Consider the following 115,343-nt stretch of genomic DNA (forward strand, 5'->3'; position numbering starts at 1 on the left):
TGCAGCAAGTAGTAGCAGAGCCACAAATGGAAGAACGCCCAGTGCAGCAAGTAGTGGAAGAGCAAGTACAAAAGCCAATTTCAAGTACGGAAGTACAAGAGAAAGCATATGTTGTAAATCAAAGAGAGAACGATATGCGAAATGTATTGCACACACCACCGACATACACTGTTCCGCCATTAGCGCTGTTGTCGATTCCGCAGCAATCAGCGCTAGATAATACAGAATGGTTAGATGAGCAAAAAGAATTATTAGATACAACGTTTAATAATTTTCATGTTGGAGCACATGTTATTAATGTATCGCAAGGGCCAGCAGTAACTCGTTTTGAAGTGCAACCAGACCCAGGCGTGAAAGTAAATAAAATTACCAATTTAAGTGATGATATTAAGTTAAGTTTAGCTGCGAAAGATATTCGTATTGAAGCGCCGATTCCAGGGAAGAGTGCGATTGGAATTGAGGTTCCAAATAAAGAAAGTAAGCCAGTATTTCTTCGTGAAATTTTAAGAAGTCCTGTATTCACAAAGAGTGAATCACCGCTTACTGTTGCGCTTGGACTTGATATTTCAGGTGATCCAATTGTAACAGATATTCGAAAAATGCCGCACGGACTTATTGCGGGTGCAACGGGTTCAGGTAAAAGTGTGTGTATTAACGCGATTTTAACGAGTATTTTATATAAAGCGAAACCGCATGAAGTGAAGTTAATGTTAATTGATCCGAAGATGGTTGAGCTTGCACCATACAATTCTGTTCCACATCTTGTAGCACCTGTTATTACGGATGTAAAAGCAGCGACAGCGGCTTTAAAGTGGGCAGTCGAAGAGATGGAACGCCGTTATGAATTGTTTGCGCACGCTGGTGCTCGTGATTTAACTCGTTACAATACGATTGTAAGTGAGCGAGAAATTCCAGGAGAAACATTACCTTATATCGTTATTGTCATTGACGAGTTAGCCGACTTAATGATGGTAGCACCTGGTGATGTTGAGGAAGCGATTTGTCGTATTGCGCAAAAAGCACGTGCTTGTGGTATTCATTTATTAGTAGCGACGCAGCGTCCATCTGTAGATGTTATTACAGGTTTAATTAAGTCAAACATTCCAACGCGTATTGCGTTTACTGTATCATCTCAAGTTGATTCGCGTACGATTATTGATATTGGAGGCGCGGAGAAATTACTTGGCCGTGGTGATATGTTATTTTTAGGGAACGGTACATCTAAGCCAGTTCGTGTACAAGGTGTATATGTATCGGATGATGAGATTGAAAAGACAGTTGATCATGTGAGAAAGCAAATGAAGCCGAATTACTTATTTAAGCAAGAGGATTTATTAGCGAAAACAGAACAGGCTGAGTCGGAAGACGAATTGTTCTTTGAAGCATGTCAATTTGTTGTAGAACAAGGGGGAGCGTCCACATCTTCTGTACAGCGAAAATTCCGCATCGGTTATAATCGCGCGGCACGTCTCATTGAGGAGATGCAATCGCAAGGAATTATTTCTGAAGCAAGAGGGACGAAGCCAAGAGATGTCCTTATTTCTGAGGATGAATTCGCTGCTATGCAGGAAACGAATGTATAGTCCACGGTTTTGCTGTATACTAATAGAAAATGTTGGATAGTAAAGTAGGGAGTAAAGCGACATGAAAGAAATTGAATTAAAATTAAAAGGTGAAATAAATCGACTAACAAATAAAACATTTAAATTTGACGAACGAGTTGGAGAAGGTTGGTTCTCCGCGGTTTACTTTTTAAAAACTAGAGAAATTATTGAAGAATTTCGCCCGAAAAGTGTTGTAACGATGCAATTTTTCCAAAAAGAAAATGCAGTTCTTTGCGGAACAGATGAAGTAATTGCATTGCTACAAACATTCGCTAAAAATCCTGAGGAACTTGAAATTAACTCTTTAAAAGATGGCGATAAAATTAGTCCATTTGAAACAGTGTTAACAATTCATGGTCCTTATGAGAATTTCGGATTTTTAGAAGGTGTTATTGATGGGATTTTAGCTCGTCGTACATCGGTTGCAACAAACGTATATAATGTTGTCCAAGCTGCGCGTAGTGTAGATAAAGAAAAACCAGTTATTTTCATGGGAGATCGTGACGATCATTATACACAACAAGCTGGTGACGGTTATGCAGCATACATCGGAGGTATGAGCGCACAAGCGACGCATGCAATGAATGAATGGTGGGGCAGAAGTGGTATGGGAACAATGCCTCACGCATTAATTCAAATGTTTAATGGTGATGTTGTAGAAGCGGCAAAAGCATATCATAAGAAATTTCCAGAAGATGAATTAGTTGTACTAATTGATTACAATAATGATGTTATTACAGATGCACTTCGTGTAGCGCGTGAATTTGGATCAACATTAAAAGGTGTGCGTGTAGATACGTCTCGCACAATGATTGATCAATACTTTATTCGCCACCCAGAAGTACTTGGAACATTTGATCCACGTGGTGTAAATCCATCTCTTGTATTTGCACTTCGCAAGGCGCTTGATGAAGAAGGATTCCAGCATGTAGACATCGTTGTAACTGGTGGATTTGATGAAAAGCGTATTCGTGAATTTGAAGCTCAAAAGGTACCTGTTGACATATATGGGGTAGGGAGTAGCTTGTTAAAAATGAATATTGGTTTTACTGGTGATAATGTAGAATTAAATGGGAAACCAGAAGCAAAAGCTGGTCGTAAATATCGTCCAAACCCACGTTTAGAGCGTGTTCAATTAGAAAAAAGAGAAGATATGTAAAAGAGAGAAAAACTGATAGGTGATTGACCCTATCAGTTTTTCTGTTATCATAGTATAGCGGCTTCTTTTTTGCTATAATGGACTTGTTATGGACATATAAAGAAGTACGTACGAGTTTATCCTGATAAGTGAAGGGAAAGAATAACCTCACTACATCAAAAATGTATGATGATTACCAAAATAAGAAAAGATTCATATACTGTCTTATAGATAGGCCGTTGTATTAGTTCGAAATGTTGGAGGTTCTTTAAGATGACAGTTTACCATTTTGTAGGAATTAAAGGAACAGGAATGAGTTCATTAGCGCAAATTCTTCATGATATGAAGCATACTGTTCAAGGGTCTGATTATGAAAAGCGTTTCTTTACACAAACAGCGTTAGAAAAGCGTAGTATCTCGATCCTTCCTTTTGATAAGAATAATGTAGAAGAAGGACAAGTGATTATTGCAGGAAATGCATTTCCTGATACGCATGAAGAAATCGTAGCAGCAAAAGAATTAAACATCCCAGTACATCGTTACCATCACTTCTTAGGTGACCTTATGAGCCAATACACAAGTGTTGCTGTAACTGGTGCACACGGAAAGACATCAACAACAGGTTTGTTAGCCCATGTAATGCAAGGTGCACATCCTACATCTTACCTTATTGGAGATGGAACAGGGCATGGGGTAGAAAATAGTAAGTATTTTGTATTTGAAGCTTGTGAGTATCGTCGTCATTTCTTGTCTTACAATCCAGACTATGCAATTATGACGAATATTGATTTTGATCATCCAGATTATTTTGCAGACATCAATGATGTATTCAGTGCATTCCAAGAGATGGCATTGCAAGTGAAAAAAGGCATTATTGCATGTGGAGATGATGAAGAACTTCAAAAAATTCAAGCGAAAGTACCTGTTATTTTCTATGGATTTGGAGAAGATAATGATTTCCAAGCACGTAACATCCAAAAGAGAACAGATGGCACGATATTCGATGTATTCGTTCGTAATACGTACTATGACACGTTCAAAATTACAGGATACGGCAATCACAGCGTATTAAATGCGTTAGCAGTAATCGCACTTTGCCATTATGAAAACGTTGATGTAGAAGCAGTAAAACATCAATTAACAACTTTTGAAGGCGTAAAACGTCGCTTTAATGAAAAGCCGATGGGAGAGCAAGTTATTATCGATGACTACGCACACCATCCGACAGAAATTAATGCAACGATTGAAGCAGCTCGTCAAAAACATCCAGAGCGTGAAGTTGTCGCTGTATTCCAGCCGCATACATTCTCACGTACAGAAAAGTTCTTAGATGAGTTCGCTGAAAGCTTAAGCAAAGCTGATCAAGTATACTTATGTGATATTTTCGGATCAGCACGCGAAAACAAAGGTGAATTAACAATTGAAGATCTGCAAAAGCGTATTGATGGTGCAGAACTAATTACAGATACAACAACGGATGTATTAAAGAAACATAAAAACGGCGTTCTAATTTTCATGGGCGCAGGTGACATCCAAAAATTCGAAGCAGCTTACGTAAAAGAAGTTCAAGTTGCAGAGAAATAATAGAAAAGACGCATAGCTGTGGCTGTGCGTCTTTTTTTGTTGTGTTCAACTTTTATCCCGCATTAACGTGCAATAAGACCCCCACTGATTAAAGTTTCACTTTATTTATGTATTGACCTAGAGCTAACTCTAGGTTGTAAGATGAAAGTGTAAAAACAAGGGGGAGAGAACATGTATAAAATCGGCGAAGTAGCAGAATTAACAGGGATGAGCATTCACACTTTGCGCTACTATGAGAAATTAGGTTTATTACCACCACCAACGCGAAATAGCGGTATTCGTCAATATACAGAAGGCGATGTACGTTTATTAAAATTTTTATATTCATTAAAACAAACTGGGATGTCATTAGAAGAGATAGCTGAGTTTGCAAGTGATGGGTGCATTATAGAGGAAATTAGGCAGAAGAAAGAGGAAGTACCAGCGAAAGTAAAAAAGAGAATTTCCATTTTAACAACTCACTTGGAGCGATTAAAAGAACAGCAGGAACAATTGCAAAAAGTTGTTCAGCTAACGGAGGAGAAGTTAGAAATTTATTACGGTTTTCTAGAAGAAAAAGACTTGGAGGCCGGCAATGAAAAATAAAGTATATACGCAGTTATTAGGTTTTGCGATATTTACTGGTGGGACATTTAATGCTTCGAAATATGCGGTGCAGTATTTCGAAGCAATTCATATAGCAGCATGGCGTTTTGGGATTGCTGCATTTGTGATGTTATGTTTGTTAAAAATACGAAAAGATTTTGATTTGGAAGTATGGATGCAGAATAGGACCTATTATCTTTTGCTAGGTATTGTTGGTGTATTCGGCTTTAACTTCTTTTTCTTTTTAGGAATGAAATATACAGAAGCTGTTAATGGTGCACTTATTATGGCGACAAATCCTCTCGTTACGACGCTGTTAGCAAGTGTCATTTTACGAGAGAAAATTGTGAAGCGTCAAGCAATTGGAATGTTACTTGCACTAATTGGCGTTGTTTTTGTACTTACACAAGGTTCGTTTACAATACTACAACATTTATCATTTTCAAAAGGGGATTTTTATATTTTATTAGGGAATATTTGCTGGGCGTTATACGGCGTGCTAGGCAGAAGGTTTATTAAAACTGGTAATCCAATACAAACGACGACATATACGATGACTATTGGTGCACTTGCCTTTATTATCATATCTTCTACACAAAAAAGTATAGTACCAGTTTTAGAAATTCCTTGGTTGGCATGGGGAGCGATTCTCTTTATGGCAATTGGAATGAGTGTGCTTGGTTACTTATGGTGGAATAATGGAATTGCTCAAATTGGGGCAGCAAGGACATCTTTATTTTTTAATCTAGTGCCTGTTGTTACAATACTTATTTCTTTTATTGAAGGAGTCAATATAACATCTGCACAATCTGTAGGAATGATATTAGTTATTACGGGAATATTGTATTCTTCTGGTTTTATACAAAGAAAATCAAAAGAAAGTGTTAATATTTAACTTTTTATATCTAAAAATGTTAGAATAATAAGAAAAATAAAAAGGGGACTAAAAAACATGTTCACACTTCGAGTAGATGACGAAATTGAACTACAATTACTAGAAAAACATCATAAAGAAGAATTATATCAATTAATAGACCAAAACCGTAATCATTTACGAAAATGGCTTCCTTGGGTAGATGGGACAAAATCTGCTGATGCTTATGATGAGATTTTTCCGATGTGGTTAAAGAAATTTGCAGAGGGAGACGGTTTTGAAAGTGGTATACGTTACAAAGGAAAGCTTGTTGGGATGGTAGGTATTCATCCAGTGAGCTGGGGGAAGAGAGCGGCGAGTCTTGGGTATTACCTTGCAGAAGATGCTGGAGGAAAAGGCGTTATGACACGTAGCGTAAAGGCTGTGCTTCACTATGCATTTGAGAATTTAAAATTAAATAAAATGGAAATTAGATGCGGTGTTGAAAATGTGAAAAGCCGCGCTATTCCAGAGCGTTTAGGGTTTAAATTAGATGGTATTTTAAGAGATGAAGAATGGTTATATGATCATTTTCATGATATCGCTGTATATAGTTTATTAGCTTCAGAATGGAAAGATATTCGATGAACGAGAAGATTCGTATTATTCCGTATGAAAGTACGTTTCAAGAGGAAGTAGTAGATCTTATCGTTCATATTCAGCAAAAAGAGTATAATGTTCCCATTACGAAAGAAGAGCAACCTGATTTACTTGAAATAGAAACATTCTATCAAAAGGATCACGGAAACTTTTGGGTAGCACTTTATGATGGGAAAGTAGTTGGAACAGTAGCTTTATTAGATATTGAGAATCATCAAGTAGCGCTAAGAAAAATGTTCGTACAAAAAGAGTTTCGTGGAAAAGAATGTGGCGCGTCATATATGTTGCTTCAAACAGCAATTTCATGGGCTGAGGATAAAAAGTTGAAAGATATTTATTTAGGAACAACAGTAAAATTTTTAGCGGCACATCGCTTTTATGAAAAGAATGGTTTTCAAAGTGTGAGTATAGATGAGTTGCCGAAAAACTTTCCAGTGTTACAGGTAGATAAGAAATTTTATAGGTACATTGTGAAAAAGGTCATCTAGAAATGGCCTTTTTCTATGAACCAAAATGGAAATAGTGGTATAATTTGGATTAGGGGGTGTAGGTATGAACTTTCCAATTCAAAGAAGTAAGTCAGTAGTCATTTTCGTTTGTCTTACGTTAGCTTTTATGTGTATATATCCAATTGTCATGCTTTTCACTAATAAAGCGCATTGGATGTCAGTGTTGATTGGGATGGGTTTATGCTTCATTGTAAATGTACCACTCGTTTGGGAAGTATTTATTAAAAAACATAAAGTAGAAAATGGCGTATTAAAGTACGGTATTCTAAATGATGATGTTGTATTAAAAGATATAAGAGTTGTTCGTCAAGTTGGAAAGTATCTTGAAATTACGACGAATGCATATAAAGTACATATGGTTGCGATGCCGCAAGATATGAATGAATTTTTGGCGCTTATCGAGAAAGAAAATCCACATGTGAAAATAGAAATGGTAGGGAAGAAATAAAAAAACGCTCGGAGAAAATTCCGAGCGTTTTTATTATTATTTTAAGTTCTCTGGATTTAAAGCTTCTAATTCAGGTACAACGAAGCGTCCGTCTTTACGGATTAGTACGTCGTCGAAGTAAATTTCACCGCCGCCGTATTCAGGGCGTTGGATGCATACTAAGTCCCAATGGATGTTCGAGTTGTTACCGTTCCATGCATCGTCGTAAGCTTGTCCAGGAGTGAAGTGGAAGCTGCCATCGATTTTTTCATCGAATAGGATGTCTCCCATTGGATGTAAGATGTATGGGTTTACGCCGATTGCGAACTCACCAACGTAGCGTGCGCCTTCGTCTGTATCGAAGATTTTGTTAATGCGTTCTGAATCGTTTGCAGTTGCTTCAACGATTTGACCGTTCTCGAACTTAAGTTGTACATTTTCAAATGTATAACCGTTGTAAGGAGATGGTGTGTTGTAAGAAACTGTACCGTTAACAGAATCACGAACTGGTGCAGAGTATACTTCACCGTCTGGAATGTTTAAATGACCTGAGCATTTAATAGCTGGAATGTCTTTAATAGAGAATGTTAAGTCAGTTCCAGGACCAGTTAAACGAACTTTATCTGTTTTATTCATTAATGTAACAAGGCTATCCATCGCCTTATCCATTTTACCGTAGTCTAAGTTACAAACTTCGAAGTAGAAGTCTTCGAAAGCTTCTGTGCTCATTTTAGCAAGCTGTGCCATAGAAGCATTTGGGTAGCGAAGAACAACCCAACGTGTTTTTGGAACGCGAATATCTCTATGAACTTTTTTCCCAACTGTTTGGCCATGAACTTTCATGCGCTCACTTGGAACGTCAGCCTGTTCATTAATATTATCGCCAGAGCGAAGACCGATATAAGCGTCCATGTCTTTCATTACGCTTGCTTCATATGCAGCGATTTGTTCGAAATGTTCTTCAGTAGCACCCATTAATAAAGAGCGATCTACTTGATGATCTTTTAAAGAGACGAATGGGAAACCACCAGCTGCATATGCTTCTTTTACAAGTGCAGTTACAAGTTCTTTTTGTAAGCCAAAGTTTTCAATTAATACTTTTTCGCCTTTTTGTAAGCAAATAGAGTAGTTAATTAAATTGTATGCTAACTTTTCAATACGTGGATCTTTCATATGTAAAGCCTCCCTACTAATTATGTATCCTCTCCTATTGTAACCTACTTAGTGGAATTTGTTGAATGATTTATGTTACAGTTAACGAATAAGTATGAAAATTCTAATGATGAGATAGGGATTAGAATGAAACGGAAAATGATTGTATAATAGGGGAAAGTATGAAAAAGATAAAGGAAGTGATGAAATGCAAGTTCTTTTATATGTAAGTGCGGCTATTATCGCGGTTGCTTTCGCAGTATTAGTTGTGTATGTATGCAGAACGTTGTTATCGGTTCAGAAGACGTTAGAAAACGTTGCAAGCACGTTAGAAGGTTTAGAAAAACAAATGCAAGGAATTAGCGTAGAGACAGAGCAATTATTACATAAAACGAATGCGTTAGCTGATGATATTCAACAGAAGTCACAGTCATTAAATAAAGTGGTAGCGGGTGTAGATGGGATTGGAACGACAATCCAATCTTTAAATACGAAGCTTCGTAATGTATCAGACTCTGTAACGGACGAAATTGAAAATAACGCTGATAAAGTAGCGCAAGTTGTACAGTGGAGCAGTGCGGCGATTGAAGTATACAATCATTACCGTGCGTCGAGACAAGAGAAGAAGGTTGAAAAAGAAGAGCGTAAATTAGAAAGAATTGAGAAAAACGCTGAAAAGAAAGAGAAGCGCTCTAGATTTCGTATGAGAGGTGAATCGTGATGAATATGACAAAGCTTGAAACAATTGAAGAGCTTGAAGTCTTAGTAGAAAAGAATGAGCCGTATGTTCTTTTTAAACATAGTACGACATGCCCGATTAGTCACGGTGCATACACAGAATTTCAAGCGTATTGCAGTGAAGAAAGAGAAGTGCCAGCGTATTACTTATACGTACAAGATGCGAGAGATGTGTCAAATCGTGTTGCAGAACAATACAGTATTAGACATGAATCACCGCAAGTGTTATACATAAAAGATGGGATGGTAGTATGGAATACATCTCATTGGAATATTAAAAAAGATGCTTTAGAAGAGAATATAAAGTAAAAAGAAGCAAGCTAAAGGTGCTTGCTTCTTTTTTTTGTTTTTGTTGAAATATATTTAGTGGTACACTATTAATAGTTCAAACTAAATAACTAGATTGTTGAAAGTAGGTTTTAAGTAATGAAGAAAATGGCATTATCCTTCGCAGTCGTAAGTTTATTACTGGGAGCTTGTAGTAACAATAGTAATACGATTAGTAAGAAGGATGAAGTTATACAAAAAGATACAAAAGAAAAAAGTATGATTCCGAGAACTGCTGTTTCTAAAGATTATTATAGAACTGTTATTCCTTTAAAAGAACAAAAGGTTATTAATACAGCTAATATAAAAACAAATTCTAAATTAGATTTAGCAGAGTATGAAAATGGTTTAATAAATATTGCAACGCAGCAATTTGATACAGAGAGTCACGTACTGCAATTAAATCAGTATATTCCAGAGAAACTAGTTGATGAACTAGTTGCGAAAGTAGAAGCGCCAGTTTTGACGAATATTATAGAACAAGACTATTTTGGAAAACAGAATTCAAATGAATTAAGTTTATCTGGTGTTATGATTGGCTTAGCTATGTCTTCAAGTGTATCGAATGAAGAAGCTATGTCTAAAGGGTCTGAAGTTGCTAAACAACTTATTGAAGCTATTAACAAAAATGATAAATATAACAAATCTCCAATTACGTTTGCTATCTTTAAGCAAGAAAGTACAAGTTCTTTAAAAAATGGTACGTATATTGCTAGTGCTACTGTTCAAAAGAATGATATGAACCTTGGAAATTGGAGTACAATTGATGAAAAGTCGTATTCATATCCTTCTGATGAATTTACACAAGCACATGGAGAAGATAATACAAAAATAAATAACTTTGCTAAGGAAATAAAAGGTTTTTCTAATGGAGATTTTATTCCAGTCAATGCAAAAGTTTCTTATAAGAAAGATCAAATGGATACATTAAATATGAATATTGTTATTAAATATAACGGTAAAACAGAATTAATGGCTCTTACCCAATTGGCTGCTCAAGGTATGTTAGACAAATTGCCTAAAGATGCGAAAGTACAATTACAGATCAAGTCCGAGAGTAAAATTGAGGCCGTTATTATAAAAGAGAAAAACAGTGATAAACCGTTTGTTTCCTTCTTGTAAAAAAGACAGTATGTAAACTGTCTTTTTTTATTTTAAATGAAAATATAAAAGGTTTTTTGATGGTAATTCATTGCTGTATATCGTGTGACAATCGTATATGTATCAACTATAATAAGTTATCTTAAAAAAGTAATATATAGGGATTTGAAAGAGATGGCTTTCTTATGGCATCACAACAATTAGGTCGTTTACGTTCTGAAATTGATCAACTTAATTTACAAATATTAGAGTTACTAAACGAAAGAGGTCGTCTCGTACAAGAAGTTGGTAATTTAAAAGAAGTATAAGGTGTGAAACGTTTTGATCCTGTACGTGAAAGTAATATACTGGATTTAATTGCAGAGAATAATAATGGTCCATTTGAAACTTCGACTTTATAACATATTTTCAAACAAATTTTTCAAGTTGGTTTAAAGTTACAAGAAGAGGATCATCGTAAAGCACTACTTGTTTCTTGTAAGAAAAAAACAGAAGATACGATTGTTGAAATTAATGGTGAAAAAATTGGTAACGGAAATTAGTATTTTATTATGGGACCGTGTGCAGTGGAAAGTTATGAACAAGTACGTCAAGTTGCTGAAGCAATGAAAGAGCAACGCGTAATACGCTTGATATTTCCGCTGTACCGATTTTAAAGAAAGAGACACATTTACCTGTCGTTTTTGATGTAACGCATTCTACAGAGAGACGTGACCTTCTCTTACTAACTGCAAAAGCAGCGATGGCAATTGGTGCAAACGCAATTATGGCTGAAGTACATCCAAATCCAGCTGTAGCTTTATCAGATGCGGCGCAGCAAATGAATATCCCGCAGTTCAATGATTTTATGAATGAATTAAAATCATTTGGAAGTAAATTATAAAAACTTTTAATGAACTGTTCCAAAAAGGCATTTTGGGACAGCTGTATAGCGACTGTCATTGTCGATTTTTGTTGGGAAGTTGGTATATTAAAAAAATCGCTGATATAATTAGAGTTGTGGTCGATATATTCGAAAAATCGCCGATATAAATTTCATTTACTATCGTACTGCTTAAAATAAGATTTCTACTTAGGAAATATCTATTTTTTTACAAAAAATGCCCTTTTTTCATAAAAAATACGAAAATACGAGAAAAGAAGCGAATTTTTTCGAAACTTTTGCGGGAAAATATTGTATGAGCCTGCGTTTATATCGTATCATTAGTAAAAGGAAGAACTCGGGACGATTGGTGGCATCTGCAAATAGAGTTGATGTCTTTTTTTCATTCAAGTAACCGATACATAAAAATAGATAACAAAAATAGAAGGAGTGTGCGATGAGATGAACGTAACAATCTATGATGTAGCGCGCGAAGCGAACGTTTCAATGGCTACCGTATCACGCGTTGTGAACGGTAACCCAAATGTAAAGCCTACAACAAGAAAGAAAGTATTAGAAGCAATTGATCGTTTAGGATACCGTCCAAATGCGGTAGCACGTGGACTAGCAAGTAAGAAGACAACTACGGTAGGTGTTATTATTCCTGATATCTCAAATACGTTTTATGCAGAACTTGCACGTGGAATTGAAGATATCGCAACAATGTACAAATATAACATCATTTTAAGTAACTCTGATCAAAACAAAGAGAAAGAGTTCCATCTATTAAATACGATGCTTGGAAAACAAGTGGACGGAATTGTTTTCATGGGTGAAGATATTACAGACATTCACATTGAAGAATTTAAAAAATCTCCAGTACCAATTGTATTAGCAGCGTCATTTGATGAGCAAAATGAAACGCCATCAGTAAATATTGATTATACACAAGCAGCTTACGATGCAATGAAGCACTTTATCGAGCAAGGACATAAGCGTATCGGTTTCGTCTCTGGTCCATTCATTGATAAAGCGGGAAGCGCGAAGAAGTTACAAGGTTATAAAAAAGCTTTAGAAGAAGAAGGTATTTCATATGATGAAAATCTTGTAATCGATGGAGATTACACATATGACTCAGGTATCGAAGCATTCGAAAAGCTTTGGAGCAATGATGAAAAGCCAACAGCAATCTTCGTGTCTTCTGATGAAATGGCACTAGGTGTAATCCATGCAGCACAAGATGCTGGATTAAACGTACCAACTGACGTAGAAGTACTTGGTTTCGATAATACACGCCTTGCATTAATGGTTCGTCCGCAGCTTTCAACAGTTGTACAACCGATGTATGATATCGGTGCAGTAGCAATGCGTCTATTAACAAAGTATATGAACAAAGAAAAAGTGGAAGATCACACTGTTATCTTACCTCACCGTATCCAATTTAGAGATTCAACGAAATAAGTATAAAAAAGCTCACAGCGATTGCTGTGAGCTTTTATTCATATTCAGGATAATATTTTTCAATTACTGTATCTACAGTTTCATTTTTCTTAACGTGTAAAAATCTTGCGTACAATTCTTTTCCAGTTTCAAATGGGGTATCGTCTAATTCAAACACATGTAACACTTTTCGGAACGTCCATGTGATTTGCTCATCATACATATTATCGTATGTGTGCTCCGATTGTATAGCTATATTTTCACCTAGTTCATGAGCTTCTTCTAAACTGTTTGCTTTAACAAGAATAATACTTTCTTCAAAAAGTGTATCGTGATTCTCTTCATAATGCTCATCAATTTTCGTAGGATCAGGCTCACCAGCATGAACAGACTCAAACAATAATTTTACAGCGTACACATTATGCTGCATGTTTCACTTTATAAATAATACTTGCGACAAGCGAAGCAGGTATTGTAAATAAGTTACTTTGATAATGGTAATGCACTTGGGATTCTTCATAAGACATGTTGTCATATAGTTCGTTTTGTGAGACATTCATTTTTTTCTGTTTTTCTTTGAGCATTTTAATGTAGTTGTACTGTATTGGGACGAGAATGATGAAATAAGCTAATACGATTAGTGAAATCCAAATCATTATGAACACTCCCTTACAAAGAATATTTGTATATGGTAATTATATCAATTTATATGAGGGGTATCCATATTTTTCTAGTGGTCAATTTCTTTTCCAAAATGCAAAAAGTTCTTCAGCGCTTCGTAAATTATGTTCAAGGCATGTTTGTGCAGTGCGTTTAAAATTTTGTATTAAATGCTCTAGCCTAGAAGAATCATAGTGCTTTGCTTTTCCATCTACAATCGTTTTATCTTTTTTTTAAGTTAAGTGATATTTTTAGCAAAGTTACATTTGTTTCTATTTGTACAACTTCCATGTAAAAAAAATTTTGTCTAAGTCGATTGTAATATAATCAAATCGCTCTACTTGTTTAAAATATCCTACAATATCATCTTCCAATTGAAATCCTCCCTAGTATATAGCTTACCTGGAAGAGTTCTCTATAGATTGTATGATTCCTTGTTATATGTCACATAAGTGTAAAAATAACTATTATAGGGCAATGTCATGTATAATAGAAAGAAAAGGCTTGTGAGGGGGGAAAAGAGATGATCGTTCTTTGGATAATTACGCTTTGTATGACTGCTATTTTTGCATATATGACGTTAAAACAAAATGGTTTAAAGCGATTTGTTCCAGGAAGTATTCTTGCAGGAATTGCCCTTATCACGTATGTAATTTCTATTTTTATTGAAAGTGTATCAGTAGATATGAGCAAAAGTTTAATGTTTATTGGTATTACACTATTTGCAGGTAGCATTATGGTACTTATGGTTGCTGGTATTATTTTATTTATTCATATGAATTCGGAAACGTTATAGCATATAGAAAAGGCATGTCCCGAGGGACATGCCTTTTTATCCGTTCAATTATGCTCTATCTTTAGAAGAATTTTGTTGTTTTAATAAGTCGCGAATTTCGCCAAGAAGAACTTCTTCTTTTGTTGGTTCTGGAATTTTTTCCTCTTTTTCGTCTTCTTTTTTAGATGTTAGTTTGTTGAAAACTTTAATAAACATAAAGATAGAAGCTGCGATAATTAAGAAATCAAAAATTGTTTGGATGAAGTTACCATACATAACAGCTGATTTACCGTATCCAAAGTGCAAATCTGTAAAGTTAACGCCACCTAATACCATACCAAGTAATGGTGTAATAATGTCTTTTACTAAAGAACTAACGATTTTACCGAATGCAGCACCGATTACAACCCCGACAGCTAAATCAACGACATTCCCTTTGAAAGCGAACTTTTTAAACTCGTTCCACATGTGTCAATCCCATCCTTTCCACGATTCATTATGAAATTTATAATTCCTATCAACATATTTTATAGAAATTTACGAGAGAAATAAAGGGGAAATGGGAATGAAAGTAAATTCTGAAAAATGTATCCGTTTTAATTTTTGTTTACATCATCTAGTAAAGATTGTAGCATTTGCTGCGTTTTTAATCCTTCTAATCCATCTACAACAGGCTTTGTATCTCCGTGTACACATTCAATAAAATGATGAACAGCATCTTCAAAACCACGTTGTTTTAACGTCGTATCCCATGATGGAGAACCGCTTTGTGAAACTGAGTTTTCCTGTTCAATTTCAGATGTATTCATATTTTTTACGCGAATGATTTTCCCTGGCGTTACAAGTTCAATTTGTTCTAAATTTGTACCGGCATGGCGATGCATTGCAGTAGAAAGTAACAGTCCACTTGGAGTTGTATATGTATGATGTCCGTAAAGAAGTTCATTCTTTTCATTGATTTGCATCATATTGTGAACGACGTTAAGGTCATCATTAGCGAACCAGCGAGCAGTATCTACAATGTGTAAATAATCATCTAACATAGTGAAGTCGTACGTATATGGCCCGACTTTATTTGTGCGATGCTTTTCAATTCGAATCCATGAAATATCATGAGCCTGTTCTTTGGCAGCAACATACATAGGAACGAATCTGCGATTAAATCCGACCATTAACTTTCGGTTATACTTCTCGCTCAACTCGACTAGTTGCTCAGCTTGTTCCACAGTAGCTGCTAACGGCTTATCAACATAAACGTCGATTCCTTTTTTCAAAAGCTCAGAAACGATTTCATAATGCGATGCAGTTGAACTATGAACGAAGATTGCATCACATTCCGAAGCTAACATTTCAATAGAATGAAAGTCTTGAATTCGGTATTGCTGGCAAACTTGTTTTCTTTTCTCTGCGTTAGGTGTAAACGCCCCGACAAAGTTCCAATCTGTTTCTTTTGTAAGTGTTGGAAGATAGGCCTTTTGCGCAATGCTACCAAGTCCAATCATCCCAATTTTAGGTTTATTCATATGTATTCCCACCCTATTAATATTGATGTAACGGCTTAAATGTAGCATAGGATGGGGGAGGAAGGCAAAGATAAGCTTTTTACTTATTTCCTTCTAACAAAATTTTCTCTATCTCTGCAAAATTATGAGCGCGAGCATGCTCTAACGGGGTAACACCATCATTATCTGGAATATTTACATCTGCACCGTGCTCAATAAGAAGGCGAATGACTTGTTGCTGTGTTTCGTTTCCGTTACTTAGTACGATAGCTTCCATTAAAGCTGTCCATCCTAGGTTATTTACATGATTTACATCAATATTTGTTCGAGTGAGGAGTTCTTTTATAACGTCAATATAGCCATGTTCTGAGGCTGGGATAAGAGCTGTTCCGCCGTAACGATTTGTAATCGTAGGATCTGCACCAGCATTAATTGTTAGCTTTAAAATGTCTAAGTAACCTTCCGCACCGGCGTATAGAAAGGGATTGTTTTTCATGTCATCTTGGATATTTACGTCAGCACCAGCTTCGATAAGTGCTTTTGCGGTTTTTACATCATTTTTGTATGTAGCAATCATAAGAGGGGTACGTCCTTGATTATCCGTCGCATTTATATTTGCACCTTGTTTTAGTAAAGATATAACAGTATTCGTTTCATTTTTTTCAGTAGCTGCTAGTAGTGCAGTCTCCATGTTTGTCATCTCCTTTTTGACTTCTTGTTCTTGCGAGCATCCTTGTAAAAAAATTACGCAACATATCATACTGAATGTTTTTTTGAACATGGAATTTCAACCTCCTAATTTCAACTGTAAAATAGGAACATTAAATTTTTATAAACTGACGCTAAAATTACTATAAAATCGCTTGAGTATTTGAACATATATTTTTATGCTTATGAATATGAAGGATGGGTAAAGTGAGGATGTAACATATGTCTATTAAAACAAGGTTTTTATTTTCTTATATTGCTGTAATTCTCGTTTCTATTACGCTCATATTAGTCGCGGGATTTTTAATTGTTTTTTCAATAACAGGTGATTTGGAAGCAGTGAAAAATTTCTATAAAAGTTCTTACATTCAAAAGCCGCTTACACCAGAAGAAGAAAATGCCTATCTTGAATTAAAATTAGCGGCAAAGCAACATCAATCTCAATTATTAGATAAATCGTTCGTTTCATCAATTGAAAAAGAAGGTGTGAAAATAATTGTAAGAAAGGGAGAAAACATTTCTTATGCTAATAAGGGATTTGAAAGTTCGACTTTAACAGAAGCTCTTCCGAAATTTGAAGCGGCAAATATTAATAGTCGTGGTACAACGGAACTAGGCGAGACATTTTATCGATATGTAAAGTTTGATTTTTATTTTCCAGAGAAAGAAGAAGGGAGTATATTTGTACTAAAAAAGCAAAGTTCATTTGTAGATCTTACACAAAAATTATTTCCAATCTTATTCGTATCGCTTTTACTATTAGCCATTTTACTCATTGGTTTATTAAGTTATCTTGTTTCAAGAAGTGTAATAAAACCAATTTTTGTATTGAAAGGTGCAACGGAGAAAATTAAAGAAGGAAATTTAGATTTTCAAATGCCAGTTACATCGCACGATGAAATAGGTCAATTAAATCAAGGATTTGAGGAAATGAGGAAGAAGTTAAAGGAATCGATTGAAGTACAAACGCAGTATGAAGAAAATCGAAAAGAACTTATTTCAAACATATCGCATGATTTAAAAACACCGATTACATCTATTATCGGATATGTAGAAGGAATAAAGGACGGGGTAGCAAATACGCCAGAAAAAATGGATAAGTATTTAACGACAATTCATACGAAGGCAAAACATATGGACACACTCATTGATGAACTCTTTTTGTTTTCGAAGCTCGATTTAAATCGAGTTCCATTCCAATTTGAGACAGTTGAATTAAATACGTTTATGCAAGAATTAATAGAAGAGATGCAGATGGATTTAAGTGAAGAAGGTATAGAAATTAACTTACAATTACATTCATCGCCATTATATGTAACGGCTGATTGCGAAAAGATAAATAGAGTTATATCAAATTTAATTCATAATAGTGTGAAGTACATGGATAAAGAAGAGAAGAAAATTACCGTAACAGTATCGAGTGATAACAATAAAGTTATTGTGAAGGTGATAGACAATGGATCAGGTATAGAATCTGATACGCTACCGTATATCTTTGAACGTTTTTATCGTGCAGAACAATCGCGAAATTCTAGCACAGGTGGAAGTGGACTTGGTTTAGCAATAGCGAAGCAAATTGTTGAAGAACATGGCGGGGAAATTTGGGCGGAAAGCGAGCTTGGTAAAGGCACAAGCATTTTCTTCTCATTGGAAAAAGTAGAGGAATGTGGTGAGTAAATTGAAAAGAATTTTACTAATAGAAGATGAAGTAAGTATTGCAGAATTACAGCGAGATTATTTAGAAATTAATGATTTCCAAGTTGATGTAGAGCATTCAGGAGAAACAGGTTTACAAATAGCCCTGCAAGAAGACTATGATTTAATTATTTTAGATATTATGCTTCCGAAAATGAACGGATTCGAAATTTGTAAACAAATACGTGCTGTAAAAGATATTCCGATTCTACTTGTTTCAGCAAAAAAAGAAGATATAGATAAAATTCGCGGGCTCGGATTAGGAGCGGATGATTATATAACGAAACCGTTTAGCCCAAGCGAATTAGTCGCAAGAGTAAAAGCGCATATTGCTCGTTATGAAAGATTATCAGGAAATGTAAGTAAGCAACGTGATACGCTATACATTCACGGAATTTCTATCGATCAACGAGCGAGGAAAGTTTTTATAAACAATGAAGAAGTGGCATTTACAACGAAGGAATTTGATTTATTAACATTCTTTGTCACACATCCAAACCAAGTATTAAATAAAGAACAGTTATTTGAACGCATTTGGGGATTAGATTCCGCTGGTGATTTAGCCACTGTTGTCGTCCACATTAGAAAGCTACGTGAAAAAATTGAAAGAGATCCTGCCCACCCGCAATATATTGAAACAGTATGGGGAGCTGGTTATCGTTTTAATGTGTAGGGAACCTGTCAAAGTTTTGGCAGGTTTTTTTGTATGTGATCAAAAGGGGATAATAGGTAATTTATGTTAAAATATAAAGAGAGATAAAACATAGGAGAGTGTGAGAGGGCGTGCTACATTTTGGGGGATACATTAAAAGATAATAAATCAAACAAGGTTTTAAAGATTGGAACTAATATTGTACTTATCTTATTAATTATTGGTGCAATACAAATGTTTTATGATGAAGATTCTACGAATGATCATTTGGGTTGGTTATTTATGATGGTCTTTTTTGCAATTAAAATAATTTCTAGTTTTATGATAAGTTTAAAAGAAGGAGATAAAAAGTCAGTATTTATTGATTTAGGTTTAATAATTTTTTCTGTTCTTCTTTTGGTTGTTACTAGTGTGAAATATTTCTTTTGAAAAACCTCATAGTCTTATAGAGGCTGTGAGGTTTTTGTTGGAAAATTAACTTGCGACCTTAATATGCTATTTTAGAGTTCCTTGTTGCAATGATTTATAAAATATTTGAGTAGTAGAAGTAAACTGAGCAGCTTCTTCTAAAAAAGGATAATGGTTGCTCTCCTCAAATGTCACAAAAGTAGAATCGCATATACCCTCATGTATCTCGATGGAATATTGAATAGGACACTGCACATCGTGTCTTCCACACATAATTAGTGTTTTTGTTTTTATAGAAGGTAAATACTCCCTTAAATCAAATGAAGGATATTCATTGGCGAAAGCATTCATCCGGCTAACGGACATTGTTTTTTTGATTGGTTTACAAAAATAAGAGTTGTAGTTTTCTGGTTTATACAATGATAATTTTGTTCTCTTAGTAGATAGTTCTTTCCGTTCTTCACTTGTAAGGTGAGGGCTTTTTAAGTTTTCGATGAGCTCTTGCATATAATGAAACTGTGAATGTTCTGGATGATAAATACAAAATGGTGTTTCGGTATAGTTACTTGCTGCAGCGCCTGCTACGACTAATGATTGTAAGGAATTTGGATATGTAATCGCATATAAAAGTCCAAGCATACCACCTGTTGAATGACCAGTGAAATGCCATGTTGGGAGTTGTAAAGCTTCTCGTATTGCTTCTAAATCGTGAACCGTTTCAATCATACTTAATTCGTTTTCTGACTGGGTGGTTACAGAGCTACCAGTATCTCGTAAATTAATGAGAAATACACGATGCGTAGCAGTGAAAACATCTGCAAAGTAATCACCAGTTTCATTAAATTGTGAATAGTGATGTGTAATACAAAGCGGTTCGCCATTTCCTTTTGTAAAGAGTTCAAATGTGCCGCGTTTTGTGGGGATCATTTGTTGTGTCCACATAATATCACGTCCTTTTTTCATAAAAGTTGGACCGGTTAATTATTAAATAAAATATATCGGCGCAACTCGAAACATATCGACTTACCGACAGTAGTCGACAATAAATAAAAGGAGGCTATTCAAAAACGAGCCTCCTTTTCGTTTAGTACAAAGATTTTGTCATATTATTCCGAATGATTTCAAGGGATTTCGCTACAGTTAATGCATTCTTTTCTTCAATTTCTGGTTTACGGGGGATAGGTTTATACATGTTGTCTGGATCTTCCCATGTGAGGGGAAGTTCTGTTTCGGCTTGTCCTTTCCAAGCGTCAATCCATTCTGGAGGGAGATAACCCGAGATGTTTTGGATGTTGTTCATTTCGAGCCAAATAAGTGCCCAAGCTCTTGGTACGACGCGCCAATGGTCATAGCCACCGCCGCCGACAGCGATCCAGCGACCGTCGCAATATTCATTAGCAATTTCACGAGCGAGCTTCGGTATTTCGCGGTAAATATTCATGGTTGCACAAAGGTGTGTAAGTGGGTCGTAGTAATGTGCGTCGGCACCATTTTGCGTTAAAATAATATCCGGTTTAAAGTACGCTGCAACTTCTTTTACAACTGTTCGATATGATTTTAGAAAGGATTCATCTTCTGTAAAAGCATCCAGTGGAACGTTAAAAGAATAACTATAACCATTACCTTGTCCACGTTCGTTTACAGCGCCAGTTCCAGGGAATAAATAGCGACCAGTTTCATGTAATGAAATGGTGCATACGTTAGGATCATCATAAAACGACCACTGCACGCCATCACCGTGATGAGCGTCTGTATCAATATATAAGACGCGTAAACCGTATTTCTTCTGAATATACTTCATTGCGATGGAGCTATCGTTATAAATACAAAAACCAGATGCCTTGCCACGGAAGCCGTGATGTAAGCCTCCACCTAAGTTAAGTGCGTGTTTTACTTTTCCGGAAAGAACAGCATCGACAGCTGTTAACGTACCGCCAACGAGCAATGCGCTTGCTTCGTGCATATTTGGGAACATCGGTGTATCTTCTGTTCCTAGTCCATATGTCATCGCAATTGATTTTTCTAACTTTCCTTCTCCAGCACGTTTTACCGCATTTATGTACTCCTCTGTATGAACGTAGGCAATCTCTTCATCTGTAGCCATCCGTGGTGAGATGATTTGAGAGGGAGAGATGAAACCACCCTTTTGTAATAAATCATACGTAAGTGTGACGCGCAGTTGGTTAAAAGGATGATCAGGGCTAAATGAATAGCCCCGAAAGTCATCCGAATAAATAAACGCGCTACTCATGCTTGCATCCCCATGATGTTCGGCCATAATACGCGATAGCCTTCTGCTTCAAGTGCATCAATCACTTTTAGAGGATTCATCGTTTGAATGCGGAAAACAAGTACTTTATCATTCTCATCTTTTGCTGGGTAGACGAGAACGCTCACGATATTTATTTGTAAATCACTAAAAATAGCAACGACTTTTCCAAGAATACCAGGTTCATTTTTTACTTGAATTTCAATTTGTGAACTCGGTTGATGTGCTCCTGTTAATTTTACTAACGTGTGCAGTACTGTAGATTCTGAGATTATTCCAACTAACTTCCCAGCTTTTGTAACAGGAAGACAGCCAATTTTATTTTCAAAAAATAAAGTAGCAATTTCCTCAACGAAATCGAGAGGGTGGCAAGTCATTACAGGATGTTTCATAATAAGTTCAAGCGGTTGCTGTAGCATATCGAGTGAAACTTGTTCATCTAGAATAGACGGACTTGCATCTCTTACATCCCGATCAGAAATAATGCCTACGACGTGATTATTTTGATCGACAATTGGAATGTGCCGAATTCCTTTCGTGCGAATCGTTCGGATTGCTGTTTCGATTGTATCGTTTGGATGTAGTGTAACTACATTTTGATTCATAATTTCTTCTACAATCATTCCAGTTGCCCCCTTTATTAATACATAAAACGATTGTGAAAACGTAGACGATCAAAAGCTTGAATAGAATCCGTATCAACGCGTTTACCGATGCGGACCATTAAACAGTTGGCGGGATGTGAACAAATTTCAGGATCGTCTGTAGCCATCCATTGTAACCCGCCGGCATTCATCATCTTTTCCATTACTTTTCGGTATTCCCAAACATTTAATCCTGTTTGTTTCAAATCCCAGTGCCAATAATATTCAGTCGTCAATATAATGTAATCTTCCATATAATCGTCCATCATAGAAACCTCTAGTAAGTTCTTTCCGACAGAACTCCCGCGGAAGGCTGGAACTACTTCAATTGCCCCAAGCTCAATTAAGTTTTCTATTTTTCCTTCTGACCATCGTTCAAGTGGATCAGGATATAAATATGTAACATATCCAACAATCATCTGGTCATGTCTAGCAATAATGAGTCGAGCTTCTGGTAATTTAGAAATTTCGACAATTGCTTTATATTGCTGTTCAGCAGGACGAAATGCAACTAAATCTGGATGAAATTCATACATTTCAAGATTATGTGTAGAGACAGGACCTTCAATAATTAAAGTGCCTTTCGCTGTTTTTAAGTTTCTAGCATTGTATATTTTTTTATGAATCAATGTATTGCTCACCACCTTGAGGGTTTGTGAATCTATTAATATCGTACTTTATAATATATGCGATGTGAATCGAATTTTGTCATTAAAAATTTGTCTAAAAATCAACAAATATACTGAAAATTTTAAATAATATCATTATAATAGATAATAGAATACATAGGAGGGGGATGTAAAGTATGAAAGTAGAAACGCTTCCTGTCATTAAAGGAGAAAATAATTTGCCGAATTATGATGAGGCATACGCGAATTTTAACTGGGAAGAGGTTAATAAAAACTTTACTTGGAATGAAACAGGCCGAGTAAATATGGCGTATGAGGCAATTGATAAGCATGCGAAATCCGATCGAAAGAATAAAGTAGCTCTTTATTATCAAGATGGATCGCGAAAAGAGAAATATACATTTAAGGAAATGAAGGATTTTTCTAATAAAGCAGGAAATGTCCTGAAAAATTATGGCGATGTAGAAAAAGGCGATCGCGTTTTTATTTTTATGCCACGTTCTCCAGAATTATATTTCGCACTTTTAGGTGCAGTGAAATTAGGAGCAATTGTTGGACCGTTATTTGAAGCATTTATGGAAGGTGCGGTTCGCGATCGTTTAGAAGATAGTGAAGCGAAGGTGTTAATTACAACGCCTGAGTTATTAGAGCGTGTACCATTAAATGATTTACCTGCTTTAAAAACAGTTTTTCTTGTTGGAGATAATGTAGAAGAAGGCGGTAAAACGGTAGCGTTCAATCCTTTATTTGAACAAGCTTCAAAAGAATTACATATTGAATGGTTAGGCCGTGAAGATGGTTTAATTCTTCACTATACGTCTGGTTCTACTGGTAAGCCAAAAGGTGTGCTTCATGCGCAAAATGCAATGGTTCAGCACTATCAAACGGCGAAATGGGTATTAGATTTAAGAGAAGACGATGTATATTGGTGCACAGCTGATCCAGGCTGGGTAACGGGAACTGCTTACGGTATTTTCGCACCGTGGTTAGTTGGAGCGTCAAATGTTATTTTAGGTGGGCGATTTAGTCCGGAAGCTTGGTATGAAGCACTGCAAGATTACGGTGTAACAGTTTGGTATAGTGCACCGACAGCGTTCCGTATGTTAATGGGAGCTGGACAAGACGCAATTAAAAAATATGACTTATCACAAGTTCGTCACGTATTAAGCGTTGGTGAGCCGTTAAATCCAGAAGTAATTCGCTGGGGTATGAATGCATTTGGACTTCGTATTCATGATACGTGGTGGATGACAGAAACAGGTGGACAAGTTATTTGTAACTACCCTTGTATGGAAATCCGTCCAGGTTCAATGGGTAAACCCATTCCAGGTGTAAAAGCAGCGATTGTTGATAATGAAGGAAATGAAGTTCCTCCATACACAATGGGTAACTTAGCAATTGCGAAAGGTTGGCCATCTATGATGCGCGGGATCTGGAATAACCAGCAAAAGTATGAATCTTATTTCATGCCGGGAGATTGGTACGTATCAGGTGACTCTGCCTATATGGATGAAGATGGATACTTCTGGTTCCAAGGACGTATTGACGATGTAATTATGACGTCAGGTGAGCGCGTTGGTCCGTTTGAAGTAGAAAGTAAATTAATCGAGCATGCTGCTGTTGCAGAAGCAGGTGTAATTGGTATTCCTGATCCAGTGCGTGGCGAAATTATTAAAGCATTTATCGCACTTCGAGCAGGATACGAACCATCTGATGAATTAAAAGAAGAAATTCGTCAATTTGTAAAGAAAGGCCTAGCAGCTCATGCAGCGCCACGACAAATTGAATTTAGAGATAAATTACCGAAAACGAGAAGTGGTAAAATTATGCGCCGCGTATTAAAAGCGTGGGAGCTGAATTTACCAACAGGTGACTTATCAACGATGGAAGATTAAGAGAGGAAGGTCTGAACGAAAAAATGTTCAGGCCTTTTTTTATGTTATTATTAACTTATATATATAAGTTAACGGGGGTAGTATGATGAAAACAGAAAAAGAAAAGATGATACTAGGAGAAATGTATATACCGGCTGATCCAGTTTTAGTACAAGAAAGAGAGCAAGCACGTATATTAACGAGAAAATTAAATGATACGCCAGAAGAGCAATTGAAAGAGCGTAGCGAAATCATAAAAGAATTATTCGGAACGACAGGAGATAATATTCATCTTGAATCTTCTTTTAGATGTGATTACGGCTATAACATTCATGTCGGTGAAAATTTTTACGCGAACTTTGACTGTACGATTTTAGACGTATGCCCGGTAACGATCGGAGTGAATTGTATGTTAGCTCCAGGTGTTCACATTTATACAGCAACGCACCCACTCAATCCAATTGAGCGTATAAGCGGATCAGAATACGGAAAACCAGTTACAATTGGCGATAACGTATGGATTGGCGGAAGAGCAATTATTAATCCAGGTGTAACAATTGGAGACAATGCGGTGATCGCATCTGGTGCTGTCGTAACGAAAGATGTGCCTAATAATGTAGTAGTTGGCGGGAATCCTGCAAAGATTATAAAAAAACTAAAATAATATTTGAACGAAGTGCCTTCCTCGTCTGTATACATTTATGAAAGAATAGATGAGGGAGGCTTTTTTATGTCTAATAAATTACTTCTTGCGACGTTGTAAAGGATTGACAAGAAGAGAAACCGGACCTCTATTTGACACGCCTATATAAATGATGGTATAAAGAAAAGTATATGAATAATTGAGCGTGGAAAGGGAGAAGTAGTGATCATTTCCCTGTTTTAGAGAGCTGATGGCCGGTGAAAATCAGCACATAGATGATCGCGAATTACGCCCCTAGAGCATCTTTTTTCGATTGAATTGTATTCAAAAGGGAAAAGACGGTGCTAAGCCGTTATGTAAATAAGGTGGTAGGCTTTTTTGCCTGCAACTAGGGTGGTAACGCGATAATCAAAATCGTCCCTTATTTGAAGGGGCGATTTTTTTATGTTTTCAACCTTCACGCCAGTAATGAACTTAAAGGAGAGTATGTAGGATATGGGTATTTTACAAGATCTTGAATTTCGCGGTCTAATTAATCAGCAAACAGATGCTGAGGGCCTTGAGCAATTATTAGAAAAAGAAAGCGTTAAATTATACTGTGGTTTCGACCCGACAGCGGATAGTTTACATATTGGTCATATGTTACCAGTATTAATGTTACGTCGTTTCCAATTAGCTGGCCACCAACCAATCGCACTTGTTGGCGGTGGTACTGGTATGATCGGTGACCCGAGTGGTAAAAAAGCAGAACGTACATTAAATACGAAAGATACAGTTGCTTACTACACAGAAAGCATTAAAAACCAACTTTCAAACTTCTTAGAGTTTGAAAACGTGGACAACCCAGCAACGATGGCTAACAACTATGACTGGCTTGGTAGCTTAGATGTAATTTCATTCTTACGCGATATCGGTAAAAACTTCGGTTTAAACTATATGTTAGCAAAAGATACAGTAGCATCTCGTTTAGAAACTGGTATTTCATTCACTGAGTTCAGTTACATGATTTTACAATCATACGACTTCTTAAACTTATACCAACAACATAATTGCCGTCTGCAAATCGGTGGTAGTGACCAATGGGGTAACATTACAGCTGGTCTTGAATTAATTCGTAAATCAGAGGAAGATGCGAAAGCATTCGGTTTAACAATTCCACTTGTTACAAAATCTGACGGTACGAAGTTTGGTAAAACAGAAGGCGGCGCAATTTGGTTAGACCCAGAGAAAACAACTCCTTACGAGTTCTACCAATTCTGGATTAACACAGATGACCGCGACGTTGTTAAATACTTAAAATACTTCACATTCTTATCTCATGAAGAAATTCTTGAGCTTGAAAAGCAAGTAGCTGAAGCACCAGAAAAACGTGCAGCACAAAAAGCATTAGGTTCTGAAATGACAAAACTTGTTCACGGCGAAGAAGCATTAGAGCAAGCGATTAAAATTTCAGCTGCACTATTCAGCGGTTCTGTAGCAGAACTAACTGCAAGCGAAATTGAACAAGGATTCAAAGACGTACCATCTGTAGAACGTACTGCAGAAGATACAGTATTAATCGACTTACTTGTAGAAAGCAAAATCTCTCCATCAAAACGTCAAGCACGTGAAGATGTAACGAACGGCGCAATCTACGTAAACGGTGAGCGTACACAAGCGTTAGACTACGTTGTAACAGAAAACGACCGCATCGAAGGTAAATTTACAATCATTCGCCGCGGTAAAAAGAAATATTTCTTAATTCGTTACTAATAAATAAAAAGCTTTGGGGAAATTCCTCAAAGCTTTTTTTGTTTTAATCTCCTTTTCGAGTTCATACGGAAATCACATGTAAGCGGTATGATAAACGTATAACAATTAGAAAGGAGTGGTAAAACGAAATGTCACTAGAAGCGTTGATTATTTTTTCTTTGCTAAACGCGGGTCAACTTGCAGAGAATTCGAAGGTTGATATACATAAAGAGCAGAAAGATGCTTATGTATATGTTCAAAAAGAGGAAAATAAATAACTTTAATATATATAAATAAAAGCTACTCGAAGTAACTGTTTTGGTGTCTTCGGTAGCTTTTTGAATTATGAATAAATAGGAATTAATTCTCGCTTAAAATCTTCGTACATTTCAAAGGCAATTTTCATGATTTCTTTGAGTTCATCGTAACTGTGGAAGCATACTGCCGGCAACCTTTCAGAACCATTGGATAATACTTTTACAAACATATCCCATGAATTCCCAACTCTAACTTCACCATTATACCTTGCAGACCAAATGAACTCAACAAGCCCATATTTTAAGCTGATATTGAATCTGAAAGTATAGAAATCCTTGTTCTTTACTTCACCAACAATAAAAAAGTTTTCCTTTTTCATAAAACGAGCTTTATAGCCAAGAGACTCAAATACTGCAATTACTTTTTCGTTTTCATAGTTTTCAAATGTGTTTTCTCTATCTGGAAATTGTTTTGATAATGCTTTATATCTCTGAATAAAATCAATTTTCTCAAGTACCTCTTTAATTTCGGGTTCTAAATCATACGCCATCAATTATTCCTCCCTAAATCTAATATCAATATCATATTTTTCTTTTGCTAGCTTGATATATTCATCTATTTTTTTGAATTTTTTATTAGATGTTGGAATCTCTAAAATATGTCTTCCTTCTAGTAACTTTCCCTCCCCTTACAAGAAAATAATACCAATTTAAGGAATGGGTTATAAATTGAATATTCTAATAATTCTACGGTTAAAGAGATACTAGTTCATTAAGTTTTTTTAATCTTATTCAGATGCTCGGGTGATGAAGAGGTTTTTAAGATTGAATGTAAATAGAAAAAGGGAAGGTATAGAGAATGTACAAATAAATACGTTGTAAAAATCATGTTAACAAAAAGAAAGTACAGCAAAGAAAAATGAGTTATGGGGTAGAATGTAGTGTTTTTAAGTGTTAGAAGAAGGTAAACTGGCTAAATTCAGAAATGATAATTCTAATGTTGTATTAGCATTGAAAAGAAATACTAACATTAGAACAAATAGGACAGTATAAAATGAATTAGATAATGAAGAAAGCCGCTCGTTTTTTCGGGGCGGCTTATTCTTTACATGTTTTAGTTTTCTTCTTCTTTGTAATTTAATGCAATCTCTACTATTTCTTCCGGTGTTAAATCCCTAAAATCCCAAAAGATTATATCACTTGGAGCGGGATGAGGTACACCGCTATTATTAAATTGGTTTACGTATTCATTAAGTTCTTCTTCAGGTAATTTAGGATTACAAATCTTTGTTACAAGTTCAATAAGTTCTTCTTTTGTCATTTTGAGTGTCATACTAACCATCCTTTCATAATCATTAACCTTTTTTACCGAAATGATATGAACGATCTAAAACATTTTGATGCATTTTAGGAGAAACAATTATTAAGTTATCGAGATTGTACACATCTCCACCCTGGTGAATTGGTTGTTTATGGTGCAAAATATATTGATTGTGCTGACCATACTTCTCAGATAATGGAGCGAATGGAGCTTTACCCTCTTTCATAAGGTTTATATTTCTTTGGTTAAATTCTGTCGCATAGTCTGAATCAGCAACTGTTTTCCAAAACTCTTTTCTAAAATCATCAAAGGAGTTGAAATTTTTTCCAATTAGCTTATTTCGAATTTCTTGTGGAATAACACCAATTGAACCTTTATTATACATTAGTTTCTTTTGAGTCCCTAAACTTCGTTCAAGATTAAAACTTGAAGTTACTGTTCCTGGAGAATTTCTTTTTTGTGCACTTGAAATCGTAGTCTTTGCAAAATTATAGTAGGCTTGATTCAATTCGCTTTGAGGTATCTTGGTTATGATAGTTCCACCAGAGAAAGCATAAGAAACATCTTTCTTAAAAGATTGTAAAATCTCAGATGCGTGCTTCATTTCTTTTATTAGTGTTACTCCTTTTGTTAATGTACTTGCTCCACTTGATGCTTTTACTCCTTTTATAACAAGTCCTGCTCTACCTAATCCCTTGTCGGCGATTAGACCAATACCTATTTGGGTTAATGCATAAGTAATCCATTGCGTACGGCTCTCTGCATCTCCATTTATCATATCTCGTTTCACGGTACTTGAAAATGTATGCCACATATTTTTCGCCGTTTCATCCAAATGTAAAATCGCATATGTAACATTAATAAAAGTTTCTATATCCATATTCCTTATATTCATATTACTTAAAGTTTCCATGGACTTGATTGCATCTTCAACAGATTTCCCTGTTCCGATTACAGTACCATTCCATATCTTTTTTACTGTTTCGAACATTTTAACTACACTGTCTACCTTATCGCCCCAAGCTTTTTTAATCGCAGATGTTTCTTCTAGCCTACCGCACATTTCTCCATCTTTAATTAAATGATCAGCTTTTCGTTTTTTTTCTTCTGTAATTGCTTGAATAGGACCCGTCCACTCCATATTCAACCCTTGCGTACTAAATGTACCACTGACGGGACTAAAACCTTTTCCACTTTGAACTTCCGCCAAACCTGTCGCAATGCTAGCGGCTAGTTGGAGTGCAGTATCATAATTATTACTAGAAGTATAATTAAATTCATATAGATGTTCTAATTTTTCTTGCAGTTTTTGCCTCATGACAGTAAAAAGATTTACCATAGCGTCCATACCTGGGATCGGCATAGTTTGGTTGAGCGCTTCTGTACTTGCTATCATTCGATCGATTTCTCGAATTTGTTCTAATATCTCCTGTTCTATAACATCTCTAGAAGCTACCTGTGATTGAAAGTCTCTTGGAAAAGCATCATTTTGACGGATTAATTCTTCGCATAAGTAAATGATTCCTTGTGCTAACGGACGAAAGGTTTGTAAGAAATATGCTTTTGCACTGCTATATGTTTGTCCTTGTAGAACAGTATCCAATGCAAAAGCATTAATAGAATGAATAATTTGTTCCATTCCTTGAATAGTAGCGTTACAGAAAGCGTTCATACTTTCTGTTTGAGCTTTTACTTGACCGAGATACATATTTAAAGACATGAACTTTCCCTCCCCTTACAAGAAAAATAATACCAATTTAAGGAAGTGATTGTAAATGTAATATTCTAATTATTTAGCGAAAAAGGTACTCTTTCATTAAGTTTTATAATCTCATTCGGATGATCTGGTAATGAAGAGGTTTTTTAGTTGAATGTAAATAGAAAAAGGGAAGGTATAGATTATGTACAAATAAATACGTTGTAAAAATAATGTTAAGAAAAGGAGAGTACAGCAAAGAAAAATGAGTTATGGGATAGAATGTAGTGTTTTTAAGTGTTAGAAGAAGGGGGAGGTTTTTATTAATGTGGATAAAAAATGGATGGAATTCTAGAGAGGGGGTTAAGTTTTATTAACTATAGACTTGCAGTTCTTTTTTATTTTGTTACATTGGCCTGTTTCTATGCATATAATCGGGTTGTATTCAATAAAAAAAGCCCAGGCTCCTTGATAAACAAGGTTCCTAAGGCTTTTAATACTACTCTTTGCAGAGTACCGAGATTAACGAGAGTAGAACTCTACGATTAATGCTTCGTTGATTTCAGCTGGTAACTCAGCACGCTCAGCGTGACGAGTGTAAGTAGCTTCTAATTTGTCAGCATCGAAAGTTAAGTATTCTGGTACGAAGTTGTTAACTTCGATCGCTTCTTTAACAACAACAAGGCTGTTAGATTTTTCGCGAACGCTGATAGTTTGGTTAGGTTTTACACGGTAAGATGGGATATCTACGCGAGCGCCATCAACCATGATGTGACCGTGGTTTACTAATTGGCGAGCTGCACGACGAGTGCGAGCTAAGCCCATACGGTAAACTAAGTTGTCAAGACGAGCTTCAAGAAGGATCATGAAGTTTTCGCCGTGCTTACCAGGCATTTTACCTGCTTGGTCAAATGTGCGACGGAATTGACGCTCAGTCATGCCGTACATGTGACGAAGTTTTTGTTTCTCTTGTAATTGTAAACCGTATTCTGAAAGTTTCTTACGTTGGTTAGGACCGTGAGGACCTGGTGCGTAAGGGCGTTTTTCTAATTCTTTTCCTGTGCCGCTTAGAGAGATTCCAAGACGACGAGACAGTTTCCAAGCTGGACCTGTATAACGAGCCATAGTTGACTCCTCCTTTAAAAATGTTTTTATTTACGTAAAATAAAAACAGACGTAATCGATATTTACGGGCATTTTGTTTTCATGTACCTTCGCTCCAGCAGCAGGGAGTTACGAGATACACCTCCGTAGAGGAACAAAATACAAACGATAAACTCACATTACAAGGCTGCCTTTTTATTTTACACAAACGCTATTATATCTTTTACCCAGAGTTTCGTCAAGCGAGTACGTTTTTGTTTTATGCATATAAATTTTGGAAATTAATATAAGAAGGAATTTAAAACAATATAAAAGAAGAGATAGAAACACAAATAAAACGCTTACATAAAATGTAGTAAAAACGTTCATCAGTTTTTATTGGTGAATATGCGGGATAAAAACATAAAGGGGATGTTTTTATGAAAAAGAAGCATATGGAGACAGCGTTAATTCATCACGGTTATACACCTGAGGAACATAAAGGAAGTTTAACACCACCTTTATTTCAAACTTCTACATTTACATTTGAGACTGCGCAGCAAGGAGAGGCGAGTTTTGCGGGAGTGGATCCATCTTATATTTACTCACGGCTTGGAAATCCAACTGTGAAATTATTTGAAGAACGTATGGCGGTGTTAGAAGGAGGAGAAGAGGCACTTGCCTTCGGATCTGGTATGGCAGCTATTTCAGCAACTTTAATTGGTTTTTTAAAGGCTGGAGATCATATTATTTGTTCAAACGGATTATATGGGTGTACGTACGGTTTTTTAGAAGTGTTAGAAGAAAAATTTATGATTACGCATTCGTTTTGTGACATGGAGACAGAGGCTAATATTGAAAATAAAATTCGTTCGAATACAAAGCTTATTTTCGTTGAAACACCGATTAATCCAACAATGAAATTAATCGATTTAAAACAAGTGATTCAGGTTGCGAAGCAAAATGGCTTACTTGTCATTGTTGATAATACGTTTTGTTCGCCTTATTTACAAAGACCGCTTGAGCTTGGCTGTGACGCTGTTGTGCATAGTGCGACAAAATATATTGGTGGCCATGGTGACGTTGTAGCGGGTGTAACGATTTGTAAAACGAAAGCGTTAGCTGAAAAGATTCGCCCGATGCGAAAAGATATCGGCGGTATTATGGCGCCGTTTGATGCGTGGTTATTATTACGCGGGTTAAAGACGTTAGCAGTAAGAATGGATCGTCATTGTGATAATGCAGAAAAAATTGTATCGTTCTTAAGAAAACATGATGTGGTAGAAGATGTTTGGTATCCAGAAGGGGAGTTAGCATCTCGTCAAATGAAACGCGGGGGCGGTGTTATTTCTTTTTCAGTAAAAGGCGGAAAAGAAGAGACGCAAGCGTTTATTAATGATCTTCACTTTATTACAATTGCGGTAAGTTTAGGCGATACAGAAACATTAATTCAGCATCCAGCAACGATGACGCACGCTGCGATTCCGGCTGAACTAAGAAAAGAAATGGGCATTTTCGATAATTTAATACGCTTATCGGTCGGTTTAGAATCGTGGGAGGATATCGTTTCTGATTTAGAGCAGGCATTAAAGAAAATATCTACTGTTAATCAATAAAAAAAGAGTGAGCTATCGGTTTTGTACAGGACGTACTAAGTCGATAACTCGCTCTTTTCTTTTTACATATGTTTTAGGAGTGTCTCCACAAACTTTTCTAAATAGTGCTGATCTACTTCATCAAAACGATTTTTTTCAGGACTATCAATGTCAAGTACACCAATGACAGCTCCTTCTTTCACAATCGGTACAACGATTTCCGAATTAGAAGCACTATCGCAAGCGATGTGACCTGGGAATTGGTGAACGTCCGCTACAAGCTGAGTTGTTTTCGTTTCAGCTGCTACGCCGCAAACGCCTCGTCCAAATGGAATGCGTACGCAAGCAGGCATTCCTTGGAACGGTCCAAGGACAAGCTGATTTCCTTCTGTTACATAAAAGCCAACCCAATTAACGCGATCTAAAAATTGGTTTAATAATGCGGACGCATTTGATAAGTTTGCGACTACGTTTGATTCGCCAGTTAATAACGCATCCAGTTGTTTAATTACTGTCTCATATTGCTGCACGCGAGATCCTGCATAACTTTCTTTAGTAAACATGGAAACAGCTCCTTTTTTATCGAGATGTGTAAAATATTAGCAAAATACGATGTATTTCACATGACTTTGTCGATAGAAAATTAAAGGAATTTGTCTTAAAAGTCAAGAAATTTAAACTATAGCTGTTCATTGAGAGGAAGTGAGCGCATGAAGCAGACGAAACAAAAAGTAATTGATGCGGCAATATCGTTGTTTAATACGAAAGGTTATGATGGAACGTCGGTGCGAGACATTGCAAAGCGAGCGGATGTGAATGTAGCGAATATTTCATATTATTTTGCTGGGAAGCAAGGTTTATTAGAACAGCTTATTACTGATTTTTTAGAAGGGTATATTCATGTGATTGAAATTTCGTTTGAACAGAGAGAGTATTTGTCGGCTAAAGATGTGATGGTGCAAATGGTGCGTGGGATGTTACGATATCAATTTGAAAATAGAGAACTAACACGTTTCTTCTACCGAGAGCTTTCGCTTGATACGACATTAATTCGTGAAGTGATGACCGTTTATTTTTCTAAAGAAAGATATTATATAGAGCAAATTATTAGGCAAGGACAAATAAAACAAGAATTTCAGAAAGTATCATTTACAATGTTTATGACGCAATTAAAAGGCATGATAAATATGCCGTTTTTATATCCACAATATATATCAGAAGTACTGCATTCTTTCCCGTCTGAGACATTTTTCATAGAAATGTACACGAAAGAGATTGAGCAATGGATGGAACAAGCATTATGTAAAGCGAATATGTACCATGAATGGCCAAGAGCTGTTCATATGTGAAGAATCCCCACCTAACGAACTGAGGTGGGGAGTTTTATGTTTATTTTTCTTTGCCATAAATTGTTACATAATAGCGCGATAATTGTTAACGTTGCTCCAGCGATTTCAATTTTATCGACTGTATAACCTCGAAAGATAGAACCTATCAGTGCAAGAATAGGAACTAAATTCATAAATAATATGCCGTTAATAGATGAAATATAGCGATTTCCCATATTCCAGCAAAATACAGCGATAACTCCTGCGATAATCGACATATAAAAGAGCTCAAAACGAACGCTCACAACTTTACGCAGTGACGGCATAGTAACTATATTTGTGTACGTTAAGAAAGTAACAATAACGATGAGTGAAATGGAGCCAAATAAACAAGTTAATGTCGTGTACCTAAGTGGTGACCAGGATTGAAAACGAGCACCTCCGTTTGTATAAATGACCCAGCAAGTAACGCCGCATAGCATTAATATGTTTGTCGATAAGTGGCTTGCAGCTCCAAATAATAAGTGAATATTTCCTTTTGAAATGACAAGCATCACACCAAGTAATGCAACGAACATACAAAGAAATGTGTAGTTTTGTGGGCGACGATTTTTCGTTACCCATTGCAGTGATAAGGCGATCAGTGGCATAAGAGACTGAATCATAGCTGCATGAATTGCTCCGGAAGGTCCAGCAAGTTGTTGTCCGTAGAAAACGAGAAAACCATATCCTGCGAAACCGACTGTCCCGTAAAAGAACAGAGAAAGTGTTCTTTTTTCTAAGCGGAGTGAAGTCTTCCCTTCAGTAATTAATAGCAAAATAAGAAAAATAATAGCTGCTGATCCATAGCGAATCGTTGTGAAGAAGAACGGATCGATAAATTGCAGAGCATTTGCCATTACAGGAAACATAAATCCCCAGGCAGTGACGGCGAGTAAGCATAGAAAGGATCCGAGTAGCATTTGTTTTTTGTTCAAGAGTATCTTTCCCCTTTGCATTTCGTTATAGTAAGTTGATGAAATAAGTATAAAGAGTAATTGTTTATAGGAGGAAATATCGATTTCTTATAACGGTTATAACTTTTTGTTAGAGGTGTGTACGATGGATTTGGAGGCAGTACGATCGTTTATCGAAGTGAAGCATACGCGAAGTTTATCAAAGGCAAGTAAAATTTTACATATATCTCAACCAGCGCTTAGTAAGCAAATTCAAAAGTTAGAAGCGGATTTAGAGGTTACTTTACTTAAGCGTTCTGCGCAAGGAGTGGAGTTAACGGAGGCAGGAGAGTTATTTATAAAAAGAATGCTACCGATTTTGGAACAAATAAATGAAGTGAAAACAGAAATGAGGGGGTATCAAGAGAACCGAAAGTTTTCAATTGGTATACTACCGAGTTTAGCAGAGCATTACATATTAGAGTGTAAAGATGTATTAGGTGATGAGTTTGAAGTAGAGTGGCAAATCGGACATACGGAAGTATTAAGAGATTTATTTAAAGCGCGGGAGATCGACGCGATGTTCATCGATTCAGTAGTAGAAGGTGCTACGTATATAAAAGAAGTGCAACAAGAGAAAATTGTTTGTGTCATTTCAAATAATCATCCGTATAAAGAGAAGAAAGTCATTCAAATAGAAGAGCTGCAAAATGAAAAATTAATTGTATATCCAGAAATATGCGATGTAAGGAAAATGATTATGAACATGTTTCATGAGATAGGTGTAAAACCAACTATAGCTGTGGAAACATCTTACGCAGAACCGATGCTTGCAATGGTAAAAGCTGGCCTTGGCATTACTTTACTTCCAGAAAGGGCAGTAGAGCAGTCTGTAAGGCAGGGAAATGTACATGGAATTTCTGTTGAACCACCACTCATGCGGAAAATTTATTTCGTATCTCATACGAAAGATTGTTTGTTATTACAATCATTTGAGGATAGGTAGTGAGGTAGGCGGAATATTGAGAAAGATTACAATCGCATTGAAAGAAACATGAAATTTTAAAAAAAACTAGGTCAAAAACAAGCCATTACATGGTATGATTAGTACATTGTTAGTTGTTAAATATAGGGGAATTCCCTTTTTATACATAATGCCTTCCATTTCATAAACGGAACGGACAAAAAAAGAGATATAACTAGGAGGCTTTTTTGCATGGATTCTATCCTGACGATCGTTATCATTGTAGTAAGCTCTATTCTAGTGCTGCTCATGATAGAGCTTGTGATAAGAAATCGTTCATATAAAGATATTGAAGCACTGGAGCAGTGGAAACAAGAGATAAAAGATAAACCTGTGGCAGATGAACTAAAACGGGTAAAAGATTTAAACATGACGGGTCAAACAGAAGAACTGTTTGGTAAATGGCGTGAAGAATGGGATGAAATTGTATCAACAACCCTTCCGAAAGCTGACAAAGATTTAGCGCAAGCGCGAAAATTCGCCTCGCAATTCTCCTTCCGAAAAGCAAAGCATGCGATGAACGAATCCATAAGTGGTTTAGATGACGCTGATAATCGTATTACAGGTGTTTTAAATGAATTACAGCAATTGTTAGAAAGCCATGAGAAAAATAGCTCGGAAATTGAAGGGTTACGTGATACATATCGTAGTATGAAAAAGAGTGTTCTTGCTCATAGACATATGTATGGGGCAGCAGAGCAGAAAATCGAAGAGATGCTAGACGCTGAATCTAATAAATTTAAAAGTTTTGAAGAAGCAACAGATAATGGTGACTACTTAAAAGCGAGAGAAATTGTTATTAGTTTAGAAGAAGGTTTAGCTGGTTTAGAAATCATTATTCACCAAATTCCAGATTTATTAGTAGAGTGTCAAGCGACGCTACCAGTTCAACTGGAAGATTTATTACAGGGTCATAATGATATGGTAAGACAAGGTTATGTATTAGAGTATTTGGAAGTCCCTAAAGAAGTTCGTGATATGACGACACAACTAAACACATGTTTAATGGATATACAGGAGCTTCATATAACAGAAGCGGCTGAAAAAGTGGAAGACTTAAAAACTCGTTTAGATGGTTTCTATGATCAACTTGAGCAAGAGGTGCATGCGAGACATTATGTGGAGCAAAAAACACTTTCTGTTTATGAAGACTTAGAAGAAATACGTATCGAAACGATTGAAACGAAAACAGAAACACAACTTGTGAAACAAAGCTATCAATTGCAAGATAAGGATATTGAATCTCAAAAAGTAATTGAAAAGCAAATGCACATTTTAACGAAACGTTTTGAAATGCTACAATTACGCGTTGCTGAACAAGATATTGCCTTCTCTATTATTCGTGAGGAACTAGAAGAGGTTTATGAGCAATGTGAAACGTTAAAAATACTTCATGCAGAATATAAAGAGATGCTGCAAACGATGCGTAAAGAAGAATTTGAAGCGCGTGAGAAGTTACAAGAAATGCGAAATACTATTTTCGAAACGAAACGCTTTATGCAAAAGTCGAATTTGCCAGGTCTTCCAGAGAGTATTATGGAAGATTTAAAAAGAGGGCAAATGGCAATGCAAGCTGTATATGAACAATTAGAAGTGAAGCCGTTAAATATGAACGCTGTAAATAGCAGTTTAGAAGAAGCATACACAACTGTGAACGGTGTAGCTGAAATGACAGAAGAGTTAATTGGACAAGCGTATTTAGTTGAAAAATTAATTCAATACGGTAACCGTTACCGCAGTCATGATGAAAGCCTTGCAGAAAGCTTAAATTATGCGGAGAAATTATTCCGTGAATATCAATACGATGCAGCTTTAGAACAAGCAGCTTCTGTACTAGAGCAACTTGAACCTGGTGTTGTTCAAAAAATAGCTGAATATGTAGACAATGAACAAACCCTTTCATAAAGGGTTTGTTTTTTTGTGTAATTTTGCAGGCGATGTTGCTATAATGAATAGCGGAATACAGTAAGGTTATTCGTTTCAAAATAAAGTGAAACTGTAATTAGTGGGGGGGGATTCATCCCCCACTGATTACTAGTTGAACCAATCGGGCATTTACGGGCAGTTGATCTCCTACCTAACTTCTTTGCTCTAGTTGAACTTTGAGGTGAGAGTCTTACTGCCCGTTAATGCGGGGTAAAGTGAAACTGTAATCAGTGGGGGGATCTCACTAATTATTATTATTCACTAATCGGGATAAAACGGAACCTTTGCGTAGTCTTAGCGTAATGACACGTATTTATGATATGATTATATGATGTGATAGCGCTGAAAGGGGAAGAACGATGATCTATTTTGATAATAGTGCGACGACGAAGCCATATCCAGAAGCTCTTCAATCGTACGTGACGGTTGCTGGGAAATATTTTGGTAATCCTTCTTCTATTCATTCGCTTGGAGGAGAGGCAGAGCGTCTATTAACACAATCAAGAACGATTGCAGCGCAGCTTCTTCACGTTAAACCTTCTGAAATTATTTTCACATCAGGTGGAACGGAAGGAAACAACCTTGCGATTAAAGGGATAGCAATGAGGAATCGTTCGCGCGGTAAACATATCATTACAACAAATATTGAACACGCGTCTGTGTTTGAGGCATATAAGCAATTAGAAGAACTCGGATTTGATGTAACATATTTACCGGTTAACGAGCACGGTGTTGTATCGGTAGAGGATGTAAAACGAGCAATTCGTGAAGACACGATTCTTGTATCAATTATTCATGTGAACAACGAAACTGGAGCAATTCAGCCCGTTGCTGAAATTGGAACTTTATTATCGAATCATCCGAAAATAAGATTCCATGTAGATCATGTACAAGGGATAGGAAAAGTACCGCTTGATTTATATGCTTCTCATATTGATCTTTGCTCAATATCTGGACATAAATTCCACAGTGTAAAAGGAACGGGTCTTCTTTATATACGTGATGGCGTAAGATTAGATCCGATTTTATCAGGTGGTCAACAAGAGCTTAAGTATCGCTCTGGTACAGAGAATTTACCTGGCATTGTAGCGATGGTGAAAGCACTTCGCATGACAATGGAACAAGTGAAAGAAAAGGTAGCTCATTTGCAAGGTTTACAAGCGGAGCTTGTCAGCTTCTTTAAAGAGATGGAAGATGTGACGATTAATACATCGCTTGCATATGCAGCACCGCACATTTTAAATGTATCATTTGTTGGTTTAAAACCAGAAGTAGTCGTTCATGCTTTAGAAGAACACGGTGTATATGTGTCAACGAAATCAGCTTGTTCTTCAAAAGCAAATGAAGTAAGCAGAGTGTTAGTGTCGATGGGAGTGCCGCATGCAGCAGCTGCAAGCGCTATTCGTATTAGTTTGGCACCAGATAACACGATGGAAGAAGTAAAACAATTTGAAGGTATTGTAAAAGAGACAATGCCAAAATTATATGAAGTGATGAGGTAAAGAAATATGATGACATATGAATATATTTTAGTGCGTTACGGAGAAATGACGACAAAAGGTAAGAACCGTTCTAAATTTGTAAGCACATTAAAAGATAACGTGAAGTTCAAACTGAAAAAGTTCCCAAACATTAAAATTGATGCAACGCATGACCGTATGTACATCCAGTTAAACGGTGAAGATCATGAGGCAATCTCTGAAAGATTGAAAGACGTATTTGGTATTCATAAGTTTAACTTAGCGATGAAAGTACCATCAGAATTAGAAGACATTAAAAAAGGTGCATTAGCAGCTTTCTTACAAGTAAAAGATGATGTGAAAACATTTAAAATTACAGTGCATCGTTCTGATAAGCGCTTCCCAATGAAGACGATGGAGTTACTTCCAGAAATCGGTGGGCACATTTTAGAAAATACAGAGGATATAACAGTAGATGTTCATAATCCAGATGTGAATGTACGTATAGAAATTCGCAGTGGTTATAGTTATATTATGTGTGGTGAGCACATGGGAGCTGGCGGTTTACCAGTTGGCGTTGGTGGAAAAGTAATGGTACTTCTTTCTGGTGGTATTGATAGCCCGGTAGCAGCGTACTTAACGATGAAACGCGGCGTATCTGTGGAAGCAGTTCACTTCCATAGCCCACCTTTCACAAGTGAGCGTGCAAAACAAAAAGTAATCGATTTAGCACAAGGGTTAACGAAATACTGTAAACGTGTAACGCTGCACCTTGTTCCGTTTACAGAAGTGCAAAAAACGATTAATAAAGAAATCCCATCTAGCTATTCAATGACGGTTATGCGCCGTATGATGATGCGTATTACAGAGCAGATTGCTGAGGAGCGTAACGCACTTGCAATTACGACTGGTGAAAGTCTTGGACAAGTAGCAAGCCAAACATTAGATAGCATGCATACGATTAACGAAGTAACAAACTACCCAGTTATTCGTCCGCTTATTACGATGGATAAATTAGAAATTATTAAAATTGCTGAAGAAATCGGCACGTATGATATTTCAATTCGTCCATACGAAGATTGCTGTACAGTATTCACACCAGCTAGCCCGGCGACGAAGCCGAAGCGTGAAAAAGCAAATCGATTTGAAGCGAAATACGATTTCACACCGTTAATCGAAGAAGCTGTAGCGAACAAAGAAACAATGGTATTACAAACGGTTGAAGTAGTGGCGGAAGAAGAAAAATTTGAAGAACTTTTCTAAAACCATAAATTACCATATCTAAAACGTGTATGAAGTCATGTTGTTTATCACACTCTATACTCACAAGGAGGTGATACAACATGTCACGTAGCACAAATAAATTAGCGGTTCCTGGTGCTGAATCAGCATTAGACCAAATGAAATACGAAATCGCTCAAGAGTTTGGTGTTCAACTTGGAGCTGATGCAACAGCTCGCGCTAACGGTTCTGTTGGTGGTGAAATCACTAAACGTCTAGTTTCACTAGCTGAGCAACAATTAGGCGGTTACCAAAAATAATCCCATATGATGGCTTAGAAAGAGCGGGTTCTCTCGCTCTTTCTTTTTGTTGTTCATATTAGTATAAATTCATTTCGACAAAAGCATAAAAAAATTGTCAAAAGAAGAGGGTTCAAAATTTACTGAAAATTCTTTATTATATAAGGGAGGCATAAAGAAAAAGGAGGATGTTTATGAAGAGAGAGGAATTGTTGGCACCACCATCTTATAATTTAGTTTCAGAAATAGAGAAATATACAGACGATAAAGAGAAGCTTGCTTTAATTTGGCAAGATGATAAAGGGAATAGACGAGAAGTTACATATTTTGAATTAATGCAAGGTGCAAATAAAATTGGAAACGCTTTTATAAAAAGTGGCTTACAAAAAGGGGACAAGCTCCTTATTATGATGCCGCGTTTAATTGAAGCGTACATGACGTATATCGCTGCGATTAAAGCAGGATTTGTCGTAATTCCAAGTTCGGAAATGTTGCGTAAAAAAGATATCGAATATCGAATTGGACATGGCGAAGTAAAAGCGATAGTAAGCTATGAGCCGTACATTGGACAGTTTGATGATATAGAAGCAATGGAATCTCTTCAAAAATTCGTCCTGAGCGAGCAGTCAGTAGACGGATGGATCAATTTAAAAACAGCATTAGAAACAGAAAGTGACATGTTAGAAATGGCGAAAACAGATAAAGAAGATATGGTCTTTTTATCTTACACGTCAGGGACGACAGGAAACCCGAAAGGTGTCGTTCATACTCACGCGTGGGCATACGCTCATTTACGTACAAGCGCCCCGAATTGGCTCGGAATTGAAGAGAATGATGTTGTATGGGCAACGGCTAGTCCAGGGTGGCAAAAGTGGATTTGGAGCCCGTTTTTAGCAACTCTCGGTTCAGGGGCAACAGGATTTGTGTACAACGGCAAGTTTGAACCGAAAACGTATTTAAATTTATTAGACGATAATAAGGTGAATGTGCTTTGTTGTACACCGACTGAGTATAGATTAATGGCAAAGGTAGAAGATTTAAGCCAGTACAATTTAGAGGCGTTACATAGCGCTGTATCCGCAGGTGAGCCGTTAAATAGAGAAGTTATTGGAACGTTCCAAAAGCACTTTGATATTACAGTAAGAGACGGCTATGGGCAAACGGAAAATACACTACTTGTTGGTGTAATGAAAGGGATGGATATTAGACCAGGATCAATGGGGAAACCAACGCCAGGTAACCACGTCGATATCGTAAATGAGGAAGGTATTCCAGTTAAAGTAGGCGAAGTTGGTGATATTGCAGTTCACATTGAAACGCCGGCACTCTTTAAACAATATTATAAAGACGATGAGCGTACAGCGATGCAATTCCGCGGTGATTATTATATTACAGGTGATAAAGCGAAGAAAGATGAAGATGGCTACTTCTGGTTTGAAGGGCGTGGTGATGATATCATTATTAGCTCTGGTTATACAATCGGGCCGTTTGAAGTAGAGGATGCGCTTGTAAAACATCCTTACGTAAGAGAATGTGCGGTTGTCGCAAGTCCTGATGAAATTCGCGGAAGTGTCGTGAAGGCATTTATCGTATTAAGAGAGAATATAGAAAAGAACGAAGAAACATTAATTCCAACACTCCAACAACACGTCAAAGAACTCACTGCACCATATAAATACCCTCGCAAAATTGAATTTGTAGATGAACTACCAAAAACGATTTCTGGAAAAATTCGCCGTATTGAACTTAGAAAACAAGAGATGGAGATTCCGTCAAAATAATTTTGAAAACAGTGAAGTAAATAGTTGAATGAAATGCAAAACAATGATAATATAAAAACGAACACAAGTTCGATTTTATAAACTTAAAAAAGAGGTGTCCGTATGATTTTAGGTATTAATCCGTACTTAGTTTTAGATGGTAGTGGGCAAGAAGCTGTACAGTTTTATAAAGAGGTTTTAGATGCAAAAGTAGAAGTCATGCAAACTTTTGGTGACATGCCTGAAAATCCAGAATACCCGATTCCAGCTGAAGCGAAAGAGCGCGTTTTACACGCTACTTTAAAAGTTGGTAATACGGATCTTATGATTTCTGATACATTCCCAGGTCAAGGGCATGCAATCGGATCTCAAGTAACAATCGCAATTCAAATTAGTAATGCAGAAAAAGCAAAAGAAGTATTCGATAAGTTACAAGAAGGTGGAGAGGTTATCATGCCACTTCAAGAAACATTCTGGAGCCCAGCATACGGACAAGTAAAAGATAAATTTAATATTGAATGGCAAGTTACAACGTCTACTACTGAACAAAAGTAATTTTTAGAAAAGCACCATGTTTTGAAATGGTGCTTTTTTTTATACAATAAAATAAAGGAGATGGGATATATGAGAGAAATTTGGTATGGCGGCACCATTTACACAATGCGAGAAAAGAATGAAAAAGTAGAAGCTATTTATGTTGAAAATGGCATAATCGTTGATGCTGGGAGTAAGGAAGAATTAGAAAGTAGATATTCAAACGTTAAGTTGCAGGACCTAAAAGGAAAAACAATGATTCCGGGTCTCGTTGATAGCCATATGCATCTTATTGGGCATGGGGAGAGATTACTCCGTCTAGATTTATCAAATTGTACATCTTATGGTGAAGTGCTTACTCTTGTTCAGAAGCGAGTGGAAGAAGCACCAAAGGGATCTTGGGTTATTGGAGAAGGGTGGAATGAAAATAACTTTACAGATACGAAAGATGTTCATGCGCGTGATTTAGATGAAATTTCGAAAGAACATCCCATTTTATTAAAGCGAGTTTGTCGTCACGTTACATGGGTGAATTCATACATATTGCAAGAAGCGAACATAACAGAAGCGACGCAAAATCCAAAAGGCGGGAAAATTGGCAGGGATTCATCAAATAAGTTAACAGGACTTTTATATGAACAAGGGCAAGAATTAATTAAACACGTTCAGCCAGAAATTGATGAAGCTTATTTACAAAGAGCTCTGCAAACAGCGATTAAAGATTGTTGGCAATATGGACTTGTTGGCGGGCATACGGAAGATTTAAATTACTATGGTGGCTTTAGAAAAACGCATAATGCGTTTTCTCACGTTATAAAAGAAATGCCATTTAAAGCACATTTGCTCGTTCATCATGAAGTAGCACAAGAACGAAAAGAATATGAAAATGAACATTATATTGAATTTGGGGCAATGAAAATTTTTTCTGACGGTTCTTTTGGCGGAAGAACAGCATTATTAAGTGAACCGTATGAAGATGCGAAGGAAACGAATGGGGTTGCAATTTTCTCACGTGAAGAACTTGCAGAATTAGTGAAGAAAGCACGAGACTTACATATGCCAGTTGCGATTCATACTATCGGTGACTTATCGCTTGAATATGTCATTAATGCACTCGAATTATATCCACCAGCAAAAGGGTTACGTGACCGTATTATTCATTGTCAGCTTGCTCGTGAAGAGTTGATTGAAAGAATGAAAAACTTGTCGGCTATTATCGATATACAGCCGGTCTTTCTTTCCTCAGATTTCCCGTCAGTCATTGAAAAACTAGGCGAGCGTCGTCTTCGTTATGCATACGCTTGGAAGACGTTACTGGAAGCAGGATTACGCTGCAACGGTGGGTCTGACGCACCAATTGAACAAGTGAATCCATTTTTAGGCATATATAGCGCTGTTACACGTAGAAGTTTTATTGACGATGTATGCTATATGCCTGAGGAAAGATTAACGGTATATGAGGCTGTTTCTCTATTTACAACAGGAAGTGCCTATGCAATCGGAAAAGAAGCGAAGCGAGGGCAAATTATAAAAGGATATGAAGCAGACTTTACGATATTAGACCGTAATATTTTTGAAATTGAGGCAGAAGAAATGAAAGAAGTACAAGCAGAAATGACCGTAATAGATGGCCAAGTTGTCTATAGAAAAGGTATGTAAAAATATATGAGCGATTATTGAAATATATCGACTTACCGACAAAAATAGCAACTAATAGTTAGAGAAATAAACAACCGCAGAATTATGGAATTCCATAATTCTGCGGTTATTTTAATTCTATAAAAACGTTCTTTGTACTTTTTCCCAGAAAGAGTTGTTTTTTAATTTAACTGTTTTAATTTGTTTATCGCTTAAGCGTACAACAGCTTTTTCCACTTGTTTAATGCTAAGCGCTTCGTTATCCATGCCGATAACAGGATAATCGTTACCGTCTGGTCTTAGTTTTAAAGTTAATGTACGTTCGTGATTTAAAATGAACGGTGAACCGAGCGTACGGTAAGTGTTGTTGTTTAAAGATGCTAGTTCGCTTACTTGGAAACATGGAATAAGTGGGTCAACAACTGCACCATGCAATGATTTATTGTAAGCTGTACTTCCTGTTGGGGTAGAAACTACTAAACCGTCCCCTCTAAATGTTTCGAAGTATAAATCATCAACGTGAACATCTACAACGAATGTTTTAATAATGCTAGAACGTAATGAGAACTCATTTAAACAATAGAAAGATGTACCATGATCTACATCTACCTGAATTGTTGGATATTTGCGCACTTCAATTTCATTTTTTGTAATTTCTTGAAGGGCTGTATCAATGTGATCAATGTGAAAATCGCAGTAGAACGAAGTTTCATCTTTCGTAGAAATCCCTGCGTATAAGCAATCTTCTCTAAAACCAGTTTTACGAACGGCTTGTAAGAAGGTTGCATCATCTCCAACACTGACGATAGCGTTTGCATTTTTTGGATGATCTAATATGGTAAATCCATTCTCTTCTAAAATACGATAGATTGGTTTCATTTTTTCAACGAGCGTTGCTTTGTCATCACCATAAAAGAAAAATAAATTGCGACGATCTGCCATTATGTATCCCTCCACTGCAGTTAAATTTTCTGTTTTTCGTGCTGCATATCATTAGAGTCCGTTCCCTGATGATATGTTCAAATAATATATTTCGATATAAATTGTCAAAATACCTTTTTATTTTTAGAAAAATTTTTATATTCAATCTTATAAAACTCTGTTTAACGATGAATAAACTTGTCGATAATGGGTATGGAGTGAAAGGATGATACGTATGAAGTGGCTCGTAATTGGAATAATAATTCTTCTCCTTTTTATTTTGCTTATACTATTGTCGAAAATATCGCTTAAGGTGACATTTTTATATTCAGAAATGGAAAAGCAATGTTTATTTCAAGTGAAAATATGGATGATTCGATATACATTTGATGTGTTGGAAAGAATTGAAAAACAGCAGAAAAAGACAGGACAGAAAATCGAAAAAGCTGAAGAGGACGGCGGACTAGATAATAAAATTATGGCGCAACTTGACAGTATTGGGGAACTGATAAAAAGGCTTCAAAAAGTTCATACTATCGTTAAAGATTTTCTCAAACGAGTGAAAATCAATGGTTGGAAATGGCATACGCAAATTGGAGCAGGCGACGCAGCTAGTACTGGAATTGTCACTGGATATGCATGGGGGACAAAAGGTATGGCTGCTGGAGTTGTCGGACAATATATGCATATTGTCGATGTACCAGAATTTGAAATTACTCCTGTTTTTCAAGGGAAGGGATTTGCATCAAGATGCGAGTTAACAGCATCTTTTCGTATATTCCGCACTATAAAAACAGCGATGAAATTGCTCATATTTATGAGGCAGCAAAAATCTGGTATGACAGAAAAATCTGTTCAAGCATAGGGGGGATATAGAATGGACCATCCAATTCAAGGTTTAATGACAACAGCAATGCAGCATTTAAAACAAATGACTGATGTAAATACAATTGTTGGTGACCCAATTAAAGCGGCAGATGGAAGTGTAATTCTTACTGTTTCGAAAGTAAGTTTCGGATTTGCTGCTGGTGGAAGTGAATTTGGTAGAGTAGAACATTCAGGCCGTCATCCATTTGGCGGGGGAAGTGGTGGAGGAGTTTCTATTAATCCTGTTGCCTTTCTTGTTATAAATGGAGATGGTGTGAAAGTATTGCACTTAGATAAACAAACACACGTCATCGATAAAATAATTGAATTAGCGCCACAAGCTGTTGATAAAGTGAAAGAAATGATGGATAAACGAAAAGAAGATGATCCTGAATTTCAAATTTAACGAATAAAGAAGCTAATCAATAGGTTAGCTTCTTTTATTTTTTTGTAAATAAAGCGATTTTATTTGCATTATCGATAGGGACAAACTATCATTTACATTGTACATATTTTGTTTAAATAAGGGAGGATTTTCAAGTGGCAAACGTAACTTTTAAAGGTAATCCAATGACTTTAGTTGGAACAGAAGTTAAAGTTGGCGATCAAGCGCCAAACTTCCAAGTATTAGCAAACGACTTATCTCCAGTAAGTTTAGAAACATACAAAGGCGAAGTAAAATTAATTAGTGTTGTACCTTCAATCGACACAGGTGTGTGTGATGCACAAACACGTCGTTTTAACCAAGATGCAGCAGGTATTGAAAACGCAAAAGTATTAACAATTAGCGCTGATTTACCATTCGCTCAAAAACGCTGGTGTGCAGCAAACGGTTTAGAAAATGTTGTAACACTTTCTGACCACCGTGACCTTTCATTCGGTGAAGCTTACGGCTTAGTAATGAAAGAACTTCGTTTACTTGCTCGTGCAGTATTCGTAGTAGATAGCAATGACAAAGTAGTTTACGTAGAATACGTAGGCGAAGGTACAAGCCATCCAAACTATGAAGCAGCATTAGAAGCAGCTAAATCTGCAAAGTAATGTGAAGGAAATGACCTCTTATAAAGAGGTCGTTTTTTCTCATATATCGCTACGTAACGGTGCCGATATATGAGAAAAAACGTTATATCATATATAACTTGAGAGGGAGCTCTTTACAGGAGGTCGCTTTTTCTTTTTGGAAAAAATCACTTTGTGGTATGATATAAGTTATGTGTAAAAGAGAGAAGGAGGAATGTACGTGAGTCAGACAGTGGAAACATTATTTTCTATTTTTGATTCTTCTGCGGTAGTTTTACGTAAAGAATTAGATGTGACATATTTAGAGGCGCTTGTAGAAACAGGTGATAACTTGTTTGAGGGAGCGATTTTACAAGAGGAATTATCCGAATCAGCAATTGAAAGGCTGAATCGTGAATATAGTACGTTTAATGAAGAAACATATAAAGGTGAAGAAATTCGTAAAGCATTTCAGTTAGCCATCTTAAAAGGAATGAAAGAAGGCGTACAAGCGAATCATGAAATGACGCCTGATGCAGTTGGGATGTTCATGAGTTACTTATTCCATAAATTTATGCAAGGTCAAAACGAAATTACAGTTTTAGATCCTGCAATTGGAACAGGAAATTTAATGACTACAGTGTTTAATAGCGCCAAAGAAGGACTAACAATGAGTGGATTTGGTGTAGAAGTGGATGAAGTGCTAATTAAACTTGCTTTAGTAAATGCAAATTTACAGAAGCATGCAATCGAATTCTTCCATCAAGATGGACTAGCACCACTTTATATCGATCCAGTTGATGCAGTCGTTTCAGACTTACCGATTGGTTACTATCCAAACGAAATCGGTGCCAGTGAATATAAATTAAAAGCAGATGAAGGAATGTCGTATGCTCATCACTTATTTATTGAACAAAGTGTGAAACATACGAAAGAGGGCGGGTACTTATTCTTCTTAGTACCAAACTTCATTTTTGAAAGTGATCAGGCACCAAAATTACATGCATTTATTAAAGAAACATGCTTTATTCAAGGGTTATTACAGCTTCCTGTTTCCATGTTTAAAAACGAGAAAAATGCAAAAAGTATATTTGTTCTCCAAAAGAAAGGCTCTAATGTAACAATGCCAAAACAGGCGTTATTAGTGGAGTTGCCTAAATTCTCTAACATGAAGGCGATGGAGAACATTATGGATCAATTAAATACTTGGTTTGCAACACATAAATAAAGCTGGGTATATGTAACAGAGTTAGTGATTCATGTAGTACAGTTTTATATAATATGTCATATTTTTAAATATATACTAGATTTAACTGAATTTTTTTGAAATCTGTAATATATATTTTTTCTTGGTGTTACAATTTTTTCACTTGAAATATATGTCGGACGATGTTTAAATTAAAATCGTGAGTATAAAATTTGCTAATGATGAAACGTTTTCATATTTAGTAAATTTGATTAGATAAAATCGAGCGGTTTGTGGAAACATCCACACAACTACCAAGAGAAAAAGGGGCGAAAGACTAGATGTCAAAAATCATCGCGATTAACGCAGGAAGCTCTTCCTTAAAATTCCAATTATTTGAAATGCCAAGTGAAACAGTATTAACAAAAGGTTTAGTAGAACGTATCGGTTTAGAAGATAGTATCTTCACTATTACTGTAGATGGCGAAAAACAAAAAGAAATTACAAACATCCCAGATCACGCAGTAGCAGTTAATATGCTTCTTAAAAAATTAACTGAAAACGGAATCGTTAAATCTCTAGATGAGATTGGCGGTATCGGTCACCGTGTTGTTCACGGCGGCGAAAAATTTGCTGACTCTGTTTTAATTACTGATGAAGTATTAGCTGATATCGAAGAATTAAGCGATTTAGCACCACTTCATAACCCAGCAAACGTTGTTGGTATTAAAGCATTCCGAGAAGTATTACCAAACGTACCAGCAGTAGCAGTATTCGATACAGCATTCCACCAAACAATGCCGGAATCTGCATTCCTATACAGCTTACCATATGAGTACTATGAAAAATTCGGCATCCGTAAATACGGTTTCCACGGAACTTCTCATAAATATGTAACTGAGCGTGCGGCTGAATTATTAGGTCGTCCAATTGAAAGCTTAAGCTTACTTTCTTGTCACTTAGGTAACGGTGCAAGTATCGCAGCAGTAGAAGGCGGTAAATCTATCGATACTTCTATGGGCTTCACTCCACTTGCTGGTGTAACAATGGGTACACGTTCTGGTAACCTTGACCCTGCGTTAATTCCATACATCATGGAAAAAACAGGCCAAACAGTAGAAGAAGTAGTTAACGTATTAAACAAGAAGAGTGGTATGTTAGGTCTTACTGGTTACTCTAGTGACCTACGTGACATCATTGCGAAAGAAGAAGAAGGCGACCACCGTGCGAAAGTAGCACTTGATGTATTCGTAAGCCGTATCCACAAATACATCGGTTCTTACACAGCTCGTATGAAAGGTGTAGACGCAATCATCTTTACAGCTGGTGTAGGTGAAAACAGTGCGATTATTCGTGAGCGCGTATTAGAAGGCCTTGAGTACATGGGCGTATACTTCGATGTAAAACGTAATAACGTATTCGGTGAAGAAGCATTCATCAGCTTCCCACACTCTCCAGTAAAAATTATCGTAATTCCAACTGACGAAGAAGTTATGATTGCTCGTGACGTACTACGTCTTGGAGATATTGGTTAATATATAAAAAGAAAGACGAGATCCTATAGGATTTCGTCTTTTTTCTTTTGGATGTATTTTAAAATTCCATCCGGATATAATATTTTTTCTTTCTGAATGAATGCCTTAATAGGAATCCATTTCGCATACGTTACTGCTTGCTCATCTTGTATATTTAATATTTCCATTTCATATAGTGAGGTGTCTAATAAACGCAAAGAATATAGTTGAATGATTTCATGACCAATGCCCCCATCTAGATGAGAGACATTTTCTAAGCAACCTAAATAATTGGTGATTTCTATCTCCGTATGAAGCTCTTCTTTAAACTCCCGAATAACAGTATGTGCTGATTTTTCACCAAGTTCAATGGAACCGCCAAGAGGACGATAATATGTTTCGCCTTCTGTATAATATTCTTGTACGAGAAGGCGATCTTGATGTACAGCAAGACCGAAAGCTTTTGCACGTGGATACATAATAGAATCACTCCTTATTTGTTTTGTATAAGGAAGATTATAATGTATGGTGTGATAAAAGTATTCTGTATTTAAGTGTGCGGTCTAACTGTAATTCCATCAAATAAGTCTTTCCAAAATGCTTCATTGTATTGGTATACATCCATAATCGGGCATTTCATAACGCAAGTATGTTGTAATCCCCAATCTTCTTGAGTGATAGTTGGTATATCGGCAGGAATTAGTAACAGGACAGAGAATGTATGTGTAATTATTTGAGATGAAATTTGTTCTAGGGAACATGCTTCTTCGTATGTTCCTCCAGTTCGAATAAATAATATGGATTCTGCCGTTTCAATTGTAGTTAGAAAACGATTAGTTCGATGTTCGTAGTTTAACTTAATTTCTGTATAAGAAGGCCAAGTAGTTGGTGTGTTTACATCTGTTTTAAAGTCATGACAGGAGTCAATTTCATAAAGGTTGCCCCTTCATCTTAATTTTGCATCATCATCCCAAAATGAGATGAAGGATAAATTTTCTTAATTTAAAAAGCGGTCAAATCGATTTTGGAATAATAAATTTACTTTCGCTAATGAAGGACTTAGCATAAAATCAATAACGCCAAAAAATGGTGATAATTCTAATTGATATAATGCCCAAGTAGGCCAGCAGTTTTTTCCTAAGCTGAATTCTGCGTTATAATTTTGTTTTAGATTGGATAGATTCATGTGAAGCATCTCATCCTTTTTGCTATTATTTTATGTCCCTCATAAAGGGTATATAAAAAGAGATATATAAGCATATTTGTAAAGAATAAGCAGAAATATGTTACAATAGAAAAAAATCGAACGAGGTGGTTGTTACGATGCGATCGAAGCGAGAACAAGCCATTTTAGACAATATAAAAGAATGGGAAGCGCAATTAGTTGAGCAAGAAGCGACCGATTTTCAAAAAGTGTTTGATAAATGGTTACATACTACAGTTGCGAAATTACCTGAGAAAAAGCGAAAAGAATTCTTCACGAAAGCAGATGGATGGCTCTTTCATTTGCATGCATTTATTCAAAGTTCACAAGCACAGTTAGATGCACGTAATCGGATTTTAGGAACATCGAGATTATTTGATGAATCGATTGAACAGCTTGAAGATTTGAAAGCATTATCTATTGATCAGTTAACATACATAGCAGAGCAGCAAACAGCACGTCATCGTCTATATTCGTTTGTGCAAGGCGGGGCGACAGGTGCTGGAGGTTTATTATTATTAACGGCAGATTTTCCGGTTATGATCGCGTTAAATGTGAAGGCAGTCCAACTTATTGCAACATCATTTGGGCATGATGTGAACAAGCCTTATGAAATGATGCTTGCGTTAAAGGTGTTTCATGCGTCATTACTACCAGGAAGACTTCAGCAATACGCATGGTACAATTTATTGCAAGAGCTGGAGCAAGAAGATTCGTTCTTTTATGAAGGAGACGAAGCAGTGTTGCAAACAGCTTCTACTGAAGTTGTGTTAAAACAAATTTTGAAGACATTTTCGATTTATGCTCTTCGTCGTAAATTATTCCAAGGTATTCCGGTAATTGGAATGGCAATTGGATCTACAGTGAACTATCGTTTAACAAGAAACGTTACTGAATTTGCAAATAGATTTTATCAAGTGCGCCATATAGTCGAGAAAGAAAAAAGAGCATAAAAAAAGCGAGAGGCCGAAGCCTTTCGCTTTTTTAATTTGTTGCATGTTTTTTGGACATTGGAACAGATACTGGCTGCTTTTCTGCTGTTTTTTCTGTTTTTGGATAATAAATTAAATCCAATGTTTTTGCCTGTACGGCAATCGAAAGAATAGTAAAAGCAATTTCTGTCCAATTTAAATAATATAATGAAAGCGCAAGAACAATCGCGTCAAAGACGAAGAAAATTTGCCCAATTGTAAAACGAGTTCGTTTACTTAATACAATTGTTAAAATATCGTCTCCACCGGTTGCACCGCCAAATCGCAATATAAAACCGAGTCCAATACCAGCTAACGCACCGCCAACTATTGCAGCTATAAATAAATTATTTGATAAATCTACCGTAAATGGAGAATAATTTTCCATTAAGGAATAAAATAATCCGAATGAAATAGAACCTAAGAATGAATAGCCAACCATTTTTCTACCCAAAAATGAAGCACACAGTAAAATAATTGGGATATCCATTAATACAGTTGAAATAGATGGTGAAATATCATAAAAGTTTTGAATGAATAGTGCAATTCCTACAAAGCCACCTTCTGTTAAGTGGTTTTGGAAGTGAATGTGATATAGCGCTGCTGCTAAAATAAATGAACCGATTAAAACCATAAAAATTTCTTTAATAATTTGCCGACTTTGGATGTTCCTCATCGTTATTCCTTCTTTCCGTAGTTAGTAGTCCTTTTTGTGTTGTAAACTAACTACGAGCTCACATGTAGCTTTCAGTTAGTTTACGAAAAAACTAACTACGCTATATGTCGCTGAAGAAATAACGAATAATCCTCTCGTCCATCAATTCTCCCTACCTTCGTTTTAGTTTAAGTCTTAAAACGACTAAACAAAACGTGGAGTAGGATTCGTCATTTAGCAATCCTGCTCTTCTTTGTTTTGTTTAGTTAGTAACAATTAAGTCCTAAACAAAACGCTATGTGTAAGAAGAGTCTTTTTTTTGCCAAATTATCCTTCGGGCAATCATAATTTCCCCACTCTCGTATTTTTTTCGCTAGACTAAAGTATCTGAGCTGAAAAATACGCTACGTGTATGATTCGTCAATACGATGCCACATGCTCCTTCGAGCGATCATGATATCAAAATCCCTTCCTTCAAGATTTATACTATTATATCATACTTTTAAAAAATGTATGCGGATGGAAACCGACAATAAACGGAGGGAATCTACAAAAAATGTTATGTTTAAATATTTTTGTAGCAAAGCCTAAGTTATTTCAGAGGATTGGACAGTTTGTAACGGTTTGTCCAATAAGCAAGAAAAAAAGGGTTTTATTCCGTTGTGTTCTTTTCATCACTTTTATCTTTAAAAAACGCATCCCAACTAATTACACTTAAAAAAGTTAAAGCGATAATAACGAAAGCACGCATAAGCTTTAGACCTCCTTTTGTACATAGTATATGAATCATTCGATTCGAAATGTGTCATTTTTTTACAACTCTTAACTATTATGAGAGTATATTAATATAGATAGATGAAGGGGAGAGTGAAGATATGCTAAAAGACATGTTCAAAAGAAAAGAATTAATATGCGTTTCATGTCAGAAAAAAATTCAATATGAAGAAGAACTTGTTGCTTTTGTAAAGTTGCCGAAAGAAAGAAGTATATTAGTTGGTCCATTTGATGTGTGTTTGGCGAAAACAGCACAAGAGATATATTGTAAATCATGTTACGACAAAAAAGCATGACCCAAAGTAATTGAGGGGCATGCTTTTTTCATTGGTGTGCTTTCCCCTCAGATACATTTTGAGTGAGTCGATACCAAAGCCAAAGGTCATTAATGATGGAAGCAAGATCGGCAATTTCTGAATTTAGTTTACAAGAAACTTCGAAGTCTTCTTCGTTATTTAAATGATGTTGTTTTGTATTAATATAGTGCTCAAGTTCTTTTATACGATCAGGAATTTTCCCGCGAATTTGTTCCCATTTTAGTAAAATAGCATGCTGCATTTTTTCGGGGATATCTTCCCAATCTTCTTGTAAATGCGGAATTTCAATTCCTAGATGATTATCGTATAAGAAATACTTTTCCATAAGTTCACCCCCGTTTTCCTGCTTATATTGTACAGAAAAACAGAAAAAAGTTCGACGAAATTGTTTGAAAAAATTTGAAAATGACTCTTGATACATTTTGTAAAAGGTGTTAAAGTTTGAATTATTATAAAAGAAAATGAATATTTATTCTTTAGGGGGATGCAAAATGGAGAAGAAAAAAGTTGTATTAGCATATTCCGGAGGTCTTGATACTTCCGTTGCAATTAAATGGTTACAAGAGAAGAATTATGATGTTATCGCACTTTGTTTAGATTTAGGGGAAGGAAAAGACTTAGGGTTTGTGAAAGAAAAGGCACTTTCAGTTGGTGCAATTAAATCATATATGGTGGATGTCCAAGAAGAATTTGCGAATGAATATGCATTGATGGCGATGCAAGCACACACATTATACGAAGGGAAATACCCTCTTGTCTCTGCATTATCTCGTCCGCTTATTGCGAAGAAATTAGTAGAAATCGCAGAACAAGAAGGTGCAACTGCAGTTGCACATGGATGTACAGGAAAGGGAAATGACCAAGTTCGTTTTGAAGTTTCTATCCAAGCATTAAATCCTTACTTAGAAGTGATTGCGCCTGTACGTGAATGGAAGTGGTCACGTGAAGAAGAAATTGCATATGCAAAAGAAAACGATGTACCAATTCCGATTCATTTAGATAGCCCGTTTTCAATCGATCAAAACTTATGGGGACGCAGCAACGAATGTGGAATTTTAGAAGATCCATGGGCAGCACCACCAGAAGAGGCATATGAGATGACATTAGCATTAGAAGATACACCGAATAAACCAGAGTTTGTAGAAATCGGATTTGAAGCAGGTGTACCGACGACTTTGAATGGTACTGCATATTCACTTGCAGAATTAATTAAAACGTTAAATGCACTTGCTGGAAAACATGGCGTTGGACGTATCGATCACGTAGAAAATCGTCTTGTCGGTATTAAATCTCGTGAAGTATACGAATGCCCAGCAGCAATGACGTTAATCACTGCACATAAAGAGTTGGAAGATTTAACACACGTAAAAGAAGTAGCACATTTTAAACCAGTGATTGAACAGAAAATAACAGAACTTATTTATAACGGTTTATGGTTCTCTCCTTTAAAACAAGCGCTTCATGCATTTTTACAAGAAACGCAAAAGAATGTAACAGGTACAGTGCGTGTAAAATTATTTAAAGGTCATGCGATTGTAGAAGGACGTAAATCTGAATACTCTTTATACAATGAAAAATTAGCAACATATACTGCTCAAGATGAATTTAATCATGATGCAGCAGTTGGATTTATTTCATTATTTGGTTTACCGACGAAAGTATACAGCCAAGTGAATCAAAAGAAGGTGGAAGCGTGAGCAAACTTTGGGGCGGACGTTTTACGGAAGAAGCGGAAGCGTGGGTTGAAGAGTTTGGAGCATCCATCTCCTTCGATCAACAATTAGTAAATCAAGATATAAAAGGGAGTATTGCACACGTAACGATGCTAGCAAAGCAAGGCATCGTTACGAAAGAAGAGGCAGAGAAAATAAAGATAGGTCTTCAATATTTATTAGAAGAAGCGAAACAAAATAAATTACATTTTTCGATTGAAGCTGAAGATATTCATTTAAATATTGAAAAGATGTTAATTGAAAAAATCGGTGAAGTAGGAGGGAAACTTCATACAGGCCGAAGTCGTAACGATCAAGTGGCGACAGATATGCATTTGTATTTAAAAGAAAAGGTAGAACATATTATAAAAGCTACAAAACAATTGCAAACTGTTCTTGTTCACCAAGCAGAAAATAATATTGAAACCATTATGCCGGGCTATACGCATTTGCAGCGTGCTCAGCCGATTTCATTTGCTCATCATATTCTCGCTTATTTTTGGATGTTAGAGCGTGATGTGAATCGTTATGAAGATTCGTTAAAGCGTATTAACATTTCGCCGTTAGGGGCAGGAGCGCTAGCTGGGACGACATTCCCGATCGACCGAGAATATAGTGCGGAACTTCTTGGGTTTAATGGAATCTATGAAAATAGTTTAGATGCAGTAAGTGATCGTGATTTCATACTGGAGTTTTTAAGTAATTCATCTATGCTCATGATGCACTTATCACGTTTTTGTGAGGAACTTATTTTATGGAGTAGCCAAGAGTTTCAATTTATTGAAATGAGCGATCAATATGCGACAGGTAGCAGCATTATGCCGCAAAAGAAAAATCCGGATATGGCGGAACTAATCCGTGGTAAAACAGGCAGAGTATACGGTAATTTATTCAGTTTACTTACAGTAATGAAAGGATTACCACTCGCTTACAATAAAGACTTACAAGAAGATAAAGAAGGAATGTTTGATACAGTCAAAACAGTAGAAGGATGCCTTCATATTATGGCGGGCATGCTTGAAACGATGACTGTAAACAAAGAAAAAATGGGGCAAGCTGTGACGCAAGATTTCTCCAACGCAACAGAAATTGCCGACTACTTAGCAAACAAAGGACTACCATTCCGTCAAGCTCATGAAATTGTTGGGAAGTTAGTGCTACATTGCACACAAAAAGGAATTTATTTATTAGATGTCCCGCTTGAAACATATCAAGAAATGAGCTCTTTATTTGAAGAAGATTTGTATGAAGTTCTTTCACCATATGCGGCTGTAAAGCGTCGTAATAGTGCTGGTGGGACAGGGTTTGAACAAATCAAAAACGCTTTGGAGAAGGCGAAGGGGTTAACGAAAGAATTTATTAAGAATTGAGTTGGGAAGTACGCCAGTCTAGTAAAGTCTGGCGTACTTTATTTTTTACTAGCATTTAAGTTACAATGTAGTAAAAAATAACAATTTAGGGGAAGTCTATGAAAAAAATAGTGTTTATCATTGTACTGGTAATTAGTTTAATTGCAAATGCTAAAGTGTTTCTTTTGGACAAATATATGTATGTTGGTGAAAAAGAAAAGCGAGAAGAAGCGATTATCGCAACGATGTGGCATTTGCAAGATAAAGGATATAAAGAAAGTGATATTTTATATATAAAACCGGCCTTTTATAGCAAAATGGATTCATATGGTATGAATGTACAGTTTAAAGATGAACCAAATGAATCATATACATATAGAGTTTTAAAAGATACGAAAACAAATAAACTAACTGTACACCAAGATAGCAATGAGCCTGGTGGTATGGGCGGGAAACATCAAGAGCTTAAATAAAGAAAGAAAACGACTGATGGCATTCGCCTGCAGTCGTTTTTCTTTTAATCATACTTATGTCGATCTTCCGTAATTCGAATATACTCAATATCCATCAAATCACGAAGCAATGCACCATTACTTAGTTCAACGCCATGTTTCTCTTTAAAATGAGTGCGAATCTTATCTAGCATTTCAATTTCTTTTCCGTTCACGTCTAAAATAATGCGTTCAGAATCATCCATATAGCATCCTCCTTTTTTACACATATATATTTTGTCCGTCTATTTCTAAAAAATGTATGTTAACGTAATGTTAGGAAATAAGAAAGGGATGAAAAATGAGACGTATTTATCCCGCATTAACGGGCAGTAAGACCCCCACCTCAAAATTTAGCGAGAGCAAAGAAGTTAGGTGGGGATCAACTGCCCGTAAAAGCCCGATTGGTTCAACTAATAATCAGTGGGGGATGAACAAAACCCCCCACTGATTAAAGTTTCACTTTATTTTATAGGGCTAATTTTGTACACGTTAATTGTATTGTATGTTGCATTCCCAAACGTATTTTCATTTGGAAATGTAGAAACAGTACACGTTGCGATATTTATTTTTTCTCTATTTCTAGTAGATTGCTGTATTTCAATATGGCTTTCGAAAAGAAAACATGTACAAGATAAAAAAGAAATGGAACGGAAAAAGAGAAAACGTTCATTTTGGATGATGACGTACTGTTTGTCTTTAGTGCTTACTGCTGCTTTTTTTAGTGAGCATATTCCATTAGAAAGATTAAATATTGGATTTGGAGCGTTCGTATTCGCATACTATTTTTTTATGCACTTTCTTCCTTATATGAAAGAAAAGCGAGGAGAAGAGGAAAATCCGCTTGTAGAAGAAGCGAGAGAACAAGAGCATAAGAGAATAGAAGGGGATATAAAGAAACTTGGAGAACAAAAATGGTATTTAAAATCAAAAATCATATATGTTCTTTGCTTCATTACGCCGCCAATTGGCTATTTGTACGTCTTCTTACTTCGTAAAAAAATGACAGAAGATGCAAAGTAAGCATACTTAACGGTTGCGACGATTATGATGGCATTATGGTCTTTGAAGTTTCTTCCTCCCTATGTATTAGCAATTACTGTTGTTATTGTGGCTTGTCTTGTATTTATAGTGAAATATGTGAAATGAAAAACACCAAGCCCATGTGGACTTGGTGTTTTATCTATAAATTAAAGATCACCTTGCTCCTCATCACCACGAACAACAAGGACATCGCATTTCGCATAGCGAATAATATGTTCAGAGACGCTACCGATTAGGAAGCGTTCAACAGCATTTAAACCAGTCGCACCACACATAATTAAATCTACTTTATGGTTTGGAGCGATTTCTTTTGAAATTTTAGATTTAGGGTTACCAAATTCTAATACAGTTTCAATTTTTTCAAGACCAGCTTCAAGCGCAGTTTTTTTGTAGTCTTCTAATAAGTCTTCTGCAAATAGATTTGCACGTTCAGCAATTGCACGGCTATAAGCCTCTACTGCTGAGTACGCTTTTACATCAACGATATGAGCGATTGTTAATGTTGCATTGTTGCGCTTTGCGACTTGAATTGCTTTTTTAAAGGCTTTTTCTGCTTCTTTAGAACCATCCACCGCGATTAAAATATTTGTATATGTATTATTCATAGTAAATTCCTCCCAATCTGTTTTATAACTGTTTACAACTTAATTATAAAACAAATTTTGGTAACGTGCTTGCCAGAAACGTTACAGAATTTTGAAAACTCTGTTTCAATTCATTTTAGTTGTAATTGGAGCGAGAACTTGTTACATATGAAGTATAGCAATTTAAAAGGAGGCATGTTTGTGAGACACGCGCTCATTACAGCCGGTACGAAAGGTTTAGGAAAGCAAGTAACAGAAAAGTTATTGGCTAAAGGATATTCAGTAACAGTAACGTATCATAGCGATATCACGGCTATGGAAAAGTTGAAAGAAACATATAAAAATATGGAAGAGCGTCTACAATTCGTGCAAGCGGATGTCACGAAAAAGGAAGATTTACATAAAATGGTAGAAGAAGCGATAAGCCGTTTTGGCAAAATTGATTTCTTAATTAATAATGCTGGTCCATATGTATTTGAACGAAAAAAGTTAGTTGATTATGAAGAAGATGAATGGAATGAAATGATTCAGGGAAATTTAACAGCGGTATTTCATTTATTAAAACTTGTCGTTCCGGTCATGAGAAAACAGAGCTTTGGCCGTATTATTAATTACGGATTTCAAGGGGCGGATAGTGCACCGGGATGGATTTATCGTTCAGCTTTTGCAGCGGCCAAAGTAGGACTTGTTTCATTAACGAAAACAGTTGCTTATGAAGAAGCGGAGTATGGTATTACTGCGAACATGGTATGTCCTGGTGATATTATAGGCGATATGAAAGAGGCAACTATTCAAGAAGCACGTCAGCTGAAAGAGCATAACACACCGATTGGTAGATCTGGAACAGGTGAAGATATTGCAAGAACCATTTCGTTTTTATGTGAGGACGATTCCGATATGATTACCGGTACAATTATTGAAGTGACTGGTGCAGTGGATGTTATTCATAGACATCGATAGAATAAAATAAGATGAAGTTTCAAATAATTGGACAGTTTATCCATTGTGCTGAGAGGTGCGGATAATATTGTCTTTTAATATAAAATTAAATCTATCGGAAAACTTGTATTATTTTTTGTCAAATATTGAGATATTATGTTAAAATATAAGAGCGTAGAAAGCGCTTTAAAAAATGATTCAGGGGTCATTTCATAACTCAAGGGGGAACTAATCATGCGTATCGGTATTCCAACAGAAATTAAAAACAATGAAAACCGTGTGGCAATGACGCCAGCGGGAGCAGTACATTTAGTACAAAATGGTCATGAAGTTTTTGTTCAAAAAGGAGCAGGTTTAGGATCTGGTTTTACGGATGAAGAATACGTACAAGCTGGTGCGAAACTTGTAGAAACTGCTGAAGAAGCATGGAATCAAGATATGGTTATGAAGGTAAAAGAGCCAGTAGCAAGTGAATACGGCTATTTCCGTGAAGGTTTAATTTTATTCACATACTTACACTTAGCTCCAGAACCAGAATTAACGAAAGCATTAATCGATAACAAAGTTGCATCAATCGCATACGAAACAGTACAATTAGACAATCGTTCTTTACCATTACTTGCACCTATGAGTGAAGTAGCTGGTCGTATGTCCGCACAAATCGGTGCACAATTCCTTGAGAAAAACAAAGGCGGTAAAGGTATTTTACTTGCAGGCGTTCCAGGGGTAAAACGCGGCAAAGTAACAATCATCGGCGGTGGTCAAGCTGGTACAAACGCAGCTAAGATTGCAGTAGGTTTAGGTGCGGATGTAACAATCATCGACTTAAGTGCAGAACGTCTTCGTCAACTAGATGACATTTTCGGTAACCAAGTAAAAACGTTAATGTCTAATCCATACAACATTGCAGAAGCTGTAAAAGAATCTGACCTTGTGATTGGTGCGGTATTAATTCCAGGTGCAAAAGCGCCAAAACTTGTAACAGAAGAAATGATTCAATCAATGGAACCAGGTTCTGTCGTTGTAGATATCGCGATTGACCAAGGTGGTATTTTCGAAACAACTGATCGTATTACAACTCACGACAACCCAACTTACGAAAAACATGGCGTTGTTCATTATGCAGTTGCTAATATGCCAGGTGCGGTTCCACGTACGTCAACTCTTGCATTAACAAACGTTACAGTACCATATGCAGTACAAATTGCGAACAAAGGCTATAAAGATGCTTGCCTAGGCAACACTGCACTATTAAAAGGTATTAACACATTAGATGGTTATGTAACATTCGAAGCAGTTGCAGAAGCTCATGGCTTACAATACGCTGATGCGAAAGAGCTACTTGAAAAAGCTCCTGCTTTATCATAATAGAAATACATTTGAGACCTTCCTTTTCGTGAGGAGGGTCTTTTTTATATGGGGAAATAACATGTGAATAATTGTTATTTATCCCGCATTAACGGGCAGTAAGACCCCCCACCCAAAAATTCAGCGGAAGCAAAGAAGTTAGGTGGGGGATGAATAAAACCCCCACTGATCAAAGTTTCACTTTATTGGTGTAAATCGATTTTTATTATGATAATTTAGAATTGTATAATAAAAAAAGAGGGAATTCTATGGGGAGCAAAAAGAGAAAGCGAAAGCAAGCTAAAAGACAAAAGTACATAAAGAAAAAACAGGAGCAGAACATACCTTTTTCACAAAAAGTAGTCATTACGATAGAGAAATCATTTCGGTATATTTGTATGGCTCTGTATGTAATTTTGTGTATGTATTCATTTGGAGTGTTTTACAGTTTTGAGATAAATCCTAATATTATTGAGAGTATTTTAGTATTTATCCTTGTTGCAATAGAATTAGTCTTATTCGTTATATTTTTTGATACAGTATGGCCTAGTCATGAAAGTAAAAAAGATAGAAAAAGAAGTAAAAAATCTTCATACGCTTCAAGCTCATCAAGTGGATTCGGTGACTACAGTAGCAGTGATTGTAGTAGCTCAAGTGATGGTGGAGGAGATTGCGGAGGGGGTGGAGATTAAGTTAATTTTTCAGAAGAACGACTAATGAAAGGATGAGACGAAAGATGGAAACTGTGAACTTAATAGAATTAACAAAGGACATTCAAGATCAACATAAAAACTTCGTCGTTTCAAATATAAACAGTCATTGCTTACGAATCGCTGTATTTACTGGTGAATATGATTGGCACTATCATTCTAATTCGGATGAATTATTTATTGTGCTAGAGGGAGAATTACTTATTGATTTTGAAAATGGAGAAACAGCGGTTTTAAAGCCAAATGATTCTATTTTAATTCCAGCATGTACGATTCATAGAACGAGAGCATTAAAGAGAACGGTAAATCTTTGTTTTGAACATATAGAGGCTGATACGATTAAGGTGGAGCAATTATGAAAAAATTATCTGTAGCTGAGTATGGAAAAGTTCTTCCGGTTTTAGAAGGTAATACAAGAACGACGACGTTTGCTTATGCCGTATGTGATCGAATGATAGATGGTGAGGTTTTTGTAAACGGGCAATTAACAGCAGGATTAATTATTACAGCTAACGGTATCTATTATTTATTTGGTGATACGGATGATCACAAGTATAACGAAGATTTATTTTCGTATATCAAAAAGGCTATTGAAAAAACAGAGAAGAGATTTACACTGTTCACTTCGAGCGAAGAATGGGAAATGATGATAGAAGAGCGTTTTAGTAATGTACTTCGGAACATCCCGCGAATGAAATTTCAAAGCGTAACCTTTGAAGAGAAACAACGAGATTTTAACAAAAATACATATGAAGTGAAGCGTATTGATATAAGAGATATAGAGCGAAGCAGTGAATTTAAAGAGGAGTACTACAAAGAGTATTGGGGATCAAAAGAAACGTTTTTGAACAGTGGTTTTGGATTTTGTATAGAACAAGATGGGATAATTGTAGCTGAATGTGTCTCAATATTTAACGGGAATGGTTTTGCTGAAATAGATATTGCAACACATGAAGCGCATCAAGGGAAAGGATTAGCTCAAGCTGTTGCGACAAGGTTCATTGAACATTGCATGCAAAATGATATTATACCGAGTTGGGATTGTTATGTAGACAATATTCCTTCGGTAAAATTAGCTAGTAAATTAAATTTTTATCATCCAATAGAATATAGTTTGTTTGTACGTAAGAAAACGGGGGAATAAAAATGAATGTAGAATTAACGAGATTTAAAGTTAAGCCTGGTAAGAGTCATCGAGTAGATGAATGGATGCAGCTTCTTAATGATAATATGAAAGAAGTACTTTTGACATTAAATGACGAAAAGATGTACGTTGAGACAATTTTCCGGGAAATAAGAGATGGAGAAGAGTACTTATATTGGTATTCTGTGCAAGGAAAAGGTGGGACTCATGTCGAAAATTCTCATCATGAAATTGATAAAAAGCACTTAGCATTTTGGTATGAATGTATCGATGAAGAAGCACCGTCTATTGATATGAAAACAGAAGTTGTTATGATTCAAGATGTTGTGAAGGAAGCGATGAAATAATAGATTGTTATTTTATAACCGTAAAATGATCTTCTTTTTTGTTGGAATATATATTATTGGAGATGCTGTAGGATGAAAATTAGTAATAAATATATCACTCTCGGTGAAATAGAAATAATAAGAGAACCTTTAAATAAATTACATGAATATCATAATAATAAATCAAAACATTTTTCTGGTGATTATCCAAGAATGACATTTGAGGAACGTATTGAAAATTATAAACAGAATTCAAATTACGGAGAATATAGAATTGAATTATTAGTTGAGGCGGAAACAGATGATATATTAGGGTTTTGTATAGCGTATAGTAAAAGTGTAAGCGGAAAGATTGAAGTTTTATTCGTTGATGAAAAATACCGAAGAAACGGATTTGGCTTAAAATTAATGAATAGTGCAGTGGAATGGTTTAAAGCGAAGAAGATAGATGAAATTGAATTAACAGTAGTGTATGGAAATGAAGCTGTATCGTTTTATGAAAAGTTGGAGTTCTATCCTCGTTCAATTATTATGGCAACTAAGTCATAACGATAGTATGGGGAGAGAGGAGTGGGAGTTTTTGCTTCAAAAAAATGATTCATATTTTACTAAAATATATGTGAAAAGCGCATCAAAATGGATGTGCTTTTTATTATGAAAAAATTTATAAAAGCTGCATTTGAATATCTTTAAGTGAAAATAAAGAGGGATATCGAGAATATTTTAGGATAAACTATAAAGTGAAACTTTAATCAGTGGAGTGGTTCATCCCCCACTGATTATCAGCCCTCACCAATCGGGCTTTTACGGGCAGTCCGCCCCCCACCTAATTTCTTTGCTTCCGCTGAATTTTGATGTGAGGTCTTACTGCCCGTTAATGCGGGATAAAGAAATAAAAAACACCAAACCAAAAGACTTACCAATATACGGTATAGTCGTAACAGGAAAAACAGAGGATTTACAAAGTTTACAAGGGTCACCGTATATTAAGGCTGCTGTAAGAGGTGTAACAGTTGAGAAATATTGATTACAAGTAATTAATGTGAATAATCAGAAAATTTATGTTATAATATGGGAAAAGGAGGTTTATATGAGGCAAATACATGGAGCAATTTATATTTACATAACAATGTTTTTCGTGGCGATATCCTATGGATTGGGGCACGTGTATTCGCATCCTATACTAACTTTTTTAAGTGGAGCATGTATGGCGTTTGCGCTTCTTGTCCACCTTTTCTCAGTTTGGATCGTGAAATTTCAATTAAATATTAGTGAAATAGAAGAAGGCACTTTTTGAGTGGCCTTCTTTTTTAATAATATTTTGGAAGCTCTTGTAGCAATTTTTCAATTTCGAATTCGGTTTCTTCACATATAGAAAGTGTGCGTAGTCTGAAAAATAAGCTACGTAAGAAAGATTTTGTATTTCCATATAAAAACTCGTACGATTCAATAGGTAGTGCTTGTTTTTGGACCAGTAATTGAGCTACTAAGTCACGAAGGGCTAATATGAGTATTTCTTCTTTTAGGCCATTTTGCAGCATTGCGACAATCGGATAAACGAGACGCTCGTCTTCTTCATATTTGTAGTAAATAGAATGGACACAAACTTTGTTTAACAAAGTTTTTAATATCTCTTCGTAATGTAAAGTTTCTAGTTTAGGACTATGAACAAGCGCCTCAAATGTATCGGAAGCATGTGCGATACTATGTGCCCAGCCGTGGTCTTGCACATATCCGCGGAAATCCTGTTCATTGTTCATATATAGAATTAATTGATCTTTTACAGTTAAAATATCATTCTGTGATAAGAAATTATGAGTTGTATCTGCATCTATAATGAGCGCAATTAATAAGGTCGTAAATGCACGAGTAAATACAGCATCTTCATCATCTGAATGAATCTTATACAATAAATATTTTTCACCGATGCTTTCTAATAATAGTTTCTGTAATTGTGTGTGTGAAAGGTAGCGATTTTTGATGAGATGATAAAAAGTAGAGTAGATGAGTTTGTCCCTTAAGTAGCTATCAGTAACACCGATATGTTCAAGCATACTGGAACTTAAAGAATCAATATGAAGTGTGTTATCTATGATGTAATTATTATTACGAATTTTTTCTAACTGTTGTTGTAACATATAAATCCTCCTATTTTAGAAAATTCTGTATTTTTATAATATAATAAGAGGAAGAAATAGACAATAAATAAGTGCATTTGAATGGAGGGGGCATTATGAAGAGAGCATTATTCTTTTTTATTAGTATTTTCTTTTTAGGAAGCTGTTCCATTTCGTATGTTAATTTTTCTAGCGAGAGCAAAAGTTGGACTGGACAATATAAAGGGCATATTAAGGATGACAGTGAAGATGGAATGTTTACGTTTCAATATAAGGGGGGGGATGGAAAGACAGAATTTAAAAACTTAGAGATTGCTATTAATGGAGCCTTTAGTACAATGACACAAACGTCAGAAGTTCATAAAGGAGCAAGGGTTGAAATAAAATCTTCTTGTGAAAGTTGTGCACCTCTATCTACAGATGAACCGATAGAAGTTGTAATTAAATGGGATGATAAGTATGAGGAGAAGATGGTGTTAAATTTGAAATAGCCTAAAGTAAGGAGATAAAAATGAATAGGCATGTGAAAATTGTTATGTTTTTAAGTGTATTTCTAGTCATATTATCAGCTTGTACTACAAAACAAGTAGAGCAGGTAACGGTAAAAGAAGTCCCTAAAGAAGGGTATATCATATTAAGAAATGACACGGTATTTTTTGTCGATGATAAAACGTTTAACACAAAAGTAGAGTTGCAACATTATATAGAACAACAAATGAATAAAGAGCATCCATCACATATAGTCTTGAGCTTTAAGGACAAAGACGCATATAAACAGTTAAAAACAGGGGATAAAATAAAAGTATGGTTTTCTCAAATACTTGAAAGCTATCCAGCAAGAATGATTGTAGAGAAATTTGAAATAGTAGAGGAATAAAAAAAGGCAGCATTCACGCTGCCTTTTTATTATTTTACAAATTGTAATTCTTTCGGGAATTTCGTTAAAATTTCTGATCCATCTTTTGTAATGTAAATATCATCTTCAATACGAACGCCACCTACGTTTGGTACGTAAATACCTGGCTCGATTGTGAAGACCATACCTTCTTTTAATGGAGACTCGTTGCCAGCTTTTACATCTGGATATTCGTGTACGCTAATTCCAAGTCCGTGACCAAGGCGGTGCGGGAAGAAGTCACCGTAACCTGCATCTGCGATAACAGAACGAGCAGCGTTGTCGATTGCGCCAAGTGTAACACCTGGTTTACATGCTTCAACTGCTTGTAGTTGTCCAGCAAGTACAGTGTTGTAAATGCGAGTTTGTTCTTCAGAAATCTCGCCGAATGCTACTGTACGTGTAATATCAGAGCAATAACCTTCAATGATTACACCTAAATCAAATAGTACGAAATCACCGCGCTTCATTTTGTTTGCACCAGGAATACCGTGTGGAAGAGCAGAGTTTGCACCCGCTAATACCATCGTATCAAATGACATTTTATGTATGCCTTTTGTTTTTAATTCGTGTTCAATAATTGCTAATACTTCTAGCTCGCTACGGTTTTCTTTAATTGCATTTACACCAACTTCAACAGCGTAGTCCGCCATTTTAGCTGCTTCGCGTAAAATAGAAAGTTCTTTTTCATCTTTAATTAAACGAAGTTCGCGAACTTTTTCCTCAGCTGATTTGAAAGCTGCATTTGGGAATAATTTCGTTAATTCTTCGTAGCGCTCTACGTTTAAATGTTCTTTTTCAATTGCAACTGCATTTGCATTGATGCCGCGGTCTTTAATTGCTTTTGCAATCATATCCCATGGTCTGTCAGTATCAGTAAATCCGATAATTTCATGTGCCCAGCCAGCGTTACGTGCTTGACCTTCTTCCATTTTAGGACAAATTAAAATAGGTTCTTTTTCTTGGAATACAAACATACCAAGTAATCTTTCATGCGGTTCACAGTGGAAGTTCGTCATGTAGAAGACGTTCGGTGTAGAAGTTAAGAACGCAGCTTCTACGTTTTTTTCTTTTAGCCATTGCATTAAATTTTCTAATCTAGCATTCATCGATTGGCACCCCCGAGATATTTAATTACAAATATAACTTTAACTCGGAAGAAAGCGTTATGACAAGTAAATAGATGTTAGAAAAGACAGGGAATAGAGAAATCATGTAGAATAAAAAGTGAGAATGTGAATAGGGGAGGAATGTAATAATGAAAGTATCTTATCATGGACATTCAGTTGTGAAAATTGAGGCGAATGGAAAAGTTATTTTAATTGACCCGTTTTTAACAGGTAATCCGAAAACAGATTTAAAAGCTGAAGATGTAAAAGTGGATGCAATCCTTTTATCGCATGGACACGGTGATCATGTTGGAGATACAGTAGAACTTGCGAAGAAAAATAATGCAGTTGTTGTAGCGCCATTTGAACTAGCAACATTTTTAAGTTGGCAAGGTGTAAATACACATCCGATGCATATTGGTGGTTCACATGAATTTGACTTTGGAAAAGTGAAGTTTACACAAGCATTCCACGGCTCTAGTTATATTGATGAAGCAAATAAGACGATTACATATACAGGTATGCCAGCAGGTATTTTATTTACAGCAGAAGAGAAAACAGTGTACCACGCAGGAGATACTGCACTATTCTCTGATATGAAGTTAATTGGGGAATTAAATAAAGTTGATCTAGCATTTTTACCAATTGGTGATAATTTCACAATGGGACCAGAAGATGCTGTACTAGCGGCAAAATGGATTAATTCGAAAACTGTTGTACCGATGCATTACAATACGTTCCCAGTTATTGAACAAGATCCATATCAATTTGTAGAAAAGCTACAAAATTGTACAGGGAAAGTATTAGAAGCTGGAGAAAGTATTACACTATAGAAAAGAAACCCTTCATTTGAAAAGAAAAGTGAAGGGTTTTTTACGTGTGTAGGACAGCTTTTAATGCTTGTATTTGTTTTGGTGATTCTTTTCTTTTTGTACGTGGTTGTTCAGGTGTTTCATTCAATTCCATTGCAACTTTTTTCCCATCTACGAAAGCTAAAAATATAGCACCTACAACCTCTAAAAATTTTTTCATCATGTGTACGCTCCTTTGTTTTATTTCTTGTCTTCATTGTATAGGGAATCAAGTGGGCGAACTATCGAATGAGATGACAATAGCATTACATTGTTGTAATAGAATGACTGGTGGAATGTAAGGGTCATTTTGTTATAAAAAAAATAGTACAGGTATGCAAAGAGAGAGTGTAACAGTTTTGAAAATATAGTATACTGAAAGTACAACACATGAAGAATTTAGGGAAAAGAAAGTATGGTGAAACCATTTGGCTACCAAGCATAACCAAATTTTAGAACATATTAATAGCCTGCCAGTAGGCCATAAAATTTCTGTAAGACAAATTGCGAAAGATTTGAGTGTAAGTGAAGGGACAGCTTACCGTGCAATTAAAGATGCAGAAAATAAAGGATATGTTAGTACAATTGAACGTGTCGGAACAATTCGAATTGAACAAAAGAAGAAAGAAAATATCGAAAAACTGACATATGCAGAAGTCGTTAACATTGTCGACGGTCAAGTACTTGGAGGCAGAGAAGGACTACATAAAACATTAAATAAATTTGTAATCGGAGCTATGAAATTAGAAGCGATGATGCGCTATACAGAAGCTGGGAATTTACTCATTATTGGTAACCGTACGAATGCACATCAATTAGCGCTAGAAACTGGAGCCGCTGTATTAATTACGGGTGGATTTGATACGGAAGATCATGTGAAGAAATTAGCAGACGAATTAAAGCTGCCGATTATTTCAAGTAGCTACGATACATTTACGGTCGCAACGTTAATTAACCGTGCGATTTATGATCAACTGATTAAGAAAGAAATTGTACTTGTTGAGGATATTTTAACACCAATTGAAGAAACGTTATATTTAAAGCCACATGATACAGTACAGCAATGGCATGCATATAACGAAGAGACAATGCACGGAAGATATCCAATTGTCGATGAAAATAAAAAAGTGCTAGGAATCGTAACTTCAAAAGACATGATCGGTGTAGCGAAAGAAACACCAATTGATAAAGTAATGACAAAACACCCAATTACAGTGAATGGTAAAATGTCTGTCGCAGCTGCGGCACGTATGATGGTGTGGGAAGGAATTGAATTACTTCCTGTCGTTGAGGAAGGAAATAAACTGCAAGGTATCATTAGCCGTCAAGATGTACTTCAGGCACTGCAAATGATTCAACGTCAGCCACAAGTTGGAGAAACAATTGATGATATCGTAACGAATCAATTTATGACGCCAAAAGAAGCGAAAAATGAGCATCTATATCAATTTTCGGTGACGCCGCAAATGACGAATTCAATCGGAACGTTATCGTACGGTGTATTTGCAACAATTGTGACAGAAGCGACAAATCGCGTCATTCGTGCGCAAAAGAAAAGCGATTTAATTGTTGAAAACTTAACAATTTATTTCGTGAAGCCGGTTCAAATTGATAATGTTGTATCCGTTCATCCGAAAGTATTAGAAATCGGGCGTAAATTTGGTAAGGTCGATGTAGAGGTGCATCATGAAGGTAATGTCGTTGGAAAAGCATTACTTATGGTTCAGTTAATTGATAAATAAAAAGATGGAACAAATCGTTTTGATTTGTTCCATTTTTTTTTGTTGTTTTAAATTTGAAAGACATGATTTTAGATGAGAGTTTTAGTGAAATATGTATGGGATGGAGTGGAAAAGTAACACGATAAAAGACAGAATAGCAATTTAATTTTGGTATATATTGTGTTATGATTATATTGTAAGAAAATGGATTTCCGGAAGGTGGTATACATTATGTCGTCAGCCGTACTCTTTTTTGGTAGTATCGCACTATTTTACTTTCTTGTAATGATACCGATCCAATATTTATATTTACAAGGTTTACATGAAAAAAAGGAAAAGACAGGATTATCTCAGCGAGAGCTATATGAAAAAATGTCTTTTGGAGAAGAACAATTACATTTTCACGTACAAGGTAACCCATTTAATATACCATCTGCGTTTGTTGCATATATGATTTTGAAAGTTAAGGGTCGTAAAAAAGCATCACAATATTGATGCTTTTTTTATGTTGCTTCATAGACTTCGGCTTCTTTAACTGCTAATGGTAAGAAGTGTTTGTATTGGCGAAACCCATTAAATACACTTGCACTACCAAATAGAACGAATAAAATACCAACGATAATACGAGCGGTTGAAAGTTCTAAAAAGAATTGGTTTACCCCGAAAAATAAAACGAATGAACCGAGTGCCATTGCGGATTTTCCTGAGAGCCAACCTTTTTCCATTGGGCGGTTTGTACGAAAGTATTTTGTTTTGTAAAAGAGGTACAACATAAATGAGACGATAATACAGAAGACTAATACTGGCATAATGAACACTCCCATCGCTTTGTGAAAAATAATAGAAAAGAAAAAGAAATATCTAAACTTTCTAACTTCTATTATAAAGCAATTGTTCGCATGTATGAAATACTTTCCGTTATAATGGAGGATAAAGCGAAGAAGTTGATTAAAAAGGAGATTATACATATGCATGAGCAAATTTTAGGAGCAATTAAAGAGTTTGATACAATTATTATTCATCGCCACGTGCGTCCGGACCCAGATGCATTAGGTTCACAGGGTGGCCTTGGTACAATTCTACAAGAATCGTTTCCAGAGAAAAATATTTATACGGTTGGGTACAATGAACCGTCGTTAGCGTACTTAAGAGTAATGGATGATATTGAAGATAGTGTATACGAAAATGCGCTTGTTATCGTTTGTGATACTGCGAATCAAGAACGTGTTGACGATCAACGCTATACAAAAGGGAAGATGTTAATTAAAATTGATCATCATCCAAATGAAGATCCATATGGAGATATTACGTGGGTAGATACGGCAGCGAGTTCTACAAGTGAAATGATTTATGAGTTTTACACGTATGGAAAAGATAAAGGATTAAAAATAACAAAAGAAGCAGCTCGCCTTATTTTAGCTGGAATTGTTGGGGACACAGGTCGTTTCTTATTCCCGAATACAACAGCAAAAACACTTCGTTACGTAAGTGAGCTTGTTGATATGGGTGTGAAATTCACAGATTTATACAATGAAATGTATAAGACAAAAGAAAAAATTGCTCGTTTAAACGGTTATATTTTACAAAACTTTACGATGGTAGAAGAAGGAGCAGCTTACATTAAATTAACGAAAGAAGTATTAGAAGAGTTTGATGTACTTTCTTCTGAAGCATCTGGTGTTGTTGGAGCACTTGGCAATATTGATGGATTAAAGGCGTGGGTTCTATTTTTAGAGGAAGACGACGTAATTCGTGTTCGTCTTCGTTCAAAAGGACCAGTTATAAACAAATTAGCAATGCAATATAACGGCGGAGGACACCCGATGGCTTCTGGTGCGAAGGCATCTTCTTGGGAAGAAGCGGATCGTCTTTTTGCTGATTTACGTGAGATTTGTAAATAAGAGAGTATATGTTAGAACGAAAAGAAGGAGCGGCGCTAAAGCCCTCCTTCTTTATTTTTCTTTCTCTATAGTAATGCTAATTTCAAGCACTGTATCAAAAGATATTGTATCGACTTTAAAACGGTATAGCCGATCGTAATGTTTGTACGTCTTGTTTTCGATTACCTTTTTGAGTAGGTCTTTATTTTTTGCGATACTTTGAATGTTTTTCGTTAAAAGATGCTGGAGATCATTATGGATAGATGTAGTCATATTTTCGAGTGTAAGATTGTCTAAATCGTATTTTTCTCGATTGATAAGTTTTATTTTAATCTCTTGAATGGTTAAGAGCCGTTTATTTTCAGTGTTCAATTTTTCTTGATCTTCGAGAAGGACGTGGAGTTTTGCTTCTTGTTTTTCTATAATTTCTCTTTGTTCTGCTATTTTACTAGCTTGTTCTTCTTGAAAAACACCGTATATGTACAAAAAAATAAACCAGCTCAACACGCCTCCAACAGCAGCACCAGCTAATACTAAGTACCATCTTTTTGCTGTATTGGCACTTGGTACTCTCATACATGTTCCTGCGTTAGCCATTTAATAATAATGAGACCTGTTTGCATACCACCAGTTGCGAAAAAAATAAGGAGAATTTGTTTTACGATATCTTTCATATCTCCGCCAAAGAAACTTCTTTCAAAGCTATAAAAGGTATCGAATGTTCCGCCGATTGCTGCAACGAGTGCCCAAATTCTTAAATTTTGGGCGAATTGATTAATGTAAGTTAGAGCTGGTTTTCCGATAAGAAACGCACCAAATCCACCAATTAATGAACCGCCAAGTATAACCCCAAAGGCAATAAAATAACTAATAATAAGCAGAGAGAAAAAAGTATGTTCTCTTACATCCATCGTCATTCCCCTTTCTTCTTCATATATATGGACAAAGTATAAGAAGTATGTTTTGATTTCCGCTTTCCTCATCACCTATAATAAAAGTAGTCAAATAGGTAAAGAGAGGGTACAACAGTGAAGTTTGTGCATTTACAATGTCAAACCGTTTTTAGTTTATTAAAAAGTGCTTGTAAAATTGATGAGCTTGTAGTCAGGGCGAAAGAACTTGGTTTCTCATCGCTGGCTATTACGGATGAAAATGTTATGTATGGCGTTATTCCGTTTTATAAAGCATGTAAGAAACATGGTATACAGCCTGTTATTGGATTAACCGCTTCTATTTTTAGTGAAGAAGAAGAAAGGTCTTATCCGCTTGTATTACTTGCTGAGAATGAAATAGGCTACCAAAATTTATTAAAGATTTCTAGCAGTATTATGACAAAGTCCAAAGAAGGTATCCCTAAGAAGTGGCTTGCGCATTATGCGAAAGGATTAATTGCTATTTCACCAGGTAAAGATGGCGAAATTGAGCAATTATTACTAGAAGACAATGAGAGTCAGGCTGAAGAAGTAGCTCGAACATATCAAAATATGTTCGGCCATTTTTATATGAGTTTGCAGCATCATGCAATTCAAGATGAGTTGCTTTTACAAGAGAAGCTACCTGAATTTATTAGTAGGGTTAATATTCCAGTCGTTGCAACAAACGATGTGCGTTATATCAATCAAAGTGACGCACTTGTTCACGAATGTTTACTATCTGTTGAAAGTGGAACGAAAATGACTGATCCAGATAGGCCGAGGCTGAAAACAGATCAATATTATTTAAAATCATCGGATGAAATGGAAGCACTATTTTCCCATGCGCCGGAAGCAATCCAAAATACAATAAAAATTGCAGAGCGTTGCCAAGTAGAAATACCGTTCCATGTAAATCAACTTCCGAAGTTTCCTGTTCCGTCTAACGAAACGAGTGATATATACTTGCGTCGTGTTTGTGAAGAAGGTTTGCGGAAACGATATGGTGCGCCGAAAGAAGTGCATATAAAGCGTTTAAATCATGAATTAAATGTTATTTCTCGTATGGGATTTAGTGATTATTTCCTCATCGTATGGGATTTTATGAAGTATGCACATGAAAATCATATTTTAACAGGACCAGGTCGTGGATCGGCAGCTGGTTCACTCGTCTCATACGTATTAGAAATTACAGATATTGATCCGATTGAATACGATCTATTATTTGAAAGGTTTTTAAATCCTGAACGTGTGACGCTTCCCGATATTGATATTGATTTTCCAGACATAAGACGTGATGAGATGATTCGCTATGTGAAAGATAAATACGGTCAGCTTCGTGTTGCGCAAATTGTAACGTTTGGTACGCTTGCAGCAAAAGCAGCAATTAGAGACATTGCCCGCGTAATGGGGCTTCCGCCACGAGATATTGATATATTTTCAAAACTTATCCCATCAAAGCTCGGTATAACGTTAAAAGATGCATATGAAGAATCACAATCACTTCGTGAGTTTATACAAGGGAATCTTCTGCATGAGCGTGTGTTTGAAATCGCAAAACGTGTAGAAGGTTTACCACGTCATACGTCTATTCATGCGGCTGGCGTTATTATGAGTCAAGAACCGTTAACAGGCAGTGTAGCAATTCAAGAAGGACATAACGATGTTTATGTTACGCAATATCCAGCTGATGCGCTAGAAGAACTTGGGTTGCTTAAGATGGACTTTTTAGGGTTACGTAATTTAACGTTACTTGAAAATATTATAAAATTTATCGCGAACAAAACAGGGAAAGAAATCGATATAAGAAACTTACCTCTTCAAGATGAAAAGACGTTCCAATTATTAGGGAGAGGGGATACAACAGGTGTATTCCAGCTTGAGTCAGGTGGTATGCGAAATGTACTTCGCGGGTTAAAACCGAATGAGTTTGAAGATATCGTAGCTGTTAACTCGTTATACAGACCGGGGCCGATGGAACAGATACCAACCTTTATTGAATCGAAACATGGAAAAAGAAAAATTGAATATTTACATCCGGATTTAAAGCCAATTTTAGAAAGAACATACGGCGTCATTGTATACCAAGAACAAATTATGCAAATTGCATCGAAGTTAGCAGGGTTTTCGCTCGGAGAAGCAGATTTACTGCGCCGTGCAGTGAGTAAAAAAAATCGTGATATTTTAGATCAGGAACGTAAGCATTTTGTTCAAGGGTGTTTGCAAAATGGTTATGATGAGACGTCTGCTGAGAAAATTTATGATTTAATTGTAAGATTTGCGAATTACGGTTTTAACCGAAGTCACGCTGTAGCTTACAGTATGATCGGATATCAGCTTGCCTATTTGAAAGCGAACTATACGCTGGAATTTATGACGGCATTATTATCAAGTGCAATTGGAAATGAAGATAAAATTGTACAGTATATACGAGAAACGAAGCGGAAAGGCTTTCACGTTTTGCCGCCGTCTCTTCAGAGAAGTGGTTACAACTTCCAAATAGAAGGGAATGCGATACGTTACAGTTTACTTTCGATCCGAAATATTGGAATGGCTACAGTGACGGCATTATTAGAAGAACGAAAGAAAAAAATGTTCGAAGATTTGTTTGAATTTTGTCTCCGTATGCCGTCAAAGTTTGTGACGGAGCGCAATTTAGAAGCTTTCGTCTGGTCCGGATGTTTTGATGATTTTGGTGTTTCGAGAACGAATTTATGGAAAAGTATTAAAGGGGCATTAGAGTACGCGAATCTCGCACGTGATTTAGGAGATGCTGTTCCAAAATCAAAATACGTACAAGGAGAAGAGCTATCTTTTATTGAACAACTAAATAAAGAGAAGGAAGCACTTGGCTTTTATTTATCAAGTTATCCGACAGCGCAGTATGTAAAGTTAGCAAAAGAATTAGAAATTCCATCTCTCGCTCAGGCGATGCGACACAAGAAAAAAGTACAAAGAGCTATTGTGTATATAACAAGTGTGAGAGTGATTCGTACGAAAAAGTTTCAAAAGATGGCATTTATTACATTCTGTGATCAAAATGATGAAATGGAAGCAGTCCTCTTCCCGGAAACGTATATACATTTCTCGGACAAGTTACAAGAAGGAGCAATTGTTTTAGTTGACGGTACGATTGAGCTAAGAAATCATAAGCTGCAATGGATTGTAAATGGTCTATATCCGCTAGAGGAAATGGATGTTTATGAAGAAAAGAAAGACGCATCTGTTTACGTGAAATTGCCGTCTCAGTATGAGAAAAAGCTTTTAAATCAGGTTACGAAAATATTGTTCGACTATTCAGGTTTTGCGAAAGTACTAATTTATTATGAAAAGGAACATAAAATGGTACAATTATCTCGGAGTTTATCGATTCATCCAAGTGAAGAATGTTTAGGAGCACTTCGTGAAATTGTCGGGGAAGAAAATGTAGTTGTGAAAATATAATGGACAATTTCCCTACACTTCGATTATTATAGTAGTAGTGTTCGTGGTCAGACCACTTGGAGAAATTGATATCAGCAAGAATAATTTGAGGAGAGTGGATAGTTTGTCAACACTTCGTGAAGAAGCACTTCACATGCATAAAGTGCATCAAGGAAAATTAGAAACTGTATCAAAAGTAAAAGTAGAAAATGCAAAAGATTTAAGTCTTGCATATTCTCCAGGGGTTGCAGAACCTTGTAAAGAAATTTATGACGATAAAAGTAAGGTATATGAATATACGATGAAGGGAAATATGGTAGCAGTTGTGACAGACGGAACAGCTGTACTTGGTCTTGGTAACATTGGACCTGAAGCATCTCTTCCAGTAATGGAAGGTAAAGCTGTATTATTCAAGAGCTTTGCTGGTGTAGATGCATTCCCGATTGCCTTAAATACAAACGATGTAGATAAAATTGTTGAAACTGTAAAATTAATGGAGCCAACTTTTGGCGGCGTTAACTTAGAAGATATCGCAGCACCAAACTGCTTCATTATTGAAGAGCGTTTGAAAAAAGAAACAAATATTCCTATCTTCCATGATGATCAACACGGAACAGCTATCGTAACAGTAGCAGGTCTTGTAAATGCACTGAAATTAGTTGGAAAGAAAATGTCTGACATTAAAGTTGTCGCAAATGGCGCAGGTGCAGCAGGTATTGCAATTATTAAACTTTTATATCGCTATGGTGTACGCGACATTATTATGTGTGACCGTAAAGGGGCAATCTATGATGGTCGTCCTACAGGTATGAATCCGGTGAAGGATGAAGTTGCAAAATATACAAATAAGAATCGTATAGAAGGTTCTTTAGCTGATGTTGTACATGGTGCGGACGTATTCATTGGTGTATCTGCAGAAGGTGCATTAACAGAAGAGATGGTTCGTACAATGAATGACGATGCGATTATTTTTGCAATGGCGAATCCGGTTCCAGAAATTATGCCAGAATTGGCAAAAGCAGCGGGCGCAGCTGTTGTTGGAACAGGTCGTTCTGACTTCCCGAACCAAGTAAATAATGTACTGGCGTTCCCTGGTATTTTCCGCGGTGCACTTGACGTACATGCGACACAAATTAACGAAGAAATGAAGATGGCAGCTGTACAGGCTATTGCTGAGCTTGTAGCAGAAGATGAGTTGAATGCAGATTATATCATTCCGGCACCATTTGACGCGCGTGTAGCGCCTCAAGTAGCGGCTTACGTTGCAAAAGCAGCAATGGAAACAGGAGTAGCTCGCCGTCAAGTAGATCCAAATGAGATCGCTGAAAAAACAAAACAATTAGCGCTGATTGGTAAAGAATAAGCGAGGAATTTCCATTGACATCATCAAATACAAAAGTATATCTCGAAATTGTAAAAAAAATCCGTTCCATTATGGAAGAGGATGGATTGGTAGCGGGGGATCGTTTGCCGTCTGAGCGTGAGTTAAGTTCACGCTTAAACGTAGGACGTTCCTCTGTAAGAGAAGCATTGCGTGCTTTAGAACTGGTAGGATTGATTGAAACGAGACGTGGTGAAGGGACATTTATTCGAAACTTTTATGATAACGGCCTTGTACAATTAATTGCTCCGTTCTTACTGCAAGATGAGAAAACAATTCGTGATTTATTACAAACGAAACGATTGCTTGAGAAAGATATGATTCGAATTGTATGTAATTTACCGAAAGAAACGTTTTCTAAAGTACTAAGTAGATTACACCAAGTACTTGAAGGAAATGAAAACTCAATCCCAACGCTTCATCAAACGTTCTTTAAAACACTTATTGAACAAGTCGATAATTATTTACTATATCGCATTTGGATGATCGTAAATGATTACGTAGCAACTCTTTCTTGTAAAGTTTCAAGAAATTCTATCGATATGTATAGAAAGCTTTATGCTACTTTGGAAGAAAAACAAGAAAATGATGCACTAAAAATTTACGATGAATTAGTAGAGAATATACAGTTTCACTCGTAATGTATAAAATTTGTCGAAATGACCATGACACGTTATGACAAACATTCTACCGCTTAGCGGTTAAAGTTAAACGTAAAGAGTGAGGTTATTAGACAGATTGAGAAGATAAGGCTAACATCAAACTTTGGTGTTAGCCCCATTTTCTTCTTACGCTAACCTTAGCTCTCAACGAAGGGGGTCAAATTGTGCTAAGAGATTTATTCGTGAAAAAGAAAAAGTACGCTGCAATACCTTCAGAACAAGTACGAAAAGATGTACCAGATGGCGTTATGACAAAATGTCCGGAATGTAAAAAAATCATGTATACGAAAGAACTTCTAAAAAATTTAAAAGTATGTGTGAATTGTGGATATCATCATCCTATGAATGCATGGGAACGTCTTGATAGTATATTGGACGAAGGGTCATTCCGTGAGTATGACAAAGAAATGGTTTCATTAAATCCACTCGAGTTTCCAGGTTATGAAGAGAAACTAGAGAGCGATCGTAAGAAGACTGAATTAAACGAAGCGGTTGTAACTGGTGAAGGAACAATTGATGACATGCTTGTTGTTGTTGCAGTAATGGATTCTCGTTTTCGAATGGGGAGCATGGGCTCTGTGGTAGGAGAAAAAATCGCCCGTGCGGTTGAAAAGGCGTACGACTTACAAGTTCCATTTATTATCTTTACTGCTTCGGGTGGTGCCCGTATGCAAGAAGGGATATTAAGTTTAATGCAAATGGCAAAAACAAGCGTAGCTTTGAAAAAGCATAGTAATGCAGGAGGATTATTTATTTCTGTTATGACTCACCCAACGACGGGCGGGGTTTCAGCGAGTTTCGCTTCACTTGGTGATTATAATCTTGCAGAACCAGGTGCACTTATCGGATTTGCTGGTAGACGTGTAATTGAACAAACGGTGCGTGAGAAACTACCGGAAGATTTCCAAACGGCAGAATTCTTACTAGATCATGGTCAATTAGATGCGGTGGTGCATCGTGATGATATGAGAGAATCGCTTCGCAAGATTTTAGAAGTTCATCAAGGAGGGGGAATGGCTGTATGGCAGAGCTAGAATTTGAAAAACCAGTTGTTGAGCTAAGAAATAAGATTCGTGAACTGAAAGACTATACGAAAAACAGCCAGATGGACTTCAGTGAGGAGATTCGTATTTTGGAAGACAAGCTAGAAAATTTAGAGGAAGATATATACGGTAATCTGAAAGTATGGGACCGTGTTCAAATTGCTCGTCATGCAGAACGACCGACAACGCTCGATTATATTGAGCACTTATTTACTGATTTTTTCGAATGTCATGGAGATCGTCTATTTGGCGATGATGCAGCGATTGTCGGCGGCATTGCGAAATATAAAGGGATGCCTGTAACTGTAATTGGGCATCAGCGCGGAAAAGATACGAAAGAAAATATTCGCCGTAACTTTGGAATGCCTCATCCAGAAGGATATCGAAAAGCATTACGCTTAATGAAGCAGGCGGAAAAGTTCAATCGTCCTATTATTTGTTTCATTGATACGAAAGGGGCTTATCCTGGTAAAGCTGCTGAAGAACGTGGTCAAAGTGAAGCTATCGCCCGCAATTTATTTGAAATGGCAGGTTTAACTGTACCTGTTATTTGTATCGTTATCGGTGAAGGTGGTAGTGGCGGTGCGCTAGGCCTTGGAGTGGGAGATTACATTCATATGCTAGAAAATTCCACTTATTCTGTTATTACACCAGAGGGTGCAGCGGCAATTCTTTGGAAAGATGCAGGAAAAGCAAAGGAAGCTGCAGAGGCAATGAAAATTACAGCAGCAGATTTGAAAGAATTAGGTGTAATTGATGAAATTATTCCAGAGGCAAAAGGTGGAGCTCACCGTAATCTTTCGAAACAGTCAGAAAATATAGATTTAATGATTAGAAAAACTTTTGAACAATTAAACGGAATTTCGAAAGATGAATTAATCGAAAAACGTTATGAAAAATATATGAAAATTGGGCAAGTTTCGTTTTCAAACGCTTCCATTGGGATAAAATAAGAAAAGCGTGCGTTCCTCTTCGCGAATGCACGTTTTTATTATGAAAAGACACATCTTCTCCATTGTGTTTTTATATTTTTTCGTGTTATTTTATTATAAGGCAAATAATCTTTATGAGGTGAGTACAAATGAAACGTATTGGTGTATTAACAAGTGGTGGAGATTCACCTGGTATGAATGCTGCCATTCGTGCAGTTGTTCGTAAAGCGATTTTCCATGATATTGAAGTATATGGTATTTACCATGGATACGCTGGATTAATTTCTGGTCACATTGAAAAATTAGAACTTGGTTCTGTTGGCGATATTATCCACCGCGGTGGTACGAAATTATATACAGCAAGATGTCCTGAGTTTAAAGACCCAGAAGTACGACTAAAAGGTATCGAGCAATTAAAGAAACATGGTATCGAAGGACTTGTTGTTATTGGTGGAGATGGTTCTTACCAAGGCGCTAAAAAATTAACTGAACAAGGATTCCCGTGTGTTGGTGTACCAGGTACAATCGACAATGATATCCCTGGAACAGACTTCACAATTGGTTTCGATACAGCTTTAAACACTGTTATTGATGCAATTGATAAAATCCGTGACACAGCTACATCTCATGAACGTACATATGTTATCGAAGTAATGGGACGTCACGCTGGTGATATCGCATTATGGGCTGGTTTAGCTGATGGTGCAGAAACAATCTTAATTCCAGAAGAAGAGTATGACATGGATGATGTTATCGCTCGTCTGAAGCGTGGTAGTGAACGTGGTAAAAAACACAGTATTATCGTTGTAGCTGAAGGTGTTGGAAGTGCAATTGACATCGGTAAGCACATTGAAGAAGCAACAAACTTTGATACTCGTGTAACTGTATTAGGTCACGTACAACGTGGTGGATCACCAAGTGCACAAGACCGTGTATTAGCAAGTCGTCTTGGCGCAAGAGCAGTTGAATTATTAATTGCTGGTAAAGGTGGACGTTGTGTAGGTATTCAAGATAACAAACTTGTTGATCATGATATTATCGAAGCGTTAGCTCAAAAGCATACAATCGATAAAGATATGTATCAATTATCTAAAGAATTATCCATCTAATTGACGTAATGTCAGATATTTGGGAACGGTTTCATAATTTTCGGAGGTGCAATATGCGTAAAACTAAAATTGTATGTACTATAGGTCCTGCTAGTGAAAGTATTGAAAAATTAGAGCAATTAATCGAAGCAGGTATGAACGTTGCTCGTTTAAACTTCTCTCATGGTAGCCATGAAGAGCACGGAGCTCGTATTAAAAACATTCGTGAAGCTTCAAAGAAAACTGGTAAAACAGTTGGTATCTTACTTGATACAAAAGGTCCAGAAATCCGTACTCACGACTTCGTAGACGGACAAGCTGAGCTTGTAACAGGTGCAGAAGTAGTTCTTTCTACTGAGCAAGTATTAGGTACTGCAGAGAAGTTCTCTGTATCTTATGCTGGTCTTTATGACGATGTAGACCCAGGTTCTCGCATTCTAATCGATGACGGTCTTATCGAACTAGAAGTAATCGAAAAAGCTGATGGAAACATCCGTACAAAAGTTCTTAACAGCGGAACTGTAAAAAATAAAAAAGGTGTTAACGTACCAAACGTAAGCATTAAGCTTCCTGGTATCACTGAAAAAGACGTAAAAGATATCATCTTCGGTATCGAGCAAAAAGTTGATTTCATCGCAGCTTCATTCGTACGTAAAGCGTCTGACGTATTAGAAATCCGTGAATTATTAGAAGAGCATGGTGCTCAATACATCCAAATCGTACCGAAAATCGAAAACCAAGAAGGTATCGACAACATCGATTCAATCTTAGAAGTTTCTGACGGTTTAATGGTAGCTCGTGGTGATATGGGTGTAGAAATTCCACCAGAAGAAGTACCATTAGTACAAAAACGTCTAATCAAAAAATGTAACGTGTTAGGTAAACCAGTTATTACTGCGACACAAATGTTAGACTCTATGCAACGTAACCCACGTCCAACTCGTGCGGAAGCAAGTGACGTAGCTAACGCAATCTTCGATGGTACAGATGCAATCATGCTTTCAGGTGAAACAGCTGCTGGTCAATATCCGGTAGAAGCAGTAACAATGATGGCTAACATTGCAGTACGTGTTGAAAAATCATTACAATACGAAGATATGTTCAAAAAACGTATTAAAGAGTTCACTCCAACAATTACAGATGCAATTAGCCAATCTGTTGCGCATACAGCACTTGCTCTTGATGTAGCTGCAATCGTAGCTCCAACAGAAAGTGGACATACTGCGAAAATGATCTCTAAATACCGTCCAAAATCTCCAATTGTAGCTGTAACATCTGACGAGCAAGTAGGACGTCGTCTTGCGCTTGTTTGGGGTGTACAAGCGTTTATGGCTGAGAAGCGCGCAGCTTCAACTGACGAAATGTTAGATACAGCAATTCAAACAGGTATGGATGCAGGTCTAATCGGACTTGGAGATACTGTAGTAATTACTGCTGGTGTTCCAGTTGCTGAAACTGGAACAACAAACTTAATGAAAATCCACGTTGTTGGTGAAGAAGTTGCTAAAGGACAAGGAATCGGTCGTAAAGCTGCAAAAGGTAAAGTAGTTGTAGCAAAAACAGCTGCTGAAGCTGTAGCGAACGTAAACGAAGGTGATATCCTTGTTACAACAAGTACTGATAAAGATATGATTCCTGCAATCGAAAAAGCTGCTGCTTTAGTTGTAGAAGAAGGTGGCTTAACAAGCCATGCGGCTGTTGTAGGCGTATCAATCGGTATTCCTGTTATCGTTGGTGTAAACGGCGTAACAGCAACTTTAAAAAATGGCCAAGAAGTAACAGTTGATGCAGCACGCGGAATTGTTTATAATGGACATGCGGAAGTGCTATAAGTAATACGGAGAGAAGGATCGGAGTCCTTCTCTTTTTTTTACACAAAAACGAGATAGAATTAGTTTAAAGCGCCTAGAATTGCTTTTAAAAGCGGTTTGTTATGAGTTTTAGTATGAAAGGGTATCTATATTTCGTATGATGTATATAGGCGTTGTGAGGGTGTTAAAAGTGAGTTGTGAGAGGGGTGTAGAACTATGAAGTGGTTACTATTCTTGTTTATTTTAATACCGGCGATTGAGATTACGGTCTTAATTGGATCAAGTCATGTAATAGGTTTATGGTCTACGTTCGCTATGATTGTATTTACAGGTGTTGTAGGTGTGTATTTGGCGAAAAGACAAGGATTTAAAGTGCTTGGAGAGATTCAATCTAAGTTGAATAGAGGGGAAATGCCAGGTGAGGCAGTACTAGATGGTATTTTTGTATTTGTAGGAGGTATTCTCTTGGTGCTTCCTGGGTATGTGACAGATGTGCTAGGGTTTATCTGCGTGATCCCTATTACGAGAGCTTTATTGAAGCCGCTTGTTATGAAGTGGATGGAATGGAAATTTAGAAAGAACTCTACTATTATCATTCAGAAGTAGCACTTAGATTATAACGATCTAAGTGCTATTTTTTTGTCTTGTAAGAGGAGAGGGGTTTTCTGATTGAGGCTTCGCTTTACTGCGCTATTTGTGGGGGATTTCTATCTCAAAGTTGGGTTGCTCGTAAGTGTCTGATGTGGGGGCGAATGATGAGTGGGGATGAACAAAACGTCCGCTTATTATATTTGCTATATAATTTTCGTTTGAACTCTTGTTGTGCTTCGATTAAACGTGTAATTTTTAAATGCTATTAATTTGGATGAATAAGATGGAGAGAAATGCAGCTAAATTAAAGTTTTGCTTTCATATAAAAGGTGGGGATTGTTAGTTGAAGCCTTATTCTATGTAGTTTTGTATATTTATTCATTTACATAAAAAGTAATAAATGTAAGTAATAAATATATATAAAATAGAATAAAAATGTATTTTTGATTAGAAAATGTGTTTTTTATGCAAAAAAACAAGAGGATTATCCTTTTTCTGGGTAATGCTCTTGTTACATGTGAGTAGTGTGAAAAAATAAGTGAAAGGAATAATCAGTGGGAAATTCCCACTGATTACAGCTTGTTTTTTATATGAATTAGAAACTTTTATTTTGAAGGTGAACCTTTAATATATTTCCACAAGTCATGGAAGACATTAGCTTTGTGTAATGTATTAAGTAGTACTAAGGTGACTGGACCGATGATTAATCCTAAAAAGCCAAAAAGCTTAAAGCCGACAAATAGAGCGACGAGTGTTGCTAATGGATCGAGACCGATGTTAGATGAAAGTACTTTCGGTTCCATAATTTGTCTTTGGACAATCACGACGATGTATAAAATGAGAAGACCAATGGCGAATGCGGTATCGCCAGTGAAAAATACGTATATAACCCATGGAACGAAGACTGCGCCTGTTCCTAAATATGGTAGTAAATCTACAACTCCTGTAATAATCGCAATAGTAATGGCGTATGGTACGCGTAATATTAAAAGTCCGATCAGTACAATGACGGTTGTCATAGATACGAGTGTAAGTTGTGCTTTCACAAAACCAAATAAAGCTTTTTTTAAGTCGACAAAAATAGTTTTTCCGTAGCCATGTACACGATTTGGTAGTAATTTTCTTGTTTTTTGAGCAAGACGGTGCCAATCGTAACTAATGAAGAAAGTGGCTAATAAAATGAATACAAGGACAGTTAACGTTGTTGGCAGTGCACTAATGAAATTTGTTAATCCGCTTATAATGGCGGTTAAAAGTTCTTTCATTTGTGTTGTTGCTTCTGTTCCTAAGTTTTGAATGTTTTGTGTAATTGTATAGCGCTGTGGTTCTCCAAGATGATTAAATTTAGAGATTAAATCATCGTAGAGAGGCATAATATGATTAAGTGCAAATTGCTGAGCGAATGTAACGATATCCGGAAACTTTACTGTAACAAGTTGGAGTAAGTATGTTGTGGCAGATATTGCTTCAGTCACAAGATATGTAACAAGTCCAACGATAGCTCCAAATACGAGAATTAAGCTAACGAGTACTGCTAGTGCGCGAGGAAATTGTAGTTTTTGATTAAGGAAATTGACGACAGGATTAATCAAATAAGCAAATGCAAAAGCGATAATAAAAGGATAGATAAGCCCTGACATGTATAGTAATACATAGAACCCAGCTATCGTTGCTACAATGACAAATATGAGTCGCAATATCATATATAGTAAGTTTCGGTTCAAAGATGTATACCTCCCATTCCGATTTGGATTATCCTAATTCGTTCAACTTATAACTAGCGTGCTCTGCTGATTAAAGTCTTACTTTAGCGGCAGTAAATCTCCCGCCAAAGCCCAATTGATGAAGGTCAATAATCAGTGGAAGATGCCCAACTGATTAAAGTGTTACTTTATGTTATAGTGGAATGATGGATTTAGCCTGCTTTTTTCGGTATATGAATGGCTGTGAAAGCCTATTCGTGATGCTACTACTATATGGTAAAAACTTCATTTTCTCTTCTTTTTATTTTACCTGTTTCTTATTAGAAAAGAAAGAAGAGACGACTGTTTTCAAAAATGTATACATGCTTAAATTTTTTTGGTGAAAGTCTCTTTTTAGAATGTATAAAAAATTGAAGGTGTTATCGATAAATAGGCATCTGTATAGCATGTATAACGATAGGTTTAAAGGTATTTTTGTTTGGAAATGAGTTCATTATTTTCAGAAAGGAAGTGTAAACATGATTAGTCAGTCAACGTTATTTTTATTCATACTACTTATTATAGGACTTATTGCTAAAAACCAATCGCTTACTGTAGCTATTGGGGTGTTATTTCTATTAAAATTTACGTTTTTAGGAGATAAGGTCTTTCCTTATTTACAAACGAAAGGAATTAACCTAGGTGTAACGGTCATTACAATAGCGGTGCTAGTACCGATTGCGACGGGGGAAATAGGTTTTAAACAACTTGGAGAAGCGGCGAAATCGTATTATGCGTGGATTGCTTTAGCTTCAGGTGTAGCAGTCGCTTTGTTAGCGAAAGGCGGCGTGCAATTGTTGACAACGGATCCTCATATTACAACTGCGCTTGTTTTTGGGACAATTATAGCGGTTGCGTTATTTAATGGGGTTGCTGTTGGTCCGTTAATTGGGGCTGGAATTGCCTATGCGGTTATGAGTATTATACAAATGTTTAAATAAGGAATTTTATAGTAATATAAAATTTTTGAATTCTTTCTGTTCACAAAAGTCAGATAATTGTTTATAATAGGATTAGAAACTTTGAAAAGTTACATAACAGCAGAGACTTTACACCAGATAAAATAAAAACAACATAAAACAATTTTATAATGATATTGTTTTATGTTGTTTTTATCATAAAACTCTTCGGAATGTATTTTCCTCACTAACTTGTTGTTTTGAGCGTGAGGATTCGGGGAGACATTCACGCTCATGCTTTCCATGTAAACCATGGACAATAAGAGGGGAACATCGCAACAAATTTGCATGATCGTGCATTTTGCTTGCCTAAAGAGTGAACGGGCGTTCATAATTCATAAGGGGAGCAAATAGATATAAGGAGCAAGGTTGGGAGAATTTTCAGGAAAAGGAGAGAATGTCATGACTGTTATTCGAGGTTTAGAAGGGGTAGTAGCAACAACATCATCTGTGAGCTCTATTATTGATGATACATTAACTTATGTTGGGTATAATATTGATGATTTAGCTGAGAATGCTACGTTTGAAGAAGTAGTGTACTTATTATGGCACCGCAAGCTTCCTAATGAAAAAGAACTAGCGGAATTTAATGAAATTGTATCTGAATACTATAAAGTTCCAGGTGAGATTTTAACATATTTGAAACAAGTAGATTTAAAAATTGCACATCCGATGTCTGTTTTACGAACTGCAATTTCCATGCTATCATTATACGATGAGAGCGCTGAAATTATGGATGAAAAGTCTAATTATTTGAAAGCGGTTAAATTACAGGCTCAAGTGGGAACTTTAGTTGCTGCTTACGCGAGAATCCGTAAAGGTTTAGATATTGTTGAGCCAAGAAAGGATTTATCATTAGCTGCAAACTTCTTGTACATGTTAAATGATCGCGAGCCAAATGAAGTTGAAATTGAAGCTTTTGATAAGGCACTTGTACTTCATGCAGATCATGAGTTAAACGCTTCTACATTTACTGCACGTGTTTGCGTAGCTACACTTTCAGATGTATATTCTGGTATTACAGCAGCAATTGGTGCATTAAAAGGTCCTCTTCACGGTGGGGCAAATGAAAATGTAATGAAGATGTTAACTGAAATTGGCGAAGAAGAAAATGTAGAATCATATATTCATAATGCTCTTCAAAATAAAGTGAAAATCATGGGCTTTGGCCACCGTGTGTATGAGCAGGGTGATCCACGTGCAAAACACTTACGTGAAATGTCTAAGAGATTATGCGTGCTTTTAGGAGAAGACAAATGGTATAATATGTCTATCAAAATTGAAGACATTGTAACAAAAGAAAAAGGTCTTCCACCAAATGTTGATTTCTATTCAGCTTCTGTATACCATTGTTTAGGAATTGACCATGACTTATTTACACCTATTTTTGCAATTAGCCGTATGTCAGGCTGGTTAGCTCATATTCTAGAACAATATGAAAATAACCGTTTAATCCGTCCACGTGCTGATTATAATGGACCAACGCATCAAGTGTATGTTCCAATCGCACAAAGATAAGCAAAAAACACTATTTTGATAGTGAAAATACGCTTTCAAAAGTCTGATTTTTTCGGAAAGATGTAATGATTAGAATATTTTAATTTGACTAACGGTTTGAACTGAGGGGTTATTCCCTCAGTTTCATACATATGAAATTTCAAACATGGGGGTTATCACATTGACGACAGGTGAAAAAATTACTGTAACTAATGGTGTTATGAATGTACCAAACAATCCGATTATTCCATTTATTGAAGGAGATGGAATTGGTCCTGATATTTGGGCAGCTGCATCTCGCGTAATAGAAGCAGCAGTTGAAAAAGCTTATGATGGTGAGAAGAAAATCGTTTGGAAAGAAGTGCTTGCAGGGGAAAAAGCATTCAACCAAACAGGCGAGTGGTTACCAGAAGAGACTTTAAATTTAATCCGCGAATATTTAATCGCAATTAAAGGTCCACTTACAACTCCAGTTGGCGGTGGTATTCGTTCTCTAAACGTAGCACTTCGTCAAGAATTAGATCTATATGTATGTCTACGTCCAGTTCGTTATTTTGAAGGTGTTCCTTCACCTGTAAAACGTCCGGAAGATACTGATATGGTTATTTTCCGTGAAAATACAGAAGACATTTATGCTGGAATTGAATATGCACAAGGATCTCCAGAAGCAGAAAAAGTTCTTGCTTTCTTAAAAGAAGCAATGGGTGTTAATAAAATCCGCTTCCCAGAAACATCTGGTATTGGTATTAAACCAATCTCAGAAGAAGGGACAAAGCGTCTTGTTCGTGCTGCAATTCAATATGCAATTAACGAAAAACGCTCTTCTGTTACATTAGTTCATAAAGGAAACATTATGAAATTTACAGAAGGTGCTTTCAAAAACTGGGGTTACGAAGTAGCGGAACAAGAATTCGGCGACAAAGTATTTACTTGGGCTGAATATGATCGCATTGTTGAAAAAGATGGTAAAGATGCAGCGAATAAAGCGATGGCAGACGCTGAAGTGGCTGGAAAAATCATCGTAAAAGATTCTATTGCAGACATCTTCTTACAACAAATTTTAACTCGTCCACGTGAGTTCGATGTTGTTGCAACAATGAACTTAAATGGTGACTATATCTCTGATGCACTTGCTGCACAAGTAGGTGGAATTGGTATTGCACCTGGTGCAAACATTAACTATGTGACTGGACATGCTATCTTTGAAGCTACACATGGTACAGCTCCAAAATATGCAGGTTTAGATAAAGTAAACCCATCTTCAGTTCTTCTTTCAGGTGTATTATTATTAGAACACTTAGGATGGAACGAAGCTGCGAAATTAGTAACAGATTCAGTTGAGAAAACAATTGCATCAAAAGTAGTAACATATGACTTCGCTCGCCTAATGGAAGGTGCAACAGAAGTGAAATGTTCTGAGTTTGCTAATGAGCTTATTAAAAACATGGATGTAGCGATAATCAAAAACGCATAATTAAAGCGGGGGGTAAATTATGACAATCAAACGCAAGAAGGTTTCAGTCATCGGTGCAGGATTTACAGGAGCAACAACGGCATTCTTATTAGCACAAAAAGAACTTGCAGATGTTGTATTAGTGGACATTCCACAACTGGAAAATCCAACAAAAGGGAAAGCGTTAGATATGTTAGAAGCGAGCCCAGTACAAGGTTTTGATGCTAACATTATTGGAACATCTGATTACGCAGATACTGCTGATTCTGACGTTGTCGTTATTACAGCAGGTATTGCACGTAAGCCTGGTATGAGCCGTGATGACTTAGTAGCAACGAACTCTAAAATTATGAAAAGTATTACGCGCGACATTGCAAAACATTCACCAAATGCAATTATTGTTGTGTTAACAAATCCAGTTGATGCAATGACATATTCTGTATTTAAAGAAGCAGGATTCCCGAAAGAGCGTGTAATTGGCCAATCGGGCGTATTAGATACAGCTCGTTTCCGTACATTCATCGCACAAGAATTAAATCTTTCTGTAAAAGACATTACAGGATTTGTTCTTGGTGGACATGGTGACGACATGGTACCTCTTGTGCGTTATTCTTATGCAGGCGGTATTCCGTTAGAAACGTTAATTCCGAAAGAGCGTTTAGAAGCAATCGTAGAACGTACACGTAAAGGTGGCGGTGAGATTGTAGGCTTATTAGGAAACGGTAGTGCATATTACGCACCAGCAGCTTCTTTAGTTGAAATGACAGAAGCAATCTTAAAAGATCAACGCCGTGTATTACCAGCTATTGCGTACCTTGAAGGTGAGTATGGTTATAGTGACCTTTACTTAGGGGTACCAGTAATTCTAGGTGGTAACGGAATTGAAAAAATTATTGAATTAGAACTTCTTGCAGATGAAAAAGAAGCGTTAGATCGCTCTGTAGAATCTGTACGTAACGTAATGAAAGTTCTTGTTTAATAATTGAATAGTAGTGAAAAAGATTCGGGATTCCGAATCTTTTTCTACTATTTACCGAATTGTTTTTTTGAAATAATATGAAAACGCTATCATTTGTAATATCCTATAATGAAACTGTAGATTTATACTATACATTGCCCTCATCATAGTAAATTTCGGATAAGGTATCGCTTTTAGTAGGATAATAAGGTGAAAAAATCGGAGGGGGTTGTAACATGTTAAAGAAAAAAGTTCAAATTGGTCGTAAAATGGATGAAATTACAGTAGGAGAGAAATTATCTATCACTGAAAAAATTGAGGATAAAGATTTGTTATTGTACTTAGGGTTAACGAATGATGCCAATCCATTATATATTCAGCATGATTACGCATCCCAAACTCCGTATGAAAAGCCGATTGTACCAAGCATTATGCTAACGGGAATGATTACAACGGCAGTTACGAAATATTTACCGGGTCCAGGAAGTCATATTACTAGGAAGGACCTTACGTTCGTGAAGCATGTTCACCATTATGAAACGTTACAAATCCACTTTGAAGTTGTGGCTGTTTCTGAGGAGGAACATACAATTGATATGCTTGTATCTGCTCATGATGAAAAAGGAGAAACTGTTGTAAAGGGTTCATTAACAGTAACGCCACCTTATAAATCTGTTTCCATTATGGAAAAAGCATTAGATAATTTTTAAAAGATGAAAATATGAATAGCGCTAGCATACCTTGAATAAGGATGCTAGCGCTATTTTTAGTTGAAGAATCCTTCTTTGAACCCTTCAGCAAATTCTGAGCAACCCGTTTTAATCGTATCCCAGCTCGGAGCGTTGAAAGCAAGGATACATGTGACTGCTAAAGATAGAATGGGTAGTATTAGTCGCATAATAGACCTCCTGATTGTATTAATTTATATATTAAGATTAATGATATAAATATCGGTAATTGAAGTCAATGAAAGGAGTGATTCTTTTAAGTGAGGTGGAAAAAAGAAGAAGTTATCTTTGAAACGATACGAGAAACTGAAGTGTGGGGCGATTCGATCGCGAATGAAATGTACGGGAGATTATTTGATGGATATGAAACGCTAGATTATAAAATAGCGTATGCTCTTTCGTTTTTCCTAGCACAAAATCAAGATTTTATCCCGCATTAACGGGCAGTAAGATCCCACCTCAAAATTCAGCGAAAGCAAAGAAGTTAGGTCGGGAATCAACTGCCCGTAAAAGCCCGATTGATTCAACTAATAATCAGTGGGGAATGAACAACCCCCACTGATTAAAGTTTCACTTTATAGTTCATACGGAAGTGAGCTTTAAAGAAGAGAGAGCAATCTATAAAGTTTGGCAAAATCCTGTGTAGTTGCAGGTGAAGCGTAATTACGTCTACTTTCTCAATTCTACACAAACGATCTCCATGAATAGACAATTATATTGAGAGGGACCTTGTTTTCTAGTATGATGAGAATAACGGGGGAAATACTAGGATGAAGAAGGTTTCAAGTCTATAACTTGGAGGAAAAGAATGAACAATCGTATTTTAGTAGTTGATGATGAGGAATTTATCTTAACTTTAATTGAATTTAATTTACAACAAGCTGGGTTTGAAGTTATAACAGCGATGGATGGAGAAATGGCGCTTCAAAAAGCGACAACAGAACGCCCAGATTTAATTATATTAGATTTAATGCTTCCGAAAATGGATGGTATGGAAGTGTGTAAAGAATTACGATTGCAGCGCGTTATGACGCCGATTTTAATGTTAACGGCAAAAGATGATGAGTTTGATAAGGTGCTAGGTCTTGAACTTGGGGCAGATGATTATATGACGAAGCCATTTAGTCCAAGAGAAGTTGTTGCTCGTGTGAAGGCAATTTTGCGCCGCACGAAATTACAACAAGAAGAACAAGTTGCAGAAGCGCCAGATGAAGATAGCATTACAATTGCAGAACTTAAAATTTTACCGGAGTTTTATGAGGCTTATTTCCAAGGAAGAAAGCTTGAATTAACACCAAAAGAATTTGAACTACTTGTGTATCTCGCGAAAAATAAAAGTCGCGTGTTGACGCGTGATCAATTATTAAGTGCTGTATGGAATTACGATTTTGCTGGTGATACACGAATTGTTGATGTTCATATTAGCCATTTGCGCGATAAAATTGAACAAAATACGAAAAAACCGACGTACATTAAAACGATACGTGGTTTAGGATATAAATTAGAGGAGCCAAAAGGGAATGAATAAATTTCGTTCCAGGCTTCTTTTTACATTTGTTTCTCTTATTGTATTTATTTTAGTTGGACTAGGCTTATTGCTAGAAACTGTGTTTGAAAACTACTATATAGATCATGCTAAAGAGAGAATGGTAAAAGAGACGGAGTATGTTGCGGCGTTAGCAGAAGAGCAAGGTTTTGATAAGGTCCTAAAAAATCCATACGTATTTGAAAAGTTAGAAGAAAAAATACCAGCTTCTATCGTATTTGTGAATGAAAAAAAGAAAGTTCAATATAGAAAAGGACAAGAATTGGCATTTAGTCCAGAGACGATTCAAGAACTTTCTTCGGAAGTGGCAAAACAACGAAGTAAAGTGATTACGAAAGAGACAGATCGAAAGAATCAATTTTATCATACGGTGTTCGTTCAAGATGTAGAAGGAAAACAAGGATACATTTTGGTGAAAAGTACAATCGATCCTTTAAGAGACGTACATCAAAAAACGTGGGGATTATTAATTATCGGATTTGTCATTGCTTGTCTCGTAGTTGTATTTTTAGGTATGAAAATTACAGGGCAATATATTAGGCCGATTGAATCAGTTACGAAAGTTGCAATTGAATTGGCGAAGGGTAATTATAAAGCACGTGCATACGAAAGTCATTCGGACGAAACAGGAATGCTGAGTAAAGCAATTAATATTTTAGCTCGTAACTTACAAGAGATGACACTGGAACAAGAAATGCAGCAAGATCGTCTGCATACGTTAATTGAAAATATGGGAAGCGGAATGATTTTAATTGATAGCCGCGGATATATAAACCTTGTAAACCGCTCTTATAAGGAAACTTTTCACGTAACAGATGAAGAATATTTAGATCGCTTATATTATGAATCGTTTCATCATACAGAAATTATTGAGCTTGTAGAAGAAATCTTTATGACAGAAGTGAAAGTGCGTAAACAAATGTTATTGCCACTTGGAATTGAGCGGAAGCACTTTGAAGTATATGGAGCACCGATTATCGGGACAAACCATGAATGGAAAGGGATTGTTCTCGTATTCCATGACATAACAGAGTTAAAGAAATTAGAACAAATGAGAAAAGACTTTTTAGCGAATGTTTCTCATGAATTAAAGACACCGATTACTTCTATTAAAGGTTTTTCAGAAACACTCTTAGACGGAGCGATGGATAATAAAAAATTCTGCGAACATTTCTTGCACATTATTTTAAAAGAAAGTGAGCGCATGCAAGGGTTAATTGAAGATTTATTAGATTTGTCGAAGATCGAACAACAAGGATTTAAATTAAATATGGGAACCGTTGATATGAAGGGGCTGCTTGAAGATATTCATATGGTGCTTGATAATAAAGCAGGAGAAAAAGAAATCTCTTTACAAGTGAATGTATTAAAACGTGCCTCTGTTATTGGAGATCCAAGTCGTCTGAAACAAATCTTTATTAATTTAATTAATAACGCGATCGTATATACACCGGCTGGAGGCGTTGTTTCAGTAGAGTTAGCGGAAGATAAATATAATGCTTATATAAAAGTATCGGATACTGGAATTGGTATTAGTAAAGAGGAAATTCCGCGTATTTTTGAACGCTTTTACCGAGTGGATAAAGCGAGAAGTAGAAATACTGGTGGTACAGGCCTTGGATTATCAATTGTAAAGCATTTAGTAGAGGCGCATCAAGGTACGATTACAGTAGATAGTGAAGTTGGAGAAGGGACAACGTTTACAGTTGTTTTACCGAAATCAGCAACTGAAAAATAGGATGAAGGATGTTTACAATATATTAACAATGTCTTAATTAAATATTAATAAAGCTCTGTTAATATAATACATGAAAACCCCTTCATCCAAGGAGTAATTTTGGACGAGAATAGTTAAACTGTTCTCGTCACTTCCCTTTATGCCAATATAAGTCTGTTTTATATATGAAAGAAAAGAACCGTTATTTTTCTTCTCTCTATTAGTCATGTTAATATAGAGAGAGGAAAGGAACGGTTTTTTTCTGTGAAAAAAATCATTTCAAATTTGCATGGGGAGGTTTCTGATTTGGAAAAAAAGGTCGTATTAGTAGATGGTAATAATATCGCGTATCGTGCTTTCTTTGCACTACCGCTTTTAAATAACGACAAAGGTATACATACGAACGCAATTTACGGTTTTACAATGATGTTAATGAGAATATTAGAGGAAGAAAAACCGACGCATATGTTAGTAGCATTTGATGCGGGTAAAACGACATTCCGTCATAAAACATATAGTGAGTATAAAGGCGGACGTCAAAAGACCCCACCTGAATTATCAGAACAATTCCCGTTTATTCGTGAGATGCTTGATGCATTCAACGTACCGCGTTATGAATTGGAAAATTATGAAGCGGATGATATTATGGGAACGCTAGCAAAAGAAGCAAGCGAACAAGGAGCAAGTGTAAAAGTTATTTCAGGAGATAAAGATTTACTTCAACTTGTTTCTGATAACACGCTTGTATGTATTCCGCGAAAAGGGATTACGGAAGTAGATGAATATACGAAAGAAGCTTTATTTGAGAAATATAGCTTATCACCAAAGCAAATTATCGATATGAAAGGTTTAATGGGAGACCAATCAGATAATATTCCGGGTGTACCAGGAGTTGGTGAAAAAACTGCGATTAAATTGTTAACACAGTTTGGAACGGTTGAAGAAGTGTATGACAATCTAGATCAAGTAAGCGGGAAGAAATTAAAAGAAAAACTGGAAGCAAATAAAGACCAAGCTCTTATGAGTAAAGATCTTGCAACTATCATTACAGATGCGCCGATTACAGTGCATGTGGATGATATGGAATATAAAGGATATGAAGCAAGTGATGTCGTTCCAATGTTCGAGAGTTTAGGATTTACATCTCTTTTAAATAAATTAGGTGTTACGCCAGAAGAAACGGCTCCAGCTGAATTAGATGATATTACATTTGATATTGTGGAAGAAGTTACCGAAGAAATGCTTCAGCAAGATAGTGCGCTTATTGTTGAAGTACAAGAAGATAACTATCATAAAGCAGATATTCAAGGTTTTGGTATTCAAAATGAAAATGGTTGCTACTTTATTCAAAAGGACATTGCTCTTAAGTCAGATGCATTTAAAGACTGGCTTGCAGATGGAGAGATGAGAAAGCATACATTTGATGCGAAGCGTGCAATCGTTGCACTGAAATGGAACGGTATAGATATACAAGGGGTTGACTTTGATCTATTAATCGCTGCTTATTTACTTGATCCGGCTGATACAGATAAAGATTTCCGTACTGTAGCGAAAATGAAAGAAACGCATGCTGTGAAATCTGACGAAGAAGTTTATGGAAAAGGCGCGAAGCGTGCTGTTCCAGAGTTAAAAGTAGTAGCGGAGCATGTAGCTCGTAAAGTGCATGTATTATATGATGTAAAGCAAACATTCGTTGAAGAGTTAGAGAAGAATGAGCAATATGAACTGTTTACAGAGTTAGAATTACCACTTGCGCGTGTATTAGCTGATATGGAAGTAAAAGGTGTAAAAGTTGATACAGAGCGTCTTCGTAATATGGGAGAAGAACTTGCAGGCAGATTAAAGGAAATGGAACAGGAAATTTATAAGCTTGCGGGAACAGAATTTAATATTAATTCACCGAAGCAGCTAGGTGTTATTCTGTTTGAGAATTTAAACTTACCGGTTATTAAAAAGACGAAAACAGGTTATTCTACGTCAGCTGATGTACTAGATAAGCTTATGGATCACCATGAAATTATTCCAAACATTTTACATTATCGTCAATTAGGGAAACTAAATTCAACTTACATTGAAGGTTTACTGAAAGTTGTACATGAAGATTCATCTAAAATTCATACTCGTTTTAATCAAGTGTTAACACAAACAGGTCGATTAAGTTCGACGGATCCGAACTTGCAAAATATCCCGATTCGATTAGAAGAAGGAAGAAAGATTCGTCAGGCATTTGTTCCATCAGAAGAAGGTTGGATTATGTATGCGGCTGATTATTCACAAATCGAGCTGCGTGTATTAGCTCATATTGCAAATGATAAAGGGCTAGTTGAAGCATTCCAACATGACATGGATATTCATACGAAAACAGCTATGGATGTATTTGGCGTTGAAAAAGATGAAGTAACTTCAAATATGAGACGACAAGCGAAAGCTGTTAACTTCGGAATTGTGTATGGTATTAGTGATTATGGTCTTTCGCAAAACTTAGGGATTACAAGAAAAGCAGCAGCGGAATTTATTGAAAAGTATTTAGAAAGTTTCCCTGGTGTACAAGAATACATGGAGGACATCGTAAAAGATGCGAAACAAAAAGGATATGTGGCCACATTATTAAATCGTCGCCGTTATATTCCAGAAATTACGAGTCGTAATTTCAATTTACGTAGCTTTGCTGAGCGTACAGCGATGAATACACCAATTCAAGGTACTGCAGCAGATATTATTAAAAAAGCGATGATTATTATGGCAGATCGTTTAGAAGAAGAAGGCTTACAAGCGCGTCTTCTTCTACAAGTACACGATGAATTAATATTTGAAGCACCAAAAGAAGAAATTGAAAAATTAGAGCAGCTTGTACCTGAAGTAATGGAGCATGCAATTGAACTCGCAGTTCCGCTGAAAGTTGATTATTCTTACGGTCCAACTTGGTACGACGCAAAATAAGGAAGTGATGAAATGCCTGAATTACCAGAGGTTGAAAACGTCAGACGGACACTTGAAAATCTTGTAACAGGAAAAACGATTGAAGATGTTATTGTTACTTATCCAAAAATAGTGAAACGACCGGATGATGCAGAAATCTTTAAAGAAATGCTAAAAGGCGAGAAGATTGAAAATATAAAGCGAAGAGGAAAGTTTTTGCTTCTATATGTAACAAATTATGTTATTGTTTCACATTTGCGTATGGAAGGTAAGTTTTTACTACATCAAGAGGATGAGCCGATTGATAAACATACGCACGTCCGTTTCTTATTTACAGATGGAACTGAATTACATTATAAAGATGTGAGAAAGTTTGGTACGATGCATCTCTTTAAGAAAGGTGAAGAGATGAATCAAATGCCTCTTGCTGACTTAGGTCCGGAGCCGTTTGATGCTGAATTGACACCGCAGTATTTACAAGAAAGATTGCAAAAGACAAATCGTAAAATAAAAGTTGTGCTATTGGACCAGCGTCTTTTAGTAGGGCTTGGAAATATATATGTTGATGAAGTTTTATTCCGTTCTCAAATTCATCCGGAACGGGAAGCTTCTTCTTTAACAGTAGAAGAAATTGAGCGGATTTATGAGGCTACCGTTACAACGTTAGGTGAAGCGGTAAAACGTGGCGGAAGTACAATTCGGACGTATATCAACTCACAAGGGCAAATTGGTTCATTCCAAGAACTCCTAAATGTATATGGAAAAAAAGGAGAGCCGTGTGTAACTTGTGGTACGATATTAGAAAAAACAGTAGTTGGCGGGCGAGGAACGCATTACTGCCCAATTTGTCAGCCTAGAATATAGAAAAGAGATAACATCGGATAGGCATTTGTCATATACATACAGCAGAGCTATGTATAAGGGAGGAGCTTACCGATGTACCTTTATTTATCTCTTATTTTATTAGCTTTTACATTAAGCTTAGATAGCTGTAGTGTAGGGCTAACATATGGGTTAAGAAGCGTAAGAATTCCACTAAAATCAATTATAATTATCGGAATCTGTTCAGCGGCTGTTATGCTTGTTTCAATGGGAATTGGACATATGATCGCGAAAATATTTTCACCTGTTATCGCAACGCGTATCGGTGGGCTTGTTCTTATTGGAATAGGGATTTGGGTGTTATATCAATTTTTTCGAAGTGAGAAAAAAGAAGAACCGAAGCAAGAGGAGAAGGTCTGGAAATTAGAGATTGCCTCGCTAGGGCTAGTAATTCAAATTTTACGGAAACCGACTGTAGCAGATTTTGATAAATCAGGCACCATTTCTGCAGGAGAAGCATTACTTCTTGGTATCGCTCTTTCTGTAGATTCATTTGGTGCCGGAATTGGTGCATCTTTATTAGGGTATGCACCCGCTATGATGGCGATATTAGTTGCAGTTATGAGTTCTTTGTTTTTGTTTATTGGAATGAAACTTGGGACGGTTTTATCGAATATGAAGTGGTTACAAAAATTTACATTCCTGCCTGGAGTATTACTCATTATTATTGGAATTTGGAAAATGTAAGTATGGGCGTGGAACATTAGTTTCGCGCCTTTTATTATGAGGAGGATTATGATGACAGTAGTAATTGGATTAACAGGAGGCATTGCAAGTGGAAAAAGTACAGTGTCTCAAATGTTTCGTGAATTGAGCATACCAGTTATTGATGCAGATATTATTGCGCGAGAAGTTGTAGAGCGAGGAAAACCAGCATATAACAAAATAGTAGAAGTATTTGGAACGGAAGTGTTGCAAAAAGACGGAGAACTGGATCGGCCGAAATTAGGGAGTGTCGTTTTCTATAATGAAGAAAAACGATTGCAGTTAAACAAAATTGTTCATCCTGCAGTACGTGAGGAAATGAATAGACAAAAGGAAATGTACATAAAAGAAAGTATGCAAGCGATTGTGTTAGATATCCCTCTTTTATTTGAAAGTAAATTAACAAGTCTCGTTGACCGTGTTTTAGTTGTAGCAGTTACTCCTGATACACAATTAGAACGTTTGATGAAACGAAATGGTTTTTCCGAAGAAGAAGCAACGGCGCGTATTCAATCTCAAATGCCGTTAGCGGAAAAAGTGAAAAATGCAGATGAAGTGATAAATAATGATGGCACAATTATGGGAACGAAAACACAATTGCAGGTGATTTTAAAGAAATGGAACATTATTGACTAAAAAATTGTGAAATTAATGAAAATGCTTAGTGACATATCTCCTTTTTGTGTTATACTATTATTGGGATTGGAGATAAATAGTATAACGCATTCAAGGGGGATAACATATTATGACTCGTGTGGCAATTAATGGATTTGGACGTATTGGGAGAATGGTATTTCGTCAAGCAATAAAAGAAAGCGCATTCGAAATTGTAGCAATCAATGCAAGCTATCCATCTGAAACGTTAGCACACTTAATTAAATATGATACAGTTCATGGTAAGTTTGACGGAACAGTAGAAGCATTTGAAGATCACTTATTAGTTGATGGAAAAATGATTCGCCTTTTAAACAACCGCGATCCAAAGGAATTGCCTTGGACAGATTTAGGTGTTGAAGTTGTAATTGAAGCAACTGGTAAATTTAATTCAAAAGAAAAAGCAATTCTTCACGTTGAAGCTGGAGCGAAAAAGGTTATTTTAACAGCGCCTGGTAAAAATGAAGATGTAACAATTGTAGTTGGTGTGAATGAAGACCAATTAGATATTACAAAACATACTGTTATTTCAAATGCATCTTGTACAACAAACTGTTTAGCGCCTGTTGTAAAGGTGTTAGATGAGCAGTTCGGAATTGAAAACGGTTTAATGACGACTGTTCACGCTTATACAAATGACCAAAAAAATATTGATAACCCACATAAAGATTTAAGAAGAGCGCGTGCTTGCGGACAATCAATCATTCCGACAACGACAGGTGCCGCGAAAGCGCTAGCAAAAGTTCTTCCGCACTTGAACGGAAAACTTCATGGTATGGCACTTCGTGTACCAACGCCAAACGTGTCTCTTGTTGACTTAGTAGTAGACGTAAAACGTGATGTGACAGTTGAAGCTATTAATGAAGCTTTCAAAACGGTTGCAAACGGTGCGTTAAAAGGTATTGTAGAATTCAGCGAAGAGCCTTTAGTATCTATCGACTTTAATACAAATACACACTCAGCTATCATTGATGGTTTATCTACAATGGTAATGGGTGATCGTAAAGTGAAAGTACTTGCTTGGTATGATAACGAGTGGGGCTACTCTCGTCGTGTTGTAGATCTTGTAACGTTAGTTGTTGAAGAGTTAGCGAAACAAGAAAATGTGCAACACATTTAAGTGAATAAGGGGGAGGGCAAGGCAATATTTGCCCTCTTTTTTTATTTTTTTCTGAAAAGGAAAAAAATTATATGAGTATATTTTAAAAAGTGGACATACCACGAAACGTTGTGATTACTGCATTTGTGAATCGTTTATTTTTTTTAGGGAAAAGTAAAGAGGAAAATATGACAGAAAATCGAAAAAACTGTTGTTGCAAAATGAAAATAAACAAAGTATACTAACACTCGTAAACTTAAGAGCTGAGGTACGTAGTCACTACTTAAAGGGTTAGGACCTCTCTGGACTAACTTTCCCCCGTGGTAGTGGAGCAAGCCAAATTGCAAATTAGTTTTCAATTCGAACAGTTAGAATAAATTTACAAGGGGGAACTGTAGAATGGATACTATGGATACGATGGGTCGTCACGTGATCGCTGAACTTTGGGATTGCGATTTCGACAAGCTTAATGACATGCCGTATATTGAACAATTATTTGTGGATGCAGCACTAAGAGCTGGTGCTGAAGTGCGTGAGGTTGCTTTCCATAAATTTGCACCACAAGGTGTAAGTGGAGTAGTAATTATCTCGGAATCACATTTAACAATTCATAGCTTTCCGGAGCACGGTTACGCGAGTATTGATGTTTATACTTGTGGGGATCGTATTGATCCAAATGTTGCTGCAGAATATATTGCAGAAGGTTTAAACGCGAAAACGCGTGAGAGCATCGAGCTTCCTCGAGGCACTGGTAGCTTCGAAATTAAGCAGAGAGAAACAAAAGCTCTTTAAAAAAGAACATAATTGATTTAAAATGTAAAGAGGTGTATAATGCACCTCTTTTTTAGTTTATAAAAAAGAGGTAATATAACGTACTGGTTAGTTGAATAAATTGTACTCTTGCAAATGAGGTAGTGCCCTATATACCATCTTATTTTTAAGGATGAGATGATAAAGTGATGCGCTGAAACTTAAAGTGGTAAGAGAGTTAGAATGAGTTATATAATATTGTATATATATTTTAGGTGAAGTGAGTAGAGAAAAATAAAGAGTATAGTGTAAAGGAGTGAATGAATTGCGTTGTCCATCCTGTTCTCATAATGGTACAAGAGTGTTAGATTCGCGTCCGGTAGACGAGGGGCGCTCTATTCGAAGAAGGAGAGAGTGTGAAAGTTGCTTAAGTCGCTTTACGACCTTTGAAAGGGTAGAAGAGTCACCTCTTATCGTTGTAAAAAAAGAAGGCACACGAGAAGAGTTTAATAAAGAAAAGATTTTACGTGGTTTAATTAAAGCGTGTGAAAAAAGACCAGTATCTTTAAGACAATTAGAAGAAGTAACACAAAGCGTGGAACGTGAACTGCGTAATTTAGGTATATCAGAAGTGAAAAGTGATATGATTGGTGAAATTGTTATGGAAGAACTTCGCGATATTGATGATGTTGCTTACGTACGCTTTGCTTCTGTATATCGTCAATTTAAAGATTTAAATGTATTTATTGAAGAATTAAAAGATATACTGCAAAAAGAAAGAGAGTAGAAGTTGTATTTTATTCTCTTTACATACCGTAAGTAATAGGATAAGAGAGCTAGAAGCGTAAGCTAATAGCTCTTTTTCACTAAGAATTTATATAATGAAGATAGAACGAATGAAGTAGAGGATAGATTGGATGAGAGAAAGGAAAAGCAATAATGGAAAAACAGTCATGGATGGAGCTATTGCCGATTGATCGTTATAAAGTAAGTGCGAAAGGGCTACTGCATAATTACGACCGAAAAGTATTAACGATGTTGTATCAGCCGTTAATAGGTAGTAGAGCTTTTAGCTTATACATGACACTATGGGGGGAGCTAGAGCAAGATCGTGTATTTGGAAAAGAGAATACACATCATTCCCTTATGGTGACTATGCAAATGCAACTTCCTGAAATATATGAGGAACGAGTAAAGTTAGAGGCAATTGGGCTTTTGAAGGTATATATTAAGAAAGAAAAAGATATTCGAATGTTCATATATGAGTTGCAACCACCTTTATCTCCAAAGCAGTTTTTTGATGATATTGTTTTAAGTATCTTTTTATACAATCGATTGAGTCGGACAAAATATAATCAAGTAAAGCAATATTTCTTAGAAGAAGAATTTGATTTTGCTTCTTATGAAAATGTTACGCGCTCTTTCAATGATGTGTTTGGTTCGTTTAATCCAGGACAGCTTGAGCATGCGCAAGAAGATCTTCGTATCCCAAAAACGACAACTATGCCAAGTAACGAGAAGGGAGACGCTCCGAAAGTTTGGAATGATTTCTTTGATTTCTCTTTATTTGTAGATGGATTGTCCGCTCTTGTTCCTAAAAAGTCGATTACAGGTCAAGTAAGAGACTGCGTTATAACACTTGCTTACGTGTATGGTGTAGATGTGTTATCGATGCAAAATATCGTTCTTGGTGCGGTGACAGAGATGCAAACAATTGATATGGAAAGGCTTAGAAAAGGAGCTCGCGATTGGTATCAATTTGAAAATGGTCAAGCATTACCGGTATTAAGTGAAAGAGTACAGCCTCATGCTGCACGTACGATGAAAGAGAAAGAGCCTTCATCGCAAGAGGAGATGCTAATAAAGCAGCTAGAGGAAATCTCGCCAAAACAATTATTGAAAGAGATTTCTGGTGGTGCAGAGGCAACGAAAGCGGACTTGCAAATCGTTGAAGATGTCATGATTAATCAAAAATTGACACCAGGAGTTGTGAATGTACTTATTTATTACGTTATGCTACGCTCAGATATGAAACTTGCGAAAACGTATGTCGAGAAGATTGCTGGGCATTGGGCACGTAAAAAGGTTGGTACAGTAGCGGACGCGATGGCGTTAGCGAAAGAAGAGAACCGTCAATATCAAGAGTGGGCTGAGACGAAGAAAAAAGGCCGTACGGCGAAGAAAACGGTACGGAAAGAAATGGTACCAGATTGGCTTAAGGAAGAAGAGCCGAAGGAACAAGAGAAAGAAACGGCGAAGAAAGATGTAAGTGTAGAAAAAGATGCAAGTACGTTAGAAGATGAACGAAAACGATTAGAAGAAGTGTTAAAAAAATATAAGCGTGATTAATAGAAGAGAATGAACGCTCTTTGAGGTGAGAAAATGGAGCATATTCAAAATTCATTTGCAAAATTAATGGGAAATGAAAAATTTAAAAATAGATATGAAGTATTAAAGGCAGAAGTAATGGCGCATCCGCGTGTGAAAGAATTTATAGACGAACATAAAGGTGAAGTAACGACTTCTATGATTGAGCGCAGTCTTGTGAAGCTATATGAATATATTGGACAAAGTGTAGGTTGCGTGGATTGTCCGGATTTAGGTTCATGTAAAAATATGCTGCAAGGGTACGAGCCAAAGCTTGTTATTCAAGGGAAAATGATTGATATTCAATATGATCGCTGCGTTAGAAAAGTAGCACATGACGAGAGAAAGAAATATGAAAAACTCGTTCAAAGTGTATATATGCCAACGGATATTTTACAGGCAACTATGGAAAACTTAGACCCTTCTGATTTAAATGCACGTATCGATGCAATTGGTGCAGCGAATGAATTTTTAAGTACATATGAACCAGGTAAAAAAGCACAAGGTTTATATTTGTACGGTAAATTTGGTGTAGGAAAAACGTACCTTTTAGGAGCAATTGCGAACGAGCTTGCTCGAAAGAAAATAAGTTCGATGCTCGTATACTTCCCAGAATTTTTACGTGAAATCAAAAGTTCGATTCAAGATAATTCGATTGGTGAAAAGATTGATGCGGTTAAACGCGTACAAGTTTTAATGTTAGATGATATCGGGGCAGAAGCAATGTCAAGCTTTGTGCGTGACGATGTGCTTGGTGCAATCTTGCAATTCCGTATGTTAGAAAACTTACCGACGTTCTTTACGTCTAATTTTGATTTTAAACAACTGGAACACCATTTAACGTATACACAGCGTGGTGAGGCTGAAGAAATGAAGGCAGCACGTATTATGGAACGAATTAAATATTTAGCGAAACCAATTCCGATTGGTGGGAAAAATCGTCGTCATAAGTAAAAGAGCAAGCTGAGAAGCTTGCTCTTTTGTATTATAGTGATATTTTCTTTTCAAATATGAGGTCGAAATATTCAGGTTGTCCAGAACTGCCAATCGTAGGGGCGACAATCTGTACGAACCTCCAGTCATCTCTAGCATGTTCTTGAATAATTTCTTGGTAGTCTTCAGCTAGTTTTGAGCGAGTGAGCCCCCAATGGAATTCGACTTTTACGAATTTATATTCGAACATTCACATACCCCCTTTTAGTGATAAATAAAGTATACAATAAAAAATTCATAGTAGCTTGTATCATTTTTTTCTCCCTCCCTTAATATATATAAAATTAGCAAGCCAGATTGAGTGGATTTTCTAACGATAGGAAATGTAATTCTACTAAGAGTGAACTTCACGCGGAAAGGACTCTTATAGGATTTGTAACGTATAGATACAGTCCTTTAGAGCAGGGATAAAAGGGGGGACAAAAGTGATTGAAATTTGCTTCGAAGAAAAAAATGATGCTATGCACGTATATAGACAATTGCTGAAAAGAGCGGAAGTGTTATATAAGGAAACGAGTGTGTATTTACAGGAGCAAAAAGTGGTGATTCACATACCAGTACATGAATCGAATTATATTGAAAAGATCTTATTGCCAGTAATGGTGTATTTCATTGTGAATGTGAAACAAAATGAGTGGATTTATACGATCTTAAAAGAAAAGTTTTTTTATGAAGAACAAGAAGAGTGTCATCAAATATTGCACATGGCACATGAGATTTTAAAGGGAAGAAGAAAAGGTGTAGCTCAGGATTTAACTCGTAACGCATTTGAGTCATATATTAAGTCTTCTTTAAATAATTGGCTTTGTGATCCGCTCTCATTCTCGTTTTCATCATATATCCGTTTTCGTCTTCGTACATATAGGGAAATGGTGGCTAAACTTGCGGAAGTGGCAATTGATGAGTATAAGATGGAGCAAGAATACCAAATGTTCATTGAAACGCTTCGGCAACAAGTGAGTAGCCGTAAATCACGCTTGTCCTGTGTGCATCTTATTTTTGATGAAAGCTTTATCTTTTATGATGATAAAGGTAGACGTTTAAAACAGGAGAAGTTGGTCCAATATATAGATGAAGAATTATTAAAGCAAAATGATGTATATATTGATACAAAAGTAATTGCGCCGCTTCTTTCTATTTCGCCAAAAAAGATTTATTTATATACGAAGGAACAAGACCATAATATGATTATTACTTTGCGAAATGTGTTTCAAGAACGGGTCCAATTACATGGATTACATGATTTTGAGCGCAATGTGAAAAATTTAAAAAATAAAGGTAACGCCCTTGATTTTCTAAGTTTTTGAGCATATAATTACCTACATAAATGAAATATATCGAAATGTCATGATGAGGACATGAGTAGTTTTCTACGATTTTCAGAGAGGGAAGCCTTAGGGTGTGAGCTTCCTAGTACGGGATTATTACTTACCACCTCTAAACTTTAGCAGTGAACGATTCTTTTAGTAATTGCTAACGGACAACACCGTTATGTTGAACTTGAGCAATTAACGATCATGTTAATTGGAACAAGGGTGGAACCACGAATTCAACACTCGTCCCTTTTTATGGGATGAGTGTTTTTTATTTTGAGAAAAAGAGGAGTGACCAGTGATGGCAGATGTAGTTAAAATTACTTTCCCTGATGGAGCTGTGAAGGAGTTTCCAAAAGGCGTAACAACTGAAGAAATCGCAGCTTCTATTAGCCCAGGCTTAAAGAAAAAAGCTGTAGCTGGAAAATTAAACGATGAGATGATCGATCTTGTTACACCAATCGAAGAAGATGGTGCAGTTTCTATTATTACATTAGATTCTGAAGATGGCTTATATATTTTACGCCATTCAACAGCCCACCTTTTAGCACAAGCGTTAAAACGTTTATATAAAGATGTTAAGCTTGAGCTTGGCATTGGCCCAGTAATTGAAAATGGCTTCTATTACGATATCGATATGGAAGAAGCAATTACAGTTGAAGACTTCAAGAAAATCGAAAAAGAAATGCAAAAAATCGTGAACGAGAACTTAGAAATCGTTCGTCATGAAGTACCACGTGCAGAAGCACTTCGTCGCTTTGAAGAAATTGGCGATGAGTTAAAATTAGATTTAATTAACGACCTTCCAGAAGATGCAGTTATTTCAATCTATGAGCAAGGCGAATTCTTCGACCTTTGCCGTGGTGTTCACCTTCCATCTACAGGGAAAATTAAAGTGTTTAAATTATTAAGCGTTGCAGGTGCTTACTGGCGCGGCGATAGCAATAATAAAATGTTACAACGTATTTACGGTACTGCATTCGTTAAGAAAGCAGAACTAGATGAGCACTTACGTATGCTTGAAGAAGCGAAAGAGCGCGATCACCGTAAATTAGGTAAAGAATTAAAACTATTTACTAATAGCCAAAAAGTAGGACAAGGTTTACCACTTTGGTTACCAAAAGGTGCAACAATTCGTCGTATTATCGAGCGTTACATCGTTGATAAAGAAGCAAGCTTAGGTTATGATCACGTATACACTCCAGTATTAGGAAGCAGAGAGTTATATGAAACTTCTGGTCACTGGAACCACTACCGTGATGGCATGTTCCCATCAATGGAAATGGATAATGAAGAATTAGTTCTTCGTCCAATGAACTGTCCTCACCATATGATGGTTTATAAAAATGATATTCACAGCTACCGTGAATTACCAATCCGTATTGCGGAACTTGGAACAATGCATCGTTATGAAATGTCAGGTGCGTTATCTGGATTACAACGTGTACGCGGAATGACTTTAAACGATGCGCACATTTTCGTTCGTCCAGATCAAATTAAAGAAGAGTTAAAACGTGTTGTAAACTTAACTCTAGAAGTGTACAAAGATTTCGGTTTAGAGAACTACTCATTCCGTCTATCTTATCGTGACCCAGCAGATACTAAAAAGTATTATGCGGATGATGAGATGTGGGAAAAAGCACAAGGTATGTTAAAAGAAGCTATGGATGAAATGGGTCTTGATTACTATGAAGCTGAAGGTGAAGCGGCATTCTACGGTCCAAAACTGGATGTTCAAGTTCGTACTGCTCTTGGAAAAGACGAAACACTTTCAACTGTACAATTAGACTTCTTACTTCCAGAACGCTTTGAATTAACTTATGTTGGTGAAGACGGTAAGCAACATCGTCCAGTTGTAATTCACCGTGGTGTTGTATCAACTATGGAACGCTTCGTAGCCTTCTTAATTGAAGAATACAAAGGTGCATTCCCAACTTGGTTAGCTCCAGTTCAAGTACAAGTAATTCCAGTTTCTCCGCAAGTACATTTAGACTATGCGAAGAAAGTACAAGACGAATTGCGTCGTGCTGGTATCCGTGTTGAATTAGACACTCGTGAAGAGAAGATTGGTTACAAAATCCGTGAAGCACAAATGCAAAAAATTCCGTACATGCTTGTAGTAGGTGACAATGAAGTAACTGAAAACGGCGTAAACGTACGTAAATATGGTGAACAAAAATCAGAAACAATCGCATTAGATGCTTTTGTTGACATGATTAAAGTAGAAGGAAAACGATAAGAAAAAGCCGCGGTATACCGCGGCTTTTTTATGTAATATACTTGAGGGGAATTAGAAAAAATACCCATGTAACACTTATCGTAAAAAAGTATTGCAAGTATGTTAGTTGTTTGTTACAATATTTCTTGTTGTTAGTAAAACACATCGCGTCTTCTTGACAGACGTCATGTCCTATGATAAACTCATCAAGGATAATAGAATATTGTTTTGTGGAACAAGTAGAAGCACCCGCTTCTCACCTGATGGACGCATTCGCAGTTAGCAGGTAAATGTATTTCTTACTTAAGATTTTACAAGTGTGGGTGTCGTATGCCCGCACTTTTTTTGTCGGGTTCTATGACTACAAAATATGTTCTGAGAAAACCTTGGAGGTGGCTTACTATTAGCAAGGATATGATGATTAACGAGCAAATTCGTGCACGTGAAGTACGTTTAGTTGGCGCAAATGGCGATCAACTTGGAATCAAGTCTCGTAATGACGCTTTAGACTTAGCTGCAAATCTTAATCTTGATTTAGTATTAGTTGCTCCAAATGCGAAACCGCCAGTATGCCGCATTATGGACTACGGTAAATTCCGCTTTGAGCAACAGAAGAAAGAAAAAGAGCAGCGCAAAAATCAAAAAGTAATTAGCATGAAAGAAGTTCGTTTAAGTCCAACAATTGATGAACACGACTTTAACACAAAACTTCGTAATGCTATCAAGTTTTTAGAGAAAGGCGACAAGGTTAAAGCGTCAATTCGCTTTAAAGGACGTGCCATTACTCATAAAGAAATCGGTCAACGTGTTTTAGATCGCTTCTCAGAAGCTTGTGCTGAAGTTAGTACAGTTGAATCTAAGCCTAAAATGGAAGGACGCAGTATGTTCTTAGTTTTAGCACCGAAAAACGATAAGTAATAGATAGAGGAGGAAATACCTATGCCTAAACAAAAAACTCATCGCGGCGCTGCAAAGCGTTTCAAAAAGACTGGATCAGGTAAACTGAAACGTTCTCACGCTTACACAAGCCATTTATTCGCTAACAAATCTACAAAAGCTAAACGTAAACTACGTAAAGCTGGTGTAGTAAGCGCTGGTGACTTCAAACGCATTCGTCAAATGCTTGACAACTTAAAATAAGTTCGGCTGATATATAGAACAATTAGGAGGTAATATTATGCCAAGAGTAAAAGGTGGTACAGTTACTCGTCAACGTCGTAAAAAAGTTATAAAATTAGCAAAAGGTTACTACGGTTCAAAAAATACATTATTCAAGGTTGCTAACCAACAGGTTATGAAATCTCTAATGTATGCATTCCGTGACCGCCGTCAAAAGAAACGTGACTTCCGTAAATTATGGATTACACGTATCAACGCAGCAGCTCGTATGAATGGTCTTTCTTACAGCCGCTTAATGCACGGTCTTAAAAATGCTGGCATCGAAGTTAACCGCAAGATGCTTGCTGACTTAGCTGTTCATGACGAAAAAGCTTTCGCTGAATTAGCAACAGTTGCAAAAAACAACATTAACTAATTAATTAGTTGAAACCTTAGAAGAATTTTCTTCTAAGGTTTTTTGTTTGTATTCAGAGAGAAGTTTGAAGTTCTAAAGATTAACGGATGTGCTGTTATCGATATGACAAAATTAATATAAAAACTATAGCGGTATAGAAGAATATATATGTGAAGTCAGGAGAATCCTCCTGGCTTTTTTTAATTCTGCTCTTTTGGAAAGAAGAGTATCTTTCCTAGCCGAAACGACACTGCTATAATGGAAAGATGATATGGAACTTTCATCAGATGAACAATTTAAGAGCGATGACTGAAACGTATTTGTAAATTAAGGACAAGCTATTTTATAAAGAGGTAGATAGCTGACTTATTCATAAGAACTGAAACATAATAATGAACTTTGAGATGAAACAACATTGTTGCGTAAAATGCGATGTTGGAGGAGGACAATAGAATGGACTTACTACAACTATTTAAATTACAAAAAGAATTAGATGACCGTATTGCAAAAGAACATGACTTACAACCGAAAAAATTGTTAAAAGAAAAAATGTTAGCTCTTCTTGTAGAAATTGGAGAACTTGCAAATGAAACACGTTGTTTTAAATATTGGAGCAACAAACCAGCTTCGGAACGTGGAGTAATATTAGAAGAATACGTAGATGGTTTGCATTTTATTTTATCAATCGGAATTGATTTAGGGATTGATAAAAACTTCCTATTCTATAAATGTGCACAAACGAATAAAACACAAGTGGAAATTTTCTTAGACACATACGCGAAAGTAATTCGTTTTACAGATCAACCATCTATTACAAACTATATTGAATTATTTACGAGCTATCTTCGACTTGGACAAGCGCTTGAATTTGAGCAAGAAGAGATTGAAAAAGCGTATTTAGATAAAAATGAAGTAAATCATCAGCGTCAAACACAAGGATACTAATTTAATTTTTGAATATTTCAATTTAATTATTGTATAATGAATTGACTGAAGAAAAAGGAGGGTGTTGGCAATGACAAAATTAGACGCGACATTGACAATGCTAAAAGAATTAACAGATGCACGTGGTATTGCCGGTAACGAGCGTGAACCACGCGAAGTAATGAAGAAATATATCGAGCCATTTGCAGACGAGCTTTCTACTGATAATTTAGGAAGTTTAGTTGCGAAAAAAGTAGGGGAAGAAAACGGCCCGAAAATTATGGTTGCAGGTCATTTAGATGAAGTTGGCTTTATGATTACGCAAATTGATGACAAAGGTTTCCTACGCTTCCAAACGGTGGGTGGCTGGTGGTCACAAGTTATGCTTGCACAGCGCGTGACGATTGTAACGCGTAAAGGAGATGTAACAGGTGTAATTGGTTCAAAACCACCGCACATCTTACCTCCAGAAGCACGTAAAAAGCCAGTTGAAATTAAAGACATGTTCATCGATATCGGTGCTTCTAGCCAAGAAGAAGCAATGGAGTGGGGCGTACGACCAGGAGATCAAGTTGTACCTTACTTTGAATTCCAAGTGATGAAGAATGAAAAAATGTTACTTGCAAAAGCATGGGATAACCGAATCGGTTGTGCGATTGCAATTGACGTATTAAAACAATTAAAAGATGAAAAGCATCCAAACGTTGTATACGGCGTTGGAACTGTACAAGAAGAAGTTGGTCTTCGTGGTGCAAAAACATCTGCGAATTATATTAAACCAGATATCGCGTTCGCAGTAGATGTTGGTATCGCTGGAGATACACCGGGTGTAACGTCAAAAGAAGCGCAAAGTAAAATGGGCGATGGACCACAAATCATTTTGTATGATGCTTCTGTTATTGGACATACAGGTTTACGTGATTTCGTAGTTGATGTTGCTGACGAATTACAAATCCCATACCAATATGATTCAGTAGCGGGCGGGGGAACTGATGCGGGTGCGATTCATATTGCTGTAAACGGTATTCCTTCTATGGCAATTACAATTGCAACGCGCTATATTCATTCTCATGCAGCAATGTTACACCGTGATGATTATGAAAATGCAGTAAAGTTAATTGTAGAAGTTATTAAACGTCTTGATAAGGATGCTGTACATAACATTACATTTAATTAATAGAAAAAGCGAAGGAGATTTTCCTTCGCTTTTTTTATGTTTTAAAAAGGTCGTTCTAATCCTGCTGCAGTATGAGCGCCTAAAATAATTAAACGAGTTAATTGCATCGCCATAAAATGCGGGGTATATATCATTCCTCTTTTTAACCATGACATAATCATTCCGATGTGAGCCCCTGTCACATAACTAATCAAAATATCACGAGGAACCATAAGATCTTCGTCATCTGGTTGGGAAATAGACAAGCTTAATGTTAAATGCACTTGTATCGTTTTCATCATTTTATAAGAGTAGTTTCCGGCAGCTTTATCCCCAAGCATAACGTTATAAAAGTTTACATTTTCTGCGATATGTTCGAATAAAGCCAAAAATGTAGGATGAGGTGAATCGAATGTAAGTTGAAAATCTTCTTTATTTCTATTTTTCGGTTTAATTACTTCTGCTAGCTTCTCTAACATTTCTTCAATACTTTTGTCTAATAGGTCATATTTATCATGATAATGGCTATAAAATGTAGCGCGATTTACAGGAGCACGTTCTGCGATATGTTGCACAGTTACATTTTCAAAGCCTTTTTCGCCTACTAAAGCGACAAAAGCATCCTGAATGAGTTGTCTCGTTCGCTTTACACGTGGATCATTTGTATTTTTAATAGACATTTTACTTCTCCTCGTTTAATTTTCTATACTTAAACAACATATTGGTATTATATTGTTGTTTAAGCAACATTTCATACGTAAATTGTCGGTTGTAGATTCAAAATAATTATTTATAATTATAAACGATAGTCCTTCAGAAATCAGCACCGCTCGCAGGTAGATAAGTTTCGATTTACGCTGCAGATGGTGTGATTTTTTCGTTAAAAGGTTAATATAATTAACAATTAAACAATCTAAACAATAAGGACATAAATAGTTTAGAAAAAAATTATATGCGATATAAGGAGAGGAATGCAATGAATCAGTTTCGAAGAATGGTAATTATCAACATTATCACATTAATTGTACTAGTTGGCGGCGGTATTGGCGGTTATTACTATTACAACCAAACGGAAAATTACTTAAAAACAGACAATGCAAAGATCGATGGAAAGGTAATTCCGGTTGCTTCACCAGTAGCAGGGAAACTAACTGACTGGAAAGCTGAAGTTGGAAAAAATTACAATGAGAACGATAAATTAGGAGCTGTTACTGTAGCAGCAGCTAATGGAGAACAAACAGTAGATGTAACAATTCCACAAAATGCAACGGTTGTACAATCAAACGCAACAACAAATGCTTTCGTTGGAGCAGGTAGCCCGATTGCTTACGCATTTGATATGAACAATTTATGGGTAACAGCAAACATTGAAGAAACAGATGTTGATGATGTTCAGAAAGGTCAAGACGTAGACGTGTATGTAGATGCATACCCAGATACAACGTTAACTGGGAAAGTAGAACAAGTTGGTTTAACAACAGCAAATACATTCTCGATGTTACCATCAAGTAATTCAACAGCGAACTATACGAAAGTAACACAAGTAGTGCCAGTTAAAATTTCATTAGATCATAGCAAATCAGTAAATATTGTTCCTGGAATGAATGTGTCAGTTCGTATTCATAAGTAAGGGGGAGATGAGATGTCCTCAATTGCAATTGTAGGATATGCACTATTTTGTATAATCGTCTTCTTCCTTGTAAATCGTCTTTTACGAAAGAAAAAAACGAACGTGGGAGAAGAACAAGTCCCAGCCGTAAGTAAAATAGAAGTAAGTAAGCTAGAAGCAGTAGAGAAAGAAAGTGAACAAAAGCAAGAAGCCGAAATTTCTAATGTAGTTGAATTAGAAACAGGCAAGCAAGAAGAAGTAAAACAAGAAAAAGAAATGCCGAAAAAACAAACGTCTATGCCTATAGAGGATGTAAATGTAAAAGCAGTTGTAACAGTATTAATTCTCGGCATGTTCGTTTCTATTTTGAACCAAACAATCATTAACGTTGCATTGCCTCCGTTAATGAATGAATTTAACGTATCAACTTCAACGGCGCAATGGTTAATTACAGGGTTTATGCTTGTAAATGGTATTTTAGTGCCGATTAGTGCCTTTTTAGTTTCACGATTTACGTATCGTAAATTATTTGTAGCGGCAATGTTATTCTTCACAGTAGGATCTATCATTTGCGCTACTTCAGGAAACTTTACAATGATGATGACAGGCCGCGTAATTCAAGCAGTTGGTGCGGGTATTTTAATGCCGGTTGGTATGAATATCTTTATGACATTGTTCCCGCCTCATAAGCGCGGAGCGGCGATGGGATTACTAGGTGTTGCAATGATTTTAGCACCAGCTATCGGACCAACTGTAACAGGTTGGGTGATTGAAAACTATAGCTGGAACTTAATGTTCTATGCGATGTTTATTATCGGTTTAATTATTACGTTCCTATCTTTAAAATTCTTTACACTAGCTCAGCCAGTGTCTAAAACGAAATTAGATATATTCGGTGTTGTTAGTTCAAGTATTGGACTAGGAA

At 36.4% G+C, this 115,343-nt stretch carries 120 protein-coding genes, 5 pseudogenes and 3 other annotated features (1 of these 128 running past the window's edge); of the genes and pseudogenes, 91 read left to right on the forward strand and 34 right to left on the reverse strand.

Going from position 1 to position 115,343, the window contains the following annotated elements; all coding sequences use genetic code 11:
• The 8 genes from MR160_RS04705 to MR160_RS04740 form a co-directional block, all read left to right on the forward strand.
• On the forward strand, window positions 1–1,583 hold a 1,583-nt coding region (locus MR160_RS04705), incomplete at its 5' end, for a DNA translocase FtsK (RefSeq protein ID WP_242297094.1).
• Between the two features lie 61 nt (window positions 1,584–1,644).
• The gene (locus MR160_RS04710) at window positions 1,645–2,763 is read left to right on the forward strand and encodes a nicotinate phosphoribosyltransferase (protein WP_000658372.1); all 1,119 of its coding nucleotides are present in this window, start codon (window positions 1,645–1,647) and stop codon (window positions 2,761–2,763) included.
• A 252-nt stretch (window positions 2,764–3,015) separates the two neighbouring features.
• Window positions 3,016–4,326, forward strand: coding sequence for a UDP-N-acetylmuramate--L-alanine ligase (gene murC, locus MR160_RS04715; RefSeq protein ID WP_000219469.1), 1,311 nt, complete (start codon window positions 3,016–3,018; stop codon window positions 4,324–4,326).
• Window positions 4,327–4,497: 171 nt separating this feature from the next.
• Entirely contained in the window at window positions 4,498–4,911 is a 414-nt protein-coding gene (locus MR160_RS04720; protein WP_000276608.1) for a MerR family transcriptional regulator, read from the forward strand.
• Complete coding sequence (locus MR160_RS04725; protein WP_000792471.1) at window positions 4,901–5,806, forward strand: DMT family transporter; 906 nt, start codon at window positions 4,901–4,903, stop codon at window positions 5,804–5,806. The genes MR160_RS04720 and MR160_RS04725 overlap by 11 nt, the downstream gene beginning before the upstream one ends.
• Window positions 5,807–5,863: 57 nt before the next feature.
• Entirely contained in the window at window positions 5,864–6,412 is a 549-nt protein-coding gene (locus tag MR160_RS04730) for a GNAT family N-acetyltransferase (RefSeq protein ID WP_000494654.1), read from the forward strand.
• Complete coding sequence (locus MR160_RS04735) at window positions 6,409–6,912, forward strand: GNAT family N-acetyltransferase (protein WP_001003146.1); 504 nt, start codon at window positions 6,409–6,411, stop codon at window positions 6,910–6,912. The genes MR160_RS04730 and MR160_RS04735 overlap by 4 nt, the downstream gene beginning before the upstream one ends.
• A 64-nt stretch (window positions 6,913–6,976) precedes the next feature.
• Window positions 6,977–7,381 carry a PH domain-containing protein gene (locus MR160_RS04740; protein ID WP_001010623.1) on the forward strand — a complete coding sequence of 135 codons (405 nt, stop codon included), beginning with the start codon at window positions 6,977–6,979 and terminating at the stop codon, window positions 7,379–7,381.
• Between the two features lie 36 nt (window positions 7,382–7,417).
• Here MR160_RS04740 and MR160_RS04745 read toward each other — a convergent pair whose 3' ends face one another.
• A complete protein-coding gene (locus MR160_RS04745) occupies window positions 7,418–8,533 on the reverse strand; it encodes an aminopeptidase (RefSeq protein ID WP_000654720.1) in 1,116 nt (371 codons plus the stop codon).
• 187 nt (window positions 8,534–8,720) lie between these two features.
• Here MR160_RS04745 and MR160_RS04750 point away from each other — a divergent pair, with 187 nt between their 5' ends.
• The 5 genes and pseudogenes from MR160_RS04750 to ccpA all read left to right on the forward strand — a co-directional run bounded on the left by MR160_RS04750 (window position 8,721) and on the right by ccpA (window position 13,001).
• Window positions 8,721–9,233, forward strand: a complete 513-nt coding sequence (locus tag MR160_RS04750) for a DUF948 domain-containing protein (protein WP_001197721.1) — start codon at window positions 8,721–8,723, stop codon at window positions 9,231–9,233.
• Window positions 9,233–9,559, forward strand: coding sequence for a bacillithiol system redox-active protein YtxJ (gene ytxJ, locus MR160_RS04755; protein ID WP_001057469.1), 327 nt, complete (start codon window positions 9,233–9,235; stop codon window positions 9,557–9,559). Before MR160_RS04750 ends, ytxJ begins: the two co-directional genes overlap by 1 nt.
• Window positions 9,560–9,676: 117 nt before the next feature.
• On the forward strand, window positions 9,677–10,699 hold the full coding sequence (locus MR160_RS04760; protein ID WP_000738027.1) for a CamS family sex pheromone protein: 1,023 nt from the start codon (window positions 9,677–9,679) through the stop codon (window positions 10,697–10,699).
• A 164-nt stretch (window positions 10,700–10,863) separates the two neighbouring features.
• A pseudogene (aroA, locus tag MR160_RS35285) lies at window positions 10,864–11,561 on the forward strand (chorismate mutase).
• Between the two features lie 441 nt (window positions 11,562–12,002).
• Window positions 12,003–13,001, forward strand: coding sequence for a catabolite control protein A (ccpA, locus tag MR160_RS04775; protein WP_001103303.1), 999 nt, complete (start codon window positions 12,003–12,005; stop codon window positions 12,999–13,001).
• A 34-nt stretch (window positions 13,002–13,035) separates the two neighbouring features.
• Here ccpA and MR160_RS04780 read toward each other — a convergent pair whose 3' ends face one another.
• The 3 genes and pseudogenes from MR160_RS04780 to dhp61 form a co-directional block, all read right to left on the reverse strand.
• A complete protein-coding gene (locus tag MR160_RS04780; protein ID WP_003271799.1) occupies window positions 13,036–13,398 on the reverse strand; it encodes a DUF4288 domain-containing protein in 363 nt (120 codons plus the stop codon).
• Between the two features lies 1 nt (window position 13,399).
• Window positions 13,400–13,636, reverse strand: a complete 237-nt coding sequence (locus MR160_RS04785) for a DUF3949 domain-containing protein (protein WP_000637898.1) — start codon at window positions 13,634–13,636, stop codon at window positions 13,400–13,402.
• An 81-nt stretch (window positions 13,637–13,717) separates the two neighbouring features.
• Window positions 13,718–14,014: pseudogene (gene dhp61 / locus MR160_RS04790) on the reverse strand (protein Dhp61).
• 149 nt (window positions 14,015–14,163) lie between these two features.
• Between dhp61 and MR160_RS04795 the strand changes: the two are divergent.
• Window positions 14,164–14,436, forward strand: coding sequence for a DUF3917 domain-containing protein (locus tag MR160_RS04795; protein WP_000636586.1), 273 nt, complete (start codon window positions 14,164–14,166; stop codon window positions 14,434–14,436).
• Between the two features lie 48 nt (window positions 14,437–14,484).
• Here MR160_RS04795 and mscL read toward each other — a convergent pair whose 3' ends face one another.
• The 3 genes from mscL to MR160_RS04810 form a co-directional block, all read right to left on the reverse strand.
• Complete coding sequence (mscL, locus tag MR160_RS04800; RefSeq protein WP_079246033.1) at window positions 14,485–14,883, reverse strand: large conductance mechanosensitive channel protein MscL; 399 nt, start codon at window positions 14,881–14,883, stop codon at window positions 14,485–14,487.
• A gap of 128 nt (window positions 14,884–15,011) precedes the next feature.
• The gene (locus MR160_RS04805) at window positions 15,012–15,938 is read right to left on the reverse strand and encodes a Gfo/Idh/MocA family protein (RefSeq protein WP_242297095.1); all 927 of its coding nucleotides are present in this window, start codon (window positions 15,936–15,938) and stop codon (window positions 15,012–15,014) included.
• Between the two features lie 79 nt (window positions 15,939–16,017).
• A complete protein-coding gene (locus tag MR160_RS04810; RefSeq protein ID WP_079246031.1) occupies window positions 16,018–16,698 on the reverse strand; it encodes an ankyrin repeat domain-containing protein in 681 nt (226 codons plus the stop codon).
• Between the two features lie 149 nt (window positions 16,699–16,847).
• On the opposite strand from MR160_RS04810, the gene MR160_RS04815 reads away from it, so the two are divergent.
• The 3 genes from MR160_RS04815 (at window position 16,848) to MR160_RS04825 (ending at window position 19,401) form a co-directional block, all read left to right on the forward strand.
• A complete protein-coding gene (locus tag MR160_RS04815; protein WP_000023861.1) occupies window positions 16,848–18,302 on the forward strand; it encodes a HAMP domain-containing sensor histidine kinase in 1,455 nt (484 codons plus the stop codon).
• A 1-nt stretch (window position 18,303) separates the two neighbouring features.
• The gene (locus tag MR160_RS04820; protein ID WP_003280338.1) at window positions 18,304–18,993 is read left to right on the forward strand and encodes a response regulator transcription factor; all 690 of its coding nucleotides are present in this window, start codon (window positions 18,304–18,306) and stop codon (window positions 18,991–18,993) included.
• Window positions 18,994–19,113: 120 nt separating this feature from the next.
• Entirely contained in the window at window positions 19,114–19,401 is a 288-nt protein-coding gene (locus tag MR160_RS04825; RefSeq protein ID WP_000502926.1) for a hypothetical protein, read from the forward strand.
• Window positions 19,402–19,467: 66 nt separating this feature from the next.
• On the opposite strand, the gene MR160_RS04830 is transcribed toward MR160_RS04825, so the two are convergent.
• The 4 genes from MR160_RS04830 to acuA all read right to left on the reverse strand — a co-directional run bounded on the left by MR160_RS04830 (window position 19,468) and on the right by acuA (window position 22,922).
• Complete coding sequence (locus MR160_RS04830; protein WP_003280339.1) at window positions 19,468–20,343, reverse strand: alpha/beta fold hydrolase; 876 nt, start codon at window positions 20,341–20,343, stop codon at window positions 19,468–19,470.
• A 121-nt stretch (window positions 20,344–20,464) separates the two neighbouring features.
• The gene (acuC, locus tag MR160_RS04835; RefSeq protein ID WP_000092825.1) at window positions 20,465–21,631 is read right to left on the reverse strand and encodes an acetoin utilization protein AcuC; all 1,167 of its coding nucleotides are present in this window, start codon (window positions 21,629–21,631) and stop codon (window positions 20,465–20,467) included.
• Complete coding sequence (locus MR160_RS04840; RefSeq protein WP_000634583.1) at window positions 21,628–22,272, reverse strand: acetoin utilization AcuB family protein; 645 nt, start codon at window positions 22,270–22,272, stop codon at window positions 21,628–21,630. Before MR160_RS04840 ends, acuC begins: the two co-directional genes overlap by 4 nt.
• Before the next feature lie 17 nt (window positions 22,273–22,289).
• Window positions 22,290–22,922: an acetoin utilization protein acetyltransferase AcuA gene (acuA, locus tag MR160_RS04845; RefSeq protein ID WP_000581392.1), complete on the reverse strand. Its 633-nt coding sequence runs from the start codon at window positions 22,920–22,922 to the stop codon at window positions 22,290–22,292.
• 176 nt (window positions 22,923–23,098) lie between these two features.
• On the opposite strand from acuA, the gene acsA reads away from it, so the two are divergent.
• The 4 genes from acsA (at window position 23,099) to MR160_RS04865 (ending at window position 27,448) form a co-directional block, all read left to right on the forward strand.
• Complete coding sequence (acsA, locus tag MR160_RS04850; RefSeq protein WP_000862055.1) at window positions 23,099–24,817, forward strand: acetate--CoA ligase; 1,719 nt, start codon at window positions 23,099–23,101, stop codon at window positions 24,815–24,817.
• Between the two features lie 82 nt (window positions 24,818–24,899).
• Window positions 24,900–25,460, forward strand: a complete 561-nt coding sequence (locus tag MR160_RS04855; RefSeq protein ID WP_044783750.1) for a maltose acetyltransferase domain-containing protein — start codon at window positions 24,900–24,902, stop codon at window positions 25,458–25,460.
• Between the two features lie 176 nt (window positions 25,461–25,636).
• Window positions 25,637–25,864 (forward strand) — a binding site (T-box leader).
• A gap of 70 nt (window positions 25,865–25,934) precedes the next feature.
• A complete protein-coding gene (gene tyrS / locus MR160_RS04860; RefSeq protein ID WP_000512092.1) occupies window positions 25,935–27,191 on the forward strand; it encodes a tyrosine--tRNA ligase in 1,257 nt (418 codons plus the stop codon).
• 128 nt (window positions 27,192–27,319) lie between these two features.
• Window positions 27,320–27,448: a hypothetical protein gene (locus MR160_RS04865; protein WP_000050940.1), complete on the forward strand. Its 129-nt coding sequence runs from the start codon at window positions 27,320–27,322 to the stop codon at window positions 27,446–27,448.
• Window positions 27,449–27,513: 65 nt separating this feature from the next.
• Here the strand turns inward: MR160_RS04865 and MR160_RS04870 are convergent, their stop codons facing one another.
• From MR160_RS04870 to rpsD, 4 genes are all read right to left on the reverse strand, one after another.
• Window positions 27,514–27,978: a hypothetical protein gene (locus MR160_RS04870; RefSeq protein WP_000312818.1), complete on the reverse strand. Its 465-nt coding sequence runs from the start codon at window positions 27,976–27,978 to the stop codon at window positions 27,514–27,516.
• Window positions 27,979–28,541: 563 nt separating this feature from the next.
• Window positions 28,542–28,760, reverse strand: a complete 219-nt coding sequence (locus tag MR160_RS04875) for a bacteriocin immunity protein (protein WP_000172895.1) — start codon at window positions 28,758–28,760, stop codon at window positions 28,542–28,544.
• Window positions 28,761–28,782: 22 nt separating this feature from the next.
• Window positions 28,783–30,468 carry a T7SS effector LXG polymorphic toxin gene (locus tag MR160_RS04880; protein WP_044783751.1) on the reverse strand — a complete coding sequence of 562 codons (1,686 nt, stop codon included), beginning with the start codon at window positions 30,466–30,468 and terminating at the stop codon, window positions 28,783–28,785.
• A 498-nt stretch (window positions 30,469–30,966) separates the two neighbouring features.
• Window positions 30,967–31,569 carry a 30S ribosomal protein S4 gene (gene rpsD, locus MR160_RS04885; protein WP_000135320.1) on the reverse strand — a complete coding sequence of 201 codons (603 nt, stop codon included), beginning with the start codon at window positions 31,567–31,569 and terminating at the stop codon, window positions 30,967–30,969.
• 398 nt (window positions 31,570–31,967) lie between these two features.
• Here rpsD and megL point away from each other — a divergent pair, with 398 nt between their 5' ends.
• Window positions 31,968–33,143, forward strand: coding sequence for a methionine gamma-lyase (megL, locus tag MR160_RS04890; RefSeq protein WP_000726567.1), 1,176 nt, complete (start codon window positions 31,968–31,970; stop codon window positions 33,141–33,143).
• Between the two features lie 62 nt (window positions 33,144–33,205).
• On the opposite strand, the gene MR160_RS04895 is transcribed toward megL, so the two are convergent.
• Window positions 33,206–33,685, reverse strand: a complete 480-nt coding sequence (locus tag MR160_RS04895) for a GAF domain-containing protein (RefSeq protein ID WP_000494339.1) — start codon at window positions 33,683–33,685, stop codon at window positions 33,206–33,208.
• 147 nt (window positions 33,686–33,832) lie between these two features.
• On the opposite strand from MR160_RS04895, the gene refZ reads away from it, so the two are divergent.
• Window positions 33,833–34,471: a forespore capture DNA-binding protein RefZ gene (gene refZ / locus MR160_RS04900; RefSeq protein ID WP_000814913.1), complete on the forward strand. Its 639-nt coding sequence runs from the start codon at window positions 33,833–33,835 to the stop codon at window positions 34,469–34,471.
• A gap of 11 nt (window positions 34,472–34,482) precedes the next feature.
• Here refZ and MR160_RS04905 read toward each other — a convergent pair whose 3' ends face one another.
• Entirely contained in the window at window positions 34,483–35,427 is a 945-nt protein-coding gene (locus MR160_RS04905; RefSeq protein ID WP_001036055.1) for a DMT family transporter, read from the reverse strand.
• A 124-nt stretch (window positions 35,428–35,551) separates the two neighbouring features.
• On the opposite strand from MR160_RS04905, the gene MR160_RS04910 reads away from it, so the two are divergent.
• The 8 genes from MR160_RS04910 to MR160_RS04945 all read left to right on the forward strand — a co-directional run bounded on the left by MR160_RS04910 (window position 35,552) and on the right by MR160_RS04945 (window position 45,268).
• The gene (locus tag MR160_RS04910; protein ID WP_000362525.1) at window positions 35,552–36,391 is read left to right on the forward strand and encodes a LysR family transcriptional regulator; all 840 of its coding nucleotides are present in this window, start codon (window positions 35,552–35,554) and stop codon (window positions 36,389–36,391) included.
• 210 nt (window positions 36,392–36,601) lie between these two features.
• Window positions 36,602–38,314 carry a septation ring formation regulator EzrA gene (gene ezrA, locus MR160_RS04915; RefSeq protein WP_000377314.1) on the forward strand — a complete coding sequence of 571 codons (1,713 nt, stop codon included), beginning with the start codon at window positions 36,602–36,604 and terminating at the stop codon, window positions 38,312–38,314.
• Window positions 38,315–38,694: 380 nt separating this feature from the next.
• A complete protein-coding gene (locus tag MR160_RS04920; protein ID WP_000638973.1) occupies window positions 38,695–39,837 on the forward strand; it encodes a cysteine desulfurase family protein in 1,143 nt (380 codons plus the stop codon).
• A gap of 6 nt (window positions 39,838–39,843) precedes the next feature.
• Complete coding sequence (gene thiI, locus MR160_RS04925; RefSeq protein WP_000989272.1) at window positions 39,844–41,058, forward strand: tRNA uracil 4-sulfurtransferase ThiI; 1,215 nt, start codon at window positions 39,844–39,846, stop codon at window positions 41,056–41,058.
• Between the two features lie 80 nt (window positions 41,059–41,138).
• Window positions 41,139–41,336, forward strand: coding sequence for an alpha/beta-type small acid-soluble spore protein (locus tag MR160_RS04930; protein ID WP_000091640.1), 198 nt, complete (start codon window positions 41,139–41,141; stop codon window positions 41,334–41,336).
• Window positions 41,337–41,509: 173 nt separating this feature from the next.
• On the forward strand, window positions 41,510–43,096 hold the full coding sequence (gene mbcS / locus MR160_RS04935; protein ID WP_000817728.1) for an acyl-CoA synthetase MbcS: 1,587 nt from the start codon (window positions 41,510–41,512) through the stop codon (window positions 43,094–43,096).
• Window positions 43,097–43,198: 102 nt separating this feature from the next.
• Complete coding sequence (locus MR160_RS04940; RefSeq protein WP_000600368.1) at window positions 43,199–43,630, forward strand: VOC family protein; 432 nt, start codon at window positions 43,199–43,201, stop codon at window positions 43,628–43,630.
• A gap of 69 nt (window positions 43,631–43,699) precedes the next feature.
• Complete coding sequence (locus MR160_RS04945; protein ID WP_001207088.1) at window positions 43,700–45,268, forward strand: amidohydrolase; 1,569 nt, start codon at window positions 43,700–43,702, stop codon at window positions 45,266–45,268.
• Window positions 45,269–45,385: 117 nt separating this feature from the next.
• On the opposite strand, the gene MR160_RS04950 is transcribed toward MR160_RS04945, so the two are convergent.
• Window positions 45,386–46,189, reverse strand: coding sequence for an NAD kinase (locus MR160_RS04950; protein ID WP_000785183.1), 804 nt, complete (start codon window positions 46,187–46,189; stop codon window positions 45,386–45,388).
• A 205-nt stretch (window positions 46,190–46,394) separates the two neighbouring features.
• Here MR160_RS04950 and MR160_RS04955 point away from each other — a divergent pair, with 205 nt between their 5' ends.
• The 5 genes from MR160_RS04955 to ackA all read left to right on the forward strand — a co-directional run bounded on the left by MR160_RS04955 (window position 46,395) and on the right by ackA (window position 50,755).
• Window positions 46,395–47,033 (forward strand): DUF2953 domain-containing protein, encoded by a 639-nt coding sequence (locus tag MR160_RS04955; RefSeq protein WP_000620652.1) that lies wholly within the window; start codon window positions 46,395–46,397, stop codon window positions 47,031–47,033.
• A gap of 12 nt (window positions 47,034–47,045) precedes the next feature.
• Window positions 47,046–47,441, forward strand: coding sequence for a GerW family sporulation protein (ytfJ, locus tag MR160_RS04960; RefSeq protein WP_000350007.1), 396 nt, complete (start codon window positions 47,046–47,048; stop codon window positions 47,439–47,441).
• Between the two features lie 134 nt (window positions 47,442–47,575).
• Window positions 47,576–48,076 (forward strand): thiol peroxidase, encoded by a 501-nt coding sequence (gene tpx / locus MR160_RS04965; RefSeq protein WP_000024527.1) that lies wholly within the window; start codon window positions 47,576–47,578, stop codon window positions 48,074–48,076.
• Window positions 48,077–48,275: 199 nt separating this feature from the next.
• Window positions 48,276–49,262 carry a class I SAM-dependent methyltransferase gene (locus MR160_RS04970; RefSeq protein WP_000084365.1) on the forward strand — a complete coding sequence of 329 codons (987 nt, stop codon included), beginning with the start codon at window positions 48,276–48,278 and terminating at the stop codon, window positions 49,260–49,262.
• 299 nt (window positions 49,263–49,561) lie between these two features.
• Window positions 49,562–50,755, forward strand: a complete 1,194-nt coding sequence (ackA, locus tag MR160_RS04975; protein ID WP_000034583.1) for an acetate kinase — start codon at window positions 49,562–49,564, stop codon at window positions 50,753–50,755.
• 23 nt (window positions 50,756–50,778) lie between these two features.
• Here the strand turns inward: ackA and MR160_RS04980 are convergent, their stop codons facing one another.
• Together MR160_RS04980 and MR160_RS04985 are read right to left on the reverse strand one after the other, a co-directional pair.
• A complete protein-coding gene (locus tag MR160_RS04980; RefSeq protein ID WP_000283508.1) occupies window positions 50,779–51,213 on the reverse strand; it encodes an NUDIX hydrolase in 435 nt (144 codons plus the stop codon).
• Window positions 51,214–51,284: 71 nt separating this feature from the next.
• A pseudogene (locus MR160_RS04985) lies at window positions 51,285–51,920 on the reverse strand (DUF1796 family putative cysteine peptidase).
• A 137-nt stretch (window positions 51,921–52,057) separates the two neighbouring features.
• Here MR160_RS04985 and MR160_RS04990 point away from each other — a divergent pair.
• Window positions 52,058–52,891: an EcsC family protein gene (locus tag MR160_RS04990; RefSeq protein ID WP_001256853.1), complete on the forward strand. Its 834-nt coding sequence runs from the start codon at window positions 52,058–52,060 to the stop codon at window positions 52,889–52,891.
• A gap of 31 nt (window positions 52,892–52,922) precedes the next feature.
• Here MR160_RS04990 and MR160_RS04995 read toward each other — a convergent pair whose 3' ends face one another.
• Entirely contained in the window at window positions 52,923–53,585 is a 663-nt protein-coding gene (locus MR160_RS04995; RefSeq protein ID WP_001244514.1) for a YitT family protein, read from the reverse strand.
• Between the two features lie 854 nt (window positions 53,586–54,439).
• On the opposite strand from MR160_RS04995, the gene MR160_RS05000 reads away from it, so the two are divergent.
• A complete protein-coding gene (locus tag MR160_RS05000) occupies window positions 54,440–54,634 on the forward strand; it encodes a hypothetical protein (protein WP_000910278.1) in 195 nt (64 codons plus the stop codon).
• Window positions 54,635–54,662: 28 nt separating this feature from the next.
• On the opposite strand, the gene MR160_RS05005 is transcribed toward MR160_RS05000, so the two are convergent.
• Window positions 54,663–54,980, reverse strand: coding sequence for a hypothetical protein (locus tag MR160_RS05005; RefSeq protein WP_000417222.1), 318 nt, complete (start codon window positions 54,978–54,980; stop codon window positions 54,663–54,665).
• A 166-nt stretch (window positions 54,981–55,146) separates the two neighbouring features.
• On the opposite strand from MR160_RS05005, the gene MR160_RS05010 reads away from it, so the two are divergent.
• The 3 genes from MR160_RS05010 (at window position 55,147) to MR160_RS05020 (ending at window position 58,189) form a co-directional block, all read left to right on the forward strand.
• Window positions 55,147–56,352 carry an argininosuccinate synthase gene (locus tag MR160_RS05010; protein WP_242297096.1) on the forward strand — a complete coding sequence of 402 codons (1,206 nt, stop codon included), beginning with the start codon at window positions 55,147–55,149 and terminating at the stop codon, window positions 56,350–56,352.
• Complete coding sequence (gene argH / locus MR160_RS05015) at window positions 56,349–57,737, forward strand: argininosuccinate lyase (RefSeq protein ID WP_079246008.1); 1,389 nt, start codon at window positions 56,349–56,351, stop codon at window positions 57,735–57,737. Before MR160_RS05010 ends, argH begins: the two co-directional genes overlap by 4 nt.
• Before the next feature lie 98 nt (window positions 57,738–57,835).
• Window positions 57,836–58,189, forward strand: a complete 354-nt coding sequence (locus MR160_RS05020; RefSeq protein ID WP_079246007.1) for a DUF3139 domain-containing protein — start codon at window positions 57,836–57,838, stop codon at window positions 58,187–58,189.
• 44 nt (window positions 58,190–58,233) lie between these two features.
• Here the strand turns inward: MR160_RS05020 and MR160_RS05025 are convergent, their stop codons facing one another.
• A complete protein-coding gene (locus MR160_RS05025) occupies window positions 58,234–58,413 on the reverse strand; it encodes a hypothetical protein (RefSeq protein WP_000342753.1) in 180 nt (59 codons plus the stop codon).
• Window positions 58,414–58,657: 244 nt separating this feature from the next.
• Between MR160_RS05025 and MR160_RS05030 the strand changes: the two are divergent.
• Window positions 58,658–59,356: pseudogene (locus MR160_RS05030) on the forward strand (hypothetical protein).
• 41 nt (window positions 59,357–59,397) lie between these two features.
• Here the strand turns inward: MR160_RS05030 and MR160_RS05035 are convergent.
• Window positions 59,398–59,856 (reverse strand): universal stress protein, encoded by a 459-nt coding sequence (locus tag MR160_RS05035; protein ID WP_001066672.1) that lies wholly within the window; start codon window positions 59,854–59,856, stop codon window positions 59,398–59,400.
• Window positions 59,857–60,003: 147 nt separating this feature from the next.
• On the opposite strand from MR160_RS05035, the gene MR160_RS05040 reads away from it, so the two are divergent.
• The 9 genes and pseudogenes from MR160_RS05040 to MR160_RS05085 all read left to right on the forward strand — a co-directional run bounded on the left by MR160_RS05040 (window position 60,004) and on the right by MR160_RS05085 (window position 65,598).
• Entirely contained in the window at window positions 60,004–60,795 is a 792-nt protein-coding gene (locus MR160_RS05040; protein ID WP_033668923.1) for an SDR family oxidoreductase, read from the forward strand.
• A gap of 213 nt (window positions 60,796–61,008) precedes the next feature.
• Entirely contained in the window at window positions 61,009–62,142 is a 1,134-nt protein-coding gene (gene ald / locus MR160_RS05045) for an alanine dehydrogenase (RefSeq protein WP_001219402.1), read from the forward strand.
• Between the two features lie 248 nt (window positions 62,143–62,390).
• The gene (locus MR160_RS05050; RefSeq protein WP_000534961.1) at window positions 62,391–62,813 is read left to right on the forward strand and encodes a hypothetical protein; all 423 of its coding nucleotides are present in this window, start codon (window positions 62,391–62,393) and stop codon (window positions 62,811–62,813) included.
• A 44-nt stretch (window positions 62,814–62,857) separates the two neighbouring features.
• Entirely contained in the window at window positions 62,858–63,190 is a 333-nt protein-coding gene (locus MR160_RS05055) for a cupin domain-containing protein (RefSeq protein WP_000450936.1), read from the forward strand.
• A complete protein-coding gene (locus tag MR160_RS05060) occupies window positions 63,187–63,975 on the forward strand; it encodes a GNAT family N-acetyltransferase (protein WP_000736719.1) in 789 nt (262 codons plus the stop codon). The genes MR160_RS05055 and MR160_RS05060 overlap by 4 nt, the downstream gene beginning before the upstream one ends.
• Window positions 63,976–63,977: 2 nt before the next feature.
• On the forward strand, window positions 63,978–64,322 hold the full coding sequence (locus tag MR160_RS05065) for a DUF6176 family protein (RefSeq protein ID WP_001100212.1): 345 nt from the start codon (window positions 63,978–63,980) through the stop codon (window positions 64,320–64,322).
• A 72-nt stretch (window positions 64,323–64,394) separates the two neighbouring features.
• Entirely contained in the window at window positions 64,395–64,850 is a 456-nt protein-coding gene (locus tag MR160_RS05070; protein WP_000703677.1) for a GNAT family N-acetyltransferase, read from the forward strand.
• A gap of 337 nt (window positions 64,851–65,187) precedes the next feature.
• Window positions 65,188–65,328, forward strand: a pseudogene (locus tag MR160_RS05080) (anti sigma factor C-terminal domain-containing protein); the annotation flags it as partial.
• A gap of 63 nt (window positions 65,329–65,391) precedes the next feature.
• Complete coding sequence (locus tag MR160_RS05085; protein WP_001248905.1) at window positions 65,392–65,598, forward strand: hypothetical protein; 207 nt, start codon at window positions 65,392–65,394, stop codon at window positions 65,596–65,598.
• A gap of 13 nt (window positions 65,599–65,611) precedes the next feature.
• Here MR160_RS05085 and MR160_RS05090 read toward each other — a convergent pair whose 3' ends face one another.
• Window positions 65,612–66,439 (reverse strand): DUF2785 domain-containing protein, encoded by an 828-nt coding sequence (locus MR160_RS05090; RefSeq protein WP_097981791.1) that lies wholly within the window; start codon window positions 66,437–66,439, stop codon window positions 65,612–65,614.
• A gap of 95 nt (window positions 66,440–66,534) precedes the next feature.
• Between MR160_RS05090 and MR160_RS05095 the strand changes: the two genes are divergently transcribed.
• Both MR160_RS05095 and MR160_RS05100 read left to right on the forward strand, forming a co-directional pair.
• Window positions 66,535–66,909 (forward strand): hypothetical protein, encoded by a 375-nt coding sequence (locus MR160_RS05095; RefSeq protein ID WP_141527737.1) that lies wholly within the window; start codon window positions 66,535–66,537, stop codon window positions 66,907–66,909.
• 20 nt (window positions 66,910–66,929) lie between these two features.
• A complete protein-coding gene (locus MR160_RS05100) occupies window positions 66,930–67,295 on the forward strand; it encodes a DUF3221 domain-containing protein (protein WP_086390958.1) in 366 nt (121 codons plus the stop codon).
• A 29-nt stretch (window positions 67,296–67,324) separates the two neighbouring features.
• Here the strand turns inward: MR160_RS05100 and pepQ are convergent, their stop codons facing one another.
• Window positions 67,325–68,422 carry a Xaa-Pro dipeptidase gene (gene pepQ, locus MR160_RS05105; RefSeq protein ID WP_000994037.1) on the reverse strand — a complete coding sequence of 366 codons (1,098 nt, stop codon included), beginning with the start codon at window positions 68,420–68,422 and terminating at the stop codon, window positions 67,325–67,327.
• Between the two features lie 149 nt (window positions 68,423–68,571).
• Here pepQ and MR160_RS05110 point away from each other — a divergent pair, with 149 nt between their 5' ends.
• Entirely contained in the window at window positions 68,572–69,255 is a 684-nt protein-coding gene (locus tag MR160_RS05110) for a metal-dependent hydrolase (protein WP_000868923.1), read from the forward strand.
• 40 nt (window positions 69,256–69,295) lie between these two features.
• Here MR160_RS05110 and MR160_RS05115 read toward each other — a convergent pair whose 3' ends face one another.
• Complete coding sequence (locus MR160_RS05115; protein ID WP_000976014.1) at window positions 69,296–69,457, reverse strand: hypothetical protein; 162 nt, start codon at window positions 69,455–69,457, stop codon at window positions 69,296–69,298.
• Between the two features lie 244 nt (window positions 69,458–69,701).
• On the opposite strand from MR160_RS05115, the gene MR160_RS05120 reads away from it, so the two are divergent.
• A complete protein-coding gene (locus MR160_RS05120; protein WP_000201579.1) occupies window positions 69,702–71,015 on the forward strand; it encodes a CBS domain-containing protein in 1,314 nt (437 codons plus the stop codon).
• Window positions 71,016–71,225: 210 nt separating this feature from the next.
• Window positions 71,226–71,489, forward strand: coding sequence for a DUF3949 domain-containing protein (locus MR160_RS05125; protein ID WP_000093045.1), 264 nt, complete (start codon window positions 71,226–71,228; stop codon window positions 71,487–71,489).
• Between the two features lie 8 nt (window positions 71,490–71,497).
• On the opposite strand, the gene MR160_RS05130 is transcribed toward MR160_RS05125, so the two are convergent.
• Window positions 71,498–71,803 carry a YtpI family protein gene (locus MR160_RS05130; protein WP_001144782.1) on the reverse strand — a complete coding sequence of 102 codons (306 nt, stop codon included), beginning with the start codon at window positions 71,801–71,803 and terminating at the stop codon, window positions 71,498–71,500.
• A 159-nt stretch (window positions 71,804–71,962) separates the two neighbouring features.
• Here MR160_RS05130 and MR160_RS05135 point away from each other — a divergent pair, with 159 nt between their 5' ends.
• A complete protein-coding gene (locus MR160_RS05135; protein ID WP_000545134.1) occupies window positions 71,963–72,895 on the forward strand; it encodes a DHH family phosphoesterase in 933 nt (310 codons plus the stop codon).
• A gap of 51 nt (window positions 72,896–72,946) precedes the next feature.
• Here the strand turns inward: MR160_RS05135 and ytrI are convergent, their stop codons facing one another.
• Together ytrI and MR160_RS05145 are read right to left on the reverse strand one after the other, a co-directional pair.
• Window positions 72,947–73,450 carry a sporulation membrane protein YtrI gene (gene ytrI / locus MR160_RS05140; RefSeq protein WP_001265736.1) on the reverse strand — a complete coding sequence of 168 codons (504 nt, stop codon included), beginning with the start codon at window positions 73,448–73,450 and terminating at the stop codon, window positions 72,947–72,949.
• The gene (locus MR160_RS05145; RefSeq protein ID WP_002005839.1) at window positions 73,447–73,860 is read right to left on the reverse strand and encodes a YtrH family sporulation protein; all 414 of its coding nucleotides are present in this window, start codon (window positions 73,858–73,860) and stop codon (window positions 73,447–73,449) included. The genes ytrI and MR160_RS05145 overlap by 4 nt, the downstream gene beginning before the upstream one ends.
• Window positions 73,861–73,902: 42 nt before the next feature.
• Between MR160_RS05145 and dnaE the strand changes: the two genes are divergently transcribed.
• The 8 genes from dnaE (at window position 73,903) to MR160_RS05185 (ending at window position 84,731) form a co-directional block, all read left to right on the forward strand.
• Window positions 73,903–77,229 (forward strand): DNA polymerase III subunit alpha, encoded by a 3,327-nt coding sequence (gene dnaE, locus MR160_RS05150; RefSeq protein ID WP_000673723.1) that lies wholly within the window; start codon window positions 73,903–73,905, stop codon window positions 77,227–77,229.
• A 133-nt stretch (window positions 77,230–77,362) separates the two neighbouring features.
• Window positions 77,363–78,571: an NADP-dependent malic enzyme gene (gene ystJ / locus MR160_RS05155; RefSeq protein WP_161635086.1), complete on the forward strand. Its 1,209-nt coding sequence runs from the start codon at window positions 77,363–77,365 to the stop codon at window positions 78,569–78,571.
• A gap of 14 nt (window positions 78,572–78,585) precedes the next feature.
• Window positions 78,586–79,230, forward strand: coding sequence for a FadR/GntR family transcriptional regulator (locus MR160_RS05160; RefSeq protein ID WP_000204446.1), 645 nt, complete (start codon window positions 78,586–78,588; stop codon window positions 79,228–79,230).
• 185 nt (window positions 79,231–79,415) lie between these two features.
• Window positions 79,416–80,285 carry an acetyl-CoA carboxylase, carboxyltransferase subunit beta gene (accD, locus tag MR160_RS05165; RefSeq protein WP_000942858.1) on the forward strand — a complete coding sequence of 290 codons (870 nt, stop codon included), beginning with the start codon at window positions 79,416–79,418 and terminating at the stop codon, window positions 80,283–80,285.
• Entirely contained in the window at window positions 80,273–81,247 is a 975-nt protein-coding gene (gene accA / locus MR160_RS05170) for an acetyl-CoA carboxylase carboxyl transferase subunit alpha (protein ID WP_000818789.1), read from the forward strand. The genes accD and accA overlap by 13 nt, the downstream gene beginning before the upstream one ends.
• Before the next feature lie 128 nt (window positions 81,248–81,375).
• Complete coding sequence (gene pfkA / locus MR160_RS05175; RefSeq protein WP_000821157.1) at window positions 81,376–82,335, forward strand: 6-phosphofructokinase; 960 nt, start codon at window positions 81,376–81,378, stop codon at window positions 82,333–82,335.
• A gap of 53 nt (window positions 82,336–82,388) precedes the next feature.
• On the forward strand, window positions 82,389–84,146 hold the full coding sequence (gene pyk, locus MR160_RS05180) for a pyruvate kinase (protein ID WP_001232667.1): 1,758 nt from the start codon (window positions 82,389–82,391) through the stop codon (window positions 84,144–84,146).
• Between the two features lie 195 nt (window positions 84,147–84,341).
• Window positions 84,342–84,731, forward strand: coding sequence for an FxsA family protein (locus MR160_RS05185; protein ID WP_000871631.1), 390 nt, complete (start codon window positions 84,342–84,344; stop codon window positions 84,729–84,731).
• 590 nt (window positions 84,732–85,321) lie between these two features.
• Here the strand turns inward: MR160_RS05185 and ytvI are convergent.
• On the reverse strand, window positions 85,322–86,440 hold the full coding sequence (gene ytvI / locus MR160_RS05190; RefSeq protein ID WP_001081375.1) for a sporulation integral membrane protein YtvI: 1,119 nt from the start codon (window positions 86,438–86,440) through the stop codon (window positions 85,322–85,324).
• A 497-nt stretch (window positions 86,441–86,937) separates the two neighbouring features.
• On the opposite strand from ytvI, the gene MR160_RS05195 reads away from it, so the two are divergent.
• The 5 genes from MR160_RS05195 to MR160_RS05215 all read left to right on the forward strand — a co-directional run bounded on the left by MR160_RS05195 (window position 86,938) and on the right by MR160_RS05215 (window position 92,035).
• The gene (locus MR160_RS05195; protein ID WP_000625507.1) at window positions 86,938–87,399 is read left to right on the forward strand and encodes a DUF441 domain-containing protein; all 462 of its coding nucleotides are present in this window, start codon (window positions 86,938–86,940) and stop codon (window positions 87,397–87,399) included.
• A gap of 387 nt (window positions 87,400–87,786) precedes the next feature.
• Window positions 87,787–88,935, forward strand: coding sequence for a citrate synthase (citZ, locus tag MR160_RS05200; RefSeq protein ID WP_000503651.1), 1,149 nt, complete (start codon window positions 87,787–87,789; stop codon window positions 88,933–88,935).
• 160 nt (window positions 88,936–89,095) lie between these two features.
• Window positions 89,096–90,388, forward strand: a complete 1,293-nt coding sequence (gene icd / locus MR160_RS05205) for an NADP-dependent isocitrate dehydrogenase (RefSeq protein ID WP_000206893.1) — start codon at window positions 89,096–89,098, stop codon at window positions 90,386–90,388.
• A 19-nt stretch (window positions 90,389–90,407) separates the two neighbouring features.
• Window positions 90,408–91,346 carry a malate dehydrogenase gene (gene mdh, locus MR160_RS05210; RefSeq protein WP_000153232.1) on the forward strand — a complete coding sequence of 313 codons (939 nt, stop codon included), beginning with the start codon at window positions 90,408–90,410 and terminating at the stop codon, window positions 91,344–91,346.
• 215 nt (window positions 91,347–91,561) lie between these two features.
• Window positions 91,562–92,035 carry a MaoC family dehydratase gene (locus MR160_RS05215; RefSeq protein ID WP_000914181.1) on the forward strand — a complete coding sequence of 158 codons (474 nt, stop codon included), beginning with the start codon at window positions 91,562–91,564 and terminating at the stop codon, window positions 92,033–92,035.
• Between the two features lie 56 nt (window positions 92,036–92,091).
• Here MR160_RS05215 and MR160_RS34795 read toward each other — a convergent pair whose 3' ends face one another.
• A complete protein-coding gene (locus MR160_RS34795) occupies window positions 92,092–92,223 on the reverse strand; it encodes a hypothetical protein (RefSeq protein ID WP_001237011.1) in 132 nt (43 codons plus the stop codon).
• Window positions 92,224–92,313: 90 nt separating this feature from the next.
• On the opposite strand from MR160_RS34795, the gene MR160_RS05220 reads away from it, so the two are divergent.
• The 12 genes from MR160_RS05220 (at window position 92,314) to dnaI (ending at window position 105,646) form a co-directional block, all read left to right on the forward strand.
• Window positions 92,314–92,493 carry a hypothetical protein gene (locus MR160_RS05220; RefSeq protein ID WP_086390961.1) on the forward strand — a complete coding sequence of 60 codons (180 nt, stop codon included), beginning with the start codon at window positions 92,314–92,316 and terminating at the stop codon, window positions 92,491–92,493.
• A 368-nt stretch (window positions 92,494–92,861) separates the two neighbouring features.
• The gene (gene phoP / locus MR160_RS05225; RefSeq protein WP_001065220.1) at window positions 92,862–93,581 is read left to right on the forward strand and encodes a two-component system response regulator PhoP; all 720 of its coding nucleotides are present in this window, start codon (window positions 92,862–92,864) and stop codon (window positions 93,579–93,581) included.
• A complete protein-coding gene (gene phoR, locus MR160_RS05230; RefSeq protein WP_001032097.1) occupies window positions 93,574–95,337 on the forward strand; it encodes a sensory box histidine kinase PhoR in 1,764 nt (587 codons plus the stop codon). The genes phoP and phoR overlap by 8 nt, the downstream gene beginning before the upstream one ends.
• Before the next feature lie 285 nt (window positions 95,338–95,622).
• Window positions 95,623–98,256 carry a DNA polymerase I gene (gene polA / locus MR160_RS05235; protein ID WP_000412808.1) on the forward strand — a complete coding sequence of 878 codons (2,634 nt, stop codon included), beginning with the start codon at window positions 95,623–95,625 and terminating at the stop codon, window positions 98,254–98,256.
• Between the two features lie 12 nt (window positions 98,257–98,268).
• On the forward strand, window positions 98,269–99,099 hold the full coding sequence (gene mutM / locus MR160_RS05240; protein WP_001114475.1) for a DNA-formamidopyrimidine glycosylase: 831 nt from the start codon (window positions 98,269–98,271) through the stop codon (window positions 99,097–99,099).
• Between the two features lie 72 nt (window positions 99,100–99,171).
• Window positions 99,172–99,804, forward strand: coding sequence for a sporulation membrane protein YtaF (gene ytaF, locus MR160_RS05245; protein ID WP_000281729.1), 633 nt, complete (start codon window positions 99,172–99,174; stop codon window positions 99,802–99,804).
• Window positions 99,805–99,855: 51 nt separating this feature from the next.
• On the forward strand, window positions 99,856–100,458 hold the full coding sequence (gene coaE / locus MR160_RS05250; RefSeq protein ID WP_000219323.1) for a dephospho-CoA kinase: 603 nt from the start codon (window positions 99,856–99,858) through the stop codon (window positions 100,456–100,458).
• 109 nt (window positions 100,459–100,567) lie between these two features.
• Window positions 100,568–101,596 carry a glyceraldehyde-3-phosphate dehydrogenase gene (locus MR160_RS05255; protein WP_000198979.1) on the forward strand — a complete coding sequence of 343 codons (1,029 nt, stop codon included), beginning with the start codon at window positions 100,568–100,570 and terminating at the stop codon, window positions 101,594–101,596.
• Window positions 101,597–101,983: 387 nt separating this feature from the next.
• The gene (speD, locus tag MR160_RS05260; protein WP_002003660.1) at window positions 101,984–102,367 is read left to right on the forward strand and encodes an adenosylmethionine decarboxylase; all 384 of its coding nucleotides are present in this window, start codon (window positions 101,984–101,986) and stop codon (window positions 102,365–102,367) included.
• 283 nt (window positions 102,368–102,650) lie between these two features.
• Window positions 102,651–103,112: a transcriptional regulator NrdR gene (nrdR, locus tag MR160_RS05265; RefSeq protein ID WP_001203687.1), complete on the forward strand. Its 462-nt coding sequence runs from the start codon at window positions 102,651–102,653 to the stop codon at window positions 103,110–103,112.
• 152 nt (window positions 103,113–103,264) lie between these two features.
• The gene (locus tag MR160_RS05270; protein ID WP_000415033.1) at window positions 103,265–104,674 is read left to right on the forward strand and encodes a replication initiation and membrane attachment family protein; all 1,410 of its coding nucleotides are present in this window, start codon (window positions 103,265–103,267) and stop codon (window positions 104,672–104,674) included.
• 33 nt (window positions 104,675–104,707) lie between these two features.
• On the forward strand, window positions 104,708–105,646 hold the full coding sequence (gene dnaI / locus MR160_RS05275) for a primosomal protein DnaI (protein ID WP_000400117.1): 939 nt from the start codon (window positions 104,708–104,710) through the stop codon (window positions 105,644–105,646).
• 31 nt (window positions 105,647–105,677) lie between these two features.
• Here the strand turns inward: dnaI and MR160_RS05280 are convergent, their stop codons facing one another.
• Window positions 105,678–105,875: a DUF4177 domain-containing protein gene (locus MR160_RS05280; protein WP_000464454.1), complete on the reverse strand. Its 198-nt coding sequence runs from the start codon at window positions 105,873–105,875 to the stop codon at window positions 105,678–105,680.
• Between the two features lie 235 nt (window positions 105,876–106,110).
• Between MR160_RS05280 and ytxC the strand changes: the two genes are divergently transcribed.
• From ytxC to MR160_RS05315, 7 genes are all read left to right on the forward strand, one after another.
• Window positions 106,111–106,992, forward strand: a complete 882-nt coding sequence (gene ytxC / locus MR160_RS05285; RefSeq protein WP_000569624.1) for a putative sporulation protein YtxC — start codon at window positions 106,111–106,113, stop codon at window positions 106,990–106,992.
• Window positions 106,993–107,023: 31 nt separating this feature from the next.
• Window positions 107,024–107,252, forward strand: a binding site (T-box leader).
• Between the two features lie 47 nt (window positions 107,253–107,299).
• Window positions 107,300–109,237 (forward strand): threonine--tRNA ligase, encoded by a 1,938-nt coding sequence (gene thrS / locus MR160_RS05290; RefSeq protein WP_000786077.1) that lies wholly within the window; start codon window positions 107,300–107,302, stop codon window positions 109,235–109,237.
• 210 nt (window positions 109,238–109,447) lie between these two features.
• Window positions 109,448–109,568, forward strand: a sequence feature (ribosomal protein L20 leader region).
• Between the two features lie 62 nt (window positions 109,569–109,630).
• A complete protein-coding gene (gene infC / locus MR160_RS05295; protein WP_000973215.1) occupies window positions 109,631–110,134 on the forward strand; it encodes a translation initiation factor IF-3 in 504 nt (167 codons plus the stop codon).
• Between the two features lie 21 nt (window positions 110,135–110,155).
• Window positions 110,156–110,356: a 50S ribosomal protein L35 gene (gene rpmI / locus MR160_RS05300; RefSeq protein ID WP_001125945.1), complete on the forward strand. Its 201-nt coding sequence runs from the start codon at window positions 110,156–110,158 to the stop codon at window positions 110,354–110,356.
• A 37-nt stretch (window positions 110,357–110,393) separates the two neighbouring features.
• Entirely contained in the window at window positions 110,394–110,750 is a 357-nt protein-coding gene (rplT, locus tag MR160_RS05305; protein WP_001138362.1) for a 50S ribosomal protein L20, read from the forward strand.
• Window positions 110,751–111,182: 432 nt separating this feature from the next.
• Window positions 111,183–111,674, forward strand: coding sequence for a dUTP diphosphatase (locus MR160_RS05310; RefSeq protein WP_000365052.1), 492 nt, complete (start codon window positions 111,183–111,185; stop codon window positions 111,672–111,674).
• Between the two features lie 70 nt (window positions 111,675–111,744).
• The gene (locus tag MR160_RS05315) at window positions 111,745–112,830 is read left to right on the forward strand and encodes a M42 family metallopeptidase (protein ID WP_000163554.1); all 1,086 of its coding nucleotides are present in this window, start codon (window positions 111,745–111,747) and stop codon (window positions 112,828–112,830) included.
• A gap of 41 nt (window positions 112,831–112,871) precedes the next feature.
• Here MR160_RS05315 and MR160_RS05320 read toward each other — a convergent pair whose 3' ends face one another.
• Complete coding sequence (locus MR160_RS05320) at window positions 112,872–113,489, reverse strand: TetR/AcrR family transcriptional regulator (protein WP_000023661.1); 618 nt, start codon at window positions 113,487–113,489, stop codon at window positions 112,872–112,874.
• A 296-nt stretch (window positions 113,490–113,785) separates the two neighbouring features.
• Between MR160_RS05320 and MR160_RS05325 the strand changes: the two genes are divergently transcribed.
• Complete coding sequence (locus MR160_RS05325) at window positions 113,786–114,439, forward strand: HlyD family secretion protein (RefSeq protein WP_001071417.1); 654 nt, start codon at window positions 113,786–113,788, stop codon at window positions 114,437–114,439.
• Window positions 114,440–114,451: 12 nt separating this feature from the next.
• On the forward strand, window positions 114,452–115,343 hold the 5' end (the start) of the coding sequence (locus MR160_RS05330) for a DHA2 family efflux MFS transporter permease subunit (RefSeq protein ID WP_000094778.1). 908 nt of this gene lie beyond the right edge of the window; the window shows 892 of its 1,800 coding nt (coding positions 1–892); its start codon is at window positions 114,452–114,454; the stop codon falls past the right edge of the window.

The sequence above is a fragment of the Bacillus cereus group sp. BfR-BA-01382 genome (genome assembly GCF_022663475.1).
Lineage (GTDB): Bacteria > Bacillota > Bacilli > Bacillales > Bacillaceae_G > Bacillus_A > Bacillus_A thuringiensis_S.

Bases quoted from the DNA above. Each gene is read 5' to 3' on its own strand.
- acuC (WP_000092825.1), bottom strand. From the start codon at position 21,631: ATGAGTAGCGCGTTTATTTATTCGGATGACTTTCGGGGCTATTCATTT.
- MR160_RS05035 (WP_001066672.1), bottom strand. From the start codon at position 59,856: ATGAATAATACATATACAAATATTTTAATCGCGGTGGATGGTTCTAAA.
- MR160_RS04810 (WP_079246031.1), bottom strand. From the start codon at position 16,698: ATGTTCAAAAAAACATTCAGTATGATATGTTGCGTAATTTTTTTACAA.
- rplT (WP_001138362.1), top strand. From the start codon at position 110,394: ATGCCAAGAGTAAAAGGTGGTACAGTTACTCGTCAACGTCGTAAAAAA.
- MR160_RS04980 (WP_000283508.1), bottom strand. From the start codon at position 51,213: ATGTATCCACGTGCAAAAGCTTTCGGTCTTGCTGTACATCAAGATCGC.
- MR160_RS04725 (WP_000792471.1), top strand. From the start codon at position 4,901: ATGAAAAATAAAGTATATACGCAGTTATTAGGTTTTGCGATATTTACT.
- MR160_RS05110 (WP_000868923.1), top strand. From the start codon at position 68,572: ATGAAAGTATCTTATCATGGACATTCAGTTGTGAAAATTGAGGCGAAT.
- mutM (WP_001114475.1), top strand. From the start codon at position 98,269: ATGCCTGAATTACCAGAGGTTGAAAACGTCAGACGGACACTTGAAAAT.
- MR160_RS05095 (WP_141527737.1), top strand. From the start codon at position 66,535: ATGAAGAGAGCATTATTCTTTTTTATTAGTATTTTCTTTTTAGGAAGC.
- thiI (WP_000989272.1), top strand. From the start codon at position 39,844: ATGATGACATATGAATATATTTTAGTGCGTTACGGAGAAATGACGACA.
- MR160_RS04880 (WP_044783751.1), bottom strand. From the start codon at position 30,468: ATGTCTTTAAATATGTATCTCGGTCAAGTAAAAGCTCAAACAGAAAGT.
- MR160_RS04735 (WP_001003146.1), top strand. From the start codon at position 6,409: ATGAACGAGAAGATTCGTATTATTCCGTATGAAAGTACGTTTCAAGAG.
- MR160_RS05050 (WP_000534961.1), top strand. From the start codon at position 62,391: ATGGGGAGCAAAAAGAGAAAGCGAAAGCAAGCTAAAAGACAAAAGTAC.
- MR160_RS05010 (WP_242297096.1), top strand. From the start codon at position 55,147: ATGGAGAAGAAAAAAGTTGTATTAGCATATTCCGGAGGTCTTGATACT.
- infC (WP_000973215.1), top strand. From the start codon at position 109,631: ATGATGATTAACGAGCAAATTCGTGCACGTGAAGTACGTTTAGTTGGC.
- ackA (WP_000034583.1), top strand. From the start codon at position 49,562: ATGTCAAAAATCATCGCGATTAACGCAGGAAGCTCTTCCTTAAAATTC.
- MR160_RS04840 (WP_000634583.1), bottom strand. From the start codon at position 22,272: ATGATTGTAGAAGAAATTATGAATCAAAATGTAGTTACACTACATCCA.
- MR160_RS05215 (WP_000914181.1), top strand. From the start codon at position 91,562: ATGTTAAAGAAAAAAGTTCAAATTGGTCGTAAAATGGATGAAATTACA.
- MR160_RS05310 (WP_000365052.1), top strand. From the start codon at position 111,183: ATGGACTTACTACAACTATTTAAATTACAAAAAGAATTAGATGACCGT.
- MR160_RS05135 (WP_000545134.1), top strand. From the start codon at position 71,963: ATGCATGAGCAAATTTTAGGAGCAATTAAAGAGTTTGATACAATTATT.
- phoP (WP_001065220.1), top strand. From the start codon at position 92,862: ATGAACAATCGTATTTTAGTAGTTGATGATGAGGAATTTATCTTAACT.
- MR160_RS34795 (WP_001237011.1), bottom strand. From the start codon at position 92,223: ATGCGACTAATACTACCCATTCTATCTTTAGCAGTCACATGTATCCTT.
- MR160_RS05115 (WP_000976014.1), bottom strand. From the start codon at position 69,457: ATGATGAAAAAATTTTTAGAGGTTGTAGGTGCTATATTTTTAGCTTTC.
- MR160_RS05070 (WP_000703677.1), top strand. From the start codon at position 64,395: ATGAAAATTAGTAATAAATATATCACTCTCGGTGAAATAGAAATAATA.
- acsA (WP_000862055.1), top strand. From the start codon at position 23,099: ATGAAAGTAGAAACGCTTCCTGTCATTAAAGGAGAAAATAATTTGCCG.
- MR160_RS04720 (WP_000276608.1), top strand. From the start codon at position 4,498: ATGTATAAAATCGGCGAAGTAGCAGAATTAACAGGGATGAGCATTCAC.
- mscL (WP_079246033.1), bottom strand. From the start codon at position 14,883: ATGTGGAACGAGTTTAAAAAGTTCGCTTTCAAAGGGAATGTCGTTGAT.
- MR160_RS04870 (WP_000312818.1), bottom strand. From the start codon at position 27,978: ATGGCGTATGATTTAGAACCCGAAATTAAAGAGGTACTTGAGAAAATT.
- MR160_RS05000 (WP_000910278.1), top strand. From the start codon at position 54,440: ATGCTAAAAGACATGTTCAAAAGAAAAGAATTAATATGCGTTTCATGT.
- MR160_RS04855 (WP_044783750.1), top strand. From the start codon at position 24,900: ATGATGAAAACAGAAAAAGAAAAGATGATACTAGGAGAAATGTATATA.
- pyk (WP_001232667.1), top strand. From the start codon at position 82,389: ATGCGTAAAACTAAAATTGTATGTACTATAGGTCCTGCTAGTGAAAGT.
- MR160_RS05255 (WP_000198979.1), top strand. From the start codon at position 100,568: ATGACTCGTGTGGCAATTAATGGATTTGGACGTATTGGGAGAATGGTA.
- MR160_RS04805 (WP_242297095.1), bottom strand. From the start codon at position 15,938: ATGAATAAACCTAAAATTGGGATGATTGGACTTGGTAGCATTGCGCAA.
- ald (WP_001219402.1), top strand. From the start codon at position 61,009: ATGCGTATCGGTATTCCAACAGAAATTAAAAACAATGAAAACCGTGTG.
- MR160_RS04940 (WP_000600368.1), top strand. From the start codon at position 43,199: ATGATTTTAGGTATTAATCCGTACTTAGTTTTAGATGGTAGTGGGCAA.
- MR160_RS05185 (WP_000871631.1), top strand. From the start codon at position 84,342: ATGAAGTGGTTACTATTCTTGTTTATTTTAATACCGGCGATTGAGATT.
- speD (WP_002003660.1), top strand. From the start codon at position 101,984: ATGGATACGATGGGTCGTCACGTGATCGCTGAACTTTGGGATTGCGAT.
- MR160_RS04760 (WP_000738027.1), top strand. From the start codon at position 9,677: ATGAAGAAAATGGCATTATCCTTCGCAGTCGTAAGTTTATTACTGGGA.
- MR160_RS04815 (WP_000023861.1), top strand. From the start codon at position 16,848: ATGTCTATTAAAACAAGGTTTTTATTTTCTTATATTGCTGTAATTCTC.
- MR160_RS04895 (WP_000494339.1), bottom strand. From the start codon at position 33,685: ATGTTTACTAAAGAAAGTTATGCAGGATCTCGCGTGCAGCAATATGAG.
- MR160_RS04920 (WP_000638973.1), top strand. From the start codon at position 38,695: ATGATCTATTTTGATAATAGTGCGACGACGAAGCCATATCCAGAAGCT.
- MR160_RS04730 (WP_000494654.1), top strand. From the start codon at position 5,864: ATGTTCACACTTCGAGTAGATGACGAAATTGAACTACAATTACTAGAA.
- MR160_RS05100 (WP_086390958.1), top strand. From the start codon at position 66,930: ATGAATAGGCATGTGAAAATTGTTATGTTTTTAAGTGTATTTCTAGTC.
- ystJ (WP_161635086.1), top strand. From the start codon at position 77,363: ATGCATAAAGTGCATCAAGGAAAATTAGAAACTGTATCAAAAGTAAAA.
- ytrI (WP_001265736.1), bottom strand. From the start codon at position 73,450: ATGAGAGTACCAAGTGCCAATACAGCAAAAAGATGGTACTTAGTATTA.
- megL (WP_000726567.1), top strand. From the start codon at position 31,968: ATGAAAAAGAAGCATATGGAGACAGCGTTAATTCATCACGGTTATACA.
- MR160_RS05195 (WP_000625507.1), top strand. From the start codon at position 86,938: ATGATTAGTCAGTCAACGTTATTTTTATTCATACTACTTATTATAGGA.
- MR160_RS05125 (WP_000093045.1), top strand. From the start codon at position 71,226: ATGTCGTCAGCCGTACTCTTTTTTGGTAGTATCGCACTATTTTACTTT.
- MR160_RS04995 (WP_001244514.1), bottom strand. From the start codon at position 53,585: ATGAGGAACATCCAAAGTCGGCAAATTATTAAAGAAATTTTTATGGTT.
- MR160_RS04750 (WP_001197721.1), top strand. From the start codon at position 8,721: ATGCAAGTTCTTTTATATGTAAGTGCGGCTATTATCGCGGTTGCTTTC.
- mbcS (WP_000817728.1), top strand. From the start codon at position 41,510: ATGAAGAGAGAGGAATTGTTGGCACCACCATCTTATAATTTAGTTTCA.
- phoR (WP_001032097.1), top strand. From the start codon at position 93,574: ATGAATAAATTTCGTTCCAGGCTTCTTTTTACATTTGTTTCTCTTATT.
- coaE (WP_000219323.1), top strand. From the start codon at position 99,856: ATGACAGTAGTAATTGGATTAACAGGAGGCATTGCAAGTGGAAAAAGT.
- MR160_RS05320 (WP_000023661.1), bottom strand. From the start codon at position 113,489: ATGTCTATTAAAAATACAAATGATCCACGTGTAAAGCGAACGAGACAA.
- MR160_RS04945 (WP_001207088.1), top strand. From the start codon at position 43,700: ATGAGAGAAATTTGGTATGGCGGCACCATTTACACAATGCGAGAAAAG.
- MR160_RS05325 (WP_001071417.1), top strand. From the start codon at position 113,786: ATGAATCAGTTTCGAAGAATGGTAATTATCAACATTATCACATTAATT.
- MR160_RS04740 (WP_001010623.1), top strand. From the start codon at position 6,977: ATGAACTTTCCAATTCAAAGAAGTAAGTCAGTAGTCATTTTCGTTTGT.
- rpsD (WP_000135320.1), bottom strand. From the start codon at position 31,569: ATGGCTCGTTATACAGGTCCAGCTTGGAAACTGTCTCGTCGTCTTGGA.
- MR160_RS04930 (WP_000091640.1), top strand. From the start codon at position 41,139: ATGTCACGTAGCACAAATAAATTAGCGGTTCCTGGTGCTGAATCAGCA.
- refZ (WP_000814913.1), top strand. From the start codon at position 33,833: ATGAAGCAGACGAAACAAAAAGTAATTGATGCGGCAATATCGTTGTTT.
- MR160_RS04710 (WP_000658372.1), top strand. From the start codon at position 1,645: ATGAAAGAAATTGAATTAAAATTAAAAGGTGAAATAAATCGACTAACA.
- MR160_RS04830 (WP_003280339.1), bottom strand. From the start codon at position 20,343: ATGAAAAAAGGACGTGATATTATGTGGACACAACAAATGATCCCCACA.
- MR160_RS05270 (WP_000415033.1), top strand. From the start codon at position 103,265: ATGGAAAAACAGTCATGGATGGAGCTATTGCCGATTGATCGTTATAAA.
- ccpA (WP_001103303.1), top strand. From the start codon at position 12,003: ATGAACGTAACAATCTATGATGTAGCGCGCGAAGCGAACGTTTCAATG.
- accA (WP_000818789.1), top strand. From the start codon at position 80,273: ATGGCAGAGCTAGAATTTGAAAAACCAGTTGTTGAGCTAAGAAATAAG.
- MR160_RS04745 (WP_000654720.1), bottom strand. From the start codon at position 8,533: ATGAAAGATCCACGTATTGAAAAGTTAGCATACAATTTAATTAACTAC.
- rpmI (WP_001125945.1), top strand. From the start codon at position 110,156: ATGCCTAAACAAAAAACTCATCGCGGCGCTGCAAAGCGTTTCAAAAAG.
- MR160_RS05025 (WP_000342753.1), bottom strand. From the start codon at position 58,413: ATGGATGATTCTGAACGCATTATTTTAGACGTGAACGGAAAAGAAATT.
- thrS (WP_000786077.1), top strand. From the start codon at position 107,300: ATGGCAGATGTAGTTAAAATTACTTTCCCTGATGGAGCTGTGAAGGAG.
- MR160_RS05020 (WP_079246007.1), top strand. From the start codon at position 57,836: ATGAAAAAAATAGTGTTTATCATTGTACTGGTAATTAGTTTAATTGCA.
- MR160_RS05130 (WP_001144782.1), bottom strand. From the start codon at position 71,803: ATGCCAGTATTAGTCTTCTGTATTATCGTCTCATTTATGTTGTACCTC.
- MR160_RS05065 (WP_001100212.1), top strand. From the start codon at position 63,978: ATGAATGTAGAATTAACGAGATTTAAAGTTAAGCCTGGTAAGAGTCAT.
- MR160_RS05090 (WP_097981791.1), bottom strand. From the start codon at position 66,439: ATGTTACAACAACAGTTAGAAAAAATTCGTAATAATAATTACATCATA.
- MR160_RS04910 (WP_000362525.1), top strand. From the start codon at position 35,552: ATGGATTTGGAGGCAGTACGATCGTTTATCGAAGTGAAGCATACGCGA.
- tyrS (WP_000512092.1), top strand. From the start codon at position 25,935: ATGGGTATTTTACAAGATCTTGAATTTCGCGGTCTAATTAATCAGCAA.
- mdh (WP_000153232.1), top strand. From the start codon at position 90,408: ATGACAATCAAACGCAAGAAGGTTTCAGTCATCGGTGCAGGATTTACA.
- MR160_RS05085 (WP_001248905.1), top strand. From the start codon at position 65,392: ATGAGGCAAATACATGGAGCAATTTATATTTACATAACAATGTTTTTC.
- MR160_RS05060 (WP_000736719.1), top strand. From the start codon at position 63,187: ATGAAAAAATTATCTGTAGCTGAGTATGGAAAAGTTCTTCCGGTTTTA.
- MR160_RS05040 (WP_033668923.1), top strand. From the start codon at position 60,004: ATGAAGTATAGCAATTTAAAAGGAGGCATGTTTGTGAGACACGCGCTC.
- MR160_RS04875 (WP_000172895.1), bottom strand. From the start codon at position 28,760: ATGACACTCAAAATGACAAAAGAAGAACTTATTGAACTTGTAACAAAG.
- MR160_RS04865 (WP_000050940.1), top strand. From the start codon at position 27,320: ATGTCACTAGAAGCGTTGATTATTTTTTCTTTGCTAAACGCGGGTCAA.
- ytfJ (WP_000350007.1), top strand. From the start codon at position 47,046: ATGGACCATCCAATTCAAGGTTTAATGACAACAGCAATGCAGCATTTA.
- MR160_RS05055 (WP_000450936.1), top strand. From the start codon at position 62,858: ATGGAAACTGTGAACTTAATAGAATTAACAAAGGACATTCAAGATCAA.
- MR160_RS04785 (WP_000637898.1), bottom strand. From the start codon at position 13,636: ATGATTTGGATTTCACTAATCGTATTAGCTTATTTCATCATTCTCGTC.
- MR160_RS05280 (WP_000464454.1), bottom strand. From the start codon at position 105,875: ATGTTCGAATATAAATTCGTAAAAGTCGAATTCCATTGGGGGCTCACT.
- MR160_RS04955 (WP_000620652.1), top strand. From the start codon at position 46,395: ATGATACGTATGAAGTGGCTCGTAATTGGAATAATAATTCTTCTCCTT.
- ytaF (WP_000281729.1), top strand. From the start codon at position 99,172: ATGTACCTTTATTTATCTCTTATTTTATTAGCTTTTACATTAAGCTTA.
- MR160_RS04950 (WP_000785183.1), bottom strand. From the start codon at position 46,189: ATGGCAGATCGTCGCAATTTATTTTTCTTTTATGGTGATGACAAAGCA.
- ezrA (WP_000377314.1), top strand. From the start codon at position 36,602: ATGGATTCTATCCTGACGATCGTTATCATTGTAGTAAGCTCTATTCTA.
- pepQ (WP_000994037.1), bottom strand. From the start codon at position 68,422: ATGAATGCTAGATTAGAAAATTTAATGCAATGGCTAAAAGAAAAAAAC.
- pfkA (WP_000821157.1), top strand. From the start codon at position 81,376: ATGAAACGTATTGGTGTATTAACAAGTGGTGGAGATTCACCTGGTATG.
- ytxJ (WP_001057469.1), top strand. From the start codon at position 9,233: ATGAATATGACAAAGCTTGAAACAATTGAAGAGCTTGAAGTCTTAGTA.
- dnaI (WP_000400117.1), top strand. From the start codon at position 104,708: ATGGAGCATATTCAAAATTCATTTGCAAAATTAATGGGAAATGAAAAA.
- MR160_RS04795 (WP_000636586.1), top strand. From the start codon at position 14,164: ATGATCGTTCTTTGGATAATTACGCTTTGTATGACTGCTATTTTTGCA.
- MR160_RS05315 (WP_000163554.1), top strand. From the start codon at position 111,745: ATGACAAAATTAGACGCGACATTGACAATGCTAAAAGAATTAACAGAT.
- MR160_RS05005 (WP_000417222.1), bottom strand. From the start codon at position 54,980: ATGGAAAAGTATTTCTTATACGATAATCATCTAGGAATTGAAATTCCG.
- murC (WP_000219469.1), top strand. From the start codon at position 3,016: ATGACAGTTTACCATTTTGTAGGAATTAAAGGAACAGGAATGAGTTCA.
- MR160_RS04990 (WP_001256853.1), top strand. From the start codon at position 52,058: ATGCGATCGAAGCGAGAACAAGCCATTTTAGACAATATAAAAGAATGG.